The 91151-nt window shown below is 58.7% G+C and carries 101 protein-coding genes and 1 pseudogene (1 of these 102 only partly in view); 62 read left to right on the top strand and 40 right to left on the bottom strand.

What is annotated here, in order from left to right; translation table 11 throughout:
• Window positions 1-216: 216 nt before the first annotated feature.
• From WD006_RS26985 to WD006_RS26970, 4 genes are all read left to right on the top strand, one after another.
• The gene (locus tag WD006_RS26985; RefSeq protein ID WP_024569669.1) at window positions 217-840 is read left to right on the top strand and encodes a phospholipase D family protein; all 624 of its coding nucleotides are present in this window, start codon (window positions 217-219) and stop codon (window positions 838-840) included.
• A 12-nt stretch (window positions 841-852) separates the two neighbouring features.
• Window positions 853-1581: a hypothetical protein gene (locus WD006_RS26980; protein ID WP_024569668.1), complete on the top strand. Its 729-nt coding sequence runs from the start codon at window positions 853-855 to the stop codon at window positions 1579-1581.
• An 87-nt stretch (window positions 1582-1668) separates the two neighbouring features.
• On the top strand, window positions 1669-2049 hold the full coding sequence (locus tag WD006_RS26975; protein WP_152536341.1) for a hypothetical protein: 381 nt from the start codon (window positions 1669-1671) through the stop codon (window positions 2047-2049).
• 126 nt (window positions 2050-2175) lie between these two features.
• Complete coding sequence (locus WD006_RS26970) at window positions 2176-2883, top strand: DUF5710 domain-containing protein (protein WP_024569666.1); 708 nt, start codon at window positions 2176-2178, stop codon at window positions 2881-2883.
• A gap of 40 nt (window positions 2884-2923) precedes the next feature.
• Here WD006_RS26970 and WD006_RS26965 read toward each other — a convergent pair whose 3' ends face one another.
• The 6 genes from WD006_RS26965 to WD006_RS26940 form a co-directional block, all read right to left on the bottom strand.
• Complete coding sequence (locus WD006_RS26965; protein ID WP_024569665.1) at window positions 2924-5731, bottom strand: relaxase/mobilization nuclease domain-containing protein; 2808 nt, start codon at window positions 5729-5731, stop codon at window positions 2924-2926.
• 8 nt (window positions 5732-5739) lie between these two features.
• Window positions 5740-6429, bottom strand: a complete 690-nt coding sequence (locus tag WD006_RS26960; protein ID WP_326998543.1) for a phosphohydrolase — start codon at window positions 6427-6429, stop codon at window positions 5740-5742.
• Between the two features lie 11 nt (window positions 6430-6440).
• Window positions 6441-6770: a plasmid mobilization protein gene (locus WD006_RS26955; protein WP_235185380.1), complete on the bottom strand. Its 330-nt coding sequence runs from the start codon at window positions 6768-6770 to the stop codon at window positions 6441-6443.
• Between the two features lie 70 nt (window positions 6771-6840).
• Complete coding sequence (locus WD006_RS26950; protein ID WP_024569663.1) at window positions 6841-7737, bottom strand: nucleotidyl transferase AbiEii/AbiGii toxin family protein; 897 nt, start codon at window positions 7735-7737, stop codon at window positions 6841-6843.
• Window positions 7724-8239, bottom strand: a complete 516-nt coding sequence (locus WD006_RS26945) for a helix-turn-helix transcriptional regulator (protein ID WP_024569662.1) — start codon at window positions 8237-8239, stop codon at window positions 7724-7726. Before WD006_RS26945 ends, WD006_RS26950 begins: the two co-directional genes overlap by 14 nt.
• Before the next feature lie 382 nt (window positions 8240-8621).
• Window positions 8622-10007, bottom strand: a complete 1386-nt coding sequence (locus tag WD006_RS26940; protein ID WP_080672762.1) for a hypothetical protein — start codon at window positions 10005-10007, stop codon at window positions 8622-8624.
• A gap of 756 nt (window positions 10008-10763) precedes the next feature.
• Here WD006_RS26940 and WD006_RS26935 point away from each other — a divergent pair.
• From WD006_RS26935 to WD006_RS26835, 21 genes are all read left to right on the top strand, one after another.
• The gene (locus WD006_RS26935; RefSeq protein ID WP_024569660.1) at window positions 10764-11051 is read left to right on the top strand and encodes a hypothetical protein; all 288 of its coding nucleotides are present in this window, start codon (window positions 10764-10766) and stop codon (window positions 11049-11051) included.
• A complete protein-coding gene (locus tag WD006_RS26930) occupies window positions 11044-12207 on the top strand; it encodes a hypothetical protein (protein ID WP_024569659.1) in 1164 nt (387 codons plus the stop codon). The genes WD006_RS26935 and WD006_RS26930 overlap by 8 nt, the downstream gene beginning before the upstream one ends.
• A 973-nt stretch (window positions 12208-13180) precedes the next feature.
• Window positions 13181-13471 (top strand): hypothetical protein, encoded by a 291-nt coding sequence (locus WD006_RS26925; RefSeq protein WP_024569656.1) that lies wholly within the window; start codon window positions 13181-13183, stop codon window positions 13469-13471.
• 224 nt (window positions 13472-13695) lie between these two features.
• Window positions 13696-13956: a hypothetical protein gene (locus WD006_RS26920; RefSeq protein WP_024569655.1), complete on the top strand. Its 261-nt coding sequence runs from the start codon at window positions 13696-13698 to the stop codon at window positions 13954-13956.
• A gap of 284 nt (window positions 13957-14240) precedes the next feature.
• Window positions 14241-14726: a hypothetical protein gene (locus WD006_RS26915; protein WP_035835010.1), complete on the top strand. Its 486-nt coding sequence runs from the start codon at window positions 14241-14243 to the stop codon at window positions 14724-14726.
• 9 nt (window positions 14727-14735) lie between these two features.
• On the top strand, window positions 14736-15563 hold the full coding sequence (locus WD006_RS26910) for a hypothetical protein (protein ID WP_024569652.1): 828 nt from the start codon (window positions 14736-14738) through the stop codon (window positions 15561-15563).
• A gap of 2 nt (window positions 15564-15565) precedes the next feature.
• On the top strand, window positions 15566-16048 hold the full coding sequence (locus WD006_RS26905) for a hypothetical protein (RefSeq protein ID WP_024569651.1): 483 nt from the start codon (window positions 15566-15568) through the stop codon (window positions 16046-16048).
• Between the two features lie 170 nt (window positions 16049-16218).
• Window positions 16219-16356: a hypothetical protein gene (locus WD006_RS26900; protein ID WP_155714388.1), complete on the top strand. Its 138-nt coding sequence runs from the start codon at window positions 16219-16221 to the stop codon at window positions 16354-16356.
• A gap of 546 nt (window positions 16357-16902) precedes the next feature.
• A complete protein-coding gene (locus tag WD006_RS26895) occupies window positions 16903-17394 on the top strand; it encodes a 1-acyl-sn-glycerol-3-phosphate acyltransferase (RefSeq protein ID WP_158664445.1) in 492 nt (163 codons plus the stop codon).
• Window positions 17395-17403: 9 nt separating this feature from the next.
• Window positions 17404-18441 (top strand): GIY-YIG nuclease family protein, encoded by a 1038-nt coding sequence (locus tag WD006_RS26890; protein ID WP_024569647.1) that lies wholly within the window; start codon window positions 17404-17406, stop codon window positions 18439-18441.
• Window positions 18438-18965, top strand: a complete 528-nt coding sequence (locus WD006_RS26885) for a hypothetical protein (RefSeq protein ID WP_024569646.1) — start codon at window positions 18438-18440, stop codon at window positions 18963-18965. The genes WD006_RS26890 and WD006_RS26885 overlap by 4 nt, the downstream gene beginning before the upstream one ends.
• A gap of 495 nt (window positions 18966-19460) precedes the next feature.
• Window positions 19461-19709, top strand: a complete 249-nt coding sequence (locus tag WD006_RS26880) for an AbrB/MazE/SpoVT family DNA-binding domain-containing protein (protein ID WP_024569645.1) — start codon at window positions 19461-19463, stop codon at window positions 19707-19709.
• Entirely contained in the window at window positions 19703-20023 is a 321-nt protein-coding gene (locus WD006_RS26875) for a type II toxin-antitoxin system PemK/MazF family toxin (RefSeq protein ID WP_024569644.1), read from the top strand. The genes WD006_RS26880 and WD006_RS26875 overlap by 7 nt, the downstream gene beginning before the upstream one ends.
• A gap of 9 nt (window positions 20024-20032) precedes the next feature.
• On the top strand, window positions 20033-20194 hold the full coding sequence (locus WD006_RS26870; protein WP_155714389.1) for a hypothetical protein: 162 nt from the start codon (window positions 20033-20035) through the stop codon (window positions 20192-20194).
• A gap of 257 nt (window positions 20195-20451) precedes the next feature.
• Window positions 20452-20691, top strand: coding sequence for a hypothetical protein (locus tag WD006_RS26865; protein WP_024569642.1), 240 nt, complete (start codon window positions 20452-20454; stop codon window positions 20689-20691).
• Between the two features lie 12 nt (window positions 20692-20703).
• Window positions 20704-21021 carry a hypothetical protein gene (locus WD006_RS26860; RefSeq protein WP_024569641.1) on the top strand — a complete coding sequence of 106 codons (318 nt, stop codon included), beginning with the start codon at window positions 20704-20706 and terminating at the stop codon, window positions 21019-21021.
• A gap of 134 nt (window positions 21022-21155) precedes the next feature.
• A complete protein-coding gene (locus WD006_RS26855) occupies window positions 21156-21467 on the top strand; it encodes a hypothetical protein (protein ID WP_024569640.1) in 312 nt (103 codons plus the stop codon).
• 20 nt (window positions 21468-21487) lie between these two features.
• Entirely contained in the window at window positions 21488-21853 is a 366-nt protein-coding gene (locus WD006_RS26850) for a hypothetical protein (protein WP_035835006.1), read from the top strand.
• A 246-nt stretch (window positions 21854-22099) separates the two neighbouring features.
• The gene (locus WD006_RS26845) at window positions 22100-22306 is read left to right on the top strand and encodes a hypothetical protein (protein ID WP_024569639.1); all 207 of its coding nucleotides are present in this window, start codon (window positions 22100-22102) and stop codon (window positions 22304-22306) included.
• 121 nt (window positions 22307-22427) lie between these two features.
• Complete coding sequence (locus tag WD006_RS26840; protein WP_024569638.1) at window positions 22428-22865, top strand: hypothetical protein; 438 nt, start codon at window positions 22428-22430, stop codon at window positions 22863-22865.
• A 163-nt stretch (window positions 22866-23028) separates the two neighbouring features.
• On the top strand, window positions 23029-23310 hold the full coding sequence (locus tag WD006_RS26835) for a hypothetical protein (RefSeq protein ID WP_152536340.1): 282 nt from the start codon (window positions 23029-23031) through the stop codon (window positions 23308-23310).
• A gap of 4 nt (window positions 23311-23314) precedes the next feature.
• Here WD006_RS26835 and WD006_RS26830 read toward each other — a convergent pair whose 3' ends face one another.
• From WD006_RS26830 to WD006_RS26740, 19 genes are all read right to left on the bottom strand, one after another.
• On the bottom strand, window positions 23315-24043 hold the full coding sequence (locus tag WD006_RS26830; RefSeq protein ID WP_024569637.1) for a DUF5677 domain-containing protein: 729 nt from the start codon (window positions 24041-24043) through the stop codon (window positions 23315-23317).
• A gap of 80 nt (window positions 24044-24123) precedes the next feature.
• Complete coding sequence (locus WD006_RS26825) at window positions 24124-24354, bottom strand: hypothetical protein (RefSeq protein ID WP_024569636.1); 231 nt, start codon at window positions 24352-24354, stop codon at window positions 24124-24126.
• 36 nt (window positions 24355-24390) lie between these two features.
• A complete protein-coding gene (locus WD006_RS26820; RefSeq protein ID WP_024569635.1) occupies window positions 24391-24909 on the bottom strand; it encodes a peptidoglycan-binding domain-containing protein in 519 nt (172 codons plus the stop codon).
• Window positions 24910-25102: 193 nt separating this feature from the next.
• Window positions 25103-25597: a hypothetical protein gene (locus tag WD006_RS26815; RefSeq protein WP_162267788.1), complete on the bottom strand. Its 495-nt coding sequence runs from the start codon at window positions 25595-25597 to the stop codon at window positions 25103-25105.
• Window positions 25542-25997 carry a hypothetical protein gene (locus WD006_RS26810; protein ID WP_152536339.1) on the bottom strand — a complete coding sequence of 152 codons (456 nt, stop codon included), beginning with the start codon at window positions 25995-25997 and terminating at the stop codon, window positions 25542-25544. Before WD006_RS26810 ends, WD006_RS26815 begins: the two co-directional genes overlap by 56 nt.
• Before the next feature lie 365 nt (window positions 25998-26362).
• Window positions 26363-26608, bottom strand: coding sequence for a hypothetical protein (locus tag WD006_RS26805; RefSeq protein WP_024569631.1), 246 nt, complete (start codon window positions 26606-26608; stop codon window positions 26363-26365).
• 255 nt (window positions 26609-26863) lie between these two features.
• Entirely contained in the window at window positions 26864-27955 is a 1092-nt protein-coding gene (locus WD006_RS26800) for a hypothetical protein (protein WP_155714390.1), read from the bottom strand.
• Between the two features lie 202 nt (window positions 27956-28157).
• Window positions 28158-29168, bottom strand: coding sequence for a DUF7221 family queuine tRNA-ribosyltransferase-like protein (locus tag WD006_RS26795; RefSeq protein ID WP_024569629.1), 1011 nt, complete (start codon window positions 29166-29168; stop codon window positions 28158-28160).
• Between the two features lie 82 nt (window positions 29169-29250).
• On the bottom strand, window positions 29251-29496 hold the full coding sequence (locus tag WD006_RS26790; RefSeq protein ID WP_152536338.1) for a hypothetical protein: 246 nt from the start codon (window positions 29494-29496) through the stop codon (window positions 29251-29253).
• 89 nt (window positions 29497-29585) lie between these two features.
• Complete coding sequence (locus WD006_RS26785; protein WP_024569627.1) at window positions 29586-29804, bottom strand: hypothetical protein; 219 nt, start codon at window positions 29802-29804, stop codon at window positions 29586-29588.
• Window positions 29805-29946: 142 nt separating this feature from the next.
• Window positions 29947-30171, bottom strand: coding sequence for a hypothetical protein (locus tag WD006_RS26780; RefSeq protein WP_024569626.1), 225 nt, complete (start codon window positions 30169-30171; stop codon window positions 29947-29949).
• Window positions 30172-30221: 50 nt separating this feature from the next.
• Window positions 30222-30668, bottom strand: coding sequence for a hypothetical protein (locus WD006_RS26775; RefSeq protein ID WP_024569625.1), 447 nt, complete (start codon window positions 30666-30668; stop codon window positions 30222-30224).
• Window positions 30669-31658: 990 nt separating this feature from the next.
• Window positions 31659-31916 (bottom strand): hypothetical protein, encoded by a 258-nt coding sequence (locus WD006_RS26770; protein ID WP_024569624.1) that lies wholly within the window; start codon window positions 31914-31916, stop codon window positions 31659-31661.
• Between the two features lie 16 nt (window positions 31917-31932).
• Complete coding sequence (locus tag WD006_RS26765; RefSeq protein WP_024569623.1) at window positions 31933-32169, bottom strand: hypothetical protein; 237 nt, start codon at window positions 32167-32169, stop codon at window positions 31933-31935.
• A gap of 5 nt (window positions 32170-32174) precedes the next feature.
• Window positions 32175-32366 carry a hypothetical protein gene (locus WD006_RS26760; protein WP_024569622.1) on the bottom strand — a complete coding sequence of 64 codons (192 nt, stop codon included), beginning with the start codon at window positions 32364-32366 and terminating at the stop codon, window positions 32175-32177.
• Window positions 32367-32409: 43 nt separating this feature from the next.
• Window positions 32410-32658, bottom strand: a complete 249-nt coding sequence (locus tag WD006_RS26755; protein ID WP_024569621.1) for a hypothetical protein — start codon at window positions 32656-32658, stop codon at window positions 32410-32412.
• A gap of 25 nt (window positions 32659-32683) precedes the next feature.
• On the bottom strand, window positions 32684-32962 hold the full coding sequence (locus WD006_RS26750) for a hypothetical protein (protein ID WP_024569620.1): 279 nt from the start codon (window positions 32960-32962) through the stop codon (window positions 32684-32686).
• A 62-nt stretch (window positions 32963-33024) separates the two neighbouring features.
• Entirely contained in the window at window positions 33025-33207 is a 183-nt protein-coding gene (locus tag WD006_RS26745) for a hypothetical protein (RefSeq protein ID WP_024569619.1), read from the bottom strand.
• 24 nt (window positions 33208-33231) lie between these two features.
• A complete protein-coding gene (locus WD006_RS26740) occupies window positions 33232-33552 on the bottom strand; it encodes a hypothetical protein (protein WP_024569618.1) in 321 nt (106 codons plus the stop codon).
• Between the two features lie 213 nt (window positions 33553-33765).
• Here WD006_RS26740 and WD006_RS26735 point away from each other — a divergent pair, with 213 nt between their 5' ends.
• Window positions 33766-35586, top strand: a complete 1821-nt coding sequence (locus WD006_RS26735; RefSeq protein WP_024569617.1) for a tyrosine-type recombinase/integrase — start codon at window positions 33766-33768, stop codon at window positions 35584-35586.
• Window positions 35587-35928: 342 nt separating this feature from the next.
• Here WD006_RS26735 and WD006_RS26730 read toward each other — a convergent pair whose 3' ends face one another.
• Together WD006_RS26730 and WD006_RS26725 are read right to left on the bottom strand one after the other, a co-directional pair.
• Window positions 35929-36966, bottom strand: a complete 1038-nt coding sequence (locus WD006_RS26730) for a ParB/RepB/Spo0J family partition protein (protein WP_024569616.1) — start codon at window positions 36964-36966, stop codon at window positions 35929-35931.
• A 133-nt stretch (window positions 36967-37099) separates the two neighbouring features.
• Window positions 37100-38317, bottom strand: a complete 1218-nt coding sequence (locus WD006_RS26725; protein ID WP_024569615.1) for a ParA family protein — start codon at window positions 38315-38317, stop codon at window positions 37100-37102.
• 576 nt (window positions 38318-38893) lie between these two features.
• Here WD006_RS26725 and WD006_RS26720 point away from each other — a divergent pair.
• The 12 genes from WD006_RS26720 to WD006_RS26665 all read left to right on the top strand — a co-directional run bounded on the left by WD006_RS26720 (window position 38894) and on the right by WD006_RS26665 (window position 50997).
• Window positions 38894-40261, top strand: coding sequence for a replication initiation protein (locus WD006_RS26720; protein ID WP_060784989.1), 1368 nt, complete (start codon window positions 38894-38896; stop codon window positions 40259-40261).
• Window positions 40262-40435: 174 nt separating this feature from the next.
• Window positions 40436-41233 carry a P-loop NTPase gene (locus tag WD006_RS26715; RefSeq protein WP_080672761.1) on the top strand — a complete coding sequence of 266 codons (798 nt, stop codon included), beginning with the start codon at window positions 40436-40438 and terminating at the stop codon, window positions 41231-41233.
• An 11-nt stretch (window positions 41234-41244) separates the two neighbouring features.
• Entirely contained in the window at window positions 41245-41997 is a 753-nt protein-coding gene (locus WD006_RS26710; RefSeq protein WP_152536336.1) for a hypothetical protein, read from the top strand.
• A 244-nt stretch (window positions 41998-42241) separates the two neighbouring features.
• Window positions 42242-42649: a hypothetical protein gene (locus WD006_RS26705; RefSeq protein ID WP_024569610.1), complete on the top strand. Its 408-nt coding sequence runs from the start codon at window positions 42242-42244 to the stop codon at window positions 42647-42649.
• Between the two features lie 52 nt (window positions 42650-42701).
• Window positions 42702-44570, top strand: coding sequence for a hypothetical protein (locus tag WD006_RS26700; RefSeq protein ID WP_060784990.1), 1869 nt, complete (start codon window positions 42702-42704; stop codon window positions 44568-44570).
• Between the two features lie 7 nt (window positions 44571-44577).
• The gene (locus WD006_RS26695) at window positions 44578-44904 is read left to right on the top strand and encodes a hypothetical protein (RefSeq protein WP_024569608.1); all 327 of its coding nucleotides are present in this window, start codon (window positions 44578-44580) and stop codon (window positions 44902-44904) included.
• A 146-nt stretch (window positions 44905-45050) separates the two neighbouring features.
• Entirely contained in the window at window positions 45051-45389 is a 339-nt protein-coding gene (locus WD006_RS26690) for a hypothetical protein (protein WP_024569607.1), read from the top strand.
• 78 nt (window positions 45390-45467) lie between these two features.
• On the top strand, window positions 45468-45857 hold the full coding sequence (locus WD006_RS26685; protein ID WP_152536335.1) for a hypothetical protein: 390 nt from the start codon (window positions 45468-45470) through the stop codon (window positions 45855-45857).
• Between the two features lie 15 nt (window positions 45858-45872).
• Window positions 45873-46373, top strand: coding sequence for a hypothetical protein (locus WD006_RS26680; protein ID WP_024569606.1), 501 nt, complete (start codon window positions 45873-45875; stop codon window positions 46371-46373).
• 109 nt (window positions 46374-46482) lie between these two features.
• Window positions 46483-47043 (top strand): hypothetical protein, encoded by a 561-nt coding sequence (locus tag WD006_RS26675; RefSeq protein ID WP_235185379.1) that lies wholly within the window; start codon window positions 46483-46485, stop codon window positions 47041-47043.
• 115 nt (window positions 47044-47158) lie between these two features.
• Complete coding sequence (locus WD006_RS26670; protein WP_024569604.1) at window positions 47159-49534, top strand: ATP-binding protein; 2376 nt, start codon at window positions 47159-47161, stop codon at window positions 49532-49534.
• Window positions 49535-49719: 185 nt separating this feature from the next.
• The gene (locus WD006_RS26665) at window positions 49720-50997 is read left to right on the top strand and encodes a hypothetical protein (protein WP_051385291.1); all 1278 of its coding nucleotides are present in this window, start codon (window positions 49720-49722) and stop codon (window positions 50995-50997) included.
• A 97-nt stretch (window positions 50998-51094) separates the two neighbouring features.
• Here the strand turns inward: WD006_RS26665 and WD006_RS26660 are convergent, their stop codons facing one another.
• Window positions 51095-52393 carry a type IA DNA topoisomerase gene (locus WD006_RS26660; RefSeq protein ID WP_160171252.1) on the bottom strand — a complete coding sequence of 433 codons (1299 nt, stop codon included), beginning with the start codon at window positions 52391-52393 and terminating at the stop codon, window positions 51095-51097.
• Window positions 52394-52570: 177 nt separating this feature from the next.
• Between WD006_RS26660 and istA the strand changes: the two genes are divergently transcribed.
• Together istA and istB are read left to right on the top strand one after the other, a co-directional pair.
• Window positions 52571-54106 carry an IS21 family transposase gene (gene istA, locus WD006_RS26655; protein ID WP_017515457.1) on the top strand — a complete coding sequence of 512 codons (1536 nt, stop codon included), beginning with the start codon at window positions 52571-52573 and terminating at the stop codon, window positions 54104-54106.
• A 21-nt stretch (window positions 54107-54127) separates the two neighbouring features.
• Entirely contained in the window at window positions 54128-54880 is a 753-nt protein-coding gene (istB, locus tag WD006_RS26650; protein WP_017515458.1) for an IS21-like element helper ATPase IstB, read from the top strand.
• Between the two features lie 294 nt (window positions 54881-55174).
• On the opposite strand, the pseudogene WD006_RS26645 reads toward istB, so the two are convergent.
• A pseudogene (locus WD006_RS26645) lies at window positions 55175-55546 on the bottom strand (toprim domain-containing protein); the annotation flags it as partial.
• A 126-nt stretch (window positions 55547-55672) separates the two neighbouring features.
• Here WD006_RS26645 and WD006_RS26640 point away from each other — a divergent pair.
• From WD006_RS26640 to WD006_RS26630, 3 genes are all read left to right on the top strand, one after another.
• Entirely contained in the window at window positions 55673-55921 is a 249-nt protein-coding gene (locus WD006_RS26640; protein WP_024569893.1) for a helix-turn-helix domain-containing protein, read from the top strand.
• Window positions 55922-56047: 126 nt separating this feature from the next.
• Window positions 56048-56311, top strand: coding sequence for a helix-turn-helix domain-containing protein (locus tag WD006_RS26635; protein WP_024569892.1), 264 nt, complete (start codon window positions 56048-56050; stop codon window positions 56309-56311).
• Window positions 56289-57419: a tyrosine-type recombinase/integrase gene (locus WD006_RS26630; protein WP_024569891.1), complete on the top strand. Its 1131-nt coding sequence runs from the start codon at window positions 56289-56291 to the stop codon at window positions 57417-57419. The genes WD006_RS26635 and WD006_RS26630 overlap by 23 nt, the downstream gene beginning before the upstream one ends.
• 1071 nt (window positions 57420-58490) lie before the next feature.
• Here WD006_RS26630 and pilV read toward each other — a convergent pair.
• The 11 genes from pilV to WD006_RS26575 are packed head-to-tail and all read right to left on the bottom strand — an operon-like array spanning window position 58491 to window position 70195.
• Entirely contained in the window at window positions 58491-60080 is a 1590-nt protein-coding gene (gene pilV / locus WD006_RS26625) for a shufflon system plasmid conjugative transfer pilus tip adhesin PilV (protein ID WP_060784991.1), read from the bottom strand.
• 19 nt (window positions 60081-60099) lie between these two features.
• Window positions 60100-60579 carry a type IV pilus biogenesis protein PilM gene (locus tag WD006_RS26620; protein WP_024569678.1) on the bottom strand — a complete coding sequence of 160 codons (480 nt, stop codon included), beginning with the start codon at window positions 60577-60579 and terminating at the stop codon, window positions 60100-60102.
• 13 nt (window positions 60580-60592) lie between these two features.
• A complete protein-coding gene (locus tag WD006_RS26615; protein ID WP_024569679.1) occupies window positions 60593-61600 on the bottom strand; it encodes an ATPase, T2SS/T4P/T4SS family in 1008 nt (335 codons plus the stop codon).
• A gap of 3 nt (window positions 61601-61603) precedes the next feature.
• Window positions 61604-62086 (bottom strand): type 4 pilus major pilin, encoded by a 483-nt coding sequence (locus tag WD006_RS26610; RefSeq protein WP_024569680.1) that lies wholly within the window; start codon window positions 62084-62086, stop codon window positions 61604-61606.
• 51 nt (window positions 62087-62137) lie between these two features.
• Window positions 62138-63307, bottom strand: coding sequence for a type II secretion system F family protein (locus tag WD006_RS26605; RefSeq protein WP_024569681.1), 1170 nt, complete (start codon window positions 63305-63307; stop codon window positions 62138-62140).
• A complete protein-coding gene (locus WD006_RS26600; protein WP_024569682.1) occupies window positions 63294-64880 on the bottom strand; it encodes an ATPase, T2SS/T4P/T4SS family in 1587 nt (528 codons plus the stop codon). The genes WD006_RS26605 and WD006_RS26600 overlap by 14 nt, the downstream gene beginning before the upstream one ends.
• Window positions 64870-66063, bottom strand: coding sequence for a type 4b pilus protein PilO2 (pilO2, locus tag WD006_RS26595; RefSeq protein ID WP_024569683.1), 1194 nt, complete (start codon window positions 66061-66063; stop codon window positions 64870-64872). The genes WD006_RS26600 and pilO2 overlap by 11 nt, the downstream gene beginning before the upstream one ends.
• A 2-nt stretch (window positions 66064-66065) precedes the next feature.
• The gene (locus WD006_RS26590; protein ID WP_155714391.1) at window positions 66066-66788 is read right to left on the bottom strand and encodes a hypothetical protein; all 723 of its coding nucleotides are present in this window, start codon (window positions 66786-66788) and stop codon (window positions 66066-66068) included.
• A complete protein-coding gene (locus WD006_RS26585) occupies window positions 66788-68545 on the bottom strand; it encodes a secretin N-terminal domain-containing protein (protein ID WP_152536344.1) in 1758 nt (585 codons plus the stop codon). Before WD006_RS26585 ends, WD006_RS26590 begins: the two co-directional genes overlap by 1 nt.
• A 14-nt stretch (window positions 68546-68559) precedes the next feature.
• Window positions 68560-69069: a toxin co-regulated pilus biosynthesis Q family protein gene (locus WD006_RS26580; protein ID WP_024569686.1), complete on the bottom strand. Its 510-nt coding sequence runs from the start codon at window positions 69067-69069 to the stop codon at window positions 68560-68562.
• A 10-nt stretch (window positions 69070-69079) separates the two neighbouring features.
• Complete coding sequence (locus WD006_RS26575) at window positions 69080-70195, bottom strand: TcpQ domain-containing protein (protein ID WP_024569687.1); 1116 nt, start codon at window positions 70193-70195, stop codon at window positions 69080-69082.
• 354 nt (window positions 70196-70549) lie between these two features.
• On the opposite strand from WD006_RS26575, the gene trbB reads away from it, so the two are divergent.
• From trbB to WD006_RS26480, 19 genes are all read left to right on the top strand, one after another.
• The gene (gene trbB / locus WD006_RS26570; RefSeq protein ID WP_024569688.1) at window positions 70550-71512 is read left to right on the top strand and encodes a P-type conjugative transfer ATPase TrbB; all 963 of its coding nucleotides are present in this window, start codon (window positions 70550-70552) and stop codon (window positions 71510-71512) included.
• Between the two features lie 249 nt (window positions 71513-71761).
• Window positions 71762-72109, top strand: a complete 348-nt coding sequence (locus WD006_RS26565) for a TrbC/VirB2 family protein (protein WP_024569690.1) — start codon at window positions 71762-71764, stop codon at window positions 72107-72109.
• Window positions 72110-72200: 91 nt separating this feature from the next.
• Window positions 72201-72446, top strand: a complete 246-nt coding sequence (locus tag WD006_RS26560) for a hypothetical protein (RefSeq protein WP_024569691.1) — start codon at window positions 72201-72203, stop codon at window positions 72444-72446.
• Between the two features lie 66 nt (window positions 72447-72512).
• Complete coding sequence (locus WD006_RS26555; RefSeq protein WP_024569692.1) at window positions 72513-75038, top strand: hypothetical protein; 2526 nt, start codon at window positions 72513-72515, stop codon at window positions 75036-75038.
• A complete protein-coding gene (locus WD006_RS26550; RefSeq protein WP_024569693.1) occupies window positions 75035-76309 on the top strand; it encodes a hypothetical protein in 1275 nt (424 codons plus the stop codon). Before WD006_RS26555 ends, WD006_RS26550 begins: the two co-directional genes overlap by 4 nt.
• Window positions 76310-76331: 22 nt before the next feature.
• The gene (locus tag WD006_RS26545) at window positions 76332-76943 is read left to right on the top strand and encodes a hypothetical protein (protein WP_152536346.1); all 612 of its coding nucleotides are present in this window, start codon (window positions 76332-76334) and stop codon (window positions 76941-76943) included.
• 163 nt (window positions 76944-77106) lie between these two features.
• A complete protein-coding gene (locus WD006_RS26540) occupies window positions 77107-77388 on the top strand; it encodes a hypothetical protein (protein ID WP_024569695.1) in 282 nt (93 codons plus the stop codon).
• Between the two features lie 79 nt (window positions 77389-77467).
• Window positions 77468-78211 carry a hypothetical protein gene (locus tag WD006_RS26535; protein WP_024569696.1) on the top strand — a complete coding sequence of 248 codons (744 nt, stop codon included), beginning with the start codon at window positions 77468-77470 and terminating at the stop codon, window positions 78209-78211.
• A 20-nt stretch (window positions 78212-78231) separates the two neighbouring features.
• Window positions 78232-78552: a lipoprotein gene (locus tag WD006_RS26530; protein WP_035835042.1), complete on the top strand. Its 321-nt coding sequence runs from the start codon at window positions 78232-78234 to the stop codon at window positions 78550-78552.
• 16 nt (window positions 78553-78568) lie between these two features.
• The gene (locus WD006_RS26525; protein WP_024569698.1) at window positions 78569-80179 is read left to right on the top strand and encodes a hypothetical protein; all 1611 of its coding nucleotides are present in this window, start codon (window positions 78569-78571) and stop codon (window positions 80177-80179) included.
• Between the two features lie 89 nt (window positions 80180-80268).
• Window positions 80269-80979: a VirB8/TrbF family protein gene (locus tag WD006_RS26520; RefSeq protein ID WP_024569699.1), complete on the top strand. Its 711-nt coding sequence runs from the start codon at window positions 80269-80271 to the stop codon at window positions 80977-80979.
• A gap of 25 nt (window positions 80980-81004) precedes the next feature.
• Window positions 81005-81904, top strand: a complete 900-nt coding sequence (locus tag WD006_RS26515; protein WP_024569700.1) for a TrbG/VirB9 family P-type conjugative transfer protein — start codon at window positions 81005-81007, stop codon at window positions 81902-81904.
• Window positions 81856-83382: a TrbI/VirB10 family protein gene (locus tag WD006_RS26510; RefSeq protein WP_425648327.1), complete on the top strand. Its 1527-nt coding sequence runs from the start codon at window positions 81856-81858 to the stop codon at window positions 83380-83382. Before WD006_RS26515 ends, WD006_RS26510 begins: the two co-directional genes overlap by 49 nt.
• A gap of 667 nt (window positions 83383-84049) precedes the next feature.
• On the top strand, window positions 84050-84841 hold the full coding sequence (locus WD006_RS26505) for a ParA family protein (RefSeq protein ID WP_024569703.1): 792 nt from the start codon (window positions 84050-84052) through the stop codon (window positions 84839-84841).
• A gap of 49 nt (window positions 84842-84890) precedes the next feature.
• Window positions 84891-86156, top strand: coding sequence for a ParB/RepB/Spo0J family partition protein (locus tag WD006_RS26500; RefSeq protein ID WP_024569704.1), 1266 nt, complete (start codon window positions 84891-84893; stop codon window positions 86154-86156).
• A 115-nt stretch (window positions 86157-86271) separates the two neighbouring features.
• Window positions 86272-87798 carry a helicase HerA domain-containing protein gene (locus WD006_RS26495; protein ID WP_024569705.1) on the top strand — a complete coding sequence of 509 codons (1527 nt, stop codon included), beginning with the start codon at window positions 86272-86274 and terminating at the stop codon, window positions 87796-87798.
• 367 nt (window positions 87799-88165) lie between these two features.
• On the top strand, window positions 88166-88462 hold the full coding sequence (locus tag WD006_RS26490; RefSeq protein ID WP_024569706.1) for a hypothetical protein: 297 nt from the start codon (window positions 88166-88168) through the stop codon (window positions 88460-88462).
• 69 nt (window positions 88463-88531) lie between these two features.
• Window positions 88532-89041 carry a KfrB domain-containing protein gene (locus WD006_RS26485; protein ID WP_024569707.1) on the top strand — a complete coding sequence of 170 codons (510 nt, stop codon included), beginning with the start codon at window positions 88532-88534 and terminating at the stop codon, window positions 89039-89041.
• A gap of 162 nt (window positions 89042-89203) precedes the next feature.
• A protein-coding gene (locus tag WD006_RS26480; protein WP_024569708.1) for an LPD7 domain-containing protein crosses the window boundary here: on the top strand, window positions 89204-91151 show its 5' portion. It continues 176 nt past the right edge of the window; only the first 1948 of its 2124 coding nucleotides appear in the window; its start codon is at window positions 89204-89206; its stop codon lies off the right edge, out of view.

Below are 91151 nucleotides of genomic sequence, written 5' to 3'. Positions count from 1 at the left end.
TGAGGACCGAGCGCGACGTGCCACTGAGCATGCCAGGGAAGCGATAGCCCGCAGGAACTCAAAACGCTAACGAAATGTGCGCCAAGCGGTTCGTGCATGATGAGCGAAGTATTTTGCAGCAAAACATTAACATGTATGTAGTATTTGGGAGGGCCATCGCAGATGCCCGATCTGTTATCCGGAACGTCCCAGAAACCTGAAATCAATGGAGAGAAAATGCGCAAGACACTCGCGCTAGCAGCGCTCGCGGCGCTATCGCTCATTGCGACCGAAACTGCGTTCGCAAAGAAGGCCACCCTGCTGGGCGAAGTAGAGTCGGGTATCGCGACGGCCCTGCAGCCAGGCGCGATACAGGTGCCTGCAACTGGTACCGTGGAAGTCGCCTTTTCGCCAAATGAAGGTACCGAGGCGCTAGTGGTCAAGGTCATCGACTCCGCGAAGTCCGAAATTCGAATGCTGACTTATAGCTTCACAAGCGCACCGGTTACGGCAGCCCTACTGCGCGCCAAGAAGCGTGGCGTGGATGTAGCGATGGTGGTGGACTACAAGAACAACATCAGCGAAGACCGGAGCGGGAAGGCTCGCGCCGCTCTGGGAGCTGTTAGCAACGCCGGCATCAAAGTCAGGACCATCGCCGTCTACCCGATTCACCACGATAAGTCGATCTGTGTGGACGGCGCGACTGTCGAGACGGGATCCTTCAACTACTCGGACGCAGCGGCCCACAAGAATAGCGAGAACGTGCTGGTGATGTGGGGCAACCCTAGGCTTGCGGCGGTCTATCTGAAACATTGGGAGCGCAACTGGGGCCAGGGCACGCCCTATCAGCCCACCTACTGAAAGGAGTTGCGAATGAGCATGACCCATGCCGAAGGCTGCGCGCTGGCTGTGAAATGGCTCAAGCGTTCGGAGAGCCAGAAGGGCCCTGGCTGTCTCGTCGCTGTTAGCGAGTGCGCTCCTTTCGATAACGGTGAAATTCCGGACGCAATCGGATTCCGAAGCATCGGATGGGAAGAGTTTTCCGTGCTGGTGGAGGTCAAGGTATCCAGGGCGGACTTCTTGGTCGACGCGAAGAAGCCTCACAGGATTGACCCAGCATTGGGCCTCGGTCAATTCAGGTACTACCTCGCGCCGGCCGGCTTGATCGCTGTCGATGAATTGCCCCCGCGATGGGGATTGATCGAAGTCCACGGCCGCGCGTTGAAGGTCCGAGCCGGACACATTTTTGAGCAGCGTCAGGAGCAGCTCGGCTATAGAAAGGACTACACGGCTTGGGAGCACCCGCACAACCGAGACCGGGAGCGTGCCTTGCTCGTAAGACTACTGGCTCGCGTGGGAGATGCCGATATCCTTCACAGGGAGTTGAAAGCTGCGCGGAACAAGTTCACCTACGCGGCCAATGCTGCCGAACGGCTTAGCGATGAGCTGCGGCAATCGCAACTGACCGCCTCGCACTTGCGCACGCTACTTTGGGAAGCCGGCATTGAAATTCCACCGCAGGCGGCTCGACACAAGGGCAAGGCCACCCCCCGCCGCGTAGTCGGAGGCTCTGGCGCCGCGCTCGGAACACCAGCTTCCTGACAAGGCCAACACTGACGGCAACACATTCGCGCTCGCCGGCCGGAAGCGTAGCCTGGCGTGGGCGCGGTTATGCAAAAGGATCTATCGATGGAAACTGTTGACGACTTCGAGTTCAGTGCGAGAACCGCTGCCAGTTGCAATGGCAACGGATCAAGCGATCAAGCGTACATTCTCTGGTTCTGCAGGGAGGCAATCTCCCGAGCGGAGAAAGCTGAGTCACAGGTGGCTGATATCGTGACGTTGCGCGACTGGGGGCAAATGGAAACCGTCCGTGCGCGCCTCGATTCATCCTGGGCGCTACTCAGGGCTTTGCGTGACACGTTGAGCGACTTGGCGAGTGCCGCGCGCCTGAAGCCCAGCGTTGCAGCACCGTTTGACGATGCTGCGAAGCGGGTATGCCGAATGATTGATAGGCTCGAAGCAGGCTATGTGCGGGCAACCGCGTGGTTCACGCCAGATCGGCACTGACCTATTACGCGAAAGATGGCCATCGCAGGCCAATGTCTAGGGGCTCCGCTGGAGCCCCTTGTTCTTGATACGACGTCCGGCGAGATCTCGCTCTGGTAAAGTTGTCGCGCGATTGCGGAGTGGACAATGCTGATAAGAATCGTCGTAGAGTCTGGTGCGGGATTCAAACAATACTTGGAGCGCGATGTACGGGGTGGCGCGGCACTTCGGGTGCCGCTGGATGTCCCGTTTGAAGAGAAGGGTGAAGCCAAGCGGTTGGGGGCACGCTGGGACCCTGACGCGAGGATCTGGTACGTGCCCGAGCGCGTCGATGCAAAACCATTCTGGCGATGGATCTCCACGGGAGACGAAACCAGAGTCCGCAACGACAGCTACTCTCTCGCGCAAGCTTCAGTGAATTGCTGGCGCTGCCACAAGGAAACCGATGTGTTTGGGCTTTTCACCCCAACAGGCTTCGAATGCCGGACGGCTGAGGACAATGGCACGCATTGGCGCAAGAGCCCTCTCCCGACGATTCTCTCGTATGTGACCGACGTGCTCCCCGACGTGGCAGGCCAAATGGCTTCAATCACGAAGCATTTCCGTCTGGACACTAGCAAGACCAGAGGCCACGCCTACTGGATGAACCACTGCACTTCTTGCCAAGCCAAGATTGGTGACTTTGCACTGCATCGAGACGCGGGAGGACCGTTCTTCGCGGCGCATGAGGCAGGGACTTCGACCGTAAAGGTTCTCTATACGTTCTCGAAGCGATTTGAGTGCAAAGGCGACGTGAGCTTTGGCGGTGACGACCTCTTCTACGTCGCGCTGGAGGAGCGACATTACAGCGCTTGAGCTGAGGGACCGGGCCGTGACACCGTCGGGGCCTGGCAGTTCATAGATCTCTTCCTTTGTCCTTTTGAGGAAGACTTGCGTCTGCACGGCCTGCGCGGTAGCGGACCTCAATCACTTGGCCCTCGTGTCCGGCAGGCGCCGCCTGCTGGTGGATCACGTAAATGCTGCGCCCAATATGCTGCGCGAACATGGGCTGCGCCTCTGCCAGTGCCGAAGCCACTGGCCCAACGTAGAGGCGGCTTTCATCTGCTGGATCAGCGGTCTCGAACTTCGCTCGTGGGTCAATACCGAGCACCATGGCGCGCAAGTGCTCCTCGCCCGTAGCGGGCTGCGCCGGTTCCATTGGTTGCAGGCTGCCTACGAGATCGGCTTCAGTGCCTGTTGCAACGTCCGCAGCGACCTGGTGTGCCTGAGGCGCGGCAGAAGCGACCTCACCGGCGTCACGGGCTTGTGTCGGGGGCTGTTTCAGGTGGGTGAGAGCGCCAGCCTGCGGCGCTTGCTGTGCGGACTCCTTTGCGATCTGGCCAGCGGCTTCCTTCTTGGCGGCTCGGTGCGCCTGGATGACAGCTTGCAGTTCGGGGTTGAGGACCTTGAGGCCCATGTCGTCAGCCACTCGTGCCATGCGTTCCACGAAGATCGGTTCCTCGCCGGTCAACGTGATCTGACGGCCGAACTTTTCCCGTGAGTGGATGAGCGCGAGCTTAATTTCGTCGTCCGTCACGCGCATACGGTCAAACGTGACGCGGTTGCCCCGGTCGGTGAAGAGATGGCGGCCGTCACTGCGGCTGTACTCGACATTTCCGTTGCCCGTCACGCGCCATTGGATACCGGCATAGGCCAGGATCAGCGCATCCACTTCGTGAGGCCGCATGGCCTGGACGCTGGTGGAGCGGATCGCCCTCTCCTTGCGTTCCTCGGCCAGCAGCCGCGCCATCAGTCGCTTGTACTGCTGATCGTGGTAATCGGCGGCGGAGACATCCAGGTCCTCCAACTCGTCGTCCTTGTCACCCTCCTTCGGAAGTTTGGCGTCGCGCTGGGCTTGGTAGACGATGCCACGCAGCGCGGAAAGCGCGGCCTTGTCACCTCGGTTGGATTGCTCGTATAGCCATTCACGCCACTGCAAGGGCGGCACGCGCGCTAGTTTCAACGCCTCCCGTCGTTCCTGATATTGCGCTTCGACGATGAGCTTGCGGCGCGTCATCTCTGCGTCGATCTCGATCACGGAGATTAGCCGCACCTCTCGACTCAGAACCTTCGGGATGGCCGCCTTCGCGGCCTTCGCTTCGGCCTGCAGGGCCTTGACCTGGTGAGATCGTTCTACCTGCAGGGCCTTGAGACGGGCGAAGTAGTCCGTGTCGCCATCCGCGACAAAGTTGCGGTATTGGGCGTAGCGCTTACGTAGATCGGCACGTGCGGCGGCGCGCTCAGCCTTGCGCTGGGCGCGCATGGCCGGGTCTCGCGCCTTGCGGCCGGTGGTAGGTATGGCTGCATCTACTCCTCTTTCGCTGCCGCTTGCTCGGCCAGCACGAGGGGCATGTCGCACGCCCGGATCTTCCCCGGTTTGCCCGTCTCCCACGTCACCCGGTAAAGCGCTCGGCAATAGCATCGGAGGGACTTGTCCTCCAGTTGCCATACTGCTACCGGGCACTGCATGCAAGCTACCGCCTTCGTCGGATAGAGGTCGGTAGGGGTCTCCATCAATACCAAGGACGTGGTCGGGAGGCGGGACTCCTCGGTCTGGGGCGATTCGGATGACACGGTCTACTCCTTTGTCAATTTGCCTGGGGGTGAGGTGGGTGAGATCCGGCACGATGACCGGATTGGTGAACGGTGGTTTGAACGGACCCCAGCGCTTCTCCAGGTCGGGGCGCTTGAGCAGCCGCAGGCCTTTGCTGACTGGGGTTTCCAGAATCTCTCCGGTTTCCGGAGAGATGGCGCGCAGGCGCAAGCCCCCTCCCCCGGTATCCTTGAGTGTGATGTCGAACTTCTCCAACCAGACGTGCAGGGCCTGCCAACTGGTGAGATCCGGGAGATCTTGCTTCAGGGCCTTGGCTATCGAAGATTTGAGCCACGAGTCCAGGCTTTCGGGGTCGTGCCACACCGGGAGTGGGTCATCCCGCTCGATCTCCGGATGCACGTTGCCGCCCTGCTCCAGTTCGGCCTCAGCGTGCTTGGTGTTGAGGACGATCTGCTTCTTGCCTTGCCCATCGACTTGCACAACGTAGATCCCATTGTCGTGGGTCCACCCGTGCTTGATCTCGCTTTCCCGAGCTGCGAAGTGCAGCGTGCGCTTAGCCCATTCGATGTGCCGGCTCTTGAAAGTCGTCGGATGCACGCGATTCATTGCCACGTGGGCATGAATGTTGTCGGTGTTCGCGTGTACGGCGATGACGTACTGATGCTCTTCAAAGCCCAGTGCCTTGATGGCGTGCTCGGCCGCGTCGAAGATCGCCTCGGGCGCCGGCTTCTCGTGCTCGGGCCAACTAAGAATGAAGTGGTACACAGGATCGTGGCAACGCGTATTCTTGCGGGCGACCGCGTTCATCTCAACGCTGGCCGAGTCGATCCCGCTGATACCGTGCGTCCGAACTGCAATGCATTTCTCGCCGTGGATCTTCGTGTCCACCGGCGCAGTTGCGTAGTTCAGCAGATCGGTGAATTCGCTTGGCTCGCCCATCCGGCCGGCTGCAGGAGCCCCGGCCGAAGACGCTTCAGCGCCCTGCTCCACGCCAGCCTGCTGCGTCTGCTTTTCCTGCTCTTGTTCACCCTGCAGATAATCGATCAGATCATTGAACCGCTTGGTCGCATTTGGCTTGTGCTGCCTTTGCTTTGGAATGATTGGGACCATATGCGCGCTCAGGCTGCCTTCGAGAGCTGCTTGAGTTGATCAAGGAATCGCTCTGCGGCTACGGCGGGTGGCCACGGTTCCCATGGCTTGCAGCCATATACCTCGGCCAAGGGATCCGTCTTAAGGGGTGTCAGGCCAATGTTGAGGAGATCCTGCACCTCGTCGGCGGACCAGCCGGCGACGTGTACCGCCTCGGAAGCTGCCGCCAGGTGATCGGCACGCTTGTGGATCTGCTTATCTTCGGAGGACCATTCGGGGACGCGATAACGGGAAAACGCGGCGGCTTGTAGCTTCGCGGCGATTTGCGCATAGCCAGGCCCCAGAATTGGTTTGATCGGACTGATGGGATCGAAGCCGCCGATCAAAGCCTCATCAGCGTCATGCAGCAGCTCGCGTAGCATTTCGACGCAAGTAAGGGGTCGTTTGGCGAATCGCTTGTATAGCTCCACGACTGTGATTGAGTGCTGGGCGACTGACAGTGGCAGAGGCCACGTTGAGTGCCCGCCCCAGCGGTAGGTGCGTGACAGGCCGATGGCCAAGTCTTCGTCGGTCCAGCCATCGGTGCTCGGATTGAGCAGGTCCAGGTGCAAACCGGAGGGCTGTCGAACAAAAGCGCGTGGGATCAGGTGCAAGGCCTGCGGCTGCAGATCAGTGCAACAATTAATGATTTCGTCAGAGTTTTGCTGCAAAAGATCCACCCTCCCCTCCCTTATTTGGAGATGCGCAGCATGGCCGCGCGAGCCTCAAGGATCAGCGGCAAAAGCTCTGCCTCAGGTGGCGTGATGCCACGCTCCACCATGGCCGCATGCAAGGCACGTACGGCGCGGGTAATGTCGCTGAGTGCCAAGACGATCTCCGTCTCGAAGTCGACATCGGCTTTGCGGCCGAGTGCGGCGCGGCGGATGAACTCCGCCACGTCCATTTGCCGGATGCTCGCGCTGTGCCGCACCTTCTGCGCCTCGTCTTCGGTCCATCGGACCAGTGTTGGGACGGTGCGCTTCTGGGCGTCAGGCTTCTTCTTGAATTGGGATCGCGCCATAATGTGCATTCTCTCATGCATCAACGGGTGCAACAATACACCGCAGGGATCGAAAAAACACCCTGAGGGCTTACCGGCCTTGGCCCAAGTCCCGCTTGGGGCCCTGATCCGTCACACGCCCGATCCCAGCCGTGTAGCTAATTTCGACCAAATCACCCACAGCGACCGGCGTGGTCAAGGATGCCGCGCTATGCCTCACGACGTCCCCTTGGCGGTTGATGCGTTGAAACGCGACACCGCCGTCTAATTCCAGAATCGGTCCGACGTACAGGCCGTCGGCGACCGTGCCATCAGCTTGTGACTGCTGCTGGCGCCCGAGTGCATGGCCGATGATTCTGCGGCCCAACTCCGCGCACTGGTCGAAAGAGTCGTGGAAATCAAGCGCATCGATGGCGGCAAAGTCACGCCGCAGGAAGTCTTCCCGCAAGGCCAGCAGTTCGAGGAACTTTTCGCCGTGACGCTCCATGAATGGTGCTGCCACCGCAATGGCTTCTGGATCGGCCTTTGCCACTGCACAGAGGTCAAACAGGTCTCGCGCCTTGGCACGGTCTCCCCGGTGCCACATCTTCTTGGCAATGATCTCCGCATTCGTTTCGACCCGAACCGTACGGCCTCCGTACTCGGCAACTTCGAAGGGCTGATCCGTCAGAGCGGTGCCAACGACGATGTCGATTTCCCCGGTGGGCAAATTCAACTTCAGGTACTCGGCGTTCTCCTCGTACTCGGTGGTTATCGCTTCGGCCGCGTCGCTGAGACGCGGATTCACGTAGCCGAGATACTGCGGATCCGGAACGAACAAGTCGATGTCTTTACTTTGCCGGTGGTTGATGCGCAACATCAAGACCGTACCCCCGCCGAATGTCCACGGCGGATTGTCGGTCTCACGCTCCAGGTGTTCCATCAAGGTCAGCGCCTTGGGGAAAAGCGAGGTCCACGCTCCCGGGCGCGTGAGGTCAGCCTTTGACATTCCAGAGATTCCTTGTCGCTTTGAATTTGCCTGCCAGGATGCGCATATTGGTCCAGACTTGCTCACGCGGCACTTCCCATTGGGCATGAACCTGCTCGACCGTCTTCGCAAGCATCGACACAGGCCCCTCCTCTAGGAGCGCACAAACATGAGGCTCGAACTCATAAGGAACTTCGCCTGTGCGCAACGCGTCGCCAAGAACCGTCGGCGAGAGCGAGAGAGCGTAACTAACACTCGCCGTCCGCGCCGCCACATCGAGCGGCGTTGCATCCGTCTTTTCTAAGTGCAGTTTCGGATGAGGTTGCGAGATCGTCAGACCAAGACCCAACGCGTTAAGCAAAGCTGCGGTGCGATTGAAGCCCAGATCCTTGATCGTACCCCGCTCAATTTGCACGACCGTCGCCCGCGAAAGCCCTGCAAGGTTCGCGAGGTCCTTTTGAGATAAGCCCATCTCCCGGCGCCTTGTGCGCACGGCGTGGCTGAGTTCGTGTGCAGCGTACATGAGTTAAGAATGGACTCTCCGAATGGATGTGTCAAATATTTTCGACATACAAACTGGCGAGTGCGGCGCATTCGCCCTGGGAAAACGTCCGTTGATCTGCATGTTGACGCCTTTCCCTACAGGTAGCCGCCCACGAGGCCCCCGGCGCCATCCAGCGCCTCGGCAAAAACTGGCAGCCTCCTCATTGCCTGTGATGACGTCGAGCGCCAAGGCCTGGCGGTCACGGTAGACGTAGAGCGCCAGAGTTATTGCGACTGGCCATAGCCGAGTGATGGGAAGAGGACAAGGAGATCAAGGCCTGTGCTGGAAGTCGGCGCAAACGCTGCTCTTGGCGCGGCCATAGACGGCTGCGACCGCTCGGTGGTTGGCGCTTGGAGGCCTACTAAAAGGGTGCGCCGATGATGTCGTGCCAGTTATATCGCCGATTGAATTCGAGCATCTCAACACGATTCGAGGCTGGCGAGCGGCAGGCTCGTCCGCACGTTGCGACCATATCGCGATAGATAGCCTCAGGGATTACCGATGGTCCGCCGAAGTTGATGAAATTTCCTGCGTCGAGACTCTCGGCGGCGGCACTTCCTCTAGGAAACATCATCACGCTAGATAGTTCGCCACACGGTTGAGCCAGCACATATCGCCACGACGGGTCGGCCCTCCCGGAGTCCGGAATCGGTTCAACCGAAAAGTCGAGATCGCCGCCGCGAGTGAACTCATCGTAAGCGGCCAAGATTGGTTTTGGTCCCTCTCCGATGAGGACAAACGGACCATTGATGTCAAAGCCCCCATACGTCTCGTTCCACTCCACTCCGAGTAGATTTTCCAACGCCCACCGTTGCTCCCTAGGCAATTCGACCTTCCCGTTGACAAACCACTGTAGTTCGCGAAGAGTAATGCCGGCTTCTTGGGCAACTGAAGCGGCCTTATTCGGCCAGACTTTCAACACCAGCCCCATCTTCTCCCCGGCATCATCGATCGCGAGGTAGCCGTCCACCTCCGTCTCGGCTTGCTCCGGTGCATCCTCTGAGTCCGGCTCGCCCGTCAACAGCCACGTGACCTTATCAGCAGCGTGGAAGTATCGAGGTGCTGGCGGCAGCGGAGCTTTAGACCACGCTGACAACCAATCTCCTGGATTCCAGTCCATCGAGTCGAGGAGATTGAACGCTAAAGGCCGAGATGAATATGCTTCCCAAGCTAAAGCTCGGGCATGTCGCTCACCGGAAGCGCTAGCGGTCTTCAGGGGAAGGCGATACTCATCATTGTGCCGTTGCATCGCCACCGAGTTCAGGTCCGCCAAAGTCCGAACCGCCTTGCTGGCACCATTTGTCCACCATGCGGTCGCGTGCGCTACCCGTTGCGCTTCACGGAGCATGGCGGAGCAACGACGGTCGCCGGAATCAGAGACGGCTACCGCTACGTGGGCTTTCGCGAGCTTGTTACATAACGCTGGATACGACTCGCTAAGGCTATGGCTCAAAATTACTGCGTCCGGGCAGCCACGCAAGCCCGCCGCTTCGCGCCACGCCTCCTCTAGAACGCGAGATAGCGGCTTCGGGTTGTGGCGATCAGAAAACGATACCCATCGTATCGGTGCGCCCTCTGCAGAAACGGCGTAAAGAAGAAGCGGTTCGAGTCCTAGAACGGCGGCGGCGTCAAGCGATATTGGATCGCTGACAAAGACAATGCCCCGAGTCGCATGGCGAAACACGAATTGAGCCGTGGCAATGTGGAGGTGGTGCGCGCGCCGATAGCCGGCCGAATTTGATTCCATAGAACGATGCCCCAAGAATGGGACTCCCGGCCCGCCCGGTCATCCTCGCCGGTGGCCGCTGTTTTCGACGGTAGCGTACGCACTCGGTGCAAAAAACAGTATGACGCACGCGGCGAGCCCTCGGGAAGGGGCGCGCACATATTGGGGCACAAGGGCTTGTGGCGCTTTGCGCCGCACGTCCAACTTAATCGGCGCTTCAGATCGTGTGACTGACCTACGCCGGCGCCGCAGTAGCCTCTCCGGCCACTACGCAGCTCCACAAGACGCCCTGGAACCGTGTTTCTCTCCTACCTGCACACGCCGGCCAAGGGCCCTCGTAGGGCCCCTATGTGCCGGCCAGGGGCCACGGCGTGCCCATAGCCAAATCGGCCGGTCACGCGGGTCTACATCCAACTACACCAGCAGGCAGTCCAGCCATCCAATCCAGCAACAGTCAATACGGGGTCTCGGGGCGAAGCCCTGAGTGTCTGCGACGGGCGCGAAGCGACCTAGCGGACCAGGAGCAGATAGATATCGTGAGATATCTATCTGGCATCCTGCCCTCTCTCGTTCTAGGTGCCGTGCCGGGAATCGTTGTCGGACTGTTGGCCGAAGCTTGGCAGACCGATGGCTAAGGCTAGGCGGGTCTACGCTGGGTTCACCGCGCCTTGCGTATCGGCCGCAGGCGATAGGTCTAGGGAATGGAATGAGTCCTGTTGAGAATGAACATGAGTTCATGTACATTCACGCTCAACATACTTAACAATCGAGCGTGGTATGAATGCCGTCGGCGCAAGAAAGTCAGGGCAGCTAGTCAAGATTTCTTCAGCAGATGTCGGGTTGGCTGAAAGTGAATTGGCCGCGATGTGCCAGGTCATTGAGCCTGACCAAATCACCCAGCGTCAGGCGCTCAAGCGCCTAATGCCGTCTCTGCGGGTGCTGCGAGAGCGAGGCTGTTCCTGGGAACAGATAGCCAAGTTATTGGCCAAGTGCCAAATCACGCTCAAGCCGCACACAGTGCGTTCGTATTACGCCGACATGTCGAAGGAAAGCGCAGATGAGTAACGCGACAATCCGACAACGGGGGGCACTTCGCCGGGTGTCTGCGGTTGACTATGCGTCGGCCGACGAGACACTCAGAACCGCAGCCTTGCTGCTCGTCCCTGAGGATCAGACTCAGCGGCAGGTTTTTGAGAAGCTGATGCCGAACCTCTACGTCTTGCGTAACAAGGGCTTCTCGTGGGCGCAGCTCACAAAGCTGCTGAACGAGTGCGGACTGCATTTGCAGCCGTCTACGGTTCGGACCTACTACAGCGAGATGCTGGCTGCGCGCATGGACATCTGCCAGGCCCGTATGAACGAGCAAATTGCAGTCATGGCGGCCGTGCGTAGCGAAACGGTTGGCGTGGACCTGTCCGCAATTTCCGGTCGGGTGCAGTCGTTCATGCAGCAGCAACAGAAAACTGCCTTGGCGAGGATGGATGCCTTGTCTCCTCCTGCCACCCACTCCGGGAGCATTGAGGCCGAACCTGGTCGCCGCGCCGTTCCAGCCCCTGCGCCGACTCAACGCCCAAAGTCCATCCCCGCAGCATCCGCGCCACCGCCGCCCCAGAACACCGAAGGGGAGTCGGAAGGCGACGGCAATGCTCCAGCGGGAGAATTCGGCCTTCTAGGGCTTTCAGGACCGTCCCAGCAATCGCAGAATGCCCCTGCAGGCTTCTTCACGCTCGATGCCGAGCCGGCCCCTCAGGCGCGGCCTGTGGCGCCTCCTGAGCCCCCCAAGACAGTCCGTCGTGAGGCCCAGCCACCGGTCCGTGCGCAAACAACTCCGGCTGCCGCCGAGCGCGCTCCGGTCGCAGTCAGCCAGGCGGGCGTAGCAAGCGCACCAACCCAAGGCGTGGCCAGCAAGCGCACCAGCCCTTTGCAGGAAGGCGTACCGCCCTTGAAGCGTCGGGACAACGTGCCTGCCCATGTCTATGAACCGGGTGAACTGGAGCACCCTGCCATACCTGGCCTCATGCTGAGCCTCGAACAGCGTCTCTATGGCGCGTCTCTGGAGTACTTCGATGAGGGTGGCGACGAGGCGGGAGTGATCAAGGTTGAGACTCCCGATCAAAAGCGGTTCCGTGTCGTGTGGCGTCAAACGGTTCCCGTCACGCCGACGCGAACGGCCGCGTCGTTCACAAAGATGGATCAGACCCTCTTCTCGCATCAGTCCTAAGCGACGTCATCTCCCCGTTCAGAATTTCCGCACACAATACGCACGTGTGCGCATATAATCCAAGGACGCCAGCGCGCAGTAGCGTGCTGAATGGATCTGAAAACGAGCTGGGGATCTCATGCAGGTAGAAAAGCAAATCCAAGAGGCTGACGGGAGCGCCTGGACGGCCCTTGTTCGGGTTCAAGGCGTGCTTTACGTGGCCTCATACGTGGCGAACCGCCTAAGCGTCAGACTCGGGCCCTACAAGCATGCTCCACGTCGGCCGCGCTGGGCCGAAGAGCACGTCAAGCGCTGGGCGGAGCAGCAAATCGCCTTGCTCCCCTCGGATTGGATCTCCAAGCACCAGGAGATGTACGGGTAAGGTTTAGCGTGTCCCGTGCCAAAGCCCTTATTTCCTCTCCCACAATACCTCTCGTGAAGTGCACGGTTCTGTTCTTGGGCATTCCGTGCAACGACCACTATGACTCAACAGACGCCTAAGAGCGGTAAAGCCCCATCGAAGCTCGCGCCTCACTGGAAAGCGATCAAGAAGCTCAGAAATGGCGGTCACACGTACCGTCAGATCATCGACTACCTCGAACAAGCCGGGGTGGAGATATCCCTTCCTGGCTTACAGAAGTACATAGCGAGGCAAACCGAAATAGAAGCGCAACCGGTACAAGCTGCTCAGCGCAAAGGAGAGACCGCTTCGCCAAGCCATGAAAGGATCAAGGACCTGCGTACTCGCCTGGGCATGACTCAGACCGAGGTTGCGAGGTTCCTAGCAGACAAGACCATGCGGCCTTGCACTCTGCGTACGGTGCAAGCTTGGGAATCTCCACCCTCGCTCAGCAGTGCCAGGAATGCACCGGAGTGGGCAGTGCAGATGCTCTCGGCAGAAGTCGAAAATAGGGGTTGCTAATACGCACATGTGCGTATAATATGGAGTCATGCGGATTGCGCTGGGCAGTCGGCACCTCAGGGAGAAGTCACCATGAAATTCGTCAGCATCCTGGTTCTCGCGCTCACTCTGGCAGCATGCGGCGGCAACACCGCGTCGCTCAATGGCGACTACCGCGCCAATGATGGCAAGAGCTTTCTGGTCTTTTCCAGCGACGGCAAAGTGAAGACCAAAACGCTGCTGGGCAAGGAGGTTGAAACCACCTACACCATTGCCGATAAGAAGGTGAGCTTCCAGTTCCCGAATGGTTTCCCGGCGACCTACAGCATCAACGATGACGGCTCGCTGAGTGCGCCGTGGTCCAGTGGATACAAGAAAGGCTGAGTTCGTAAGACATTGGAGTAGATCGCGATGGCCAAGCACACGACTTTGATTCTTGGGCTAAGGAAGTGGCGCGAGAGTTGGAAAGCCTCGGTGTGCCGCTGCTAGATGCGAGGCACATACCGTATGACAACGAGGACTGGTTTCGGCGGGAATTTGATGCTGCCGAGTCCGCTGAGCTGACGGCGCAAGAGTGGTTCAACCACATGTAGGAAAAGGGGTAAAAGATGGCCGATGTTTATTTCTACGCTCACAACAGCTTCGGCTCCCCGGACGCGGTTCGCGCCGAGGAGCTTGGTTGCTTATTGCTGCGCCCACTGGAGACCGTCTGCCCGCCCTACGTGTTCGTCGCGGCCATGCCGAGCGGTTACAAGGTGGCCGTGGCTGAGTCCAACACGCGTAACGAATCGGCGTTCTCGTCGCAATCGCTGGATGAGTGCATCGGTTACGCGAAACACCTGTCGAGCGTCACGAAACAACCCGCGTAATCCGTCACTGCAATGCTCCTATTCTTGAACCCTGTCAGTTTCGGCATATCAGTCCTCGCGCTCGTGGTCGGTTTGCTGGCGATCATTTTCAATTCCATCCTTCACCGGCGTAATGGGTGGCTTGAGCCGGCGCTCTGTTCTGGTGGATTTGCGCTGTCCGCTGTGTGCACGGTAGCCGGTATCGCCAACGGCCCATATCAGCACGGAATCTCGCCCTTGGTCGCGCTGGGTGGCGCAGGCATTTCCGTCGGTGTAATCGGGGCTGCAGCACTCATCGTGCGGCTATGGCAGAAAAATCGGACGAGCGCCTGAAAGGCACGATGCTGATGATTTCCATGTTCACAACAAGACATATTGCCCGAAAACTCTGGTACATCCTGTTCGGAGTATTCATGGCAGAAGCGGCCGGGCTGTTCGTGATTGCACCATACTGGAATGGCGGCACCATCGTCGGCGGAATTCACGCGCTTGCCTGTTTGATTGCCGGCGCCGGAATCACGTTCCTGCTTCTGGCCACAACGGAACCTGGCACCACAATCTCGACTCGTGCAAATCGCTATCTGTTCGCAATTATGGGTGGAACAGCCTTCAACCTGATTGTGACTTGGGGGCTGTGGGCCGTTGGCTTTCCAATCGCCAACGGGACCGTTCGACGCGGCCTGATGGCCGAGAACTATTGGCTGGGGCCCGCAGTCTTGGCCTACGCCGTGATCGTGTGGTTAATCTATCGGGCTGGGCTGAATAAAGAATCCCAGACTGCAAAACACTAGGAGAACCTTGTGAGCTTCGATGTCTTCGCGTGGGCCACGCAATCAGGTACAAACCAAACGACCGTGCACAACGTCCGTTTGATCGCAGTTCATCCAGGGGAACATGGGCTTGTACGCATGACCGTCGAGCATGCCGGCAATCGAGGCGAGCTGGCTGGTGGTAGTCCATTCAGCGAGGAATGGAGCCGGCGCGACGTCGGCAAGATTGGCTGCCTCGTGTCCGCATCTCGAATCAGCGGCGAGTTGCCTGTCGGCGCTTTCCACTTCCGACCATATGTAGACCAGAGTCTACGGCGGGTGCCTGAGCTGGATGCCAGCAACGCAGGCCTTGGTAAAGAACCTGGCAAAAGGCCCAATGTCATCGGCTGGTTCTGTGATGCAAAGCCGAATGGCTTTCGTGCACCGGTTGGACTCATTCCAGGCGAAGGCGGACAGTTCGTGGAGGATGAGACGATTGAAGTCACGCTTCGTGTTCCTCCTGAGTTTGTACGTGAGTGCGACCGTGTCCAGATGTCACCAGAAGAAGTGTTGCGTAGCTTCGCGGGTGACCTTGCAGGTATCCAAAACTTCGTCGCGCGCCCCCGCGCTGACGGCTATGGAAGCAACGGCAGTGATGAGCGAAACCAAGCCGAGGCGTGGCTAGTGCGCGCGCACGGCATGAATGCGATTGATTTGGACGCGCTGGAGCAGCAGCGGGCGGACGAGCAAGAAAGGCAGTATCAGCGGGATGACTTTGCCGACCTGTTGGGTGAATTCGAAAGCCACGGCGGGAAGCCCGAAGAGCTGATCGCAGCAGTCCAAGCCCTCGTTGACAAGCAAGCTGAAGGCAACGCCTAGACATGACTGGCCGGATCAAGCTGACAAAGTTGGAGAGCAGCAGCGCGGGCACAAAGTGGCGCGCTGACTTCCCGTCCACCATGCACAAGCAAGGGGCGACGTACCGCGTCACCACCTACCCGAGCAGCGACCTAATCTTCCTAGAGACTTGGGTTAATCGGAAGCAGGTCAGTGCGGCGCGTGCGACGCGCATCATCTCCGCTATCCGTGAGGAGTTGAATGCGGTGGGTGCATTAGGCCCTGCGCGCAGCGCACCGCTCCCCGATGAGGACGACGAACAGATGCACACGATGCGCGAGCATCGCCGCAAGAACTTCGGCATTACGTCTGCGCAGATGCGCCAAGGCGAAGAGTTGTTTGAGGGGGAGCGGGTCTACCGCGTCACCTATAACGGGTCTCAGGACGCCGCAGTGGTGTCCCTGGCACCGCACGAAGCGCGCAAGTTTTTCGACTTGCTTGCGAAAGACTTCGGATTTTCTATTTAGCAAGTCACCTTTCCTGGGAGAACAAGATGATTGGTGGAGTCCCGACGTGGGAAACAATTGGATTCAGCAGTTTCGGGTCATACATAATGGCGCTAGTCGCCTTGGTTCTGGTGCACCACGTGGTCGTGTACGGCATAGCCAGATTGCGTGGACAACCCGGCGTAGCCATCATGGCGCTGAGAGACGTGGTGATCGGCACTCTGTGGCTGCTCTCAATTCTCGGCTCCTGGATGGCGATCTACTTCTATCTGCGCGCGCTGTATCGGGCGTTTTTCTATGAGGATGTGGCCGCTGGACTTGGGCACTAAACCGCTGCCACTCAAGATAGCAGGAGAGATACGATGCTCAATTTCTTAAAGCGACTTTGCCGTGGCTGGCGCCGAACGGAGCCTGCGTCATCGGTTGGTGATAATGATGACGCCAAGCAGTATCTGAATCGCCTGCGCGAACAGGAATTGTCTGCCGGCGCTTCGTTGCGACGCGGAGAGATCCTTAACCGCGCACCTGGCCAGGCCTCGGGTTCGGCGTACCCATCCCGGGTACAACAGAGTACTCCTGCGCCATCGAGTCAACAGCCGTACCGGCAACCCGAGCAAGATACGTCGACCGAAGACTTCGCCACGTCCTTCGTGGTCGCTGAGGCCACCGGCAGCGCGTTGACCGGGTATGCGGTTGGGGGCTCTGTAGCCGGCGCGATTACCGGGGAGGCTGTTTCCAGGAGCCTGGACGATTGATCTAACGGATGGGGTGCTTTTGCAGCAAAAATCGCCCCCGTCCGCATCATTTGATTCACTGGTAGGATCCACTCACTTTCAGTCATGTTGCGCCCTACACTCCGCCTTTTCCTTCGCAGCGTGGCCCTGCGCCTGCTGCGTGTCCGCACGACCTACTCCGCCGCGACCGTTGAGGTCCTGCGGGACGAAAGGGTCATCGTTTGCTCGAATCATGTCAGTTTGCTCGATGGCGTGATCGTTGCCCTGGCGAGCCCAGTACCTTTGACTTTCGGGGTCGACACCGATTTTTCTCGACGCTCCAAGGTTGCCAGTCGCGGCATGGCAGTGCTGTCCTGGCTCGGCTTCGGCACCGTCGTTCCTGTCGATGGAAGCTCCCCTTTCGGAATCCGTTCACTTTCAAAAGCGCTGGACCGTGGTGAGTCGGTGATGCTGTTTCCGGAAGGACAAATCAGCGAGACCGGTCGCCCATGTGCAGAGCAACCTGGCGTGACGTGGCTGGTTAGACGATCCGGCGTACGAGTTGTTCGGATCAGGATTCTGGGAGCCGAAAGAAGCCGCTTCTTCGCGAAATCCGGGGACAAGCTTTGGCCGCGTATCGAGATCCAATTCTAGGCCGGTGATATGTCAACCAACGCAAATTCCTCCTACGTGTACGTGCTGATGCACCACAACGGTCAACGATTCAAAATTGGCAAGGCTGTTGACATTGAAGCGCGAGCGCATCAGCTCGGAAAGCAGCGTTTCAACCCGGTGGGAAGTTTCGGCCTGCAGTTCGCATCCGAAGCTAGATCGCTGGAGGCTGAGGGCGCGTTGCATCGCTTGTTCGCTGGCTGGCGCTGCGACAGCCGGGAAGTTGCGACCGAGGATGGGAGCGACATTGGCGCAACAGAATTCTTCCACGTCGAGTGTTACGACCACGTGGTCGACTTCGTGAATCGGAATCTGGAATTCCTTCAGGCAAAGGTCGTTGCCAATATTGCGGCCCTACTTGAAGTTCGCTCAAGCACTATAGAGCGCGAGCAGGCGCGTAAGAGAGCGAAACTTGAGCGCGATAAAGCACGGGATGATAGAAGACGGCAAAAAGAATTTTCTCGCGAGCAAGAGCGGCGGAAGCAGATACAGGTATGCATGGACTATCTGGAAGGTCCAATGAGATTCGAGTTATACCGATTGAAATCGACCTGCACTATTAGTCTACGTGGACGACAGATGCTCTTCGTTTGCGCTGCCGACAATTCAGTGGCTGTTGCTGAAGCCGTTCGAACACTTATGTGTGCCAGGATCGAAACGGTTGACGGAGTATCCGGCTACCTTGGAAGTAGCATATCGTACGAAAGCGACGACTACATTGTCACATTATGTAGCGCGTCAGAAGACTATGAACAGTCTCCCCACAACCTGCTAAGGCAGCGATTCTGGGAGATTTTTAACGAAGATCGGGATCATTTATCCTCAGACATTGATATAGAAATACATTCCCAATTATGGGCAGACTATGTAAGCCGCAAACTGGCGGAATTGGATGAGTTCATCGCACGAGGTGACTGGGGCGGCCACCAGGCGCAAGCGGAAAGCTGGCGGCGCTATAGGACGTGGTTTGCCGAGTTGGAGCCCGATTTCACGCAGATTCCGTTCGCAGAAAGAGTGACATTCCAATGAATCTTTCCGACTTTCATATTGGACTGGAGTTCGTCTGTGGCCCGTTCTGGTACCGGTGCACGGATGTGGGAACACGTACCGTCGTGGCCATTCGCCTCGTCGAGAATGATCCTGTCTGGTACCAGGGGCCGCCCTACCTAGTGGATGAGGTGGTCCTTGATGAAACCGAGATTGTCGACTGCCACCTCACCGAAGAGGATGCCATTCATGCGGCACTGGATGCTGCCGACAATTCCGGTCATCCGGGGTACCCGAAAAATGTGGTGAGCCGCATGCTGGACGCAGAGCACAATTGTCCGGCATATCCGCGCAAGGGCCTGCTTCGCCTTGACCGGGTGACCGCCATTGGTGAGATCCTGCATCCCTATGCCGCTCGTCAACTCCAAGACGGCTGGATCATCCAACTGTACGTTCCCTTCACGCAAGAATGGGCAGAAATGCCTGAGAGGGAGTTCATCGCTTTGTCCGTCGCCGTTGCTGCCGACGTACGAAGCAGAGCTGACCAGACTCGCCGCCATGACTGAAAGCGGGAGATCCCAGCTCGGTCAAACGACAGTCTGGTCCCCTTCGGAGGACGGCTGCTGATGACGGACAGGGGGCTTCTGCGAGGATCGCCAGACGGCCTGCCTCTGGCAGTGCGTGCTAGGTCGCAAGCTATTGCGACATGGCTGGTCAGGCGATCCGGCGTGAGGGTCATTCGGATCAGGATCTTGGGGGCCGAAAGAAGCCGCTTGTTTGCAAAGTCCGGGGACAAGCTTTGGCCGCGCATCGAGATCCAGTTCTAGCTGCTCGGTATGGGCAACTCCGTCACTGAAATCTCGATGATGGCGCCGCACGGCGTTTTCCTAGGAAGCCGAGCCGATAGCGGCGCCTGGGCCAGCTTCCAACCGTACTGCGACGCACATCCGCGTAACGAACGCAGTCGGTGCGTTACGGGTAGCGCGTGGATCGTCCATGTAATAACATTGTGTTGCCATCCATTGATCACGATGGTATAACATTGTGCTTACGGTGATGCTATGAGAGTAACGATTCGCAGAATGGGCAACTCGCAGGGGGTGCTAATCCCCAAACCGATCCTTGCCCAGCTTGGTTTGGAGGATGAAGTGGACATGGCAGTTGAGGACGACACGCTGGTCATTCGCAAGCCTAAGAAGAAGGCGCGCGAGGGCTGGGCAGAAGCCAGCGAAGCTGTCGCAGCGGCTGGCGACGACGCGCTGGTAATGGGCGAGTTTTCCAATGCCGATGACGCGGAGCTGGTGTGGTAGCGCGCGGAGAGATTTGGCTGGTCGCTCTGGACCCGACAAAGGGCAGTGAGATTCAGAAGACGCGACCGTGCGTGGTCATCTCGCCTCCGGAAATGCACGACCATTTGCGCACGGTGATCGTTGCGCCGATGACGACAAAGGGCCGGGCGGCACCGTTTCGTGTGCCTATCACCTTCATGCGCAAGAATGGACTGATTTTGCTAGATCAGCTTCGTGCAGTAGACAAGGTGCGCTTGATCAAGAAGGCCGGCGCCGTTGCCGATAAGACGTTGTTGAGCACCCTGCAAACATTGCAGGAAGTCTTTGCAGAGTAGGGAAAAAGGATGACTGGAACCGTAGGCCATATCGCAATGGCACTCTTTGGGTTGCTCATGGTGTCGGCCTTTTGCATGCGTGTCATTGCGCCGCTCAATCGATCGGTCGCGTTGACCATGATCGGCCTCAGCATCGCAGCGGCCATTGCATCGTTTGTGGTGCCTGCATAGGAAAAGGACAACGGGGGTGGTAATGACACACAAGCTGGTTGAATTGCTCAACATCGGTGACGTTCAGGGAGCGGAGCTTATGGTCCAAAACAGTCACGGCGATGTGTTTGCCATCCGTAAATTCCGTCGTAGCAGGGGTGATTACTACGTTGTGCGTCACCGTCAGAGCGGCGCACATGAGCGGTTCGCAAACCTAGAGAAAGCGAAAAGCTACATGCAGATTTCGCCGCGGGCGTAAGGAATTGAAAAGTACCAAAATGAACAAGCTAACGATCTCTCAGTTGCACTTCAATGTCTTCGTGACGGTCTTGGTGGGCTACACCTTTCTTCTCGGGATTTTGGTCGGCAGCGACAGCCACAGTGCCTTGGCCTTTGTCCTTTGCGGAGTTTGCATCGTCTTCAGCTTCGCAGTGCTGTTGCATGGCACGCGGTCTGAAGCACCCAAGCATACCTACACCATCGGCGCGACGCGGGACGGAATGAGTCGGCCCAACTGAATCGGAAAAGCAATGCAGCGACTGACTCCCCTCCCTGACTCCCGCCCTCAGGACGCGTCAGGGTTCAACCGACTCCACCATGTTTGCCTGCTGTGGGTCGACTATCTCCGCGCAGCGAGCGAGGCCGAGAAACAAGCTCTCCTCTATGAAGCCGTCAGCCAGTTGGTTCTTTTCGGCCCTCGTGGTGATGAGGGCGAGGAAGTATTCAAGCAAGTGTGGCAGGCCATTCGACGCCGCGAGCACGGGCGCGTCTACATCAAGACGGATGTTGGTCGCAACGCAGCGGTAGCAACTGACGATGGGCGGTTCTCGATGCATCAGGTGCAGTAGGACGCCAGCGCACTCGGAGATCGGATCACGATGACCGTCGAACAGTGATCTGGCGGATGTTGAGCGCTTGCCTGGGAAGCAGAATCGGTAGGTGCGGAGCAAACGACCTACAGGAATAGGAAAAGGATTCGAGTATGGAACTCGATCAGCACGCGCTGCATCGGATCGGACGGAAGTTTCTGGTGGCTTACAGCGCGCGTTTCCCAAAGGTGGAGGCGCACGAGGCCGATGACCCGGAGGGCAGCGATCACTTCTGGCTGTCGGTGGAGGAGCACGATCTGAGCGAGGGTGAGTTGATCGGCCTGAGCCCCCTCGGCGGGGACCGCTGGTATGCGCACCACGATCTTGCGCACAAGTACGGCGGCTGGCCGACCGTCTGGGATTTCAGCGGCACCGAGGCAGAGGTTCTGGACGCCGTCGCTAGATACCTCGATAGTCGCGGGTAATTCAGGGGGAAAAGGGCAGTATGCGTTCGATATTGAAATGGGCAAGACGGCTTGTCGGCGGGTCGGAGCCGCGCGGCGGAATTAAGCTCGTCTATGGCGTGCCGGAAACGGCATCACGTAACGGGAGATCGCCCTTCAGCGATGCCATATTGAAGACGCTTGCCTCCGTTGGGGCGCGGCCTGGTGACATTGTCGAAGTCAACGAGTTTGGCGCTGCGCGCGTGGTCGGTCGTCGCCCCCACTTGGCGAATGAGCAGCCCGACGTTTCGGAGGAAGCAATTCGAGTCGCCCTCAGGGGGATTTACGGCGACGATGCAGCAAGTCTCGCTAACGTGATGGCAGGCTCAAACGTAGTGGTGTTCCGTAAGCCTTATCCTCCGACGTGAGTGTTTAGTGCTTTCGTGGAACGCGAAGCTGCGCGGAGTAGACGAATACGGGAATGTTCGTTTCTATTCGCCCAGTGAACTGGTTCCCTGTTCAAATCTGCCCGATTTGGTGTTTGGGTAGAAATCGCAGGCGGTATGGGGCTTGTGTTTGCAATAATGTTTGTCCCGTTGCAAAAAATGTTTGACCCTTTGCAAATATGTTTGGGCTTTGACAAATATGTTTGTCCTGAGAGGTAGGAGACTAACATGCTCGACTCTGAACAGTGGCACTCGCGCGCGCTTTCTGAAAGTCAAACGCTCTGTCCGGCGTGTCAGTCGACCAACCTGACGATGGGCGCATGCGCGATTGGCAGCATGACGGTCCATCAGGAGTATGTGTGCGAGGACTGCCAGTACGAATTCACGGCGCTCTTCGGCCTCACGGGTTGCTATGAAGGGCACCCGGATCTGTAAAGGAAAAGGAGAAAAACGTGGGTGGTACGAGCACTATGATGAAGCTGGGGTTGTTGATGGCAGCACTGGGCGTCGTCGCGATTGTTGTCGAGTTAGCATTCCGCTGGTAGGAAAAGCCCTGATGTCGAAGATGAATCTCACAACTGAACGCGAACTGGTAACGCATCTTCGCGACGCTCTCAAGGCCGTGGACGCTGGTGCACCTGGTGCGACGGATATTTTGGTAGAAGCTGTCCGAGTGATCGTGTCCGTGGCGGATGACGACGACGCCTATATGGCCAGTTTGCGGGCACAGTGGCAGCTCAAGATGCTCCAGGTTCCGAAGGCATGGCTCGATGCTTTTGTCGCCGCGTATGCCCGCGACAGAGTCCCGGAGATCGACAGGCGCGCTACGGGCGCTTCCATGTGGTTGGACAACTCTGAAGAGTGGAGATCCACGAGGATGGCTAAGCTCGCAGAGTGGGGGACCGACGATGGCTCTGAAGCCCTGGCGTTTTACGTGCGCAAGATGGAAGGTCGCCGCCGAAGCCATGTGACCGCCATTGCACAGGTCGCCTGACAACACGGAAAAGCAATGCAGCGACTGACTCTACTCCCTGACGCCCGCCCTCAGGACGCGTCAGGGTTCAACCGGCTCCACCATGTTTGCCTGCTGTGGGTCGACTATCTCCGAGCCCGAGCAAGTCTCGTTTGATCGAAAACGTCCAATAGGCTAGATCGATATGAAAGCTGAATTCACCGTATTCGATGATGCTCCCGGCTATTGGTTTGTGCCAAAAGAGGATGAAGCTGCTGCCATGGCTGAGCCGAGTCGCTTTCGGGAAGGTGTCTTTCCGACCAAGATCGCAGCATGTCGCGGTGCGCTTGCTCAAGCCGTTGGGTCTGGCGCCACGGAACTCCATTTACATGGCATGGGCGCTACGACCAGCATCAAGAAAGAAGTCCGTGCGAAGGGCTTGAAGCCTTTTATATATATCCCTTCCATCCGCACAAAGCTAGGCTAACGACTTAGATAGTGGCGACGGCTGGCATCGCGGCGAACCTGTCGCACAGGGGGCCAAAAGCTGCGTTGCTCTCGACGGCGTGAATGATCTCAGTGACGCCGATCCCGACGCCCAGCGCCGCGAGCACAGCGTAATGCAGTGTCGACGCGCTCTCCTCCGGGGTCCCTCGTGCGGTTCGGTACCTCCACCCGTCCTTTATCAGCTCAACGTGTCGCTGCAAAGCTCTGGCAGTGACATGAGCAGATTCATCGGACAGCCGCTGATATCCAAGGTACTGTCGGGCAAGCGGTCCCTCTGAGGCCAGCTTCTTGATGTTGATAAGGCTGTTCTTCTTATCAATGGCCTCAAGTCTCTCCTGCAGTCGTGTCTTGTCAGAAGGATCATCCGAAAACGCCTTGAGGATAAAGTCGGCCTGGTTTCGACGACTCCGCTCGGAGTCGGCCCTGAGCATCTCAATGAAGGACTGCGCGTTTTCTCGAAGGGCTGCAACGCAAAACGAGTTCTCGATCAGACTCCTGGCCACCGTCCTGCTCTCTGCCACCAGACCGGCAAGCACGAGGAGGATCACCCCATCCAAGTTTCCGCATGCGCGGAGGAGCAGTCGGACCGCAACGGCATCCGCGTCCCAGTTCGAATGCACGGGATGGTGCATGGCCTCTGCGGCTGCTGTGTTCAGCGCGTCCAGCGTGTCACGGGCCAAAACCACCCAGTCTGCGTGCGATTCATGCGCCATTGCTCCTCTCCAATTTTGGGCAAAAAAAAGCCCGCACTTGGCGGCTTCAGGGTGACGTTCTTAGAGCCACCCTTCCCATGTTAATCGATCAAAGTGACACGCAAGCCCGTGTAGGGATCCATCACTGCCGACAGCTTGCCGGCTTTCGCTGCGTTCAGCCACGCCAGCGCAAATCCAGCCTGGTTGAGGTCAACATCTCCCTCGCGCTCTCGCCACGCAATGTAGACCTGTTCCTTCCACGCCAAGATGTTACCCACCCTCGTGTGTTGAACCAAGGACTGAATCGCGGCATTCAACAACTGCTCTTCCATCTTGCTCTTCCGTTATGAATCTTCGGCGCCAAAGCGTCAGTTTGCGGACCGCAATGCTTCAATAGTTGAGCTATCCAGCTTGCCGGTGTCTTTCAGGCCACGGGAGGTCTGGAACGACTTCAACTGTTGAACCGACTTCTTCCCAAATACACCGTCGGGAGTGCCGACCGGGAACCCAAGCTGATTCAGCCTGGCTTGCGCTTGAACGAAGCTCATGGCGGCGGGCTTTTGGTCGGGCTGCGGTGCCGCAACTACGCTGGGCTGGTCCGCAGCGGCAAGAGACGGGAGCTGCTTGCAGTCAACCTGGCCGTAGTAGATGGTGCAGCCATAGCGCAAGTTGCCATATTGCGCCTTGTACGCCGTTGACAGAGCACCCTTGTCGACCGAAGAGATCGTTAAGCTTTGCGCCGGAACACCGAGATAATCTGCGGTCTTCGCCTTCAGTGAATCTTCGGTGACGGTTGCATTCATGGCCCCCGAAATGATCGGCGCGCACGCCGACATACCTGATACCGCTACAGCCAAAAGTACGCTCTTGGCAAAGAACTTGATCATCGTGATTTCTCCTGCTGGGTTGAGAATTTTGAACACCATGCGTTATTGCGATGGCTGGGACTTGATGTGGGCGCCCATTCGCCCATCCGAACATATCGGTACCAACTATGCGGATCCGTAGGATGCCGCCTAGTCTTTTGCAGCAAAAGATGCAACCTGGCACCCCAAGGGCGCCAGTTACACCCAGTCATGATCAGATGACAACGGTCGGTTCGCCGCGCCCCGTCGGCGGGATTCGCGCGTGTTCTGTCATTGCATATTCAGTACCCCCGACGATAGCCATCTTGGTGATGCCGTAGGCCGCACGACCGACTTGCACATCGACGCAGGGCTCACCAGCCAGCACCGAATCGAGATCGTTCAGGAGGGCCGGCGCTCCGTCGCCCGCCAGCGATACGACGGCGTCATCGGCCTTGCTCCGACCGGAAATGGCATAGCCGTCGATCGTCTTCGTGATCCAGATGGTCGAGTAGAGACCACCAATTAACTGGTCGAACGGTGTCCGATTGGCGAGAGAATTAAGAGTAGCGGTTTGTGGCATGTGGGTTCCTGTTTTGTTCAAGGTGGCTTGATGTGCTTTGGCAACCGGCCAAAATTCGGGACGCTTGGGGGAGTGGCGCGGGGTGCTTTTCTTATTTGCTTTGAGGAAGGTGGCGCCGTGCGGTGGAAAACTGAAGGAAGGTTCCACGGGTGCCACGCTTGTCGGTTGTCGCTGGTGGGCTGTCACTCTGCTTCGAAACAGGAATCTGCTCGGGCTCCTCCCCAGCATCACCGCATGAGTCGCAAAGGATCGCCTTGACCGTTTCTTGAAGACGCTCATCTACGGACATACTGGCGTCCTGACTCGGTCCTGTACCCTGCAGGAGCGCACTCCGCACGATGCAAGCGGCGCTTGCGATTTCTTTATCACCTGCGTGCGCTATCCGCTTTCCGGCTTCAGTATCGACGATGAAGGCCTTCAACTCGTCCATCGGCATTGACAGCGCGCGCTCGATGATTGCTTCTGCTAAGCCAGAGGCGATGCCAGCCCATTTTTCTGTCATCGGATCATGCGCCACAGCCAAACTAATGCTTTGAAAAATTTTCATGGTCTTTACGCTTACGAATTTGTCTTAGGTCAATGACTTCAGAGAGGTCCAAGTACGGGCCCACTCAGTCTGCTCTTACGAAGCCGCGAGCGCCTTTCGAAGCTTCGCGCGTGCCCGCCTCCCCGCCCTAGTCGCTGGTGGATGTTTGAGTATGAGGTCGGCACATATGATCGCGCTCATACCGCTGCGCGTCGGCGCAAACACCATCTGTGGCTGCGTCTGTGAAATCTCTTCTAATTGCTGCCTGGTGCTGTCCGACGTCATCAAAGCGTCCGAAACAGTCGAACCGAGTACGCTAGGCTTCTTGGTATCCTGGGTCATGGTGTTTTTCCTCTATGCCGGCGCAGGCCGGCTTTTGTGGTGGCTCAGCGTGCTTGTGCGACTCCGGCCATCAGCGCATCGAGTGCGCCTGGAATATTCGCGGCGATACGAAGATGGGCGTCCGAACTCCACTCTTCGAACCACCTGACGTTTGCCTTGGCGGCTTCGAGAAACGTTTTGTCACCCGAGTCGATGTCCTCCTGGTACATGGGCTCGAACCCGGTTTCCTTCTCGTACTGTTCAAGCCAGGCACTCTGCTCTGACGTGAGCTTCTTGGCGTAGATGGTCATTGCACTTTTCGAGATTATTCCGGCCGTGACTGTTGGCAGCGGGCCCCATGCCCGCACCTTGGTAGCGACCTTGTATGTGTGGCGTCGTGGGGCGTCCATTCGCCCTCACGACAGTTATCGGTATCAATGCCTGGACCCGTAGTATGCGGGGCAAGCTTTTGCAGCAAAAGATGTACGAAAGAGGGGTTTCAGGCCAATTGGGCACCAGTAGGTGAATGGATTTGGGGTAAAAGCAGTTGGCGCACTGCCATCCGCTTACGCCAAAACGTGGCGCCTACCCTCGCGTTTCAGTTCTCCTGCTTCTTCCATGGCTGCGAGGTATCGAGCTGCTACGCGTTGAGAGGCTCGCACTGCGTTCCAAATGTCGCGCTGGCTCGGCTTGATCTCGCCCGCCAAGATCGCGGCACGCACCCGCAGAAAACGTGCGCCGTCCTCCTCGCCTACTCCGCTATCCTGCATGGCGCTTCGCTTCACCTTTGGCTTCGGCGTGCTATCGCTTGCCGTTGCCTGGGCCGGCTGCTGCTGCGGCTTCGCGTGGGGAAGCTTCGGCGCCGGTGCGGCCGGCATACTGATCACTGGAACTGGCGCCGCGAGTGCCGGGGCAACCAAGGAAACCGCGATAGGTGCAAGAACGGCACGGGCGTAGCGCCCGCCGCTCGAAAGCAGAGTTGGAACCTTGGCTTCTACAGGGCGCTGGGGCTGGGGAGCAGTGGCAGTGCCTTGCATTGCGTGCGCAGCGACGACGCTACGTCGAGCCTGCAGCAGTGCGCCAGCGGCGGCACACATCATGATCCCCACGCTAGAGATTAGCAAGGCGCGTGCCACTGAGTAGGCTACCAGGCCATCTTGACCAAGGATGCCAGACAGCGTTGGGCGCTGGGCCGCTTGCAGGTTCGCCAGTTCCGCCGCTTGGCGCGAGATATTCGCTTCGATGGTTACGGCTTCACGAAGGCTCTTTGCGCCGTCGGAACGCACCCAGGAGTATTGGCTTGCACTCTGCCGCTCGGCATTCGAACGCAAAGCCGCTGCCGATGCTCGCTGACCTTCAATGGCCGCGCGTAGGTACTCGACACGAGTTACCGAGGCCTGGGAGTCGGCGGACGCGGCCTGCGCCAGCGCAACCTGCGTTGCGTAGATGGTCACGCCCTCGAAGGCCAGCAGCGCCATGCCAAACACGGTCAGGCGACGACGCAGCGATGCCAGGCGTGCGCGCGGCAGTAGCGCGGCCACGCTGAATGCCAACACTTCGGCAACGATCATCAGGACACCTGCAGCGACGAGAGCATCGCGAGCCAGCGCGTCGGCTTCAAGCTTGAGGAGGCCGATGATGAAGAAATCGGCTGTCACAGCCGAAGCAGCAAGGCCGACCAAGCCCACCAGGATGGCAAGCGCTGTGTAGGCGCGAGCTGGCAGATGCGTATTCTGTTCCGACGTGCCGTGAACGGGAGAAGGGTATGATTTAGTCAGCATTCCAAATCTCTCTGATAGGTTTGGGGTGTCAGGCGTTGGTTAGGGCTGCAACCCTTTCCAACGCCGCTTTCTTTCTGGTTCAAGCAAACAGGGGCAAGCGGTACTGATCGCCCGCAGCCGGCTGCAAGCGACGCGCTGCAGCCGACATCCAATCGGTCATCTCCTTCGTCCGATGATCAAACGAGTTGGAGATGCCGGCCTTGCGTGCGTTGATACGCGCGCCGAAGTCGTAGGCCATCGAGTCGGCAGACGCGATCCACGGCATCATCTTGACCTCTTCCAGCGCTGCGCCCTTCACGCCGAAGAGATGCGCGTGCGAGCTGGTGGGGAACACGCTTTCGAGCCGCGACAGGATCGCGTAGAGACCGTGCGACGGGTGCTTGAGCGTACGCCGGCACACCGAACCAATTCCAATCAGTGCCGGTTGGTCCAACCATGGCTGCCAGCGCTCCCAGACACGCATGGTCAGTTCCAAGCTCCGTTCATAATCGCTTGCCGACCAGCCCTGCAGGATAGGCACCGGAGGACGGACCATGTTGGCCACAGTCGATGGCGAGCATTCTTTGGCGAGTTCGTTCTGCCACTCGTAGAGAACCCGCAAGCACCCTTCGAGGAGCGTGGCGGTGGCATCGATGCGAAAGTCGATCTCTTCCTGATTTGCCGCGACCTCAGGCTCGCAGCACATATCAGGCGCGCTGTACCAGCTTGCGCCACTGACAGCAGCGAGTTCCAGATACTGTGCGTAGGACCAGGGAAAGATCCCTGCCATACCCGACTGTTTGCCGCGCGACTGCCACAGCTTCATGGCAGTGAAGCCTGCGCTATCCAGCGCAAAGTCTGTCTCTGTCAGGTCGGTCGCTTCCGGAAACCGAAAGGAACGCGTCTCGGCGTGCCAGAAGGCATTGGCGCTGACCATGACCGGGTAGCCCTTGTTGAATGCGTGGAAGGCCAGGCGTCCGCCCTTGTGCGGTACGCCTATGCGCATCACCAACTCTTCGCCCAGTTCAGCGTTCCGTTGGTTGATCGGCATACCCTTCTCGCCAAACAGCTCGGCAAAAGATTCAGTCAACGGCTGCTGGTGTTTGCTCATGCTGTCTGGGGTGCGTCAATGAATTAATGAGTCTCCATAATATACGCACATGTGCGTATTGGCAAGAGGATGTTGCTTATTTTTAAACTGCGGCGGCAATGTCCTGTTGGGTGAATTCGAACTCATCCACGAGGGCGGACCGGTCTAGCCCGACATACTCCCAACACTGGCACGCGGTTGGCATGATGTTGCCGGTAACCGCCCTGATTTTTCCAAGCAGGCCGAAGCGTTCGCGAGCAAAGCAGTAATCCGCATCGGGAAACTCCCGAGCCATCTCTCGCACAGTGGCGAGGATCTTCTGCTTCGCTGTCCGTCGGTCGATGCTCAATCTCAACTCCCGTCTGCTTCCGCTTTATGCGCAATTTATGACGCGAAAAGCAGCTGAATTCGTGGCACAAAATTGCGTCGCAGAAGTCCTTACACCGTCAGTAGCGTGGCATTGCCGATGGCGTTGGCCTGCAGCTCGCCGACTGCATCCTCGACGTCGGCGCCATCCACGTACAGGCTGTGCGCCAGATCCTCGTCCGCTGCCGCACCGCCCATCGCCTTGCGCACGTCGCGCAGCCAGGCATTGAATGCGCGCTCCTGATCGTCTTCGGCGAATTCGTCGCGCGCCATCGTTGTCATGGTGAACATATCGGCGTCTCCCTTCGATTGGTGCCCGCCGTCGCGGGCTCGTTGTGTGTTAGCGCTTCGATTAGATGCGGCGTAGGGTGCCTGCCCTCGCCGATAGGCCGAGCCGACGCTATGGCAGATGTGCGAGCTTTTGCGACCTCGGTTAGTAGGCGATGGCGTTGCGCAGGACGTCGCGCTCCAAGTAGATCCCGTGGGTCACGTTGTAGCGGCCGCCGATCGGGTCGAGCTTGACGACGCGCAGCTTGCGCATCGTGACGAGGGCCTTGAATGCCTCGTCGCGGGTGCAGCCGGTGATTTCCTGCACGGTGTCAGCGAAGTTTTCTTCGGCGTTCACGATGCGTTGCGCGACTTGTTTGGTGCCTTCCATCTTCCATCCCTTGCGTGATCGGTAGCCCGCCGTAGCGGGATTGATTGTGATCAGGCGGTTTTCGTTTCAGCGTCTGGCGTCACCTCGAACCAGCGCATGCCGTCGTTCCACGCATCAACAATTGCGCCGATGGTGGTTGCATCCTTGCCAAGAATCCCCTTGATGCCGGGACGCACCTCGGTGTCTCGGGTGATCTGGTTGCCGTCGTAATCGCGCACGCCATCACCATTAGCGCCGGGGTTCAGGACCAGCCGGCCATGCTCATCCAACGTGGTTGCGTAGCCAACGCCGGCTAGTTGAAACAGAGCCACGGAGAAAGGTGTCGGCTGCAGGGCAAACTCGCCGGGAGCAACCAGCCTCCTGCCGGTCATCACCCACTTGCCACCGACTTTCCAGCGGCCGGGTTCGGCCTGCGTCGAAGGCAAGAATTGACCGCCTTTGTAGTGGTGTCCGTTGATCCCGATTTCGCCGCCTGCGAGTGCTTGGGTGCGTGCCATCTTTCTTCCCTCGAATGAAACTACTGGCACCGAGTATATACGCACATGTGCGTATATACAAGTACGCATTGCTGTTTTGGGGAAATAGATATCGCCCTGCATTTTGGGCGCGATGCCACCCTCACTCTGGATACCAGGATGAATACGATCCGTCGTGTTGACTGTTGCGAACGCCTTCGTCGGCGTAGTTCGAAGGTGGCGTTGTTGGGGCATTTCTACGCCCGCCAACTATCCCACCTCGTCCAGCATGTCGCTGATTCCCTGGCGAGAAGGAAAGCTTGAACTGGGGGAAGCGTTGCTGGCCCATACAGCACAGCCGGCATGGTCATGAAGGCTGACGCGGCGGGAGTGTCCGTGTAGAGGTCTGGCGTTACCTAACGACTTGCCCTGGAACCTGACTTCCATCAGGGGCGGTGCACATGCAGAGCGCACCAGCGGCGGGGCAACCGAACGATATTCCGCACGTGGCTCCAGAAGGCAACTTGCAATAGCCGGGAGAGCAGTCGCCGACCTTGGTGCCGCTCTGAACTAGCGGCTCGGTAGATTGCGGCGCATGGGAACACGCGCAAGCGGCAAGAAGTGCTACGAGGGTAAGTAGATAGCGAAGCATGTCGGCCTCCCTGTTGTTGTTATTGGGCTCCGCCATCATAGTGGCGCCAAGCGGCGGTAAGAAGCAGGTCTATGTGCGGGCGCGCACAGACCAAATGTCTTCGTCTGGCGGCATGCAAGAGCGAGCCTCTGGCCTGCGCTCCTCACTCCCCCGTCAACAAACTGGATTGGCGGAAGCCCTCCCTGGCCACCGGGATTGCGGCGAGCCTGGAGCGGAACGCGATTCGCTATACAGGACCACCACCATCGCATCCTGACTGTCCTCCACGGGCTGCAGCACTACTGCTTGTGCCGCTGTTGCTGTCAGCACGAGCAGCAATGAGAGCGCGAACTGGGGTTTCGTGATAGTTGTTGCGTTCATTTTTTGGGTGATTGGTTGGGTTAGGCGAAGCGCGGTCCAACAAACTCGGGACCTGCCATCTGCTCCAGCAGAGCGATAGAACCTTCGATGCCCCCGAAGGCGACAGCAGCGACCGTCCCAGAATTGGTGTGCAGATAGACGTGGTGCGGTTGCTTCGCCCATGCAGCGTGTTTGGCGAGCGCAGGCTTGTAGCGGCGCGGCGAGATTGCGCCATGCCCCCCCATTGTGATCGCGGCGAATTGCGACTTCTGCTGCCATCTTTGCTTCCTTTCGAGCAAGTGTGTGAGATTGCGGTTAGGCGTCCTGGCGCGCAATCTCGCGCTCCCATTGGGAAACATCGAAACGCTCGCGGAGCGCTTTCATATTGCGACCGATGAACGCCGCGAGATGAGTGTCTTCGTCCTCTACCGCATCAATTTGTCGATCCCGCCATTCGCAGTAGGTGGATACGGCTAGCTGCAACTCTTCCTTTGCGCCGAGCGCGGCGCTAGCGGCGCTGAGGTCTTGTACTCGGTGCAATGCGACGGACATCTTCCTCACTCCTCGCTGCACTGATAGCAGGCGATAGCTTTGGCGAGGCCAGCAATCGAGAACAGATCCAGGCCATCGCGGTCGGCGTGAATCAACACGTCATGGGCGTGCTGCAGCGTCCAGTGATCGTCACGGATCAGCGCGGCGAATTCTTGTGCGGCCTTGTCGATACGCGACTGCACTGCGCGGGCGCTCATGCTTTGGTGTGCCATCTTTAATCCCCTTCGTATTGCGTTGTTGTTAGGAGGCGCGGCGGAACTTGCCGGTGAAGGCGAAACGGAAGTGCGCGCGGGCGCTGGCGTTGCCAATGGTGCGCCGGTACAGCGTACGGTCGTCGTACCGGCCGCCGCGCGACATCCAGCCGAAGGCGATGCCGGCGTGCAGCACGCGGGAGCGCCAGCCAGTGAAGCCCGGAGGCGTCGGGCCGTCTACGATCCAGCTTGTGCCAACGTAGGCGATGCGGCGTAACAGGCGTTCGATGGTCTTCATGTTTCCCTCCCCTGTGGTGACGTGGTCAGGCAGTCCTGGAGACGATCACCGTTTCGAAGACGTGGCCGCATCCGGGGTACGTGTACCAGATGCGCGGTGCGTCGTTGACGCATGCGCCAGCTTCCGCGCGGTTTCCCGGCAGGCTCGATTTCAGTACAGCTTGCGGCTTTTCAGCGTGCCAGCATTCGTAGCCTTCGACATTCCATTCGCGGGTGATCTGGCAACCGTCTGCAATTGCGAAGTCCTTTTCTTCTCGCGAGCGACGGTTGAACGAAGCCAGTGGATTTTTCGAACGAATCAGCATCTTTCATTCCCTTGCGTGTTGCGTTACTGATGCCCCGCCCCGTGACGGACGTCGGATTGTGGTTAGGCGTTGAAGCCGTGCTCGCGCAGGTATTGGCGTGCCTCTGCTTCCGTGTCGAACAGGGAGTAGGCATAGCCGCCGTCATTCCAATGCAGCTCCGCGCGGGCGCAGTCATTGAACGTCACCAGCTTGGCTCGGTCGGCGGTGTACCAGTTCCGGCCCGTGGCGATTTCATTGGCGTACATCCTTTTTCCCTCCCTCAGGCGTTTTCAGTGGAATCCGTGTTTCTTAATCGCGTGCTGCTCGGCGGCCTTCGCAGCGAAATCGGCTACGGTGGCATCTACCAACTCAGGCGCGACGTTTGCGGACAGGTACTCGCGAAACTTCGCCGTGCGCCCATCGCCATAGATCAGCCGGACCTCAGTAGTGGTGCCGCCATCGAAATGGCGCGATACGACGCGCAAGCCGGTGGAGCCCGATTGCAGCAGGTACTCGCAGCAAGTGGCGGTGCGACCGCAGTAGATGACGCGCTGCGTGGTGGTGCGGCGGATCGGCATTTGTGCGGTGGTGATCGACTCGATGGCTTGCATGTTGGGCTCTTGCGCTACGGTGAAATGGGGTGTTCGTTGTGCTGCAATGACGTCATATTATACGCACATGTGCGTATCGTCAAGGTGCTTTGAAAGATCTATTTACCTAAGATAACTGCTATTATCTAAGGGTACTTTTTTGCTAGCAAAATTGCGCTTCTCTTTCCGCGCTGGCAAAAAGCTCGTCCGATCAATGACTTAGAAAGCACAACGATGCGCAAGCCCCTTTCGACGATTGAGCGCCTCGGCAAGCATCACTTCGCCCATCTGAAGGCGGTGGCGATGGGTGTCCCGTTCCAGGCGGCGGCGCTTCGCTATTTGGGCATCCACCATGGTCACCAGGCGGCGGGCGTACACCGGTTGACGGTGGAGTCCGTGCGCGCGCTGGCCCGCCGTCAACATGAGCCGGCATGGCGCTTGATCGGTCTCGTGATCCGCGTGGACGCGGAAATGCCGCAGGGTCCGTCTCTCGCTGAGTTCATCGCCACCCGAGGGTTGGAAGATTGGAGCGAGGAGGACGTCGGGCGGTTCTACCTGGAGGCCTATCCCGAACAAGCCGACGCAGCCGGGTCGGCGCGGGCGAAGCGGCGCGAGCGGTTGCGCAGCGCGCAGCTTGGGCTGCTGGAGAAACTGGAAAAGCGGTCGGTAGTGCCGCCCTCCCCTGTCGACCCCGTGGCCACCTGGTTTGATCCAGTCACGGCCCAGCGGCTCGTGGACGCGGGCATGGTCAGCCTGCTGGACCTGGCCGACCGCATTGCGCTCGGGGGACGCTGGTTCGGCGCCATGCCCGGTGTTGGCGTCAACAAAGCTGAACGCATTGCAGCGTTCTTGCGAGACTTGCTGGGCGACACGTATCTGCTGCAGCGACATTTCGTCGTGCCGCTGCACAGCGACGCCGCTGCATTGCGGAAGACCGGCTTGCCGGACGTGGTCGAGACGGCGCAACGACTCCCATCGCAGCTCACATACGAGCCCGCTTATAGCCTCTTGGCGGCACGCAGCGATGCCGATGCAATCGAAGAATGGATAGCAGCAAAGGCGGGCTCGAAGCAGACGGCGCTGGGCTACCGTCGTGAAGCGAGGCGACTGCTGCTCTGGCTCCTTGAGGAGTGCGGTGGGAAGGGGTTCGGCGAGATGACGGCCGGCGACTGCGCGCAATACGCTGCATTTCTGGCGGACATTCCGCTGCGCTGGCGATCGAAGGCGCGGGCCAAGCCGGGTGCTGAAGGTTGGGCACCTTTTCGCGGGCCGTTGAGCCATCAGAGCCGCCAGTACGCGCTCAACGTGTTAGGCACGCTTTTCACGTGGTTGCAGGCCGCGCAGTACATCCCAAGCAACCCATGGGTGTTGGTCAATACGAAGCTCGGTGACGATCCTGCAGCGCGCAAGCTAGACACCAAGGCCATTGGCGAGGGTGCCATGGCCGAGATCCTGCGGGTCATCCATGCGCAGCCTGATTCCCCGTCACGCACCAGAATCCTCTTTATCCTGGGCTTTGTGGAAGCGGTTGGACTTCGTTCGCAGGAACTGATCTCCGCTCGTCTGAAGGACTTCAGCTTGGAACCGGAAGGCTGGGTGCTGCACGTCCATGGGAAGGGCGCCAAGAACCGCGTCGCTGCAGTGCCGGGGCAGGCGTTGGACGCGCTGCAGGCGTATCTGCGCGAGCGGGGGCTGGGCGGCATCGAAACGGCGTCTGGCGATTACCCCTTGCTTGCGAGCCTCGGTGACTCGTCCCAGCCCGTTGGATACCAGGCGCTGCATGAGCACGTCAAAGGGTGGCTAAAGAAGGCTGTGGCCGAGTCCGCTCTGCCTGAGCATGAGAGACGCAAGCTGGCCGGCGCTTCCACACATTGGCTTCGGCATACGTTCGGTACGCGAGCTGTGGCCCGAAACGTTCCGCTGGATGTTATTCAGGAGCAGCTCGGGCACGCGAGCATTCAGACCACCATGAACATTTATGGTCGTGCTCCGATTCAGCGCCGGACCGCAGAACTCGGTAAAGCCTTCGATACGCCGAGCACGGCGGATACGTGAGCCAATCTGGGAGTCATGCCCCGCGCCTACGCGTTTCCCATATTCACTCACGTGTGGCGCCGGGAGTCTCACGGATGCTCCCAGACCCACTCACGATGAGTCCCACTGGGGCTCACGTTGACTCCCTTGGAAGCTCACATATCGACCCGCAACCCTTTGTGGTGCTTGAGATTGCCCCAATGCAAAGGTCTTAAAGGCCTTGTAGTTCTTAAAAAGTCCATGCAGAGCCGCAGATTGGATTGAGATGATTGGGGTACTCACCGGAGGCGTCACGACTCCCATTTCATCTCACGTATTGGTACCTGCGATCCTGGAGGGATCTTTTGCAGCAAAAGACTCCTGCTAAGAGGCACTGAGGAAATCGGCGATGAGCTGGACGAGAGCGTCGTGTTTGGCTGGGTCCAGCACGCCGGCCTCGAATTCCACCACAGCCCTCCCCTTCGACCCAATCTTCAGCGCCGCCGCCGCCTGCCCGCGCGCATGGATGGGGATTGAGGGCTTCGCGCTCTTCGGCTGATTTAGGAGTCGTTCAACGACTTCTGCAGGGGTGAGCGTATGGCGCTCCGCCTGGAGTGCGCGTGCGCGGTCAAGCGTGCCGTCCGGATCGCTTTGCAGTGCATCGGCTAGTGGCTTTGCCCAGCGGACTTGAATCACCATGGGCGAAGGGAAAGCCTGCACCACCGCGTCCGGCAACTGTGCCAGCTTGCAGCAGCGTGAGGCATCGGACAGATTCACACCAAGCTCTTCTGCGAGGCGTCGGAGGCTTGAAAAGAGCCCTTCCTTCAGCGCTTGGTTGTACATGCGGCCTTGCTCCCAAGCGCTGAGATTCTCGCGTTGACGATTTTCACGGTCCATCTCGGCAAAGAGAGTCCGGTCATCCATTTCGTCGGCCACGATGGCGCTGACGGGAAGGGAAAGCTCCAGACAGCCGTGGTGGCGTCGATGGCCGTAGACGACTTCAAACTCGGGTTGCGACGCGGAGCCGGGGGGTGTTTGACGGTCAAACACCCTGCGTACCTTGATGGCCTCGACATTCCCGCCTGCGCTGGCAAGTTCCGCCTTGAACGCCTCCCAATCCGGACCCGTGAAATTCAGTTCGTCGCGGTTTGCCCAACGACTTCTGCGGATCGTGGTCGGATCCAGCTTGCGAACCAACTCGGCGCCTGCGTACTCGGCCAGGCGCTGGTTTGCCTGCTCAAGGCCCTCTTGGGCTTCCGTAAGCTTCCGCTCCAAGTCGCTCGTCCCAGCAATGGCGCCCATCACCATGCCGACGCCGGTCTGCGGGCGCGCGGTAGTGGAAGCGCCTGGATTGCCATCGCGCTTCTGAAAAGCGCTCATGTCGATCTCTCCGACCAAGGCGCCAAGTTTTCTTTTGGTCATGTTTCGCTCCAGCCAACGTTTTGGCTCAGGTGTTTGACGGTCAAACACCTGGGGGGGATTTGCTGTTCAGCCTCGGACAAGGCAAGTGCCCTGCAGGGGTGTTTGACGGTCAAACACCCCTTCAAGCGCCCTCTCATGAATTCGTACCGTGGCGCTGCCACGCGGCTCGGATCAACGATTCGATCTGCTCTGTGGCCTGCTCGTACGCGCTGAGCGCTCGCTTGTACGTCCGGGGGTCGATCATTTCCTTGAGCTTTGGTGACTCATCGTAGACCGTGCCGAAGTTCGCAGCACTCGTCTCCGTCGCTTTGGTCTCTGGGATCTCTACCGAAAGCACCTTGCCTTCGTAGGTCTTGTAGATCCAGTCCTTAACCGCAGTAATGGTGTCGTCGGCTTCAATTTTTCCGCGCACCTTCACTTGCGTCATCAGGACGCGAACGAAGTCGAACTCCTTGGTGACGCCACGCTGTTCAACGAGGTTCGCGGCCAGGTCCGAAAACAGGCGCCAGAACTGCGCTGCCGACGCGACAGCCAACGCGTTGGGCGGGAGCGGCATGAGAATGCCGTCACAGGCCATGATGGCGTTGATCGTGACATACGAGAGAGCAGGGGGCGTGTCGATCAGGATCACGTCGTATTCCTGTCGGGCGTCGTCCAGTGCCAAGTTCAATACGTCCCAGAACTGGAAATTCGGATCGCGCATTTGCCTGGCTGGCAATGTGAACTCAGCCGCAAAGAGCAAAGGAGCGGCGCCAACCACATCAATGCCTTCCCAGTACGATTCCCGAATCGCAGTGCTGATGCTCTGCTCGGTACCCATGCAGACCGGAAGAATAGTGTCCTCCTCGTTGACTTCCGTTGCCGGAAGAATGCCGAAGAGCGTGGTGAGTGACCCCTGCGGATCGCAGTCCACCACGAGAACTCTGTGGCCCTTTAGCGAGAGACCCTGGGCTAGCGTCATAGTGGTGGTAGTCTTCCCCACACCACCTTTGAAGTTCGCCACGGCAATACAGACGGCGTCCTGTCCGGAGGGTTTCAGGTAACTCGCCCTGAATTCTCGTACCCATACCTGAGCCTCGGACAGCGAGAACTCGCGTCGATTTCCGCTCTCATTCCGTTGTCCCTTTGGTAGACGATCATCATCCTTTGAGAGACGGTAGGCAATTGCGTTGCGGTCCACATCGCACAGGGCGGCGAGTTCCGTAGCATTGAATCGAGGCGACTCTTTCCTGCTGTCAGGCGCAAGCAGCTTACCCCTGACGGCGTTCATCATGAACTCGGCACGGTCGGCCTGTTCCATGATGCTGGCGAGGGATTCAGGCTGCAGGAGGATCTCTTCAAGGATAGCCATCGTGCGTTTAGGGCTTAGGTTGAGGTGATCGCATTTTCCTACACTTCAGCAGAAAACTACAAGAACTGCGCAAAAGCTTCTGAAAGTTCAACCACGTTCCTTCATGAGTGATGCTTCCAGGGTGATTCTTTGCCTGGATATCTCACCTAGCCCCTGCCGAGGGGTTTAAAAAAGTTTACAAGCCTTCAACCCCTTTAAACCCTTTGCGACGCAGAAATTCGATTGTAATCAACGGCGTATGCACAAATGCGTGAGCGAACATGGGAGCGAATGTGAGCTTCTATGGGTGTCTATGTGAGTGGATTTGGGAACCTACGTGAGGGAACGTGGGAGCTTCTGTGAGTGAATCTGGGAGCTATTCTGGGGCCACAAATGACTCCCATAATGGCTCACACATTGCGGTATAGCGTCCCTTGAGGCACCGCCGAGCGTGAGTCCAGGTGGACAACTGTCGCTTCCACGCATCGCCGTTCACGGATGCGTGAGCCCCAATGGGGGTCGATGTGGCGGCGACGCTAGCAAGATGCGTGAGGTATGTGGTTAAATTAGCCTCACACATGTTGCTGCCACGTGCGCATGAAACAAATCGAACTCTATCCCGTAGACGCCCCAGAGGCTCGTGACGACCGCATGCGGAAGCATGTGAACGCCATCGCTCTTATGCCGACCAAAGACGGGGGGAAGATATCTGCCTTCGACCGGACCCTATACAACGTGCTCCTGTATCGCGCGCAAGGCATGGGAGACCGGGAAGAGTATTCGGCACGTATGCACGAGATCGTGAAGGACTGCGATTTCGATAGCAACAACACGGAGCACATCAAGAAGGCTCTGAAGAACCTCATGAAGACCCTTGTCGAGTGGCAGAGCCCGACGAGCGGCGAGATTGAGGTGTGGGACGCCTGTGTTTTGCTGAGCGGCGCGTCGATCAGGAAGGACAAGCGCACCAAGGCAGTGGAGGTGAGGTGGCGTTACGACACACAGATCAAGGCGCAATTGTTGAATCCGGACCGCTACGCCGGTTTGATGTTGAAGTCCATCACGCAATTGCGCTCGCATCCGGCGAAGGCGTTGTACGAAATCTGCGCACGCTATGTGGACAATCCTGGTCGGAAAACGGCACGCCAACATTGGCGCTGGTGGCGTCCTGTGCTTTGCGGCCAAGTCTATGACGAGCAGAAAGGGGAGTATCGCTACTTCAAGCGGGATGTTCTGCTGCCTGCCATCGCCGAGATCAACGCCAATACGGAGTTGAAGGTCAGTCTGCTTCCGGAGTTTAAGGAGCGTGACAATAAGACCGTGTCCGACATCCAGTTTGAGGTGCTATTGAAAGGGCTCGCCAAGAATCCGCAGGCGCCCGCAAGCAAGCCGCTCGACAAGATGGAGCCGGCCGACCTGAAGCTGATCGAACAAGCGCTGAAGCTCGGCGTGGCTCAAGACGAGGCCGAAGGCCTGTACCGAGACCACGGCGTAGAGGCGCTGAAAAAGGGGTTGGTGGATCTTGAAAAGCGGTTGGCGATGCCTTCACAGATCGTAGGCGCCGTCGAGAAGCCAGGGTCTTACCTTCGCTCGATCATGAAGCCGAAAGCAGCCGCACAGGTTGCTGCGGCCGAAGCCAGTCCAAAAGCGCGTCCTGGCAAGGACATGGAGCGAAGGAAGGCGGCATTGTTGGAGGAATGGTTGCGGCAGAAGAAGGACGAGCTGCGCTCCCTGTTCCAAGAACTGCCGGACGTCGAACAAGAGGAATTGCTGAGCGGCTTTCGCGAATACCCTGCGATCCAGCCGCTTCTCAAGCGCTTCGAAACTTCCGGCTGGAACCACAGATCGATTCGTGACCTCTTCGCAGCCTTCCTTGGGGAGACCTGGCTGGGCGCCGAGTGGAACAAGCCGAAACCGGATGAGCTGATCGAGCTGGCCTTGGAGAGTCCTGCGACGGCAGAGTAGGAAAAGGTGACTTTTGCAGCAAAAGATACGCGCCCATTTGGGCGCGTTTGCTTGTTGGTCATTGAATAATGTACTATTACGCAAACCTACGCTAGATTTCGCTTAGATGCTCCTGCTTTACATAGCAGAGGCCACTTGAATCGCTGTTCATCCTTCACACTTTCGGAGAGTCCGATGGCAAAGGCCCCAGTAGAGACTTCGCAGCCCGTTTCGAAATTTATTGTTGTACATGGAGATAAAGGAGGGGTGGGCAAGTCGATGGTTGCCCAGGCGCTCGCTGACCAACTGATGTGTTCCGGCACCAAGGTGGCCATCGTAGAAGCGGACACGCGGAACCCGGACGTGGCGCGCATGTTCGGCAACAACCTGCCCGTGGCCCATACGAACGTACGCAGTGAGAACGGCTGGATGGACGTGATGGACTTCGTGATGAAGTATCCGGGGCACACCATCATCATGAACACGCCGGCCGGCATTGGCGAATACATGCGCTCCGACATGGAATCGTTCGCCAAATTCCTCAAGGCGCAGGACATGCCTGTGGAGATGGAGTTGTGGTGGGTCATGAACGTCCAACACGATTCGGTCAACTTGCTCAACGAGGCCTACACGGCGTACGGCGCGTTCTTCTCGCGCATACGCGTCGTGTGCAATCTGCATTACGCTGGCGGCGACAAGTCCCAGCACGGCCCATTTGTGCTCTGGCACGAGAGCCCGTTGAAAGCCCAGATCGAGAAGAAGCAGGGTCTCACGATCTTCTTCCCCGGCCTCCATATCCGCGTGGTGGCGAAAGTGCTGGACCCGCGCAAGATCATGCCGTTCTCGGATGCCGTGGACGCGGTCGTGGGTGAATCGGTGGCGCTGGAGCACAGCGAGCGCTGGAAGCTTCAGCAATGGTTGGCTGACTGCCAGAAGGCGTTTGAACCTGCCATTGGTCCTGCCGTCGCTCCCGCCGTCGCAAACGCCGGGTAAGGCTCCTCGCAATGTCTAGCAAAACGGTCTGGATGGTGTCGGGCAACAAGGGCGGCGTGGGCAAGTCCGTCTTTTGCCTTGCATTCGCGTCCGCGCTCGAAATGCGCGGCGAACCGTTTGCTGTGTTTGACGGCGACGGGCGTACTGGGGACGTGTTCGCGACTTTCCGGCGAAAGTGTCCAGCGCGCCTGGGCGACTTCCGGGCACTTCGCCCGGAATCGCATCTCTGCAATCTGGACCTCATTTATGAGACTCAACTCCAGCAACTACTTGCAGGCAGCCCGCATTTGATCGTCAACACGCCGGATGGTGCCGATGCTGTTCTGAAGAAGTGGTTCGATGTCACGCTGAGCCACACGGAGGCGAGCAACATCAACTTCCGGTTCGTCTATCTGATGTCGGACCGGCCAGACGGACTGGAGATGCTGCCGCAACTGGCGGAGAGCTTTCAGTTCCTCTATCCGGTGCGCAATCTCCACTTCGGCCCGGAGCGCCGATTCACGGCCTTCAATCAACAATACCTCGATGGTTTCAAAGTGGTCTTGGATCTCCCTGCACTAAGGGGCGAGGAGGTTCGGATGCTCTTTGACCTTCAAACCTTCCCTTCTGAGGCGATGAAGCTCAAGAAGAAGGGGACCGGCACATACGCAATTCCGACTCTGTCCCGCGCTCGCCTGCACGCATGGCAGCGCCAGGTCAACGAACTGGTGTGGGACATGGTGGATAACACGGAAATGCCGAATTTGGAGTTCGGCAAATGGTGATGGCAGCAGAGAGCTTTGCTCGCATCGCATCGCATCACTGGATCCGGCATACGGACCAGCCAATCTTTCACGCCTATCTCACCATCCGGCCGGGGACAACCTCCGTGTGTGGTGAGGGGATGGCGTTTCAAAGCGTCCGCGAGATGGACGTGCCTGGTGAACGGTCGCAGTGCTGCGCGAAGTGTTGCGAGGCGCTGTACGGTCGCATCGGCTATCGACCGCCGCTAAGCGGGGAGGACTTTTCATGAGTCTGAGTCTCATCGGTGCCCTTGAGGCCTTGAAGAAGCAACCGTTGACTGCTGAAGAGGCGGCAATGGTGCAGGAGTTCCAGCGGCAATACGACCTGGATGACGATGATCCCCTCAATGTGGTGCTGGCCATGATGGCTCGGAGCCAGATGATCATCGAAACCGCCCCCGATCTTTTGCAGCAAAAGGTTGTTGAAACCATTGAGTTGCATCGGACCAATCTGCGAGAGCAGGCGGTGCTCTCGGCGAAGGAACTGATCACAGATTTGTCGGCGCTGTTGCTGAGCCAACAGAAGGGCGTCTCTGCCATCTGGCGTCAGCGACTGTCGTGGTACGCCAGCGGAGCAGCTTCCATGTTGCTCGTTATGGGAAGCGCGCTGGCGTTGGCTCGGTGGTGGCACTGAGCCTAGCAATACTTTCTGAATTCATCCCGAACCCGTTCGCTAGAGGGCTCTCATGTCAAATCAAAACCACCCCTGGATCCAGGACTTCGCCTCCTTTGAGGCGGTCCTCTGCTGTAACCATGAAATCGGTCAGTGGGAGCCGTCAGCGACATTGCGGGCCTACCAGACGTACGGATTCGATGACGCAAGCACACCGGGCAACGATCAAACCTTCCGGCACATCGACACGGGGGTACTCCTGCTGCACGATGGCGATGTCGTTGCCATTCAATTCGGCGATGGGAATCTGTCGGCTGCTCTGTCCGATCTCTTCCTAGTGCTCCACGGGTTGGGCTGGAATGAAGCCGAGGTATTCCACCCTGCGGAGACGTTGGGTGCGCTGCTCGAAGACATGGGCAAGGCAATTCCGGGCCATATGGAGTTCGACGTCAAGGCAGCAAAGGCTGTGGCAGATACCGGACGCGTTCCCGAGGAAACTGCCCTGATCGAGCGCGGCAAATCTCTTCTGCAGGGAGTTGCCGTTGGGCATCAGGAAGTGCAGGACTTCAATACCGTGGCGCTCGGAGTATTGGAGTCGATGGCAAGCGACCAAACATCCCATCCCGTGGTCGCAGCGGATACCAGTGCTCCCCAGCAATCGCAACTGTCGATGGAGGCCGAACCTATCTCGGCTCCGGTGCACCTCGATGACGCATTTGACTTCGACGTCGGTGACGCAATTCAGGGCCAATCACTGTCGGAGCCGGCTCATGCAATTCGGCCACACGGGCAGGTGTTCCTTGATGACGATGATTCGGGGCCCGTGGTTCCGGTCCTCGGCGCGTCAACGCTTCAATCGACGGCCGCCCACCCCTCGCAGAGCGGTGGCGAGGAGGAGGTCTATGCCAGCGCAGGCCTCGCCATCGACGCAACTGTCGACGCCACGGCGCAGCCGAATGCGCAACCCGTCGCGGTTGAAGAGCCAGGGCGGGTCGAGCTGCCAGCAGGTGAACCTACATCCCATCCAGTCCGGATCGCGCAGACCGAATCGGCGCCTGCGCCAGACGCGCGAATCGATACTCCGGTAGAACGCGTGCCGACGTTCGTGCCGCGCTCGGGCAAGAGTTCGGCGCCACTAAACCTCATTCGTGTCGGTAGATCCGCTCTTTGCTTCGACCTGCCCGAGGCACCGGTGTCGTTGGAAGAAGTCAGCCAGTGCGCTGGCCAACTCGACGCGACTGAAGTTGTGCATCTCTGGCCTGGGTTGATCCACCAGTCAGAGCGGTGGGATCTCGTCGGCGAAATCGACCTGAATGCCCCTTGGTTTGCGGAGGTCGTGGCAACCGAGTTGGCGCCGCAATGCGCCGTAGAGCGCGTCTGGTTTGCCAGTGCGCTGCTCCAACTGGCGCGGCGGCAGGGCCGTGCCCAACTTCGAGACATGCTTGTCGGATTGCTGCAGGCGGACGGTGCTGAGTCTTGTGGAGCGATCAGCCAAGCCGCGCCATTCAAGCCCGAGGCTCACGAGCGTTTCGTGAACCTGGTGCTAGATCGGTTCTCGGGGCTGCTGCTCTGCCAAGAAGGCGAATCATTCCTCGATGTTCGGTCGGCAGATGGCACGGCCGCCGAGTCGGAGATCGCAGTGCGCGCATTCAGTGTGCGGTCGATGGTCGAGGCGGTGGATCCGAAACTGTATGTCATCCATTTGGACGCTACAGATGGCCAATTCATAGCGATGATCGTGAGGCTGCTCAGGGGCGTGGCCGAGCGCTATTCGATTAGCACACGGGCCCGCACGCAGGCACAAGCGCTGCAGCGCGAGGTGGAGCGCCGTGAATCCACCGAGCGCGAGGCAGAGCGTCTCACTGCGGTCGAAATGGTCAAGTCAACCATGGTCGGTCTGATGGAGCAACTCAAGAAGGCAGGCATCCCGCTGCCGACCTAACGGCTCCATGGAAATCGATCTGCAGGGCGAACTAGATGCTTGCCTGGGAGCGGCCGAGAAGGTCTTGGATGGCCTGCCCGAGCCGCTTTCAAACGGAGTCAAGGTTGACCCTGCAGTCAGGGTGCGTCTTCAGTGGATCGAGCGCCAGCTTTTGAACATGACCGCCAAGCTCAAAGCGATGCAAGAGGACATGGAGGCGGGCTTGAATCTTAACGAGATGGGGTTCGCAGATCCGCAGGAGATGCTTGACCTGCTGAATGACATGAGTGCCCAGATCGCGCAGCTAAAGGCGATGTGTCTCGCGCTGGGAAGAAATCTCGGACGCGGCCTCTAATAGAGCCGAAAAAGCGCCATCCATCTCTACGGACAAGGCTCCCATCGGCGAGATACATGTCGTTAGGCCTAGGACGCCTGATCGTTGCCGCCACAGGCGGCATCCGTGAGTCGTCCAACTCAGCCACCAACCGGAGAACAAGAAAGATGAAGAAGGTTCTGATCGTTGCCGCAGCCGTTGCCATGGCATCCGCCGCACAGGCGCAGGTGGTCGTCAAGCCCACTTACGTCGAAGCGCCTGTGCAAGGCACTTCTTGCGAGCTGCCCTCGGGTCTAGTTCTGCCATTTCTGAACTATGACGCCAGCGGGCGCCAGATGCAGTGCATTGGAAACGCTATGGGAGAGAAGCCGACGTGGCGATACGTCGCTGAAAGCGATAGCGAGCGCATTGGCCGAAAGCTCGACCAACTGAACGCCACGAACGTGGCAATTCTGGTGAAGCTTTCCGAACTGATTGCCGTTCAACAGGCGAGCGCGCAAAAGTAATCAGATGCGGACGCGTGGTGCCTGGCGCACGATGCGATCCGCGCCGGCAGCCAGCATAAACGTCAAGGGTTCTAAGCAATGGACGCTGCATCTAGCAAGGAAGAGGTCGAGTCGCTCATCAAGCCCTCCCTACGCAAGTCAATTCTGACCACGCTTCTGCTTGTAGGCGGCTGCGTATTGGGGGGCACGGTGGGGTGCTTTGCTGGAATCGGCATTGCAACAGTCATCGATCAGGTTAAGGCGAAGCATCAGGCTGAGGAAATGGCGAAATCCGATGCCGGACTTTCTCTTCCTGTTTTGGGGCCGGCTCTCCCGGTGGCGGTGGAGCCGGTTCCTGCAGTGTTCAGTGCGACCTTCAGTACGAGAGAACCTCGGCAGTCGGTAACGCGCATTGCAGCCGCAATTCCTGCTAGCGGCGGCCGGTATGAAGTAGAGGTGAGAGTAACGCCTTCGGCTGGTGATCAATAGGAGGCACGGAAGAGCATGACTGACCTTGTGAGCCGAGCTGAGCTGCTGCGCAGCGCGATCTATTGCGGCGGTATCTATGCACTGTGGCGCGTGCTTCTGACCGTGCTGTTTCCGTTCTTCAGCGGGTCGCTATGGCAGAACGCCATCGGACCCTTCTTGGTACAACGCTGGCCTACGTTGGGCCAAAGTGAAGACCAGTTCCGTCCCTCCTACCTACCGACAGCACTTGGGCAGCCGTACGTGGCCTCCTTTGGCCTTTTCCCTCCACCACTGAATGACTTGACCCACGGCATTCGCGATGGCCTGCTGCTGGGTGTCTTCTACGCGCTGGTACCCGAGATCATCCAGCCAAGTTTCTTGACTTTGCTGCTGGCCTTCGTTGTTTGTAAAGGGCTATGGCGCGTAACCAGCGCCACGGGTGCGGGAGCTACTGACCGCGCAATCTGGGCCATTCGGGAAGCCCTGATGTACTTCGGGGCAATCGCCGCGCTTCAGGCTGCCGAGCTGCTCCGCTAGGCATCGGCAAAGTGGAAATGCCACTAGGCCACTGCACCAACCATCCACGTAGCCGGCGCGCGCTCGCGTAAAGCCTGCGCGACGGCTGTAACTTCAAAGGGAGAATTCGATGAGTCGCACAATGAAGTCAGACGCCCAGAATTCGCTGCTGCGTGCGCGGCGCGAGGCCGCTGAATCGATTACCTGGCCGGAGAGAACAGCGCTATTGCTGAATCCCGACCCGACGGTCCGCAGGCGCCTCAAGCGCTTCGCGTTCGTAGTTGGTGCCTTTGCCGTGCTCTGGCTTATGTCGATCAAGCCTCACGGCCCGCTGCAGGATTTGGCGGATGCTCTGCAGACGCGCGATCTGAGACCGGCCATGGAGCAGGCCATGCGGGGCGGTAGCCATACGGCCGCCACCTGGCTGGCCACGCACTATCCGAAGGAACACCCTGGACTACTGCAACAGCAGGCGGATGCCGGGAATCCGAAAGCCATGTTCCTGATCGGCGGATATCTGATGATGACCAAGGAGACGGATGGGCGCTACGTCTCGGTCGATCCAGCGATGACACCCGCGCAACGACACGCAAAGGGGCTGGAACTGGTACGCAAGGCGGCTGCAGCCGGCAGCGAGGATGCCCTGCTTTTTCTCATCAGGAACGGCGAAGGCCTTACGGAACGAACCTAGCTTCCAGGCGGGCTAAAGGCGACCTGGGCCGTGTGGCCGCGAAACGGTCACCGCTTACAGCGAAGAAGTGGTGCGCCTGAATCGAAGGCCTCCACGTACGTTAGGAACAGAAACGATGCAACTTCCGTTTGAACTTGATCCACAGATCATCCATCACATCATCTACAGCCAGGCTGGCTCGATTGGAAAGGCCATTATCGAGCTGTTGATGAACTCGGTTGACGCGGAGGCAAGGGCAGTACGCCTTTCAATGACGAAGGATGGATTCGAGTGCAGCGATGACGGAAAGGGATTCTCTAGCCGTGAGGATGTCATCCGATACTTTGGTCGCTTCGGAACGCCGCACGAGGAGGGCGACGCCACATACGGACGGTTCCGGCTCGGACGTGGCCAAATCATGGCGCACGCCTGCACTGTTTGGGAATCCAACGCCTGGAAGATGACAGTTGACACCCGGGCGATGGGCTACAGCTACGACCTGGATGGTGTGGACAAGGCTGTCCCCGGGTGCGCAATTTCCGGACGCTGGTACGAACCACTCAGCGACACCGAGTTGATGTCGGCGATTCAGGAGATCCGAGATCTTGTGCGCTACACGCCCATCAGCGTCGAGTTGAATGGGCGGATCATCACGCGCGACCCGCGCACCGAAAAGTGGGATGCCGAAGACGAATTTGCGTGGTATCGCGCGAAGGAAGATGGGGCCGTTTCCATCTACAACCAAGGCGTTCTGGTTCGGCACGACCCCGGACATGTGTGGGGTGCAGGCGGACTCATCGTCTCAAAGAAGGCGATTGCATTGAACGTCTCGCGTACCGAGATCCTGCGCAAAACGTGTCCCGTCTGGAAGGCGATTGCGAAACAGTTTTCGGCCCTGGCGGATGACATCCGATCTCGTCTCGGAGAGCACCGCAAGACGGAGGCCAGTCGCGAGAACTCGGCGAGGGCACTGCTTTCCGGTGACCCGAGAATCGTCAAGATCTATGAGAAGGACGAAGTCATCACCTTGCTTCCGGGCAAACAGCATGTCACGCTGCAAGCGTTCTTGAGGAAGTGCCAATATAGCCATAACAGGCGGCAGGGCAACAGGTTTGCCGTGGTTGAGGACGGGTTCGATGTCCCCAAGGGCGAGGCTATTGCGCGACAAGGGATAGCCGTGGTCGTCCACCCGGCAACGCTTGCGCGCTTCGGCTGCTACAACGCCCATGATCTCGTCGACTGCATCGACCGCATCCATACGAATCTTCGTGAGGATGTACAGAACAATGGCACCCGATTCTGGGGGCTTGAGTATTTGAAGGTGCCAGAGTTGGTAGCATTCTCGACGCTGCGCGATGCGTTCATTGAACGCACTTCGCTCGTGGCGGAACGCGATGCGCTCGACAGAGAGACACGGCGAGCCTGGACGGCGCTGCGCACGGTCCTTCACTATTACTCAGCGGTTTGCACAGGGGGGCAGCGATCCCGTCGGGGTCCCAATGTTTGGGGCGGAAAGTCGCTTCAAATTCTGTTAGGCCAATCGAATACGGCGGAGGCCTGGACTGACGGGGAGTCGTACATCGCCATCAACGATGATGTGGTCAAGCGCCTGAGGTCAAATCCTCTCAAGACAGCCGGCTACATTTTCAGTCTTGTCGAGCACGAGGTCGCGCACCAGGGCGACAGCCTCGACTGTGGACACGATGAAGCGTTCTATCAACGGTTTCACGACATCTCGATTCGACATGCCGAGGACCGCCAGTGGTACATGCATCTGTGGTTGATGCGGTACACAACGAGCATGGAAAGCGAAGGTAAGCGTGCTCGCGGCGAAGCATGGCGTGAACGGTATCTTGTGGATCGCGCCGGCAGCGGACGTGCGAAGAAGGGGTTACCGCCTGCGATTGATGGCGCGAGCGATCATCCGGTGGTCATGGAACCGGCCATCGCCGAAAGCATAGCGTTCATCGACTATCAGAATGCCCGCCTCGTCCAAGCCGGCGCTTGTCCTCCTCCGCCAAACTGGTCTGAGGTAATCGACCGAGCCCACACCGAGCAGCAACGTCTGGAGTCCGGACTGCGTGCGGATGCCGAGCGTCGGCGAGCTGAGGACGATGCTATCTCGGCAGCGATTGAGGCTAGTGAAGCGGAGGCTGCCCGAATCGTTGAAGAGGCCAAACAGCGCTTCGCCACGATACTCGAAATTGACCCGGACGCAATCAGCTTCGATGCGGCGGAATACATCCTCATGCATGGCGAGATAAGCGAAGCCGAACTGCGGGCGATGTGGGCCGACAAGCCGTGGGAGCAATGGCTTGACCCGACGGGCTGGGCGGATGGCGAGGATGATTGCGCCGAGATGGCTGAGTGCACCGCGCCCGCGGTTTCGCCTGAGCTTCAAGTCATGGTGCGGCCGGGTGAAACCGAATGGGTACTTGAGCGCAACGCTGCTGCTGCAGGATTCTATCGAGTGGAGGACTATTTGAAGTGGCGCGCGGAGGTTGATGCATGAAGACTCCGCGAGTCCGCTTACGTTGACGATAGGTAGAGCGATGCTCGGATTTGGATGAGGCTTGCCACACGGAATCGAATCAGCATAATTGGCATGCAGGCCGCGAACGATGGTCGCTCGCGGCTTTTTCTTTGGGCGGTTCACAGCGACAGCCAGGACGCGTCGCTTTGCGGAAGAGGGGACAAGTGGTAAATCAGATCGAGCGCTTCATGCGCATAGTTGGCCAACAGCTTTCCAAGGACCGAAAGCGCTATGAAGCACGGATCGAATCCGTGTTCGATCTTGTGCTGAACGTTCTCCCGGCAACAGCAGTAGATTCGGTATGGTTGGGGGATCTCAAGCAATCGGCGCTGCAAGGTAAGCTTGAGTGGAAACTGAAGCTCGGCTCCTATCTGCAGGGGATCGCTGGCAAATCGGAGCGCCAAGAAGCCGTTGCGTTGGTGCAGCATGCGGTGGACGAATGCCCGGAAAAAGGAGTTCCAGTTGCCCACATCGCCATGCCGATGCTTTGGGCGCTGATGATCTCGGTTGCCACCATGAGCAACGTAGTCTTGACGTGGGGCTCCTCACCATTCTGGATCTTGCTTCCTTTGGTAGTCGTGGTGGCAGGGGCGAAAGCGAGGAATCTGCCGTGGCTAGACAGAGCGATGTTCTTCCGACTTGGTCGATTGGAAAGGACTGTGTCGGTAGGCGTTTATGGGGCCTTTCTAGGTTTCTTCGCTGTGTACTTCATACCATGGACGACAAGCATGGTCGTGCCCGCGCTTTCGCAAGGCAGATTCCAGCAAGAGCGAATCCGTCTGTACGACGATCCACAAGGATTTGCGACGCTACGGGCCTTCGCGCGGGAGAACTACGGTGTTGAGGTGATTCTGGGTGACGTGCTGTCTGGCGGCTGGGCTGAGACCGAGTTGAGTGTTCCATCGGGCGGGTCCCCAGCATCGATGTCGCTGGCGTCTGGCTACTGTGAGATGAACATGAACCAGGCGCGCGTGCAGCGCGAGTTCGGACCCTCACAGAAGAGCGACTCCGCGCTTTGGACGCAAGGCGTGATGATGCATGAGTTTGGGCACTGTCTCGACACGCGGCGAGATCTGCCGGGATTCAACGGGCGCCCCCCTGCAACGTTCGCGCTCGCGCCTACCGAAGCGAATGGTGTCACTGACGCCCAGACGTACATCGCAGCGGGACGCAAGAGATCGACGATGCTGTGGCGTGAAGCGTTTTCGGATGTTTTTGCCGTAGGCTATTGGCGGCTATCGACATCGTCGGAACACGCTGCGAGACTGACCCAGATGTTGCGAGCGAAGCGCGCTGAGAATGCCGGCATGGACAAAGCTCATGCCACGATGTGTTGGATTGACCAGGCCGCTCAAGCCTCCCTTCCGGGGTCGTACAAGGATCTGGTGAGTTGGGCCGATCAGATAAGAAGCTCGAAAAGCTGTTCAACGCAAGCCGCGTGAATGTGGGGAAGTTGGGGCCGTATGAACTTTGGCGACCGTGGTGATTCGACCACGGTGCGCTTGCTGCGGGGATTGGCGGTGCTCCTTACGCTCCCCGCTAGGCCTGTTGAAGTTCGGTCGCTGGGTTGGCCAACGCGGCGCAGTCGGCATCGAGGCGATCCCAGACGTGACGCACCAGGCGCGGCCCGTCGAGGAGACCCTTCGCGATCTGGTCCAACGCAGCTTCAAGTTCCGCTGTGTAGCCGATGTGGGCAAAGCCGAAGCGCGGATAGAGGAAGTCGTAGCACTCTTCAGCCAATGGTGTCGCTTCGAGCCCGCGATTCTTGCCAACCTTGATTGACCCCTTGGTCTGTACCCCTTTGAGAATCGTAGCAAGGGTCGCGGGCCGGCCGATCCCGAGCTTTTCGAGCTTCGCCGTCAGGGTGTTGAGCGTATAGCGCGGCGGTGCCTTGGTTTGGTGACTGCGCACCTCGGCGCGCTCGACATTGACTGTAGCGCCTAGAGCGAGTTTGGGCAGACGCACTGCTTCAGGCTCCTTCTTTGCTTCCTCATCGTCCTGCAGGACTGGAGATTTCGCTGCAGGGCTTGCCAGCCATCCCGGCTCCAAGAGTATCCGTGCCGTAGCCGCGAAGCCGTGTACGTTCCTCGCGTCTGTGAGGACGACGCGTCTGATCGCGTATCGAGCCGGCGCCAATTGGCTGTAGAGCGCTCTCTCACGGATTAGCTTGTAGAGTGCGCGTTGTTCTTCGGTTGCGCCAGCTTCCTCGACGTCGATGTACGACGGTCGGATGCCTTCATGGCCTTCCTGAGCGTTCTTGTTTTTCACCTTCCATCGGTTGGGCGTCTCCGGCACGGACATCCCTTGCGAGCGCAATAGGGAGCGGATTTCTTCTGCGGCGACTGGATCAATGTTCGGACTGTCTGTTCGGTGGTAGGTGATGTGGCCGTGGCCAGAGCCGTCGCCTTCGAAGAGCTTTTGTGCGACTTGCATGGTCTTCTCAGCGTCCCAGTCAAAGATGCGGTTCGCGGCTTGCACCATGCTGAAGGTATAGAAGGGCGACGGAGGGAGGCGAAGCTCGAAGGAGTCTTCACAGGATTGAACGGCGAGGGCGCGTTGATTGCTTGCAGCCTTGGCCAGCTCGGCATCCAGGCAGCGCGGGGATGGGTCGTCAACGTCGTACTCGCTGTTGGGCTTCGGCCCATTCCTGGGAGCGCTAGGTGCTTGATACTGCCATTCAACTTGCCATCCGCCCAGATCGAGATGGACTGTGTAGTAGGTCTGCGCCTGGTGATTGCGGATCTTGCGCTCGCGTTCTACTACGAGCGCTTCGACGGCAGTTTGCACGCGGCCAGCCGCCACCTGCGTTTTCCGCGCCAAACTGGACACCCATTCCACGGCAAACTGGACACTGATTCCACGGCAATCTGGACGGCCATTCCAGCGCAAACTGGACACTGATTCCGCCTCAAACTGGACAGTTTGAGGCGGCCAAGAAGGGCGTAGCAACGCGGGATAACCGTGGCACTCTGGCAGATTTTTCCGGGGTGTCAGTTGGCCAACAAGAGGTTATCCATGCGTAAAATCCAAGAAGTATTGCGGCTGTATTTCGGCCACAGCCGATCGAAGCGAGAAATCGCTCGCATCATTGGCGTCTCGCCGACCACCGTGTCCGATTACTTGGCACGTGCCAAGTTGGCGGGCCTGAGTTATCCGCTGCCGTCGGAGTTGGACGAACCGTCCCTGGAACGGCTGCTGTTCCCGCCCAGCGAGCCGTCTTCGGTGCAGCGACCAGCGCCGGACTGGCTGCGCGTCCACAACGAACTGCGCGGCAAGGGCGTGACACTGGAATTGCTGTGGCAGGAGTACAAGGCCGGGCAGGAGGACGGCTTCCAGTACAGCGCCTTCTGCGACCACTACCGGCGCTGGCGCCAGCGGCTGTCGCTGTCGATGCGCCAGACCCACACGCCGGGAGAGAAGCTGTTCATCGACTACGCCGGCCAGACGGTGGCCGTGACGGACGGTGCTACTGGCGAGATCAAGCAGGCCCAGATCTTCGTTGCCGTTCTGGGCGCGTCGAACTACACCTACATCGAGGCGACCTGGTCCCAACAACTGCCCGACTGGATCGCCAGCCATGTGCGTGCCCTGAACTTCTTCGGCGGTTGCACCGAGTTGTGGGTGCCGGACAATCTGCGCAGCGGCGTGACCAAGGCGTCGCGCTACGAGCCGGACCTTAACCCGACCTATCAGGACCTTGCCAACCACTACGGCGTGGCTGTGCTGCCGGCCCGCGTACGCCGCCCCAAGGACAAATCGAAAGTGGAGAATGCGGTGTTGGTGATGTCGCGCTGGGTGCTGGCGCGCCTGCGCCATCAGCGCTTCTTCAGCCTTGGCGAACTGAACCGCGAGATGCGTGCCCTGCTGACCGCCCTGAACCAACGCCCGTTCAAGAAGCTGCCCGGCAGCCGCGCCAGCGCCTTCGCCGAAATGGATCAACCAGCCTTGCGCCCCTTGCCAGCACAGCCCTATGAGTACGCCGAGTGGAAGCTTGCCCGAGTCGGCGTTGACTACCACGTCGAGGTCGACGGTCACTACTACTCGGTTCCTTACCAACACGCACGCGAGCAGGTCGATGTGCGCGTCACCGGAGCGACGGTCGAGATCTTCCGACACGGCCAGCGGCTGGCCAGTCATGCCCACTGCGCCTTCAAGGGCCGGCACACGACGGTTGACATGCATATGCCGCGGACCCACCGCGAGGTCGCAGGCTGGAGCGCGGAGAAACTGACCAGCCGGGCTACTGCCATCGGCCCCCGCTGCACCACGCTGGTCGAACGCTTGTTGCACCAGCGGCGCCATCCGCAGCAGGCGTTCCGCAGTTGCCTGGGTGTGCTTCGGCTGGGACAGGAGTTCGGCAACGCGCGCCTCGAAGCGGCCTGCGCGCATGCACTCAAACTCAACGCCGTGAGTTGGAAGAGCCTGCAATCGATCCTCAAGAATAGCCTGGACTTGCAGACCCCGCCGGGCGCGCAACGCACGCTCGACCTGCCGGAGCACGAGAACCTGCGCGGCGCCCACTACTACCAATCGAACTCCATCCTGCACTGAAGCGCGAACGAAAGGAAAATGATGCTGCACCATCCCACCTACGACAAGCTGAACAAGCTGCGCCTGTTCGGCATGGCGCGCGCCTTGCACGATCAGGGCAGCCTGGACCTTGATCACCTCGGCTTCGAAGAGCGCCTCGGCCTGCTGGTTGACCGTGAGGCAACCGAGCGTGATGGGCGGCAGTTGGCTTTGCGCCTAGTGCGCGCCAAGCTCAAGCCGAATACGGTTGCCGAAGACACCGACTACCGCCACGCACGAGGACTGGACAAGCCATTGTTCCAGCGCCTGCTGGCCGGGCAGTGGCTGTCTGAGAAGCAGAACGTGCTGCTGACCGGCCCGACGGGCGTGGGCAAGACTTGGCTCGCTTGCGCGCTGGCCCACCAAGCGTGCCGTCAGGGCTACAGCGCCTACTACGTGCGCTTGCCGCGCCTGCTCGACGAACTGAGCATCGGCCGAGCCGACGGCCGTTACACCAAATTGCTCAAGCAGTTGGCCAGAATTGACGCCTTGGTGATCGACGACTGGGGTCTGGCTGTCCTCGACGATGTGCACCGCCGCGATCTACTGGAGGTGCTCGACGACCGCCACGGCGCCCGCTCGACCATCGTCACCAGCCAATTGCCGATCGATCACTGGCACGCCGCCATCGGCGATGCCACATTGGCCGACGCGATCCTCGACCGGCTCGTCCATAACGCGCATCAGCTCACGTTGAAAGGTGATTCCATGCGAAAAATGCGCGCCCGTTTGACAGCGCAGACTGACCAGGAGTAAAAACCGAACATCGACCCCGCGTCGCTGCGCCCGTAGTGTCCAGTTTGGCCTGGAACGCGTGTCCAGTTTGCGTTGGAACAGGTGCCCAGTTTGCGGCGGAGCGGGTGTCCAGGTTCGGCGGAATACGCACGCCACCCGCCTTTGGCTGATCTTGGCCCTTAGGACCGGCGAGGCCACATAGCCGATGATTCGGTCAATGAGGCGGCGCGCTTCGCGAGATGAGACGGCGTGCCAGTCGATGTGGTCGGCTCGCTGAAAGGCGTTCTCGATCTTCTCCCGCGTGATCGCATTGAATCGCATCCGCTTGGGGTTCTTGAGCTTCAAATGCTTCATCACGAAGGCTGCGATTGATTCACCCTCACGATCTTCGTCAGTGCCGAGGTAGACCTCAGTACCTGGGTTCTCACGAAGGTACTTGAGAAGCTTGGCGACCGCCCTTTTGCCATCGATGTGCCGGTTGGAATCTGAGGTGAGTTCGTACTCTCCCTGCATCAATTTGCGGTCGATGCCAATGCTGCCCACGGGAGGGTCGGCAGGCAAATCGCAGATGTGCCCGTACGTAGCCATGGCCTTGAACCGACCGGGGAACATCTCCTCAATCTTCTTGGTCTTGTTCGGTGATTCGACAATTAGCAAGGCGGGGCCGGTGTGGAGTGATGTCGACATGCGCGGATAAGCAAGGGAAATGCACTTTTGCAGCAAAAGTGCGGGTTGGTGCTGTTGTGCTAACTATTGTTGGCTGACCAGGTATCGAGTTAAACATATTATGCAGGACCCGGATGGGTGCCTGGCATGAAATCTCTAAAACTTAATACTGCCTTCGGCAAAGCTCTTCGGAAGTTGCGTCTGGAACGTGGCTGGACACAAGAATTTCTGAGCTTCGAGTGCAATCTCACTAGGAACTACATTTCGTTGCTAGAGAGGGGCGAGCGCTCACCAACGCTGAACACAATTGCGAGCCTGTCCAAAGCTTTGAGGGTTGGGGAGGAGGAGTTGATCAAGATGACACTCGAAGAACTCCGGAAGGCCTCGAAGAGCTAGCAGGGACCGACAAAGACCGGCGCCATCGCCATACTCCAACTGCACAGCAGAACTCCGACAACTGTCGGAAGACGACAATAGTCGGCAAAGATCAGAATTTCCGGTTGACAAAAGGCCGGAATCCTCTTGACGAGAAATCAGACCGCAGCGGCTTTCGGCGCGGTTCTCCGCGAGCTGCGCAAGCGGCAGTCGCTCTCCCAGGAAAAGCTCGCATTCGAATCGGGGCTTGATCGCACCTACATCTCCCTACTGGAGTTGGGGCAGCGCTCGCCATCGCTTGAGACCATGTTGGCCATCTCCCGCGCCTTGCAAATTCCCTTGGCGTACCTCTCTTCCCTAGTGGAGGCGAGGTTGGTAGAGAGCAACGATGACCGACGTAACGCTTCGTGAAGCCTTCGAGACATATCGCACTCGAATTTCCATCCTGAAGAAGGGCTACGCTCAGGAGAAATACCGGATCGAGCAAATCACCAGGTCGGTCCTAGGTGACAAGATTGTTCGGCTGATTACGAGTGTAGACATCGCCAGCTACCGAGACCAGCGGCTCACGGAGACCAACCCACGCACGAAGAAGCCTCTTTCGCCGGCAACTGTACGCCTAGAGCTGTCCCTACTGTCGAACCTCTTTGATATCGCACGCATTGAGTGGGGTTACTGCGACGGGAACCCGGTAAAGAATGTCCGCAAGCCCAAAACGCCTCCGGGCCGCGAGCGCCGGCTCCTGCCACGTGAGGAACGGCAGATTCTGCGGTATTGCCATAGCCATCAGAACCAGGAGTTGTACAGCATCGTGGTGCTGGCCCTGGAGACGGCCATGCGCCAGGGCGAGATCCTGAACTTGCGTTGGGAAAATATCAATCTCAAAGCTCGCGTCGCACACTTGCCTGACACAAAGAACGGAACGCGGCGCGATGTCCCACTCTCGCTCACTGCCCGCGATGCCTTGACTCGCTTGGGCGTTCAGCAGCGTGGAAAAGTGTTTTCGTATACGAGCAACGGCATCAAAAGTACATGGCGTTTCATGCTGATTCGTCTCGGGATCTCGGACCTGCATTTCCACGACTTGCGGCACGAAGCGGTGTCACGTTTGTTCGAGTTGGGGACACTCGATATGATGGAGATTGCTGCGATCAGCGGGCACAAGAGCCTGTCAATGCTGAAGCGCTATACGCATCTCAAGGCGGGAAAATTAGCGCGAAAGCTTGAAGGCCACAAACATAAGGGTCGCGCGGCCGTGATGAGTACGCTGATCCCGTACCCTGCAGAGATTGAGGAAGCCGGCACACATGTGAGAGTCCGCCTTCTCGATTTCGACGATCTGGCGGCGGCCAGCGACACCCGCGAGGCCGCGATCCGAGGCGCGCAAGACGCTCTCCTCAGGCGCATTCTGACCTCCATGCGTGAAGCAAAGCCGCTCCCCCCTCCCGACCAGTACCTCGAATCTGTGAAAGAGGAGCGGATCATCATGATCGATCCGCTCGCGGAAGCGTACGCTTAACACAATATTTTCGATGAAGTAGCAAGGGTCGCCCTCAGACTGTAGCGCATTGGTCGGCCATCGGCATTGGCCGCTCGCGCAAGGCACCGAACAGCCATCCAACCGCCTCTGGGCATAGCACCTTGTCAATCCGGTGTTTGGAAACGCGCGGTCAAAGCGCCCAACATGTACCGGTATGTCTTCACGACTTCCCAGTCGTGGACCGTACCGCAGGGCGTCACGAGCGCTCTAGTCACGATGGCGGGCGGCGGCGGCTCAGGCCTCGGTTGGCGCTTCGCCAGCCAATACATCACAGGTCACTCAGGCGGCTTCGTGTTTTCTGCCCCGGTAAATGTGGTAGCTGGTGAAACACTGTCGATCGTGGTTGGCAAGGGCGGATTGGGTGGGGGGCCAGTCGATAGCGGCGGCGGAATATATGTCCCTCCCGGTTGGGATGATGGTTACTCCGGTTATCCCGGTGGGGCAACCCAGCTCATATCGCCAAGTCAAGGCGTGTTGCTTGAGTGCGATGGCGGAAGCGGCGCCACTACCGGTATGGTCAACGCCTACAACACAGGCAACGTGCCGGTGCCAGGACCACAAGGTAGTGCTTGGGCATTTGGGAGTCCCTTCATCGGGAGTATTCCAGCGCGCCCGGCGTCTGGACCTTACACAATGGGTAGCGGGCCGGGTGCGTGTGGAACTGGCGGCTATGGCCTGGGAAACTCCGGAACATTCGGCTATGCAGCGGACCCCAATACACCCCTTGCGAGCGGCATTTTTCCGGGCGCGCTAACACCGTTCGGATACGGATCAGGTGGACAGGTCAATGTTTCTGGTTGCTATATCACTGCGAGCCAAACCGGCAAGTGTGTTTGGAACGGAGCTGGCCGCGATGGTGTTGTGATGATTGACGTCATGTATTGAAGTGCCCTCGGCCTTTACGCCGACTGCGATGCTTGACGTGGTTGCAGTCCTCCGCATAGCGGGATACGTGCAGGCCAGGTAGGTCCGAATAGCATCAATCGCTGTGCCTGTGAACGTCCGCAATTCGTCAGTCGATTTCTGGACACCGGAATTGACAAGGCCATATCAGTAGAGGACGTCGATCATCACGACGCCATCACGGCCATACGCATTACTGACGCAGACGCCGATCTGCGTCGTACTCACATAACAGCCTGTGACATTGATCCCGCCACCGGAGCCATACCCGAACGGCGTCAGTGCCCCTGGCGTGTTGCCGCTCGGGAGAGAAGTCGTTGCTCCCGCATAAAAGGACGCTCCGGTGTTGCCCAATCCATAGTTGGAAGTCCCGCAAGCACCCGGCCCATTTGCCCGCGTGTAAGGCCCGGACGCAACGCGATTAGGCGTGGGGATGGTGCCAATTCCGTATGCATATGCGCCGGTTTGCGGGCCAGGAATCCATACTGAGCCTGATAGGGAATCGACTACATAAGTTGTCGCTCCGCTCCCGCCGTCACACTCAAGCAAAACGCCCGCGCTTGGCGAAATCAGTTTGCTAGCGCCTCCGGGATACCCGCCAAGTCCATCATCACCGGCAGGCGGTGCCCAAACGGAATATTGGGGGTAGGCTGTCACAGGCACCCCCGTATTGACCGGCGAGAAGCCCATGCCACCCGCGCCTACAACGACACTCAGCGTTTCGCCCGCGACAAGATTGACAGGCGCCGAGAACACAAATCCACCGCTGTGCCCTGTCTGATATTGACTCCCAAATCGCCAGCCAAGGGCAGAACCGCCGCCGCCGGCCATCGTGACGAAGGCACTGGTGACGCCGGCCGGCACAGTCCACGACTGCGAGGTCGTGAAGACATACCGGTACATGTTGGGCGCTTTGACCGCGCGTTTCCAAACACCGGATTGACAAGAAAGTAGCAAGCCAGTGCTGTCTTTTCCGGTCAGCCCGGAAGATGAGCCCGGTGGACAAGCAGTATCTACCGTCGCAACGCCTTGAAACTGGATATATTCGCCTGCTGTAATGCGCCCAGCAGTTGTGACAGTGCCCGCATTGTTGAGGTTATTGCCCCCCATATCGAGGGCTGTTCCCATCCGATTCAGTTGTGGCTGACCCGGTACCGCATTCCGGTAGAGGTAGTTGCTGGTCAACTGCCCATTATTGAAGGCCAGAAGCGCGGCTAGATGCCCGCCAGAGATCGATCCGTAGTTGGCAGTAGACGCTATCCAGCCGCCGAAGGAGCCATAGGCCGTGCCCGCAGCATAGATGCCCGAGTCATTCTTCGGAATGAAACCACCTTGAGCGCCGACAAGGCCTGCGATCTTCGAGGCGATCTTGTCGCTCATGGCCGTTCCGCCATAGCTCATCACAACCGCCTGCAGGTTTCCAGCACTGGGCTGTAGAACCTGCGTTTGCCAGGTCTGACCGAAGGCGTTTGTCGCGCTAAACGACCCATCCAAAAGATTTACCGCCTGCAGCATCGGGACGGTAATGACGGCCGGCGTTGTGGCGGTCGCGATGCTCTGAATGTTCGTGTTGTACTGCTGAACGTAGGCAGAGCTGGCGTCGATCAGCTTCTTCTGTTGCTGAGCCGCCGTAGCGATTCGCGTGTTGTCGTTTGCGGTTTGCGTGTACCCAGACAGAGTAGGGATGAACGTCAAGCCAAGGATGACGGCAAAGAGGAGACCGAGGACTTCACTCATGGAATCTGTCCAATCCTAGTTACAGACCGATTTGAATAACTGAGACAACGCTACCGTTGGGGACAGTGGTTGCGAGAGGCTGGGCGATTGCGCCTGGTAGCACGCTGGTCCAGAAGGTACCCGAGGACAGACCGTAGGACGCGTCCCCCGAGGTCATCGAGACAATGGTGCCAATCGCGCCGGTCGGCAGCGAGGCGAAGGCTGTGATGGTTCGACCAGACGAGCCAAAAGCAGTGACGGCATTCCCCGCAATCGCAAGAAATGACGCGGTGAAGGGCGTGCCCTGAGCGGCAAGTTGCGCAGCCGAAACCGAGCCCGTGAATGACGGGTTGTTGTTCATGAACGCCGCCACGGCATTCGCATAGGCGATAAACATTTGGCCTGCTTGGCTCGCCTGCAGTTCTTGCGTTTGCGGGGTGGTGGTCGTGCTTTGGTACCGATAAACCGATACAAGGCCGGTTAGCAACGCGAATACCAAACTGGGCAAGATGAATCGCATGACGTGTCTCTCGTTATGGCAAATTGCGCATTGCTGCGCGGCGTTGTCGCTCCACCTCGCTGTTGAGCATGTGAAAGTTACCGTCGCGCACAATGGACTGGAGGCTCTCTTGCAACCCGTTATCCATCCACAGTGGTTCAAACGACAGGATGCGTGGCGGAGTGCCAGTACCCTTCGACTCCGGGAGCGTGAAGGGGAGCGCAGCCGGTGGCGGCGTTTTTCCCGGCTCAGCGATGTGCAGAGAGAGGTGAGCAGCAACCCGGAGGGCGTCGGCCAATGCAGCCGAAATCTTGTCGTTGTTCGCGAGCATGGCAAGGCGTGAGAGCCCGCTGACCAGATCCCCTGCGTGGAACGTCGTTACCACAAGGTGACCACTGATGCTGGCAGTGATGGCCTCACGCACTGCCTTGCTACCGCGCAGTTCGCCAATAAAGATGATGTTGGGGCTGGCCCTTAGCATGTCGCGGATTGCCGGACCGATGTCGTCGTCCGATGACACTTCAGTCTGATAGCACCATCCCTTTCCGTGTTGACCTTGCATAGGGATCTCGATGGGGTTCTCGACGGTCCAGCAGACACCTCCAAGCTGGCGCAGGCGCTCCAGGACGAGAGACGCGGCGGTGGTCGTCTTTCCGCTTCCGGTCTTCCCCATGAAGACCACGAGACCCTCTGTCAGCGTCGTGTCATAGAGCTTCTTGGCGAAGTGCGGCGGCACTCCAAGGGTCCTGAGATCACCAGGAGGCATCCGATAGCGACGGCAGACGAAGAGACTGTTGCCCGTCGCGATATCCATCTTGCCCACGCGCATTCGCGGGCCCCCTTTCGGGGGCCAATTCACGCGAAATGACGGGCCACGGCTCTGCGCCTGAACCGCGAGGAACTTGCGCAATGCCATGACTTCCTCTGCGCAGGCTTCAGGAACAGGCACGACGTTCAGAGAGTCGGGAGTCGGCTTAAACCAGCACTCCCGCGCATTCTCTGCCACGTACAGATCGGAGAATTCCAGATCTTGCAAGTTCATCGTTTAATGACTGAAGGTGAAAATCAGGGTGTTGGGCGACGCGTTGCAGGCGTTAACGGCCGCGCCTGCATCGATGGGCAAAGCCTGCGCCGCGCCATTGATCTTCAGACCGACAATGGACGGAGTGTTTGTCGCCATCTTGGAGCAGGCGTCACTCGGCACGCCGGCCTCGGTAACGTCGAAGCGAGTTGCATCGCCGGCATTGACGTTCACGGTGATTGCCCCAGACCACGGATTCACGAGAGCGCCGGCACTGACCATGCGAGTGGGAGCCAGGCCGCCGTTGATCGCGACTGTGTTGGTAATCGACGTGAAAGTAGATTGCGTGCTGTACAGGGCCTGAGCGTTGGTCTGAAGTTGGTTCAGGTCGTTGATCGCGTTACCGGTCTTTGACGAACCGAAGAAGGAATAAAGGACAAGAGCGACTGCTGCCACGCCGATCAGGGCAGCGAGGGTCTTGAACAGGGCGCCGAGAATTTCACTCATGATGTATTGCTCCTAGTTGAGGGTGGTTGTGGTTGGGTAAGGAAAAGAGGTCTACGCGGCAGGCACGTTGGCCAGTTGATCCGACATAGCATTGACAGCGAGCATGAGCAGCGCCATGAGTCCGTACATCACCATTTCGGCCCAAAAGCCAAACCGTGCGGCGCGAGCCCTCGTGCTCTCTTCGAGATCTTCAGCCCAGATGCTGGCGACTTTCGAAATCCGCTCGGGGAAGTCGGAGAATCCAGCCATCGAGTCGATGTCGTCGATGATGTCGGGATTTGGGAAACCAAAGGGCGGCATGCCACCGGTGCCCTCTGCCATCAGGGCTGCGGGAAGGCTGGAACCGTTGTCCATACGCCACCATAGCGCGTGAAGGCGCTCGTGCAGCCAGGGCGAGGCGTGCTCCAACTGGTTCTTCAGGATCGTCACGTCTGGCATCCCGGCACGCAACAGTGCAGTGAAGCCCATCAACCAGGCATAACCGTGAATGTCGCGATAGAAGTTGTATGGGAAGTACCGTTCGAAGGCGACTCGCCGGCGACCCTCCCAGCGAGGAAGCGAATAGGCGATCCAGCCGAGCAACACTTGCCCGATCACCGGAGGGATGATCGCAACCCAGCTATTGGCCAGTCGGCCGGTCACGAACATGCCGGCGACAAGACCTCTGGCGCGCTCTTCTGGAAGGGCGAACTGCAGATCGGGTATCACGAAGCGGCCGACCACCCATACGAAGGCGTAGATGGCGACGCTGTAGATTAGCGGCCGAGTCATAGAAGACTTGACCGTCTTCATTACATTCGCAATCCGGCGCTTGGATTCCACTAGCAAATCGAGCGATTTGGCCAGACTCCCAGACAGCTCGCCGCTACTGATGATGCTAACCTCGTCGGCCGGAATCCAGTTCGAGAGCGCCTTCGCAAGGGTGGAGCCATCCCGCATGCGGCGGGATATATCACCGACGATCTTGTCAGCGGTGACTTGTTTGCGGCGCTGCAGCCTACGACGGTAGTTGTCAAGGGCAGTTTCAACGGGAACGGTGTTACCAACCTGCGCGGACAAATGGCGATACAGACCTTGGCGAACCGACCAACCGAACATGAGTTCGTCACCGAAATGCGAAACCTTGGCCCAGAAGCTGCGAGGTTTCTTCAGGCGAACCCGCTTAGCCGCCTTCATTTGCTTCGTTGTGGACATGCCGAGTGAGGCCTTATTGAGCGACATTCAATCCTCCTGCGTGGCTCGTGGGCTTCGCTTCGATAAGATCCACTTCCAGTTCGACCGAACGCGGATCGACGGCACCCGACAAGGCATAGTGGATCGCAGCTTCAAGCATGGACGGGTCGGCGTCAGGGCGAGCACGGTAGTTGTCACGAGCGACCTCGCTACCGCGCTCGACAAAATCCTTCATCACTTTGCCGTCCATCACGACGACTTCGGCGACTGCAAAGCGGGTCGTAGTGCCGTCATGGTTGCAATGCTGGCAGCCTGGTCCCTTGACGCGCACGAGCTTCAGTTCGCCCCATGTTTCCAGGGCTTTTAGGAGGCGGTCGGATAGTACATTCGGAGCCTTGTGCAGCGGAGTGCTGCAGCGTCGGCAGAGTTGGGGCAACAGACGCTGGGCAATCACGCCGCGAACGATCTTGTGGTCGCAGAAAACCTTTCGGGCGAGGCGAGTGCTGTCCATGATCTCCAGGCGCTCAACGAACAGGAAGGGGTCCGTTACGTGCACGGTGGTGAGGACCTGGTGGCCAGTTACAGCGGCCTCGATTGCCGAGACGGCGACGTCCGGCCCACGCAGTTCGCCGAGCAGAACAATTTTCGGCGCCATACGCAATGCGACGCGAACGCGGTCGCTGTACTGCTCACCGGTCTCGGTGTCATTCTTTGCGTTAGTCACGGCCATCTGAACGCCCCACGGCATCGGATATTCGACCGGATCTTCGATTGTCACCAGGCGGTTCTGGGGCTTTTGGCGTGCTTGCTCTTGCAGCACCTCGAACAGGCTGGTTGTTTTGCCGGAGCCTGTCGGGCCGGTAAAGATGACGATGCCGCTGGGAGCATCCATCAGAAGTTTCAGCTTCTCGATGCTACTGCGGGTGTAGCCCATCGCGCCGAGTCGCAGTGAGCCCTCAGGCTTGCGGGGGAGTTCCAAGCCCTTGAGCTGAATGTGTTCGGTGTGAGCAGTCGAGTACTGCAGGCGCAGCGTCATGAATGCGCCGCCTTGTGCCTGCGGGTAGCAGGGTCCGCGAACAATACGCACCGAAGTAAGCCCCGTTTCTGGCGGAAGCGCCTCGCCGGGAATCTGCGCGTTCTGGAATTCGAGGACGTTGTAGCTGGCGTCGCGTACCTGAGCCACGCCCTGGTAGATTGCTCGAACGAGCGCCTCTCCTTCTTGCTGAGTTTTCTGCGCGAGTACGCGTAGGCCACCCTTTACGGCGACCTGGATCTCGGTATGCGATCCGCGCATCATGAAGTGGATGTCGGACGCACGATAGCGAGCTGCGGTCTTGAGCAGCTCGATCGCTTCCGCCCGCACCTTCATGTCTGCATCCGTCTCTTCGACCTGGCGAAGACCCGTGTTGCGAAGACGAGCAATCTCGTCCAACTCGACAGGCTTCACAGTGAAGGCGATGCCACGAGAGCGATTGCGGTCTACCCAGGTGAGGAGGAATGGGTCGCCAGCGGAACCGCGATCAACGTAGACGATGCGCTTGAGGCTATCGAGGGCTACTTTGTCGACAAAGCTCTCGGGCAACGGAAGCGGATTGGAATCGTCGGTGATGTTATCGTCCATAGAGCGCTCCGATAAGCTCCCAGCCAGTTGCGGTCATGTTGATAGCGGTCAGGCGCAGACCGGGGATGTCGGGGAGATCAAGGTCAAAAATGGAGATGCTGATCTTGATGTTCACGCTCATCTCGGGCGACGCTGGTAGGGCGGGGGCGGGATCCGCGCCGGGTAAGGCTGCGGAAGCCTTGTCGCTAGCGGGCACTGTGAGTGTGAGTGTGAGCGTATAGCCTGCTGCCTGCGCCCAAGCACGCAGTCGATCTGCGGCGTCGCCAAGCGCAATCCGATCGTCCTTGGACTGCCGATTTAACCCTAGCGAGATCCTCTGAGTCGTCTTCTCGCCGTTATCGGACAGTTCGCCCTCCGGTCGGAATTCGACCGTGGCCCCCTCCTTGCGCGCCCATACGACGGTTGCTTGGTCCACCGTGCAGCTCACGCTATCGATCAGCCACCCATACTGGGAGATTGGCAGGGTCACAGCATCGCCGCAGGCGCGCAGGACGGCTGCCGGAAGCGGCATGGTGATGGCCGGTGACGGTGCGACGGGCTTTTCATTGGCCTTGGCCTGGGCCATTTGCTCGCGCATGCGGGCCATGGCCGCGCGCTGCTTAGCGGCGGCTTCTTGCTCGTGCTGGTAATACATCCACCAACCGCCTGCAGCAACGGCTGCCAATCCAATGGTTGCGCCAGCCAGAATCTTCGGGAGGTGCCAGTTGCCGTCAATGGACTTGATGCGCGTAGGGCCCTCTTCAACATCCTTGATAAGCGATTCAAGGAGTTCGAGATCACCTTCGACATAGTTCCAATCGGTGAAACCGGAGTGGCGCTCGCGTGCGGCGTATGTCTCCGCCTCGCCGCCCAGTACGTCGCCATCAGGAAGGATCGCGTGGCCATCGCGTACCGCGACGTACCACCATAGGCCTTCTTCAATCTTGAAAATGCCCAGCCACGGTTGCTTGCGCGAATCCGCAAGCATGGCGGCAAGGCTGTAGAGTTTCGAAACCTTTTCGCCCTCGATGGCGCTGCAAAAGCCACCCTGGATGCAGTCATCGCCAATGCGCACTGCTGCCCACGTGGAATTCAAGCGCTGAGCGTCCTGACGAAGCTCTGCCTTGTTAGGCTTGTCTTCATACGAAGCCCAAGTCATTCCGGCAACCCAGCGACGCTTGCCAATTTGAATAATGCCGGCCATGTTTAGCGCATCCCGGCGAAAGACGTCTTGGGCGCAAAATCGAGATGGCGCGGGCCGGTCTTTGTCATGACGAGCACATCGTCGCGAGCGATCGACATCACTTTGCCAAGACCGGGAATGCTGAGGCCTGTGCGGGCTTTGAAGGTGGTGCCATTGGCGATGGTGACAAGAGCCATCAGGTCGTCATCCAGGCCGTCAACGGAAAGGACTTGGTATGGCGCCACGGTGGGGACTGAAGAGCCGTTTTGGCCAGCGCCCGTACCTTGGTTCCCTAGCTTGGCTTTCATTTCTGCGCTCTTCACCATTTCTGCAAGCAGCGCATTCTGCGTGCGCCACTGATCGAGTTCGCGGAAAGTCTCGCGGTTAGCGTTGGTGAAGACAGGGCGCTCATGGGCGGCCGAATTGCTAGAGGGCGATGTCGGAGCTGGCGCGGGCGATGGTGTCATCGATGCGACAGCCGCAGCAGTTGGCGCCTGGGTAACGGCGGGTGCGGGCACCGGCACGGGCGCAGGCGCAGGCGCGGGTGCAGGTGCAGGTGCAGGTGCGGGCTTGGCAACGGGGGCGCTCGCGGGTGAAGTCGCAGATGTCACGCTGGCCTTCGCCGCGCGTGAGACGTCCTTGGGCAGCGGGCCGAGAGGGTCCGCCAACAGGTCGGCGTGGGCGTTGAGAGCGCAAGAGAGGCTCACGATGGCCAAGGCGACACGCAGAGTAGATTTCGTGTTCATCAGAGAACCTTCGCGGTGATGACGACGGCGGTGATTTGCTTGCTGGTGGTGTTACCAACGCCGCCGCCAAGGAAGTAGTTATTGGGGGTGCCGACGCCGCTGCTGTTGGACTTGCCCTTGTTTTGCTGAATGCCGGTGAGCAGCAGTGACTGGCCGGGTGTCAGCATCGTGCTTTGTTGGAAAGTGTTCTTGCTGTAGTTCGGGGTCTGGATGAACGACGTGTCAGTGCCGGCCTTTCCGAAGCCCTTGTCGTTGCTGTTGGTCATGTCCATCGCCAAGAAAATCTTTCCATTGAGGATCTTGGGAATGAACGTTGCGGTTAGGCCCGTGGTCAACGAACCGGGCGTCAGACTCGGAGGAAGGGGCGTTGCGCCGACAGCAACCGACGCGGACGGCGTTTGAGACTGCAGATAGCCTGCGACATCGGCCAACTGCATGAGGCCAGGGCTTCCGTTGAGGATCGTAATGTCTTGGTGGAAGACCTGAGCAACGTGGCCGAGAGTGGACAGGGCGTTGTACGCGACATCGGAGCCACTGAACTGGGCCAGGCCACCCGTGGCCGTACTGAGAATGCTGGTAGTGAGGGAAAGCGGGTTCGTGCCCGAGACAATTGCCGGGGCCTGCGGCCCGCTCAGGGTGGCGCCGAACTTACCTGATACGGATTTGAAGATGACGTTGGGATTCCAGTTGTAGTTGTCCTCGGCATTCACGTCCACCGTATAGATGTCCATCGTGACGCTGACTTGCTGGCTCTGGTTCTCGATCAGACTCTTCGCCCAATCTTCGACATAGCGAACTTGGGTCGGCGTACCGGTAACAGTGACGCTGCCGGCCGAGGGGTTGGTAGCAGTCTTAGCGCCTGCCGCGACAGTCTGGGCGGTTTCCTTGATATCGCGCCATACGTCTACGTCGAACTCGGTTTTTGCGTTTGAGCCGCCCGACGATGAGCTGGACGTGCTGCCGTTGGGCGAGCCATTGCTCGACGTGCTGGCGCTGCCACCGCTGGCACCGATTGAGTTCTCGGAGATCTGGCCCGACCCATTGGACTTGTTTGCGAGGGCGGGGAAATAGAAGGTCTTGGTTTCGGTCCTGTAGAAGAGAATCCCGCGCCCTTCAACGACCTTCCACCAAACGCCAGCTTTGCTCGCGACGATGTCGAGTAGACCACTTACCGGGCCGGCATAGTCAACCGAGAAATATTGCTGGGCCCCCATTCCTATTCCCATGCCTGGGAGGGCTGCGGCACCGAGAGAGGGGGAGGCGATTGCCGCAGCTCCAGGGGAGCCATTGATGCTAATAGCGGATGTGCCAGTAAGCGCGGGCACGGTAGGAGACGTCGCAACTCCGGGCAGTACGCCCCCTGCAGACGTTCCGGCCACAGACCATACCTCGGACGTGTCGATGCTGACACCGAGCTTCTGTGTGATGTAGGCCGCGACGTCGGTCAGGGTGACAGGCCGGGGCGGGCTGTAGGTGATCTTCCGTGAAAGAAAGGCCGGAGGAGGGGCAACGACTGGGACAGTATCGCCAAGCAGCCACGCACCACGCATGCGGGTAACAACGGGGATGGGCTGGGCCTGTTTCTCGCTTGCTTCAGCGTACTTGTTGGAGGCCTGCGTCTTCAAGGCGAGAACGTCCTCTTTGAGGGTGCTGCAACCTGAGAGGGCGGCTGCGCCCAGCAGGGCGCTAATCGTGACGGCGAGGTGCGTGCGCGATACGGTGGCACGTGCCGACGCTTGAGTCTTGGAGTTCGTCATGACGGTGAGTGTCCTTACTGTTGGGCGGCGCCCGGGCCAAAGACCACGACCACTTTGTTGTCCTCCCAAATGCGAGCACGGATGAGCGCGCCGTTCCCGGCGAGCGTCTCGATAACGCTTTGCGCGGCGTCTGCGAAGCTGCCGGTAAAGGAGGCCGCGTTTGGGACGACGATATCCTTGGGAAGATTCCAACTGACCTTCCAGCCCGCTTTATCTGCCCAAGCGTTGAGGTTCTGGCCGACGGTGTCGCCGGCAATGAGCGTCCAGACCTGCTGGATGGGTAAGGGCGCCGCGTTGGGGTTCGCTGTCGCTGCGATGGGAACGGCAAGCGCGAGATTGCTGGTAGTGGACGCTGGTTGGGGCGCGGCAATCGGAACGGCGAGGGCGAGCGTGTTAGTCGGTGCGGCTTGAGAAGCGGCAACTGGAAGCGGCCGGATGGCGAGGTCTTCTGCCTGTGATGCGGTGGCGTGCCCAAGCGAGCCGGCAGCGGCCAAGAGAATGCCTACGGATTTGTTGACTTGCATGGGCAGTCCTTTATTTGCTGCAAGGAACGTTGGAGTCGGTCACGCGCACGTACTTGTCGCGGGGGCTCGCGCAGATGTTCAACCCAGTGCTGTCGGCTATTCGTTTGAGCACGTCGGGAAATGCGCCGTCCAGGACGGTGGTGCTCGTGACTTGGTAGAAGTTGGCGGCTTCCCAGTTAGTGGGGCGCCACCCGGAGGCCTTCGACCATTCGTCCAGGTTGTCCTTGAGTGTCAGACGTGCGTCGAGCACCCAACGCTCGACGCGAGCCGGTACGGCTCTGACAGGAACGGAGGCGGTGTAGAGCGGTGTGGGTGAAAGAACAGGGGCAGGTGCCTGGGGAGCGGGGGCTGCCGCAGGCGCTGGTTGTTGGGTAGCAGCGTTGGCTTCGACCAGGCTGCGCAGGATCTGCGCCGCAACCGAGGGAAGCATTTGGCCTGCTTGAACCGCTTGGTTGATGTACTGGATCAGGCGTTCATCCGAGCTATTGCGGATTGCTTGGGCCTGCGGGGTTACGGTGGCCGGCGCCGCCGTCATGATCCGCGCGGCAGGCGCTTCCACTTCCTGATTCAGGTACCGATATGCGTGCGGAATCGCTTGTTCTTGCGGCGCGCGGATCGGTGCACTGGCTTGATACGTGGTAGCGCGGGGATCTGGCCTGTTGCTGATGAAGATGTCGGCCTGGGAGATTCCGTTGGAGGCAAGGGGATTGCCCGTTGCGTCCAGCTCGACCTGAATGATCTCCGAAGGAATCCCGGCGCGGATCAGATACGCGCGGAGGGCGGACGCACGTGCGAGCCCGAGCGAGTGCTGCTTCTTGTTCTCTGTCGCTGTCGCACTGTCTGGCCTACCTACGATTCGGATGAGCGAGGCGGCCTGCATGCGCGGGATCAAGTCATCGACGGAAGGGCGGGCCAGAGGACCGACGGCAGAGGAGCCCTTTGTGAAGTTGACTTTGAACGTGTCCGCCGACCAGTCAGTGCCCGAACGGCCTCGGGCCTGAATCATGGCCGTCGGGTAGAGATCATCGTCAATGACGGTGTAAGTGGCATGCGCATTCGACATCAATGCCAGTGCCCCGGCAAAGGGGGCAACCGCGCGGCATACAGAGAAAAGCTTGGGTCGCATGTAGGGTCCGTGGCCTGGTGAAGACGCCTTTGGGCGCGAAAGTACATTATTTGTGGCGTGATGGTACACTACGAACCGCGCATTGTGCAAAAGATAATGTACATGCATAATGCGCCGCGTCCCCCTGTGTGGGGCATGAAGCCCATTACCCGGATCTTTTGCAGCAAAAGATCGCTGGATAGGAGGAAGGATTCAAATGAGGACGGAAGTCGGCGATGGGGATCAAGCGGAGCCGCAACGACAGGCGTTGGTCAATGCGCTCGGGCCGAAGGTCATGAGCGCGTTGGCTGATCCTGACGTCATTGACGTCATGCGGAACTGCGATGGCACCGTTTGGGTGGAAGGAAGGATCAAGTGAGCGCGGAACTGGATGCGGAGCTTACTGAGCGGCGCCGGCAGGCGTTGGTCTATGCATTCGGCGCCGAGGTCATGAATGCGCTCGCGGATCCCGACGTCATCGAGATCATGCTGAACGACGACGGCACGCTGTGGATCGAGTCGCTTGGCGAGATGAAGCAGGTGGGCACCAAGTCGGCCGACGATGCGCTGGCGATCCTGAACCAGGTGTCGTCGGCCCTCAATGGCGAGCTTTCCAAAGAGGATCCTTTCGTTGAGGGCGAGCTTGTTCTCTTCAATGGCGAGCGCTTCGAGGGTGTGGCACCTCCAGTGGTGGAGCGGGCAAGTTTCGCGATCCGCAAGAAGGCGACGAGGATCTTCAGGCTGGCTGACTATATCCGTACCGGGGTGCTGAGCTTCGCGCAAGCGGAACTCCTGCGGCGAGCCATCCTTGAGCGATTGAACATTCTGGTCATTGGTGGCACGGGCTCGGGCAAAACGACGTTCTGTAATGCCCTGCTGGCGGAACTCGCCGAGCTACTGCCCGAGGTCCGCATGCTGATTCTTGAGGACACGCGCGAGCTGCAATGTTTGCTCAAGAACCGTCTTTTCATGCGCTCGTCGCCGTGGACGACCATGGCGCAAATCTCCAAGGCGGTGAACCGCCTTCGGCCCGATTCGATTTCCGTTGGTGAAGTCCGAGAGGGAGGGCCGGCGCTCGCGTTGCTGAAGCTCTGGAACACCGGGCATCCGGGAGGCATGGGTACCGCCCACGCCAACTCCAGCTACGAAGGGCTCACGCGCATGGACCAACTGATTCAAGAAGTTTCGGCGCACCCCCAGCGTGTGCTTATCGGCCAGGCTGTGAACCTAGTGGTCTATTTGGAGAAGGAGAAGGGCAAACGGAAGGTGAAAGAAATCATCCGCGTACGAGGCTATGACGAGGTCTCTCAGCGGTTCCAAGTGGAGAACGTTCAGTGATCATTTTTCAAAGGAGGCTCGTGTGGACATCCTGGACAGTGTGATTGGCTCAGCGGGCGGGCTGGTCAATGGGCTCGTCACGTGGCATCGCAGCACGTACATGTGCAGCCCTGCATCTCATGCCTTTCTCTACGTGCTCATCGCGTCGTCGACTGCTATTGCACTTGGCGGCGTCTATGTCTGGCGCCGGTTCATCCGAACCCAGCCGCAACACCACTCGGCTTGACTTCTTAACAACGGAGAAATTCGATGCAAAACAATCATCAAATCATGTCCAACGCTAAAGAGAGAAAAAAGCAACTCCAGGCAATTGTGGGAGTGCTGCTCTTGGTCGCTGTGAACGTGGCCTTTGCCGCCAACGGCGATGAGCTTGGCGACGGCATCTGTAAGGTCGTGAATCTTCTGACGGGCAAATTCCTTTTCGGTATCTCGGTGTTGTCAATGGTCGGCGGCGGTGCGGCTCTGCTGTTTGGCGCCGAGTTGACTGATGGCATTAAGAAGATGGTCACTATTCTGACCATCGTCGGGATGATCTTGTCCTTCGGCGGCATCTTGTCTCTGGCCTACAACGCCATGAGCGGAGCCGCGTGCTCGTGATGAGCGCGTGCTGACTATGGAGAGAACTCCTGTCCGCCTTTCCCTTCTACGCCGAATTGCATGGCTTGGAGGGGACCGGCGTTTGGTCGGCATGATGGGCATCCTCAGTGCGGCTCTTGGATGGACGATGTTTGTGGGATTCGGTTTGTCCTATGGCCTATTCGTCCTTCTGCCCGCATGTCTCTTCTTCGGCGTCTTGTGGGCAGCTCGGAAAGCGTATGCCGCCGACCCTTGGATGATCGACGTGATTTTGCGGCATTTCAAATACGCCAAGTATTACGCCCCGAAATCACACATCGGGAAAGAGCCGCCAAACGTGCGGGACTTCACAAAATGAAGAGCAGGGTCCGCTTTCGCGGGCCCTGCCTTTGCGCTTTGATCGGAATGATTGCTGGAGGTTCGAATGGGAGGCGTTGACTTTTTTAACAAGGAATACCGCCAGAAGCGCCAGGGACTCCCTGATTTGCTGCGATATGACTCGTGCATTCGCCCGGGTGTTCTCTTGGGCAAGGGTGGTGAGTTGATCAGCACGTACCGGTACCGTGGCCCAGACATGCAGTGTGCAAGCGATGCGGAAACGGTGTATCTCCGGCAACGCGTCAACGACTTGGTGAAGAAGCTCTCAGGTGGTTGGATGATTCACTCGACCACGTTGCGAACGGAGTCGGTCGAATATGAGGACAACGGATCGTTCCCCGACACGGTCACCCGCGCCATTGAGAACGAGCGCATCAAGCAGTATCGAACGGAAGGTGCGCACTACGAGAACGACTACTACATCACGTTCACATATCTTCCGGATCCGATTCTAGTGAATCGGATCAAGTCGTTTGCCTACGACACAAGCGACAAGGGTATCAATAACCCGGAGAAGATGTCGCAGAAGAACGTGGAGTATTTTGAGCGCCAGTTGGCCGACTATGTCGGGATCCTTGAGTCGGGCATGAAGACCAATCTGGTGCGTCTGATGCCTCGGCAAGAACTGGACCCTATTTCACAGCGTTTGGTTTGGTACGAAGACCAGCTTGCCTACATTCAAGAGTGCCTTACCGGCATTTCAAATCCGGTACGTGTGCCGAACGAGTCGGTGGCTTGCGGCGTCGATTACGTCATCGGTAGCTATAGCTTCTATCCAGGGATTCGACCGATTATCAACGGTGTGAACATCCGTGTCGTTGCCATCGAAGGCCTGCCAGATGCTGGCACGCAGTTCGGCATTCTGGAGATACTCAACCGGCTTAACGTGAAGTTTCGCTGGACGACGCGGTGGATTGCGCGCGATCCCGAAAAGGCGAAGGCCAGTACAAAGAAGGTCCGTAGCAAGTGGCGCCAGAAGATTCGCGGTTTTGTTGCAGATCTCACGGGCAAGACGAACGGTCCCATAAACAAAGATGCGGCGGACATGGCGCTCGACTCAGAAGAGGTGCTTACGGACCTTGAGTCTGGCCGCGTGAGCTACGGTTTCTGGGCGTCGACGGTCGTGCTCATGGACGAAGACGCGCAGTACCTGGAGAGCGTGGTGCGCTTCTTCCTCAAGCACGTGGGCGGTCTCGGTTTTCCCTGCCGCGATGAGGCCGAGAATTGCATCGAGGCGTTCCTTGGGTCGCTTCCTGGGCATGGCTACGAAAACGTCCGCCAGCCTGAGATCCACAGCATGAATCTGGCTGACTGCCTGCCTCTGACTTCGACGTGGCAGGGACCGATCTCGAACCCATGCTCGTTCTATAAGAAGTTCTTTCCCAACCGCCCGGTGCCTCCGCTATTTCAGGGTGCCGCCAGTGGGGGCACCCCTTTCCGAGTGGTGTTGCATAACGGGGACGTTGGCCACACGTTCGTCTGTGGCCCAACCGGTGCCGGTAAGTCCACGGTTCTCGGATTGATGGCCGCCTCGCACTTCCGGTATCCCGATGCGAAAGTGTTTGGCTTCGAAAAAGGCGAATCGTTGCTGGGCCTGTGCCTCGGTGCTGGAGGTAATCACTACAACTTCATGGATGAGGACACGCCGGACTCGCTCAAGATCGGCTTTGCTCCCTTCTCGCATATTGACCGGCAAACTGACCGTACATGGGCGAAAGGTTACGTCGAGACGATCCTGGAGCTGAACAAAATCAAGGTCGACTTCGATGTCTCGGCCGAGATCGGCCGCGTGCTGGATCTCTTGCAGACGCGGCCTATCGAGATGCGATCGTTCACTGACTTCAATCAGCTTATACAGCTTCGCCAGGTGAAGGAGGTCTTGATGGGCTACGAGCGAGACATGGCGGGCGGCATGCTCAACGCCCGCAGAGACAACGTCACAGCCAGTCGCTTTACCGTCTTCGAGATGGAGAAGCTCATGGAAATGGACAACAAGCATGTGGCGCCAGTGCTCATGTACATCTTCCGAATGATTGAGCGGTCGTTGGATGGCTCGCCGACGATGATCATTCTGGATGAGGCCTGGCTGATGCTGGCTCATGAGTTGTTTGCCGAGAAACTGAGGGAATGGTTCAAGGTGCTGCGCAAAGCGAATGCGCTCGTGGTGTTTGCTACTCAAGAGTTACAGGACGTTGCTAACTCGCCTATCGCTTCGACCATCTTCTCGGCTTGCCAGACCAAGATCCTCCTGCCCAATCCGGAAGCGCAAACGGACGACAACCTCAAGCTCTACAAGTCGATGCGTTTGACAGACCGAGAGATCGAGCTGCTTGTCAACGCCACACCGAAGCGCGACTACTTTTTCACGAGCCCAGCCGGCCGGCGTCTTTTTCAGCTTGAACTTGGCCCCGTGGCCTTGGCATTTGTGGGCGCATCCGGAGTGGAGGACCGTCGAACAATCAAGGAGTTGTATCGCATCCACGGCGAGAAATGGGTCGGCTTCTGGCTGCAACGGCGTGGCTTGAGCCCCAATCTTGTGAGCAATGCTGAACTGTATCGGGAGGCCGCATGATTGCTGATCACGATTCCGTGACCCGCCCATTCTTGGGCGATCGCTTTCATTCCTGGCTGGGTCGTTTGACCGTCGGGGAGTCAGGCTTGTTACGCATAGTCCTTTCGCTGATCGCAGGTGCGGCGATAGGTTGGATGACATGGGGGCGCGGAGAGAGCGTAGTGAGCTTGCTCAATCTGCTCGCGCTGCCATTGCTGTGGGGTATTACGAGATCGAGGTGGGAGGGCCTGTCGCTAATGCTGGCCTACTTCGCCGCGGGCTCGCGCGATCTTCCAGGCGGAGCCGTGGTTTTCTTTGGTGATGAGGCCCCTCACTGGTGGGGCCTCGGAATGTGGTTGGCCGCCAGCGTTCTGCTGAGCGCTCCCTTCGCGCTCTGCTGGTCACGTGCCTCGGCCAAGCGGGCGATGGGCTTTGTCGTTGCGTTATTGGTGACTTTGGTGCCTCCACTCGGAATTGTCGGGTGGCTGAATCCATTGTCGGTCGCCGGCATTCTCTTCCCTGCTGGGGGTTGGGTCGGCCTGGCACTGACCTTCGCGCTGTTCATTTCGTTGATGCGTCAGCGGGTACTGTGGTTGGCTGGATTTGCTGTGGTGGTGGCGGCAGCGAACGTGAGCATGCACAGGGCACCGCGCATTCATGATGACTGGCTTGGCTTCGACACGAGCTTCCCAAGGCTCTCCAGCGCCGGCGCGGATTATGCCTCGCAGTACCTCAGCTCAATGCAGCGGATTGAGTGGTTACGCGGCGTCATCTCGGAGATGCCTGCGAACGCCACGCTTGTCCTACCAGAGACACTCATTGGTCGTTTCGACGGCGTAGCGCAGGCGATGCTTGCGCAGGCCGAGGAGGAACTTACCGCCAAGAACTCCAAGGTCCTGGTTGGTGCTGAATTGCCGCAAGACAGCGGACGCTACAAGAACGCCGTCGTGGTTTTGGGAGCGAAGGGGCACGAGGATCGCGCGGCGATTCAAGGTATCCCGGTGCCGATTTCCATGTGGAAGCCATGGACCAATGACGGTGCGGAAGCCGACTTGCTGGCAAGAAGCAACACGATCACGGTGAATGGTCTGCATGTAGGGGTAACCGTCTGCTACGAGCAACTACTGGCGTACTCACTCGTGCGGGTGATGGCGGATAAGCCTGACGTAATTGTGGCGGTGAGCAATGTCTGGTGGGCTAGGTCCACCAACATTCCGCAGATCCAGGCTCAAAGCGTTCGCGCGTTCGCACGCTTGTTCCGCGTCCCAGTGGTTTCCGCTAAGAACATTTGATTTGAGAAGGGGGGATTGAAAGATGGCACGAAGAATGAAGCGGGCAATGATGCTTGGCCTATTCGCAGCAATGGCATCTGCCCATGCGGGCGGAACGGCTACGGTCGTATGTGGCAGACCTGGCGATGCGTTTGGCTTTGGTGCGGTCCCAGTTTTGCAGGTTTCCTATAGCACAGGCTCAGACACTGGCACGCCGGGCTTGTTTTGGTTTGGCATCATCTCTCAGGACCAAACGTTGGGCTCTGTGCTGACGCCGCAAGGCTGGCAGGACTACACCGGTGGCCTCTATCCATTTCAGGCCCGCTATGACAACGCGCTACCCCAACGCATTACGCTGTCAATCCCGTTTCCTGGTGGTGTGCAAACTACCGCAGCGTACGTCGGGTATAGCGTTTATGCGGGACACGGCGCCTACGCGTATGCCAACCGCCAAAAAGTCGCAGACCGCCGCACTGCACTAAATAACGTGAAGCCAGACATGGTTGCGAAGGGGCGTTGGCGTCCGGAATTTGACTCGGACGACTACTACATCTGGGCCTTGATTCAGAAGGACATGGTGGACAACAACAAATATGGGCCAATTTTGGCAATCCCGTATGTTGACTGCACACCGCCTATGGAAGGAGGGGGCTAATGAACCGCGCGCAAAGCGATACTGAATTCGTGGAGACTGCTTTCACCACCGAGGAGGTGGTGGAGGTCGGGTCGACGGAGATCTTAGGCGATGACGCGACGACTTGCGCATTCCTTGAGAAGGATCAGCCGCCGTCTGAGCGTCGAGGGTCACGCCAACCATCATGAACGCTCAGAAGAACGCCGTAGCAGGCGAGAGGAATTGGGGGCAGTTCGTCGCTAGGGCGGACTTCGACAAACTGGCCCCTTTGGCTCAAGCGCTGTTTCTGCAGGATGCGATGAGCCGGTTAGGCATGACAAGGAAAGAGCAGTTCGCCCAGCGCATTGGTGTGTCCAAGAAGTGTTTGAGCAAGTGGATGGCTCGCCATGGAACATCAGAGTTCAGGAACATGCCTTCTATGGCTTGGAAGTTCATAGGCGAGATTCTGGCGCACGCGGCGCCTTAGTCTTGACGCTGCCTCGTCTGCATGTACAATGTGCATTAAATGCTGCGTCTTTTGCAGCAAAAGATTGATGGAGAGGGTGATGAGGGTTGCAACGAAAACTTTGCTCTTGGGGGTGGCCCTGCTTTGCCTGCAGGGTAATGTGAACGCAGGCAGCGTGGCCGGAACCGGCGGCTCTACCGAAGTCACGCAGATTCAGAACAATCTGCAACTTATCCAGAGCTACGAGCAACAGGTGCAGGCGTACGTGCGCCAGGGAATTCAAGTCGAGAGTGAGTTGAAGAACCTGATTGCCAATCCGACTTCACTCCTGGGCCCCGATGTTGGCAACATGATCAACACCATCGGGAAGATCTGGAACGGCGGGCAATCCATCGGCTACAACCTCGCCACGATTGACAACAACTTCGCGCAGACGTTCAAGAGCCCAACGGCGGGGAATTTTGCCAAGCTGTTCACATCCTGGCATCAGACCAACACGGATACCATGCAGAACGCGCTCCGTACGATTGGGACGCAGCGTGACCAGTATGCATCGAGCCAGGCGGCCCTGACCGACCTCTACAACCGGAGCCAGGCAACTAACGGTAACTTGGACTCCCTCCAAACGCTTTCCCAGATCAACATTCGCCAGATTCAGGAGCTGCAGAAGCTGCAGGAGCTGATGGCTAGTCAAGCGCAGGCGGCAACCACTTATATGGCCACGCAGACCGCGAAGGATCAAAAGGGTCTGGATGACGCGGGGGCACTCATGCAGCCTTACCAAAAGGCAATACCTGCGGCACAATCAGCGCCGGCTCCAAAGTGGAAAGGCTTTGGCTATTAATTGATATGGGAGAACTTCGGATGAGGAAGTACATCGTATTTGCCATGTTGGCGCTCGCTCTGGCTGGTTGCAACGGAGAAAAGGGCGGCTCGGAGGTGGTCGCGCCTTCTGGTCTGAACGGGACTTACACCTCTGTCGACGGAAAGAACACATGGGTCTTTTCGTCCGATGGTACGGTGAAGACCAAGAGCTTGCGAGGCGAAGAGTTGGTGACGAGTTATGTCAACGAGAAGGGAAAGGTGACTTTCACCTTTCCGCATGGTTATCCGATCTCCGTATCCGTCAATTCGGACGGAACTCTGACGTCGGATTCCAACATGAGTTACAAGAAGGTTGAATAAATTCGGGAGTTGAGGCATGAAGAAACGTCAACTGTTGGTCGCTGTTTTATTGATCGGCATTGCGCAGATGGCATTTGCTCAATCTCAAGCCATTGGGCCTGATTCGGTCTTGGGAATGATTAAGCAGGCCATGGCTCCGGCGATCAGCAAGTTGACGGCCCAAGCAATATCCTGGGTAGGAGTCTTTGCTGTTCTCCAATTTTTTATCACAAACTACAATCTTCTGAAAACAGACGGAGATATTCAGTCTGTTGTGGCAAAGATGTTTGGCGCCGTAGCTTGGGTTGGCGTATGTATATACGTCATCAATAACGGACCACAGTTTATCCAGGCAGTCGGTGATCAAATGACAGGACTGCTGGGTATTGATCTGCCGAGTCCAAGCAGTATTGTTGCCAAGACGATTGGTGTGGCTGGGGCAATGTCGGTTCTTGCCATAGGTGTTGGCGCCATTCCATTTGTTGGCGACACGGCGGGGATGCTACTTGTTTACATCGCTTTGTTCGTGCTTGGCGTTGGGTTGCTTTTCGCTTTCAAAATTTTCATGCTCCAACTGGAGCTTGGGTTGGTTGCTATGCTATCTCCCCTGAGCTTTTCATTTTTGGGCCTGAATACGCTAAAAGATCAGGGCATTGCACCTTTTAAAGCATTACTATCCTTTGGCTATCGTGTAATTCTCTTGACCGTAATTTTGTCCGGTTTCAATGAGGTCAGCGACATTGTTTCAAACACGCTATCCGGAATTACGGTTGACAACTTTAAGCAGGACGGCATTGGCGGAGTCGCGGACGTTATGCTTTCTGCGATGGGCGCCTACCTGCTGCTCGGCTATCTCACGTTCAAGTCTGACGCCATTGCCGCTACGCTGGCGTCCGGCTCAACTTCTTTGGGCACTGGCGACGTAGGTCAAGCCGCAGCCGCAGGCGCCGCCTTGGGGGCCGCCGTGGCAACGGGTGGTGCGACGGCAGCGGCGACGGCCAGCAAAGTGCCGCAGTCGATGTCTGGATTCATGGACAAACTGACGTCGCGTGGCTCGATTTCGAATGCATCTCCGATGGGCGGCGGCGGCGGCGACGCGCCGGTGTTCACTCCTCCGGCGCCCGCACTGTCTGTTGGTGGTGGTCCCGTCGCGGACAGCGCTTCCGCCGCAATGCCACCTAGCAGGCCCGAAAGTGGGCCTGGCGCGGGTCCTGCCAAGCCGAATGTTGCCTCGGGCCGTTACGGTGCCGAAATGCCGGACGGTGCTGGCCTGCAGCGGGACGCGGCGAACGCGTCGGGCGCGGCACCGCAAACTGCTAGCGATGCTTCGAGCGCTACTGCTCCTGCAGTGACGGATCCAGTCACGGTTACGCCGGCAAGCGCACAGGGCGACGCTGCGGCAGGCGGCAGCACAAGCGAGGGGGCTCCGTCGTCCCCTGAGGAGGCGGGACCCGGATCCGCGAGCAGTGCAAGTATCGGTGGCAAGCCGAATTTGGAGAAGGATTTGTCGAGGCTTGTGGACCACCTGGTGTCGCAGCAAGGACCAAGAAAGCCGACGCTTGGAGAGAAGCTGAGCGAAGCCAACAGGCATGTTTCCCAAGAGCAGGCTGCAACGCACGTTTCCATCAACACCCATCACGCGGATTGACCGGCGCATTCGCGTGGACTTTTGCTGCAAAAGTCCACGCACTGTAAGCCGTGTGGGCTTTTCTTCGAGATACTCAAGTACAACAAAACATGCTCAAGCTTCGCAAGAAATCGAGTAAGGCAGAAGATGCTGCGCCTAAGCCGCGCGCAGGGGAAGACACCCCGTGGGCAAATGCGCAGGCAGCCTATGAGGACCGCGTCCTACGTGTGCAGGCGCAAATCGCCAATTGGCGCATGTTTGCGTTCATTTCGCTCGGGATCGCTTGCTTCGCGATTTGCGGCGTGATCTGGATCGGCTCGAAATCGAAGTTCATCCCGATGGTCTTTGAGGTCGACAAGCTCGGGCAAGTGGTCGCAGTGAAGGCTCTGCATGGTGATGAGGCGGTGACTGATCCGCAGCGCCTGGTGTATCGCGAGATGTTCGACTTGATCGAGAACCTTCGAAGTGTGACCACTGATCGCCAGGCCAACAACTCGCGACTCAGCAAGGGCTTCTCAAGGTTGACTGGAGCTGCCGACAGGTATGTCAAGACCGAACTGCGCAAGGCTCCTCCGAATGAGGTTGGCGCAAAGAAGACGGTCCAGGTGATCGTGCGTTCCGCGCTGAAGTTGAGCGGCAAAAGCTGGCAGGTGGACTGGGAGGAGCACTCTTACAGTCTGACTGGCGAAGAAATTGGCGTGGCGCGTTGGCGTGCCACGGTGCAGTACGAACTCAACCCATCATCAGACGAAAAGGTCTTCCGTAGCAATCCGACTGGATTCACGGTACCGGAGATGCAGTGGCAAGAGATTGTGAAGTAACGCTAGCGAGAGAGAGATATAGACGATGAGCAAGAAACTGATTCTCGCTGCGTTTGCGGCGGTCTATGCGATTGGTGGGATGTCGGCGGCCTACGCAGCGGGTCAGCGCTACAACGTCCTGGATGACGCCGTATTGGCACAGGCCAAGCGTTGGCAGTCGGGGGAGAAGGCGAAGGCCTTGATGTCGTCCGACGGCAAAGTGATTTTTCCGTTCGGTCAGGCGATGCCGAAGCTCACATGTTCGCCGAGCCGAGCGTGCGACATTGAGATGGAGCCTGGCGAAATGCCGCGAAAGGTCGTCCTAGGGGATCAAGCGAACTGGATGTGGGAGGCTGCCGATTCCATTGAGAAGGGACGGACCGTTAATCATGTCGTGGTTCAGCCAAAGGACAATGATGTCGAGTCGAATCTGATCATTACCACGGACCGGCGCACGTACCACATCAAGCTCTATGCCCCCAAGACCGAAGGCGTGTACCTGAACCGGATCGGCTTCTACTACCCTGAGCAATTGGTTTCCTCATGGGACGACAAGATGGGGCGCGCAGTTGAAGCGAAGGCCAAGGACGAAGCCAGCAACGTCATGCCGGCCGCCGTCGCGCCGGACAAGATGGCCTTCGACTATCGGATCGACGGTGATGCTGACTTTCGGCCAATTCGTGTATTCAACGATGGCGAGCGGGTGTACATCGCCATGCCAGACGAGATTCGCCATAGCGAATATCCGACGCTTAGGCTGATTGACGATGAGGGTAAGGCCATGGTCGTGGACTATCGACGCACCGTGGACGAGAAGACTGGGACTATCCACTACGTGGTGGACAAGCTGTTCAGCAAGGCGGAGTTGATTCGCGATAGCGAGAAAGTCCAGATCATTTGGAAGCGCAAGGAGAAGTCGCGTTTCGCTTTTTGGGGGCGCGGCTGATGGCTGAAGCTGATGGTGGGAAGAAGGTTGATGCGTTCTCGCTCGATGCTGGCGTGCCCAAGATCGAGGGCTCGATCCGTCCAAGTCCGAAGTACGCCGACCGCATCTCCACACGCGTTATTGGTGTTGCGGTGGCCATCATTCTGTTGATGGTCGGGATCTTCTTCGCGGCGCTAGACGCCATGGATCGGAAGAAGAAAGACCATCAGGAAACCACAGAGGTAGACAAGAAAAAGGCTCAGCCTGGTAAGGTGGCCGATACTGTCGTCCCGAAGGACTTGACCGAGGCGCCGATGGACGATGCGGCGGGTGGGGGTACTGGGGCCGCGAGTCTAGTCGGGTCTGCGCCAAAGGCGGCGCAGGACGACCTTCTGGGGAGCACCATGGGCTCGTCATCGTTGACTGGCGGCGCAGCGGGCGGGTTCACGCCAACAGGAGCTGTGGCGGCCAGTGGCGTGCCTGGGCTGAAGCCCGGGCAGGGGCAAGGGCGCGGTGCTGCCTCCTATGCGGGTGCCGGCGACAATGACCTGGGCAGTGGGACGACGGGGGCCCCCACGCCAACTCCCGCACCTGTAACCGCAGAGCAGCAGGCGGAGCAGATTGCGAAACAGAATAGGCTAAAGCGCCTCGAACAGGCGCGAAACAATGGGCTCAGTGCCAAGAACTACTCAGGCGAGGACAAGAAGAACGGAGCAGGCGCGTTGCCGGCGGGCTTGCCATCCAATTTGTCGGCGCAGCTTGCGGGAATGCCGTCCAACTCCACACCAAGCCAGGTTGGGCAAAGGTCCGACTCGGAGCAGGACGAAAAACTGAACTTCATCAAGAACGGTGGAAGGGATGACCGTAGCTACTTGCAGTACACGCAGCAGCCCGCCGTCTCGCCCAACGAATTGAAGCGAGGGTCATACTTGCCGTTACGCCTGGAGAGCAACGTCAACTCGGGGCAACCGGGTATGGTCAAGGCGCGCGTAACGGAGGACGTGTACGACACCATAACGGGTTGCCGTTTGCTGGTTCCCGCGCTGACGATGGTGCAGGGCGTCTATAACTCCAAGGTCGCGGTTGGACAAACGCGCAACCTGGTGGTTTGGAACTACATGGGCTTCGAAGACGGGTCGGAGTTGAATCTGGGCGCGATGCAAGGCTACGACAGTTCAGGCGCGGCCGGCATCGAAGCCGACGTGGACAACCACTACATGCGTCTGTTTGGGCTCACGTTTGGAATGTCGCTGATTACTGCAGGGGTCCAGATGTCCGTTCCACCGGTGCCAACGGGTACAACCGCGCAGACGCCGCAGCAGAGCATTGCGAACGCATTGACTCAGCAGTATGGCCAACTCGGTGCCCAGCTTATCGGGAAGTATCTGCAGGTCCAGCCGACCTTGCGGAACTATGCTGGCGAGCGCTTCATGATCATGCTGCCGTTGAGTATCGTCTTTAAGAAGGTCTGGCGAAATCGCTGCGGTGGAGGGGCTTAGGACGAGTACCTTACGCTCCCCCACTGGGGGAGATATCCTCCGCGACAGACGAACAGTGTATGCTTCTGGATTCAGACAATATTAACCTAGGCATTATGAACACGGAGTTCGTCCCAGCCCAGACTTCCGTCCCGAACTGGTTGATGACCTACTGTCGCCAGCTCGCAGACGTGCACTACCAGCGCAAACTGAACAAGATGTATGTTCACATGCTGGAAAGCTTCTTGGCGTATGAACCCTGGAAGGCCAACCCGCCCTTTGAGTGGCGGTTGGCCAGGATTCACAGGACAACAGGCGGTGCCAGTGTACGGCGAGACACTGACTCTGGTTGGGTGCCCATGAACATGGTGCTGCCTACAGCGCTCGTGGATCGCATGAAGCACACCATCGAACAAGTTAATGCCAACTATTCGTCGGTGCTTCCGAGGTCGCTTTCGCTTAGGACGTTCCTGTACACCGCAATCTGCTGGTGGTGTATTGCCGTCTATCCGTATGAGGGGCCGGGGCTCATCAACAGTTGAGCTTAGAGCGTGCTTGATGGCTTTTGCTGCAAAAGATTCTTGCTCAATCCCCTTGCGAGTGCCCCAGTGGGGCGCATACAATGCGCATTATTGTATGCGCTGAGACTTGCGCATTTTGCTTAGGGTGAAAGCGAGAGGCAAAACCGATGCAAACCAGAAAGACGCAGAAGAGCCCGAAGACCAAGATCATTGTTGTCATCAATCAGAAGGGCGGGCCGGGGAAGACGACACTGTCGTTTCATTTGGCGCACGCTGGCGTTGAGAGCGAGCAGTCCAAGGTGCTGTGCCTGGATTTCGATTCGCAGGGGACGTTGAGCCAGTATCTGACCGACGATCTCGACGTGATCTCGGTTACCCAAGGTGGCGTGGGCGACTTGTTCGAGGGCGCGACACCTCAGCCGCAAAAGACGACGCATCCACAGATTGATCTCTTGCACGGGCATCGTGAACTCGATCGGTACGACGCCGACCAAGCGGCCGAAGAGCGAGCGTACTCCAGCGAGATGCCCGATCTGCTTCGCGGGCTTGGCTACGACTACATCATCATTGATACTCCGCCTGCGGTGGGGTTGCGGCACCTGTCGCCGCTCATCTGGGCAGACATTGTTGTGATTCCCCTGGAGCCGGCGATGTCAGGCATCTCCGGCTTTCAGAACGTGCTGCAGATCATCGATGAATCGATCAGCTCGCTGAACCCAAAGGTGAAGTGGGTTGGGGTAATGAACCGGGCAAACATGCGAGTGAAATCGCACCGGGAAAAGGACACCTGGATGCGCAAAACCTACGGGAACAAGGTTCTTGCGACGCTCTCTACGCGTACGGCCGTGGCCGACGCCATGGAGGAGAGCCCGGCGCGGCCCGTGTGGTCACACCGTGGGGCGCCGAAGGAATTGCGCGATCAGTGGCGCGAGGTTTGCGCCGAAATCGTGGGAAAGTGACGGCTTTGGTCGAACACGCGCACTAGGTTGAAGGGATTTGGAGAAAAGAATGATTACGAAGAAGTCGTCGGCACTTGAAAAGCTGAGCCGCCGTGCCGCACCTGTCGCGGACGATGATGCCAAGACCTTTCCGATCTCGCTGGACAAGATTCGTTTCGACGCGGCACAGCCACGTCAGGCCTTTCACCATCCCGATGGGCAAGTGGCGCAGGACGATGAGAGTGCTATCGACGAAATGGCGCAGTCCATCGAAGGGCAAGGCCTGATTCAGCCGATTACCGTCGCGCCGATTGGAGATGGCACATACCGCGTGTTGGTGGGCGAAAGGCGAACCCGTGCGCACCTCAAGCTGGGCCGCGCGACGATTTTGGCCCGCATTCGCGATGACTTGACGGACCCAAAGAAGCGCCTGATCTTCCAACTGGCGGAGAACGTCAACCGGATGGATTTGACGGACGCGGACATGGCCCGCTCCATTCGCCGACTCATGGAAGGCGCGGACGGCGTTGAAGCACTGACGCAGACGCAAATTGCGAAGGCTTTGGGCAAAAGCGAAGGGTGGGTGAGCCGATATGTGAAGTTTGGCGATGACGAGCTTCAGCGTCTGTGGGTACAGACGGGCATCGCTGATACCGTTGAAAAGCTCTACCGGCTTTCGATCCTGCCGATGCCGGTACAGGCAGAAATTCAGCGCCGGGTACAACTTCCACAAGATGATCCGGAGTACTTGGCGAAGCCGCTGCTTCGCTCTGTGATTGACGATCTTGCTCGCGACGCGAAGGCGGCAAAGCGGGCGCCCGTGGCCACTGTAGCGCCACCGCGTAACGTCGAGGAATTAAGCGCGCCGACTCAGCCTGAACAGCGGCCCGGGCCAGCAGACGTTGCGCCTGGCGATGGGGTTCCGAATGACCCCGTCGCGCGCGCATTTGCCGAGATGGCAGAGCACGGGCGCACGCTGGACTCGCAGCAAAATGCGAATGCGCAGAAGCCAGCCCCCGCTTCGACCATCGGTTCCGCATATAAGCTCCCCGAGGGTGACCGCGCGAAGATTCTGAATGCGGTCAGTGTCACGCTGGAAAAGTCGGAGAAGGCTGCAGCTCAGCCTCCGGTAAGTGTGCGCGTGCCCGTGGCCAGCCTGCAGGCATTGTTGCAAAAGCTGGAGCCTGCAGATCAGGAAGCTCTGGCCGGCATGCAGTTGAGCATCAATTTGCCTGGTCCTTTGGCGGAACGCATCGCAAACGTACTGACTGGCGTGATGTGGGATGCGAGCGAGGTGCCGGCAGTCGTTCAAAACGAGCTGGCGAAGCTGCAATAGCCGTTTGAGTGTAGGCCGTTCCCGGGGGCCACCGGCGTCCGGGAACGGTTGTCTCTTTTGAGGCGAGATCTCGCTGCCGTACCGTCGGACGGTCTTGTGAGCGGAGTATTAAAAAATGCAAATTAGAATCGGTCGCAACCTGAAGACGGGAGATCCCGTCGTCGTGGACACGATGAAAGTCATCAATCCTCACCTCCAGGTAACGGGGGTGAGTGGTATGGGCAAGACCTATACGCTGCAGGAATTGGTGACGAGTTTTGTGGAGAGTGCGGCCGATCTTAACCAGCCGGTGCGCGTACACGTCGTTGATCCGCACGGGGACATCCAGTTGCCCTACGCTTCGGTGGTCAAGTTCTCCGAGGCCACGGGCTACGGGTATAACCCGCTTGAGTTGAATCCTGACCCCGACTACGGCGGTGTAAGACGGGCCATCCAGAAATTTATCGCAGCGATCAAGAAGCAGAAGACTTTGGGCACAAAGCAGGAAGCCGTGATGCGTTACCTGCTGGAGGACTTGTACGCCGCGCATGGGTTCAAAGCGGATGACCCGTCAACGTGGTGGCCCGACGATCCTCGGATGATTCGGGCAGTGATGAAAGGGCGGGAGAATCGAGTCTATCTGGATGTTGCTTACGAGCACCGTGATCGATTCAAGTCGCTACTGCGCGATAACGAAGGGCGCTTTCGGGGTGGGTTCGATGATTTCGACAACGACCCGAAGTTGCGCTCGAAGCGATGCTGGTGGGTCGAGCGTGAGCACTATGAGGGGGACTTCCTCATGTGGGAGCCTCGCAATCTGTTCAAAACGGCGCCGACCTTGGATGACGTCGTACGCTTCACGGAGCGGAAGCTCAAGGCGCATTTCTGCGGGACCAACAGCGCTGCGATGGCGCTACTCAAGGATGTGAACCAGGCGGCCAGAGCCTATCACCGCAAGGTGACTGAGATGTCCAAGCGCGACGCGGCACTGGACGAAGGTGAGCGGGCGGAGCTGACCAAGGCGTTGGACAAGGCGAAGGAAAAGGCGACCGACGCGTACACGAGTTACCTGGACGCCATCGTGACCGGGCGTGAACTCGATGACATGATCCGCTACAACTCTACGGACGTGCTCACGAGCGTCTATGAGCGCTTCCAGAACCTGCGGGCCATCGGCATCTACAATCCCGTACCTCCGCCATTTGACCCGCAAAAACCGATCTGGCAGTACCAGATCAAGCCACTGGAAATCCCGGTGCAGAGCATGTTCGTGGATATGGTGTGCGCGCGAATTTTCGAGCGTGCCATGCAGCGCGGCGTGCAGAGCGATGTGGTGGAGCTGATCGTGCTCGATGAGGGCAGGCGCTTCGTTGGGGAGTCGAGCGACGACATCCTGAACAAGATCGCCAACGAAGCCCGCAAATTTGGCCTCGGTCTGTGGATCATGTCCCAAACACCGGATCATTTCACGGATGACTTCATCAAAGCGACTGGCACGATCCTAGTGCTGGGTCTTTCTAAGGCCGACACGAACCTGGCGGCGAGGAAACTTGGGGTTGAAGAAGCGCTACTGGGTTCCGTAGTGCCGCAAAAGTCTGCTGCGGTGCAGATCAAGACCAAGGGAATGCTTTCGGCGGACTTCCAGATGGTCAGCCTTGGCTGACGCGGACGGCAATGGTCACAGGGGAAAAGGGCGGGAAGTGTGTTCAGTGCGGGACTGGCGCGAGTTTCGATATGTCTATTTCTGATATAGACAAAGTTTATATCAGGTTAATCCGAGCCCCCTCTCCCGTAGGGTTAAGTTCCCAGATTGGCGGCCGACATCCTTATAATTGGCCTTTACCCGACAACTATTGTGGTCACAATTGACTGGCGTCATATTGACCATAGGCCGAGGCCGAGATAATCACCCTCCTTGTGAGGGGGGTGCGTAAGTGTTAATTAGGTGTTAATCTTCTCACGTAGCGTTAGTTTAGTACCGTGCTCAGTGCGGGTGTCTTGTAACAAAAAGTAACCTTGCGGTAATCCATATGACGGCCTCTATCGTTCGACCAATTGCGGTTCTCTCCATCGACTATCCGGAGGGACCGATTGCCGATGCTATCGAAGCTGAGGTTCAGCAGTCCCTTCCCCCCGTAAGTGGTTTGGAGGGTGCGCGGACCGAAAACGAACGCTCGGAGGCTTATGCTCGTGCGATTGACGCGCAGCGTGATGAGTTCATCGCTATGTATGGTGATGCATTCGGTTGGGAAAAGCGCCGTGTGCCGCGTGAGCCAGCTCAGCAATCGATCGGTCGCTTCATTGACTCGGTCGTCAGCGCGGAATAACGAGACCGCGCCCTCCTCGGCGCATGTCTGATCTTGTAAGATAGAGGGTTACGCTACTCTCATCTAATCATGGACCGGTGGACGGAAGACGAATTCCTGGGCGCAGCGCAGAAGACGCGCATCAGCGAGCGAACCCTTGAGGCGTGCAAGGATGTGCTGGTTGATGGTTTGCCTGGCGTCGTTGCGGCCGAAAAGCACAAAATGTTCCCCGCGCAAATTTCGCGGGCGATTGCTATTTTGCGCGAAAAGCAAGCCGAGATGAATGAGTTGGCGTGCGAGGCTGACGAGGTGCTCCAGGAAATGGCATCCGAAGCCGCCAAGGCTCTGTTCGGCCAACAATTCCCGTGCGCGCTCGCGCAGCCAGGGCAGACCTATGAAGGGCCACTGGTCGTCCAATCAAAGGGCTATGCTGTTCAGAAGGTTGGGCGCCTTGGAGTTCTCCATAACTTGGAGTCCTTCGGAAATCTTCCCCTCCTCCCTCTTCGTGAAAATGTGCGAATCGGCTATGACAAGGAAGGCGGTCTTTCCTTGGTCCAGTTTGTGCAAATAGAAGAGAAGGGCAAAGGCCCTGAGCGATAGCAGAAAGTGTTAATTTGCTGTTAAATTCGATGCGTCAGGAACAAACATGGCCGCGCGCATCGGTCTCTAGGGCCTTCTGGGCACTTGGTGGCCTTTGATGTCCGGTAAGTGTCTTTTGCAGCAAAAGCAGCAAACCGAGTCATTAAATATTGAGGTGTACCAATGGCGGAAAAGTCCAAAGTCGAGCAGTTGAAAGAGCGTTTCGCCCAGCAGGCGCGGGCCGGTATCCCATTCAATCCTGTTGATGGCGTGGACATCACGGGGGCGAACGTGGAGCGGCTGAAAACCGGGATGGAGACTTTTGGCTGGAAGGACTATCGCTTCGTCACTGCGGAGCAGGCTCGGGCTAATGGCTGGACGGTCTCGGCCAAGGCGAACACGGTTCGTGTCACGACGCGCAATGCCGCAAATGGTTCCGTGGGAGAGAAGACGCTTTACAACGCGTCGAACGTCCGGGGCATGCCGTCATTGGAAGCCATGCTCGGTATGTCCGACGAGGCCCTTCTGCAAATGCGGGGCGAGGCTGTCGAGGTGGACGCGCCCGATGTACAGCAAAGCGTCGCGGGGCCTGACGCTGACGCGTCGGCGCCAGCGGGTGGTGAGGTTGAAGATAACATCGTGATTGGACCCGCGCCTGTTCCAGAGCGGACAGTTGCTCTGGCGCAGGATGCAGAGCTGCAAGGCGCCACCGATCTCTTCCTGGGCGAGCCCGTAGGGGAGCTTGATAGTCCGGTGGAACAGGTGTCGACGGAGCGGGTGGCGAATCGGCCTGACGTTGCGCCGGCGCCGGCACAGGCGGCGCCTACCGAGCCGGCCGTCGACACGGATTTCGCGGTGATGGCGCCTTACTGGCTCGACGGTCTGCATAACCATGAGGGTATCGAGCTAGCCAAGCAGGTGAACCAGTTGATCGAGGCGGAGAAGCTGGCAAAGAACAAAGCCGCGATTGCCACCTTGCTCAGCTCCTATCCGGATAGTCGCAATCTGGGCGTCGATATTGTTCCGCGCTCGAAGTACCTCAATGATCCACACCTCAAGACAAACATCGCCGAACCGACCCACCTGTTGGGCGGCGAGTTGGTGCGGGACAAGGAGGGTGCTTACCGGCCGACGGCTGGAGGCCTGGCGGTGCTGCAGGACAAGGGCACGTCGCTCGTGCTCAAGAACAAGACCGAGCAGGCATATCGAGGCGCGATGGAGTTGGCTCTGGCCAAGGGTTGGAAGGCCATTGAGCTGAAAGGCAAGCCCAAGATGCTGGCGCAAGCATGGCTTGAAGCTCAGATGATGGGGCTTCAGGTAGTCAACTACACACCTACCGAGCAGGACCGTGAGCGACTCGCGCAGCGCATGGCCGAAGAGGTGAGAAAGCGCGAGGCTGCAGCAGCAAGGGCCGAGGCGCTTACCCCTGAGACGGTGGAGGTGCGCCCGGTTGTGGATGCTACGGGCAAAGAAGTCCAGGCCACTGTTAAGTACACCGTCGCGCGCACGAGCACTCAAACGGAGCCAGCAAACGCGGCGAATGATCCTGCAGTGGTCGCGTCGTTCGAAGAGCCTGTGCTCACGCGCACCGTTACGCGCGTAGATGGGTTGGTTCGTGACGACGTCGTTGCCGGCGTTACGAAGGTTGCAGCGCGGGGTGTCGGGCATGAGGGGCAAGCGCGGCCAGCGATCGCAGCATCCCTTGTTGATCGCGAAGTCGATACCGCGATGGATGAGGTCCGGGCTGAGCAGACCGCAATAGTGGATCTGGAAAAAGGGGCACGCTTGGTCGCGCATGGCGCTGCGCCCTATGACCACAACCCAAAGAATAAGGCCAGCTACTTCGCTACGGTCGAGAACGAGAGCGGCCAGTCCCGGACTGTCTGGGGTAAGGATCTGGAGCGTAGCCTCTCAGCAGCAGGCGCCCAGCCTGGTGACGTCGTTTCGCTGATCGAGGGCGGCCGGGAGCCAGTGGAGGTCGAGGTCGAGGGGACTGACGGCAAGAGGGACTGGAAGACGGCGCATCGGGTCAATTGGAACACGGCAGTGCTGTCACGAGCTGCGGAGGTCGTGCAGGAGCCGCAAGTCGATGTTGCCAGCAGCGGGCTGTTCCTCGGTCCAATCGTGCGCG

This window comes from Cupriavidus sp. Met-2 (assembly GCF_049843575.1).
In the GTDB taxonomy this organism is placed as follows: Bacteria; Pseudomonadota; Gammaproteobacteria; order Burkholderiales; family Burkholderiaceae; genus Cupriavidus; species Cupriavidus metallidurans.
The sequence above is the reverse complement of the archived record's forward strand: the minus strand, read 5'-3'. Positions and strand labels throughout refer to the sequence as shown.

Coding starts and splice junctions, on each gene's coding strand:
- WD006_RS26985 (WP_024569669.1), top strand. CDS start 217: ATGCGCAAGACACTCGCGCTAGCAGCGCTCGCGGCGCTATCGCTCATT.
- WD006_RS26980 (WP_024569668.1), top strand. CDS start 853: ATGAGCATGACCCATGCCGAAGGCTGCGCGCTGGCTGTGAAATGGCTC.
- WD006_RS26975 (WP_152536341.1), top strand. CDS start 1,669: ATGGAAACTGTTGACGACTTCGAGTTCAGTGCGAGAACCGCTGCCAGT.
- WD006_RS26970 (WP_024569666.1), top strand. CDS start 2,176: ATGCTGATAAGAATCGTCGTAGAGTCTGGTGCGGGATTCAAACAATAC.
- WD006_RS26965 (WP_024569665.1), bottom strand. CDS start 5,731: ATGGTCCCAATCATTCCAAAGCAAAGGCAGCACAAGCCAAATGCGACC.
- WD006_RS26955 (WP_235185380.1), bottom strand. CDS start 6,770: ATGGCGCGATCCCAATTCAAGAAGAAGCCTGACGCCCAGAAGCGCACC.
- WD006_RS26950 (WP_024569663.1), bottom strand. CDS start 7,737: ATGTCAAAGGCTGACCTCACGCGCCCGGGAGCGTGGACCTCGCTTTTC.
- WD006_RS26945 (WP_024569662.1), bottom strand. CDS start 8,239: ATGTACGCTGCACACGAACTCAGCCACGCCGTGCGCACAAGGCGCCGG.
- WD006_RS26940 (WP_080672762.1), bottom strand. CDS start 10,007: ATGGAATCAAATTCGGCCGGCTATCGGCGCGCGCACCACCTCCACATT.
- WD006_RS26935 (WP_024569660.1), top strand. CDS start 10,764: ATGAATGCCGTCGGCGCAAGAAAGTCAGGGCAGCTAGTCAAGATTTCT.
- WD006_RS26930 (WP_024569659.1), top strand. CDS start 11,044: ATGAGTAACGCGACAATCCGACAACGGGGGGCACTTCGCCGGGTGTCT.
- WD006_RS26925 (WP_024569656.1), top strand. CDS start 13,181: ATGAAATTCGTCAGCATCCTGGTTCTCGCGCTCACTCTGGCAGCATGC.
- WD006_RS26920 (WP_024569655.1), top strand. CDS start 13,696: ATGGCCGATGTTTATTTCTACGCTCACAACAGCTTCGGCTCCCCGGAC.
- WD006_RS26915 (WP_035835010.1), top strand. CDS start 14,241: ATGGCAGAAAAATCGGACGAGCGCCTGAAAGGCACGATGCTGATGATT.
- WD006_RS26905 (WP_024569651.1), top strand. CDS start 15,566: ATGACTGGCCGGATCAAGCTGACAAAGTTGGAGAGCAGCAGCGCGGGC.
- WD006_RS26900 (WP_155714388.1), top strand. CDS start 16,219: ATGGCGCTGAGAGACGTGGTGATCGGCACTCTGTGGCTGCTCTCAATT.
- WD006_RS26890 (WP_024569647.1), top strand. CDS start 17,404: ATGTCAACCAACGCAAATTCCTCCTACGTGTACGTGCTGATGCACCAC.
- WD006_RS26885 (WP_024569646.1), top strand. CDS start 18,438: ATGAATCTTTCCGACTTTCATATTGGACTGGAGTTCGTCTGTGGCCCG.
- WD006_RS26880 (WP_024569645.1), top strand. CDS start 19,461: ATGAGAGTAACGATTCGCAGAATGGGCAACTCGCAGGGGGTGCTAATC.
- WD006_RS26870 (WP_155714389.1), top strand. CDS start 20,033: ATGACTGGAACCGTAGGCCATATCGCAATGGCACTCTTTGGGTTGCTC.
- WD006_RS26865 (WP_024569642.1), top strand. CDS start 20,452: ATGAACAAGCTAACGATCTCTCAGTTGCACTTCAATGTCTTCGTGACG.
- WD006_RS26860 (WP_024569641.1), top strand. CDS start 20,704: ATGCAGCGACTGACTCCCCTCCCTGACTCCCGCCCTCAGGACGCGTCA.
- WD006_RS26855 (WP_024569640.1), top strand. CDS start 21,156: ATGGAACTCGATCAGCACGCGCTGCATCGGATCGGACGGAAGTTTCTG.
- WD006_RS26850 (WP_035835006.1), top strand. CDS start 21,488: ATGCGTTCGATATTGAAATGGGCAAGACGGCTTGTCGGCGGGTCGGAG.
- WD006_RS26845 (WP_024569639.1), top strand. CDS start 22,100: ATGCTCGACTCTGAACAGTGGCACTCGCGCGCGCTTTCTGAAAGTCAA.
- WD006_RS26840 (WP_024569638.1), top strand. CDS start 22,428: ATGTCGAAGATGAATCTCACAACTGAACGCGAACTGGTAACGCATCTT.
- WD006_RS26835 (WP_152536340.1), top strand. CDS start 23,029: ATGAAAGCTGAATTCACCGTATTCGATGATGCTCCCGGCTATTGGTTT.
- WD006_RS26830 (WP_024569637.1), bottom strand. CDS start 24,043: ATGGCGCATGAATCGCACGCAGACTGGGTGGTTTTGGCCCGTGACACG.
- WD006_RS26825 (WP_024569636.1), bottom strand. CDS start 24,354: ATGGAAGAGCAGTTGTTGAATGCCGCGATTCAGTCCTTGGTTCAACAC.
- WD006_RS26820 (WP_024569635.1), bottom strand. CDS start 24,909: ATGATCAAGTTCTTTGCCAAGAGCGTACTTTTGGCTGTAGCGGTATCA.
- WD006_RS26810 (WP_152536339.1), bottom strand. CDS start 25,997: ATGAAAATTTTTCAAAGCATTAGTTTGGCTGTGGCGCATGATCCGATG.
- WD006_RS26805 (WP_024569631.1), bottom strand. CDS start 26,608: ATGACCATCTACGCCAAGAAGCTCACGTCAGAGCAGAGTGCCTGGCTT.
- WD006_RS26795 (WP_024569629.1), bottom strand. CDS start 29,168: ATGAGCAAACACCAGCAGCCGTTGACTGAATCTTTTGCCGAGCTGTTT.
- WD006_RS26785 (WP_024569627.1), bottom strand. CDS start 29,804: ATGTTCACCATGACAACGATGGCGCGCGACGAATTCGCCGAAGACGAT.
- WD006_RS26780 (WP_024569626.1), bottom strand. CDS start 30,171: ATGGAAGGCACCAAACAAGTCGCGCAACGCATCGTGAACGCCGAAGAA.
- WD006_RS26775 (WP_024569625.1), bottom strand. CDS start 30,668: ATGGCACGCACCCAAGCACTCGCAGGCGGCGAAATCGGGATCAACGGA.
- WD006_RS26765 (WP_024569623.1), bottom strand. CDS start 32,169: ATGTCCGTCGCATTGCACCGAGTACAAGACCTCAGCGCCGCTAGCGCC.
- WD006_RS26760 (WP_024569622.1), bottom strand. CDS start 32,366: ATGAGCGCCCGCGCAGTGCAGTCGCGTATCGACAAGGCCGCACAAGAA.
- WD006_RS26755 (WP_024569621.1), bottom strand. CDS start 32,658: ATGAAGACCATCGAACGCCTGTTACGCCGCATCGCCTACGTTGGCACA.
- WD006_RS26750 (WP_024569620.1), bottom strand. CDS start 32,962: ATGCTGATTCGTTCGAAAAATCCACTGGCTTCGTTCAACCGTCGCTCG.
- WD006_RS26745 (WP_024569619.1), bottom strand. CDS start 33,207: ATGTACGCCAATGAAATCGCCACGGGCCGGAACTGGTACACCGCCGAC.
- WD006_RS26740 (WP_024569618.1), bottom strand. CDS start 33,552: ATGCAAGCCATCGAGTCGATCACCACCGCACAAATGCCGATCCGCCGC.
- WD006_RS26735 (WP_024569617.1), top strand. CDS start 33,766: ATGCGCAAGCCCCTTTCGACGATTGAGCGCCTCGGCAAGCATCACTTC.
- WD006_RS26730 (WP_024569616.1), bottom strand. CDS start 36,966: ATGACCAAAAGAAAACTTGGCGCCTTGGTCGGAGAGATCGACATGAGC.
- WD006_RS26725 (WP_024569615.1), bottom strand. CDS start 38,317: ATGGCTATCCTTGAAGAGATCCTCCTGCAGCCTGAATCCCTCGCCAGC.
- WD006_RS26720 (WP_060784989.1), top strand. CDS start 38,894: ATGAAACAAATCGAACTCTATCCCGTAGACGCCCCAGAGGCTCGTGAC.
- WD006_RS26715 (WP_080672761.1), top strand. CDS start 40,436: ATGGCAAAGGCCCCAGTAGAGACTTCGCAGCCCGTTTCGAAATTTATT.
- WD006_RS26710 (WP_152536336.1), top strand. CDS start 41,245: ATGTCTAGCAAAACGGTCTGGATGGTGTCGGGCAACAAGGGCGGCGTG.
- WD006_RS26705 (WP_024569610.1), top strand. CDS start 42,242: ATGAGTCTGAGTCTCATCGGTGCCCTTGAGGCCTTGAAGAAGCAACCG.
- WD006_RS26700 (WP_060784990.1), top strand. CDS start 42,702: ATGTCAAATCAAAACCACCCCTGGATCCAGGACTTCGCCTCCTTTGAG.
- WD006_RS26695 (WP_024569608.1), top strand. CDS start 44,578: ATGGAAATCGATCTGCAGGGCGAACTAGATGCTTGCCTGGGAGCGGCC.
- WD006_RS26690 (WP_024569607.1), top strand. CDS start 45,051: ATGAAGAAGGTTCTGATCGTTGCCGCAGCCGTTGCCATGGCATCCGCC.
- WD006_RS26685 (WP_152536335.1), top strand. CDS start 45,468: ATGGACGCTGCATCTAGCAAGGAAGAGGTCGAGTCGCTCATCAAGCCC.
- WD006_RS26680 (WP_024569606.1), top strand. CDS start 45,873: ATGACTGACCTTGTGAGCCGAGCTGAGCTGCTGCGCAGCGCGATCTAT.
- WD006_RS26675 (WP_235185379.1), top strand. CDS start 46,483: ATGAGTCGCACAATGAAGTCAGACGCCCAGAATTCGCTGCTGCGTGCG.
- WD006_RS26670 (WP_024569604.1), top strand. CDS start 47,159: ATGCAACTTCCGTTTGAACTTGATCCACAGATCATCCATCACATCATC.
- istA (WP_017515457.1), top strand. CDS start 52,571: ATGCGTAAAATCCAAGAAGTATTGCGGCTGTATTTCGGCCACAGCCGA.
- istB (WP_017515458.1), top strand. CDS start 54,128: ATGCTGCACCATCCCACCTACGACAAGCTGAACAAGCTGCGCCTGTTC.
- WD006_RS26640 (WP_024569893.1), top strand. CDS start 55,673: ATGAAATCTCTAAAACTTAATACTGCCTTCGGCAAAGCTCTTCGGAAG.
- WD006_RS26630 (WP_024569891.1), top strand. CDS start 56,289: ATGACCGACGTAACGCTTCGTGAAGCCTTCGAGACATATCGCACTCGA.
- pilV (WP_060784991.1), bottom strand. CDS start 60,080: ATGAGTGAAGTCCTCGGTCTCCTCTTTGCCGTCATCCTTGGCTTGACG.
- WD006_RS26620 (WP_024569678.1), bottom strand. CDS start 60,579: ATGCGATTCATCTTGCCCAGTTTGGTATTCGCGTTGCTAACCGGCCTT.
- WD006_RS26615 (WP_024569679.1), bottom strand. CDS start 61,600: ATGAACTTGCAAGATCTGGAATTCTCCGATCTGTACGTGGCAGAGAAT.
- WD006_RS26610 (WP_024569680.1), bottom strand. CDS start 62,086: ATGAGTGAAATTCTCGGCGCCCTGTTCAAGACCCTCGCTGCCCTGATC.
- WD006_RS26605 (WP_024569681.1), bottom strand. CDS start 63,307: ATGTCGCTCAATAAGGCCTCACTCGGCATGTCCACAACGAAGCAAATG.
- WD006_RS26600 (WP_024569682.1), bottom strand. CDS start 64,880: ATGGACGATAACATCACCGACGATTCCAATCCGCTTCCGTTGCCCGAG.
- pilO2 (WP_024569683.1), bottom strand. CDS start 66,063: ATGGCCGGCATTATTCAAATTGGCAAGCGTCGCTGGGTTGCCGGAATG.
- WD006_RS26590 (WP_155714391.1), bottom strand. CDS start 66,788: ATGAACACGAAATCTACTCTGCGTGTCGCCTTGGCCATCGTGAGCCTC.
- WD006_RS26585 (WP_152536344.1), bottom strand. CDS start 68,545: ATGACGAACTCCAAGACTCAAGCGTCGGCACGTGCCACCGTATCGCGC.
- WD006_RS26580 (WP_024569686.1), bottom strand. CDS start 69,069: ATGCAAGTCAACAAATCCGTAGGCATTCTCTTGGCCGCTGCCGGCTCG.
- WD006_RS26575 (WP_024569687.1), bottom strand. CDS start 70,195: ATGCGACCCAAGCTTTTCTCTGTATGCCGCGCGGTTGCCCCCTTTGCC.
- WD006_RS26565 (WP_024569690.1), top strand. CDS start 71,762: ATGCAAAACAATCATCAAATCATGTCCAACGCTAAAGAGAGAAAAAAG.
- WD006_RS26560 (WP_024569691.1), top strand. CDS start 72,201: ATGATGGGCATCCTCAGTGCGGCTCTTGGATGGACGATGTTTGTGGGA.
- WD006_RS26555 (WP_024569692.1), top strand. CDS start 72,513: ATGGGAGGCGTTGACTTTTTTAACAAGGAATACCGCCAGAAGCGCCAG.
- WD006_RS26550 (WP_024569693.1), top strand. CDS start 75,035: ATGATTGCTGATCACGATTCCGTGACCCGCCCATTCTTGGGCGATCGC.
- WD006_RS26545 (WP_152536346.1), top strand. CDS start 76,332: ATGGCACGAAGAATGAAGCGGGCAATGATGCTTGGCCTATTCGCAGCA.
- WD006_RS26540 (WP_024569695.1), top strand. CDS start 77,107: ATGAACGCTCAGAAGAACGCCGTAGCAGGCGAGAGGAATTGGGGGCAG.
- WD006_RS26535 (WP_024569696.1), top strand. CDS start 77,468: ATGAGGGTTGCAACGAAAACTTTGCTCTTGGGGGTGGCCCTGCTTTGC.
- WD006_RS26530 (WP_035835042.1), top strand. CDS start 78,232: ATGAGGAAGTACATCGTATTTGCCATGTTGGCGCTCGCTCTGGCTGGT.
- WD006_RS26525 (WP_024569698.1), top strand. CDS start 78,569: ATGAAGAAACGTCAACTGTTGGTCGCTGTTTTATTGATCGGCATTGCG.
- WD006_RS26520 (WP_024569699.1), top strand. CDS start 80,269: ATGCTCAAGCTTCGCAAGAAATCGAGTAAGGCAGAAGATGCTGCGCCT.
- WD006_RS26515 (WP_024569700.1), top strand. CDS start 81,005: ATGAGCAAGAAACTGATTCTCGCTGCGTTTGCGGCGGTCTATGCGATT.
- WD006_RS26505 (WP_024569703.1), top strand. CDS start 84,050: ATGCAAACCAGAAAGACGCAGAAGAGCCCGAAGACCAAGATCATTGTT.
- WD006_RS26500 (WP_024569704.1), top strand. CDS start 84,891: ATGATTACGAAGAAGTCGTCGGCACTTGAAAAGCTGAGCCGCCGTGCC.
- WD006_RS26495 (WP_024569705.1), top strand. CDS start 86,272: ATGCAAATTAGAATCGGTCGCAACCTGAAGACGGGAGATCCCGTCGTC.
- WD006_RS26490 (WP_024569706.1), top strand. CDS start 88,166: ATGACGGCCTCTATCGTTCGACCAATTGCGGTTCTCTCCATCGACTAT.
- WD006_RS26485 (WP_024569707.1), top strand. CDS start 88,532: ATGGACCGGTGGACGGAAGACGAATTCCTGGGCGCAGCGCAGAAGACG.